Consider the following 113,739-nt stretch of genomic DNA (forward strand, 5'->3'; position numbering starts at 1 on the left):
CGCCCGCCGCTTCAGGCTCGAAGTGTCAGGGGCTCAGGAGCACCCTGTCGTCGAACCGCAGGTGTCGCACTTCAGGCAGGTGCCGTTGCGGACCAGCGTGAAGTTCGCGCATTCCGGGCAGGCCTCGCCGACGTAGCCCTTCATCTTCGCCTCCGCGCGGCGGTCGGCGACGCTCCGCTCGGCCTTGGCGAAGGGGAGGGTGTCGGCGATCGTCTCGGCCTGACCGGCCGTCGCCGGCTCCGCCTTCAGCGCCGCGCTGCCGCGGATCGCGTGGACCGTACCGCCGGCCGGAGCCGACTGTCCGGCGCTCGCCGCACCCACGCCGAGGCTAGCGCCGGCCGGGCCGCCCTGGATCAGGGTGAGCCGGTCGGCCGAGCCGCGCAGCAGGCCGCGGGAGACGACCGAGGAGGCCGGCGCCGGCTTCGGACCCTCGCGGGTCGTATCGCCGCTCTCGCCGCCGCCGATCACCGTGCCGCCGATCTCGGCGGGGCTGACATGGGCGAGATCGGCGCGGCCGAGATACGAGACTGCCAGCTCGCGGAACACGTAGTCGAGGAGCGAGGTCGCGTTCTTGATCGCGTCGTTGCCCTGGACGAAGCCGGCCGGCTCGAACCGCGTGAAGGTGAAGGCCTCCACGTACTCCTCCAGCGGCACGCCGTACTGGAGGCCCAGCGAGATCGCGATGGCGAAGTTGTTCATCAGGCTCCGGAAGGTCGCGCCCTCCTTGTGCATGTCGATGAAGATCTCGCCGAGGCGGCCGTCGTCGTACTCGCCGGTGCGCAGGTAGACTTTGTGGCCGCCCACCACCGCCTTCTGGGTGTAGCCCTTCCGGCGGGCCGGCAGCTTCTCCCGGGAGCGGATTCGCTCGACGCGCTCGATCACCCGCTCGACGATCTTCTCCGCGGCGGCGGCGGCCTTGGCGGCGGCCGGCGCCTGGATCAGGGCCTCGATCCCCTCATCGGCCTCGTCATCGTCATCCGAGATGAGGGCCGAATTGAGCGGCTGCGACAGCTTCGAGCCGTCGCGGTAGAGGGCGTTCGCCTTCAGGGCGAGGCGCCAGGACAGCAGGTAGGCTGCCTTGCAATCCTCCACCGTGGCGTCGTTCGGCATGTTGATGGTCTTGGAGATCGCGCCCGAGATGAAGGGCTGCGCCGCCGCCATCATGCGGATGTGGCTCTCGACCGACAGGTAGCGCTTGCCGATCCGGCCGCACGGATTGGCGCAGTCGAAGACCGGGTAGTGCTCGAGCTTCAGGCCCGGAGCGCCCTCCAGCGTCATCGCTCCGCAGATGTGCGTGTTGGCGGCCTCGATGTCCTTCTTAGAGAAGCCAAGGAACGGCAGCAGCTCGAAGGTCGGGTCCGACAGCTTCTCCGCCGGGACCTTCAGGGTCTGGGTCAGGAAATCGTCGCCCAGCGTCCAGCGGTTGAACACGAACTTGATATCGAAGGCCGACTTCAGGCCCTTCTCCACCGCGGCGATCTTCTCGTCGGTGAAGCCCTTGGCCCGCAGCGTCGTCGGGTTGATGCCCGGCGCCTGACCCATCGAGCCGTGGCCGACCGCGTAGGCCTCGATCTCGGCGATCTCGGATTCGCGGTAGCCGAGCGCCCGCAGGGCGTCCGGCGCGGCCTGGTTGATGATCTTGAAGTAGCCGCCGCCGGCGAGCTTCTTGAACTTCACCAGGGCGAAGTCCGGCTCGATGCCGGTGGTGTCGCAATCCATCACGAGGCCGATCGTGCCGGTCGGCGCGATCACGGTGGCCTGGGCGTTGCGGTAGCCGTGCTCCTCGCCGAGCTTCAGCGCCCGGTCCCAGGCGGCGCGGGCGTGGTCACCCAGATCCGCCTGCGGGATGTTGGCGTGGTCGAGGGCGACCGGCGCGACGTTCAGGAACTCGTAGCCCTCGGCCTCGCCGTGCGCGGCCCGGCGATGATTGCGGATGACGCGCAGCATCGCGTCGGCATTCTCCTCATAGGCCGGGAAGGTGCCGAGCTCCGAAGCCATCTCGGCCGAGGTCGCGTAGGCGACACCCGTCATGATCGCCGTGAGCGCGCCGGCCAGGGCCCGACCCGCGTCGGAATCGTAGGGCAGGCCCATGGTCATCAGCAGGCCGCCGATATTGGCGTAGCCGAGGCCGAGCGTCCGGTAGCGGTAGGAGAGCTCCGCGATCTCCTTCGACGGGAACTGCGCCATCATCACGGAGATCTCGAGCACCACCGTCCAGAGGCGGTTGAGGTGCTCGAACGCCTCGGCGTCGAAGCGCTTGGTCTCGCGATCGTACATCGTCAGCAGGTTCGCCGAGGCGAGATTGCAGGCGGTGTCGTCGAGGAACATGTACTCGGAGCACGGGTTCGAGGCCCGGATCCGCCCGCCCGCCGGGCAGGTGTGCCAGTCGTTCATCGTCGTGTTGAAGTGCAGGCCCGGATCCGCCGAGGCCCAGGCGGCCTCGCCGATCCGCTCCCACAGGTCACGGGCCTTGAGGGTCTTAGTGACCTTCCCGGTGGTGCGGGCGGTGAGCTGCCAGTCGGCATCCGCCTCGACGGCGCGCAGGAAGTCGTCGGTCAGCGAGACCGAGTTGTTGGAGTTCTGGCCGGCGACCGTGAGGTAGGCCTCCGAATCCCAGTCGGTGTCGTAGACGGGGAACTCGATCTTGGTGAAGCCCTGGCGCGCGAACTGCACCACGCGCTTGATGTAGGAATCCGGCACGGAGGCGCGGCGGGCGGCCTTGATCTCGCGCTTGAGAGCCGGGTTGCGCTCCGGATCGAAGCAGGCATCCCCTTCCGCCTCGCACTGCGTGCAGGCCTTCATCACCAGCGTCAGGTGCTTGGAGACGACCTTCGAGCCCGTCACCAGGGCGGCGACCTTCTGCTCCTCCTTCACCTTCCAGTCGATGAAGGCCTCGATGTCCGGGTGGTCGATATCCACGATCACCATCTTGGCGGCGCGCCGCGTGGTCCCGCCCGACTTGATGGCGCCCGCCGCCCGGTCGCCGATCTTGAGGAAGCTCATCAGGCCCGACGACTTGCCGCCGCCGCCGAGCTTCTCGTTCTCCGAGCGCAGCATCGAGAAGTTGGAGCCGGTGCCCGAGCCGTACTTGAACAGGCGCGCCTCACGCACCCACAGGTCCATGATGCCGCCGTCGTTGACGAGGTCATCCTGGACCGACTGGATGAAGCAGGCATGCGGCTGCGGATGCTCGTAGGCCGACGCCGACTTGGTCAGCACGCCGGTCTGCGGGTCGCAGTAGTAGTGGCCCTGGCTCGGTCCATCGATGCCGTAGGCCCAGTGAAGGCCGGTGTTGAACCATTGCGGCGAGTTGGGCGCCACCATCTGGCGGGCCAGCATGAAACGCAGCTCGTCCATGAAGGCCGAGGCGTCCTCCTCCGAGGAGAAGTAGCCGCCCTTCCAGCCCCAGTAGGTCCAGCAACCCGCGAGCCGGTCGAAGACCTGTGTGGCGGAGGATTCGGAGACGAAGCGCTCGTCCTCGGGGAGTTCCGCCAGGGCGGCGTCGTCCGGAACGGAGCGCCACAGGAAGGACGGAACCGCGTTCTCCTCGACCTTGCGCAAACGGGCCGGGACGCCCGCCTTGCGGAAGTACTTCTGCGCGAGCACGTCGCTCGCGACCTGGCTCCAGCTCTCCGGCACGTCGATGCCGTCGAGGCGGAACACCACCGAGCCGTCCGGGTTGCGGATCTCGCTCAGCGCCTTGCGGAAAGGGATCCCGGCGTAGGGCGATTGTCCGGCCGTGGTGTAGCGACGCTCGAACCGCATGAAACACACCTCTCCCGACGGGACGCGAACGTCCCGGCCCCGCGCGACGCGGGGTCTAGCCCGATAGTGGGATTCGCGGCCGACCACGCCCGGCTGAGAGACGTGCCCCGGTCCCGCGAACGAAAATTAGGAACGGTCGCCCCTGCCCAACGCACCACTTCCGCGGGGCGCGACCGATGCAGGGAGATTACCGCCGCCTTCACTCTCACGTCAACAAGTGGTGTTCGGCGGGCTTGTTCCCCGCTAGATGTTGTGCCGGCTCGCAAAAGTCTGTGGATATCGTCCCGGACCGGGATAAGTGTCCTTCCGGCTTTCGGGAATCGGATCGGGAAAATTTTAGATTCACAACCCTAGGGAGCGGACCTGGCGAACAGCCGGACCCGGGGGCCGAAACCGCGGTCGAGCGTTGCCCGGCAGCGACACTTCCGTCATGCGGCTGGACTCGCACGCGCGCGGTCACCATAACGGCGCCGACGAGCGCCCTCGCGGCGCGGCACGATTCCGGGACCGGCGATGGCGCTGAAGGACACTTTGCTGCGCATCTTCACGTGGTGGAACGGTCAGACCGTCTCCGTCGCGCTCCAGACCGCCCGCACCGGCATCTTCGTCGGCGAGGACGAGTTCGGGAACAAGTACTACAAGGCGGAAGGTGCGCTGATCGACCGCTCGGTGGGCTCGGAGCGCCGCTGGGTCGTCTATAACGGCTACGCCGACGCCTCGAAGGTGCCCCCCGGCTGGCGGGGCTGGCTCTGCCACAACGTCGACGTCGCGCCGAGCGAGGAGAAGTACCAGCCGAAGGCGTGGCAGAAGCCGCATATCGAGAACCAGACCGGCACCGCGAACGCGTACCGGCCGGCGGGCTCGCAGCTCTCCTGGGGCCAGCGGCCGGCAGCGACCGGCGACTACGTGTCCTGGACGCCGGGCGAGTAGGTCCGCGCGCCGCCTCGGGCCGGGCGCCCTTTTGCCGCCACCGTTCCGGTGTTCATGACGGGCCAATCCTGATCGTCCGCCGCGCAGCCGTTGGCGCGGCCGGCCACCCTCGTCTAGGGGTCCGAGCCTTGAGCCGCATCACCGCCCTCGCACGCCGCGCGCTCGCCCCGAGCCTCGCGCTCCTCGTCTGCGCCGGCCCCGCCGCTGCCGACAAGATCAAGAACCCGACCGCGGTGTTCTCCGGGCTCGACAAGATCACCGGCCGGATCGTCAATTTCGAGGTTGCGGTCGACGAGACCGTGCAGTTCGGCGCCCTGCAGCTCACCCCGCGGGTCTGCTACACGCGACCGCCCACCGAGAGCGCGAAGACCACGGCGTTCCTCGAGGTCGACGAGGTCACCCTCGACAACAAGTACCGCCGCATCTTCACCGGCTGGATGTTCGCGTCGAGCCCCGGCCTCCACGCGATCGAACACCCGATCTACGACGTCTGGCTGGTCGACTGTAAGGGCGGCAGCGACGTGATCGCCGAGGCCAAGGAGCAGGAGGACGTCCCGGCCGTGGCGGCCAAGCCCGAGAAGGCGAAGCGCCCCGGCAAGGACGCGACCAAGACCGCCCAGCAGCTCAACGCCAACGGCCAGGTCGACGTGGAGGCGCCGCGCGGCGTGCCGGTGCAGCCCCGCCAGAAGCCCTCGCGCAAGTTCTTCCCGTCGAACGAGGGCCCGGCGCCGGCCCCGCCGCCGCAGCAGCAGCCGCAGAACCTGTTCGACGCGCTGTTCCGCTGAAGCCGTCGCGAGCGCGTCGTCGCTTCAGGCGACGTTGAGGCGACGCCCCCGGTTCCAGGCCAGGAACGGGACGCCGGAGAGCAGTCCGGCGAGGGCGGCGCGCGTCTGGTGGCAGCCGTTCACCGACACCCGGGGCAGGGCCTGGAGATGGCCGGCATGCTCGGCGAAGAGGTGGCCCGGCCGCGTGGTCACCGCCGTCGCGAAGCCCATCTCCCGCGCCAGCGCGAATTCCCGCGGGCCGGCGGAAGACGGGTCTCCGACCGGGTAGGAGAGGTGTCGCACCGGTCGGCCGAGTTCCGTCTCGATCCGCGCGCGCCCCTCGGCGATCTCGCGCGATGCGAACGCGGCGGCGTGCTTGGCCAGCATCGGGTGGCTGACCGTGTGCGCGCCCACGGTGACGGCCGGGTCGACGGCGAGGTCGCGCAGTTCGTCCCAGGACAGACACAGATCGGCGGCGAGGCGCCCCGGCGGGAAGCCGGCCTGCCGGCAGAGGGCGGCGATCCGCTCGAGGAGGTCCGCCTCGTCGCCGTGGCGCAGGTCGCGGTACAGAGCTTCGAACGCCAGCGCCTTCTCCTGCGGGCTGCGCGCCGGAAGGTCGAGACTCCGCGCACCGATCTCGATGCGCACCCGGTCCAGCCGCGCGATCGCCCGCTCCAGTTCGACCCACCACAGCCGGCCGGCCTGATCGGCGAAGCCGCTGGTGACGAACAGCGTCCACGGCGCGCCGTGGCGGGCCAGCACGGGACGGGCGTGCACGACGTTGTCGCGATAGCCGTCGTCGAAGGTCAGGACGGCGAAGGGCGGTCCGTAATCCGGCTCGGCCAGCCGCTCCGGCACCGCATCCAGGCCGATGATCTCGAAGCCGCGGGCGTCGAGCTCGCGCAGGGTGAGGTCGAGGAAGTCCGGGGTGATGCCGAGCAGCCGGTTCGGCGCGAAGGCCGGCACCGGGTCGGGGCTGACGTGGTGGAACGTGAGGATCACGCCGAGGCCGCGGGCCGCGGGGCTGAGCCAGCGGTCTGCCCCCAGCGCCTGGATCGCGCGGAAGCCCGACGCGAAGACCCGATGCTTGGCACGCGACGACAGCATGGCCCTGAACCGTTCGGGCCCGAGGCCCAGCGCGGCACAGCCTTGGCGTGCCGGAGTAAACAAACCCGAAAGCACGCGCAGCGGCGCTCATCGCAAGCTGTCATTAGCCACGACTGAGCTTTGCCGGACCATCCGGCACCGGGATCATACCATCGTCGATTGAAGTCACGGGCTGTTCAGTCGCCTCCCGTCAGGGTTGGGGCGCCACGGGACCGTGAGCGGTCCCCGGGAGATCGGGTCATGGCGGTCGGCGTCCAAGTAACGGGAACGGACATGGTCGATACGCGCATCGCCGGGGGGCTCGTCGCGGAGATCATGCCGGACCTCGCCGCGGCCGAGGCGCTCTGGCGGCGCCTCGAGGCCGATCCGGCGAGCCTCGGCACACCCTACCAGCGGTTCGACTGGATCGGCGCCTACCTGCGGGCGACGGGGCAGGCCGAACGCGCGCGCGTCGCGGTCCTGCGGGACGCGGACGGCCGGCCACGCATCCTCATCCCGTTCACGCTTCAGCGGGAGCACGGCCTGCGCCTCGCGCGCACGGTCGGCGACACCCACGCCAATTATCACTTGCCGCTCTTCGCCACTCGCGGCGCGGCGGCCATCGCGCCCGGCAGCATCGTCGCGGCCCTGATCCGCGCCGGCCGCGCGGACGGGATCGACGCCTTCGCCCTGAAGCATCAGCCCCGGATGTGGGACGGGGCGGCGAACCCGCTCGCCGCTAGCGGCGAGGCGGAGGCCAGCGACGCCTACGGCCTCATGCTCGGGCCGGACCCTGAGGCGACCGTACGCCGGGTCTTCAGCGCGGATGCCCGCAAGAAGCTGCGGTCCAAGGAGAAGCGCCTCGTGGAGGCGCACGGCGCGATCACCTACCGCCGCGCCGAGACCGCCGACGAGGCGGGGCGCCTGCTGGCGGCGTTCTTCGCGCAGAAATCGGCCCGCTTCGCCGGCATGGGGGTGTCCGACCCCTACGCCGACCCCGCGATCCGGGCCTTCCTGACGGCCGCGGCGACCGGCGCCGAACCCGCGGTGGAGCTGTACGCCCTGTGCCTCGCCGAGAGCGGTCGCGTCCTCGCGACCTTCGGCGGCGCCGTCAGTGAGCGGCGCTTCAGCGGCATGATGACGGCGTTCGACGGCGACCCCGAGATCGCTCGCTACAGCCCCGGTGACCTGCTGCTCCAGCACCTGGTGCGCGACCAGACCGCGCGCGGCCGGCAGGGCTTCGACCTCGGCGTCGGTGAGGCCCGCTACAAAGCCAGCATCTGCGACGAGACGATCGGCCTCGTCGAGACGATCATTCCGGTCACCCTCCGGGGCCGGATCTACGGTGCGCTCCGCCGCGGCCTGAACCGCACGAAGCGGCGGATCAAGCGGGACCCGCGCCTCTACGCCCTCCTGAAACGGCTCCGCACTCTGCGCCGATCGTGACCGGCGTCCCGGCCTAGGCGGCGTTGAGGCGCAATTCCGCCCGGGCGTCCGCGACCTCGGATGCGGCGGCACGATCCTGCGCCACTAGGATCTGCCCCGCACCGGCCTCCTCGGCCAAGGCGTACAGGTCGGCCAGCGCCGGATCCTCGGCATCGGCGTTCGACGCGATGACGACGCTGTCCATGAAACCGGCGACCAGCTCGAGGAGGTCGACGGCCCGCGGCGCGGCGTAGAGCCGGCAGATCACCCAGTCGTAGGCCTCGGCCATGGCCTCGAAGGTCAGCGCCAGAGCATCCAACTCGTCGAAGAGGACGGCGGAATCCTGCAAGCCCGCCTCGATCCGGTGATAGCCGCTGTCCCGGCGTGCCTGGATCACGTCGAGGAAGGCGGCTTCGCCGGCGACGAGGTCGGAGAAGCCGAGCCCTGCCGTACCGTCGTGCGGCAGGTTCAGGTCGACCGCGACGAGGCTACCCTCGCGACCCAGGGCGCGGGTCAGGGCCTCGGGAAGCGTCGGGACGCCGCGTCGATCCTCGGTCTCGACGATCAGGATCCGGCGACCGGCCTGCGCCTCCGGGGTGCGGGGCTCCGCCGCGATCCGGGCGACGAGGGGCGCGAGATCGAACGTGTCGGCGCTGCGGATCGCCGTCGGCGCGACGGGCGCCGTCTCGGCGGCCGTCCGCGGAGGCTCGGACCAGTGCGCGGCCGGCGTCGCTTCCGGGAAGGTGAAGGACGGCCGATCCAGCACCGGCTCGCGGCGGCGGCGATCGTCCGCCGGGTCGCCGTCGCGGTCGCCGGCGGGGCGGCCGGACTCCGCGAGCAGCGCGCTGGCGATGACGCCGCCGACCGACAGCATGAGCGTCAGCAGGGTCGCGAAGGCGACGATCGGCAGCTTCTTCGGGAAGGACGGGAGCTCGGGCGTCACGGCGCGGGACACGATGCGGGCATCGGCGGGCGTCGCGGCCTCGCCGTCGCGCGCCGCCGCCTCGCGATAGCGGCCGAGATAGGACTCGAGCTGCTCGCGCTGCGCCTTCGCCTCGCGCTCCAGCGCCCGGAGCTGGATCTCGCTGGCGTTGCCGCGGACGACGACGTCCTGCTGGCCGTCCACGGCGGCCTGGAGGCTCTCGACTCGGGCCCCGGCGATCTTGGCATCGTTCTCCATCGTGCGCACGACGCGCTCGGCCGAGGCCTTGATCTGCGCGTCGAGGTCCTCGAGCTGGGCGTTCAGCTCCTTGATCCGCGGGTGGGCCGGCAGGAGGGTCCGCGACTCGAGGGCGAGCTGCGCGCGCACGGCGATCCGGTTCTCGACGATCCGGCGGATCACCTCGTTGTTGGCGACGTCGGGGATCTCGAAGGCGCGCCCGTCCTTGATCAGATCCTTGATGGCCTTCACCTTGCCGTCGAGGTCGGCCTTCAGGCTCCGCGCCGCGGAGAGCTGACTCGACAATTCGCCGAGCTGCTGGGCGTTGAGCGGCCGGCCGGTAACGCCGGTGCTGCCCACGAGGCCGTTCCTGGCGCGGAACGCTTCGACCTTGGCCTCGGCCTCGGCGACGCGGTTGCGCAGCCCGTCGATGTTGCCGCCGAGCCAGGTGGAGGCGTACCGGGCGGTGTCGACCTTATCGGCTTCGAGCGAGCCGATGTAGAGCTTCGCGATGGTGTTGGCGGCCTCGGCCGCGAGCTTCGGGTCCTTCGCGCGGAACTCGATCGTCAGGATCCGCGACTTGCCGGCGGGATAGACCAGCAGGTGATCGAAATAGGCGTCGAGCACCCGGTCCTCTGCGGGGCGGTCGAGAGGATTGGCGCCGATGCCGAGCATCATCAGAACGCGCTGAACCGCGCCGATGCTGCCCGCACCGGGATCGAACTCGGCGTTGCCGACGAGCTTGAGCCGGCGGATCGCCTCGCGGGCGAGATCGCGGGACATGGCCACCTGCACCTGGCTCGCCACCGCCTGCTCGTCGATCGGTGCAAGCTGGTCGCCGCGCTCCTGCGCGGTCCGGGCGAAGGCCGGGTCGCGGCTCTCGAGGAGAACCTTCGCCTCGCCGGTGTAGCGGGGGCTGACCACGTTGACGAAGACGCTCGCGCCCAGGGCAACCACCAGGGTCGGCCCGACGATCCAGCCGATCGAGCGCCGCAGGATCCGCGGCAGCTGCGCGAGGCCGAGGCCTTCCTCGGCGCGCGGCAGGGGTCCGGGTACGGCATAGATCGAGCGCTGACGGATCGTGGACATGCGGACGCTCTGAACGCGGAGACAAACCGAACAGGCATTACTGCCGTCCCGCCGCCATTAGTGGATGTTAAGGTTGCTCAAGAGTTAAGGCGCGCGGGGACCGGTGGCGGGGCAATGCCGGCCGAACGGCGATCAAGGTTCATTAACCTTAACGGCCTAGATCATCCCGCAACTGCATCCATGACGGCGATGGTGATGAACCGGCGCGCTCTGCTCCTCGCACTCGGCTCGACTCTGGCGCTCGGCGGTTGCCTGCGACCGAGCTTCCGCACCGATCAGCTCGATGCCACCGGCACGGGCTCGATCGCGGCGCGGTACACGCTGGCGGCCGGCGACAAGCTGCGGGTGATCGTGTTCGGCCAGGACAACCTGTCCAACATCTACGCGGTCGACGGCGCCGGGCGCATCGCCATGCCGCTGATCGGGACCGTGCAGGTCGGCGGCCAGACCACCGCGCAGGCCGCCAAGGCGATCGAGACGAAGCTGGCCGCCGGATACGTGCGCGAGCCGCACGTCACCGTGGAGGTGGACGCCTACCGGCCGTTCTACATCCTCGGGGAGGTCACGACATCCGGCCAGTACCCGTTCGTGAACGGCATGACCGTCGAGACGGCGGTCGCGATCGCGGCCGGCTTCGGCCCCCGGGCCGCGCGGGACTACGCTGTCCTGACCCGCGATGCCGGCGGCTCGCTGATCTCCGGGATCGTGCCGATGACCTACGCGGTCCGACCGGGTGACACGATCGTCATCAAGGAACGATTCTTCTGAGCGGCGCCCCGACGGTCACTGGCCACTCTGCCACGGGTTGATGACCCGCATGGCGGTCTTCTGCGCCGGGATCGGCGTCGCCACCTCGGGCATCGGCTGACGCGCGCGCGCCATCATCCGGCGCGCCTCCTGCGCGGGCACCGCACCGACCGGCGTGAACAGGCCCGCCAGGACCTTCCGCGTGCCCCGGCTCACGAAGCGCGAGTTCTGAACCGGCTCGAAGTCCCGGATCGCGTGGCGCTTCTCGGGATTCCCGGTGAAGACCCGGGCACCGGTATTCAGAACCACGATGTCACCGGGCCGCAGCGTCTCATCCTTGAGGAGCGCCGCCGTCGCGCCGGCCTTCATGTCGATGGGCGTCTGGCGCTCGCTGATCTCCCGCTCCTTCACGCGGATCTTGAGCGGGAGCGCCGCGTAGCGGGTCTGGAAACGTCGGCGCGCCGCCCCGAGCCGCGGGGTGGCGTGGCGGCCGAAGGCGCGGCCCTCGAAGGCGGGCGCCGGGGCAGGGGCCGGCTGGGCCTGCTGCGCGGGCGGCCGGGCGCCGAACAGCATCTCGAGGAAGCCGACCTCAGCGGCCTGGGCGCGCATCGCCGTTCCGGCGAGGAGACTGCCGGCCGCCATGACGGCCAGCAAGCTGCTCGTGCGAAGCCTCATAGCACCCTCCGGAACCGACGCCCGACGTGAGCATCCGACCCTCAACCGCAAGGCGTACTGGAGGGTTCCGGATGATTTAGAGTCTGCTCAGGAACGACGGGCAGTGGCCCGATGGTGCAGGATTCGACGCTTCCGACGACGCCATCGCGGCGCGTTTGGGCACGGAGAACGCGGGCTAGCCCGGCGCCGACTGCTCGCCCTCGCCGATGCAGTCGAGCGCGCGCTCGACGGCGCTCACCGCATCCAGGAGGTGCTGCACGGTGCGCTCGACCTCGATCGCCGGACGCCCCATCGCGGCGGCGCGGGCGCTCACATCCTCGAGCTGCTCCAGCAGGGCGAGGAGATCACCGGCCACGGTCACAACTTCGCAGCGAGCGAGACGCGTGACGGTCGGGCGCGGACGGAAGGGCAAGACGTTGCTCATCGCGTGGGTTGTCGCCCGAAACGACCGGGATTCGCCAGGGGGAGAGGACCGGACTCAACACGAATGACCGCCCCTATCCGCCGCAATCCCGGCGTGTGGTGCATTTTCCGTGGCCGCTGCGCATCGGAGACGGCAGAACCGATTTACATCTCGCGCGCGACCTTGACGGACGCTCCGCCGCGCTGACCATGCCGCCAGACGCCCCGTGAGGGTTCGGTCCGGCCGTCGCCGGGTACGGCCCGGCCACGGCCCGCTTTCAGGATCGACGATGCGCTTGACCCTTCTCGCCCTCTCCGCGCTGACCCTCGGCGGCCTCTGCGCCTGCACCACCAGCGAGGGCCCGGATACCCGCAGCGGCCTCGCCGAGACCTTCAACCTCGACAACTACCGGGCGTCCGGGAACACCAACGGCACGCAGACCCGCCGCGACGTGAACCGCGCCTACACCCAGCCGACGCTGCCGACGATCGGCAACCGCGGAATGTGAGGCGCGCGGCGCGTCACCGCTTGGTGAGCGCGTCCGCGAAGGTGGCGATCCGGTTGCGGGCGTAGACCGGCAGGCCGGCGCTGATGGAATTGCCGGTGTTGAAGCTGGAATTACCCATCAGCACCTGCGCCGGGAGCAGGTTCTTGAGCACGGGCACGCGGGCGTACTCTGCCTTGCGGTCGAGCACGTCGCCCTTGATCGCCAGCGCCATGTAGGCGGTGACCACCGTCTTGGTCGGGTCGTTCGGCATCGGCTGGAGCACGGCCAGGAACTTGCCGAAGCGCAGGATCTGGTTGACCCAGAAGATCGTCTGCTCCAGGCCGCCGGTCACCGCGGTATCGATCTTCGTGAGCGCCCTGAGCCGGTCGCCCTGGTCCGGCCCGAGCACCCGCAGCTCGCTCTGGAACGAGACGAACTCGGCGATCTTCTTGGCCGAGCCCTCCTCCAGCTTGTTGGCGAGTTTCACGCCCAGCGGCAGCTTGCCCTCCAGGTCGTAGCGCGACTCGATGCAGGCGCCCGCGCCCTCGCACCACGCGCGGTCGGGCCGCTTGGCGAAGGCGGCGGCCGGATCCTTGTTGGGGGTCACGTCGGCGACCGCCAGGGTGTGGTGCTTGATCGCCGGATCCATTTTCTGGACGAAGGCGAGGTTGGCGAAGGCCTGGAGGTCGATCGCCTCGGGCGGTCGCGGGACGACGAAGCGTCCCTCGGCGACGTAGACCTTCAGGGTCTCGTGCCGCGGCTTCGTCACGCCGTTCACCGTCACGGTGTAGTCCGGCTCCTTGTAGCCGGGATAGGGGGCGAGCGCCGCCGCCTCAGCCGGCCGCGCCTTCAGCCAGTCGAGATACGGGATCAGGCCGTTCTCCGGCGCCGACGGGTTGTCGCGGTGGTCGGTGAACAGGATCTGGCCCGGCTTGATCGCTGCCGGATCGACGGCGGTGACGGAGGGCACCTCCTTGATCCGCTCCGGCCCGGGCGCCGGGGCGGTGTTGGCGGCGGGCGTCTGAGCGCGGGCCGAGGTGGCCGGGAGCGCGACCGTGAGGGCGGCCGCCAGGGCCGCGGGAAGCTGCTGGCGCAACGGGATTCTCGTCTGTCGGGGAGGGCTGTCAGTAACCGGGGTCTTCGCCGAACAGGTAGTCGGGATCGCGGCGGCGCGGGCGGCGCACGTCGTCATCCCCGCCGAAGGGCGAGCGACTCGTCTGCCCCGGCCACGGCTTGTAGGGATCCTGCCCGTAGAGATCCACATCGCCCTGCGCGCGGCGGCTGCGCGGCGCGGGACGCTCGCCGAACGGATCCAGGAAGTCGGCCCGCGGCCGCTCGCCGGTCATGTTGCCGTAGTAGTCGCCGGCGACGCTCGCGCCGTCGTCGGCGCCCGCGAGATCGCCGTCCTGCGCGTCGGGCCGCATGGCGTAGAGCGTCTCGCGGGGCACGAGGCGGTACTGCGTGTCCGCCATCTGCCCGTCGCCGCTGGTGCGGAAATGCTCGAGGAAGCTGCCGCCCGCGACCCGCACACCGCTGCGCGGGTCGATCGGCAGGTCGGCGATGAACGGGCGCGCCTCGGGGGAGGGGCCTCGCAGCGGCGTCTTGGCGACGCCGTTCGCCCAGGCCGCCTGCAGGATCGCCGAGGCGATCGGCACCGAGACGTGGCCGCCGGTCTGGCCGCGGCCGAGCGTCTTGCGGGTGCCGTCGGCGTTGTCGTAGCCGACCCAGACCACGACGCTGATCTCGTTGGTCAGCCCGGCGAACCACGCGTCGTTCTCGTTCTCGGAGGTGCCGGTCTTGCCCGCGACGTAGGCCGAGACCTTCGCGAGCGCCGCGGCGGTGCCGTGCTGGGTCACGCCCTGCAGCATGGTCTTGAGCTGGTAGAACGCCACACGGTCCGCCGACGCGATACGCACCGGCTCCTTGATCGCGTGCGTGTAGAGGGGCTTGCCGTCCCGCTCGACCGACTCGAGCGCGTAGGGGGCCGGACGCGCGCCCTCGTTGGCCACCGCCGCGTAGAAGCCCGCGAGGTCGAGCATCCGCACCGGCTGTGCGCCGAGCACGAACGGATAGTAGGGCTCGCACTCGGCATAGATCTGCGCCTCGAGGGCGATGTCGCAGACCCGCTTCAGGCTCGCCGGTGCCTTCGGGGCGATCCCGCCCTGGAGGAGCCGGGCGGTGACGAGGTTCTTGGAGAATTCGAGGCCGCGCCGGAGGGTCGTGGGTCCCGAGCCGCCGCCCTCGTAGTTCTTCGGCGACCAGGAATCGCCGGTCCCACCGATCGGCGGCAGGGTCACGGCGGAATCCATCACCAGGGTGTTCGGCTGCAGCCCGGCGTTGAGCGCGGCGAGATAGGTCAGCGGCTTCAGGGTCGAGCCGGGCTGGCGCACCGTCTGGGTGACCCGGTTGAGCTGGCTCAGCGGATAGGAGAAACCGCCGGCCATCGCGAGGATCCGGCCGGTCCGGTTCTCCATCACCAGGGCCGCGCCCTGGACGGTCGGCCGGACGCGAAGCTGCGCGCGCGGGCCGCCCTTGCCGGCACTGATCTTCACCCGGACCACGTCGTAGAGTTGCAGCTTTCCGCGGGCGATGCCGGGGTCGAGGAAGGCGGTGCGGCCGTCGGCCAGGCCGACCTTCGTGCCGCCGCGGCCGGTCTCCAGTACCACCGCCAGCGGCCAGTGGACGTCGTAGAGCACCGGACGGGCGCTCTCCAGCGCCAGCAGCCACGCCGGCTTCTTCTGCGGCACGGCCGCGACCCTCTCACCGCGGCGCGGTTTCGCGTCCGGCTTGGCGTCGAGTTTCGCGGCCTCCGGCCGCGCGCCGGTGACGGCCGGCGCGGCCGAGGCGGAGGCCTCCGGTGCCGGGGTCGCGGCCTGGATCCGGCGGACGCTGTCGGCGAGGTTGAGTTCGGGCCCCGTGAAGACCTGCCGGCCGGTGCCGCGCTCGTAGTTGGCGAGGCCGTCCTGCAGGGCCTCCTCGACGGCGCGCTGCAGGCCCGCGTTGATCGTGGAGCGGACGGTCAGGGAGCCGGAAGTCAGCGAATCCACCCCCGCGAAGGTGCGGGCCTCCCGGTTGAGGAAGTCCACCACGTAGAAGCCGGAATCGCGCCGCGCGGTCTCGATCGGCTTCAGGCCGAGATCGGCCTTGATCGCCGCGTTCATCTCGGCCTCGGTGATCGTGCCCTCTTCCTTGAGGCGAGCGAGCACGTAGGCGCGCCGCTCCCGTGCCCGGTCGGGATACTTGTCGGGACTGTAAAAGTTCGGCCCCTTGGGCATGCCGGCGAGGAGCGCCGCCTCCGGCAGGGTCAGCTGTCCCACCGGCTTCCCGAAATAGCTCTGCGCCGCCATCTCGATGCCGTAGGCGCCGCGGCCGAGATAGATGCCGTTGAGGTAGAGCCCGAGAATCTGCGGCTTCGTGAGGATGCGCTCCAGACGCGACGCAACGATCATCTCGCGGATCTTGCGCTCGTAGGTGACGTCGTCGCCGACCGAGAGGTTCTTGACCACCTGCTGGGTGATGGTCGAGCCGCCCGCAGGCCGCCCCGGCGAGGCGAGGTTGGCGATGAAGGCGCGGATCACACCGCGCTCGTCGATGCCGTGATGGGTCTCGAAGCGCTTGTCCTCGGCGGCGATGAAGGCCTTCTGCACGAGGTTCGGGACGGCGGTGATCGGCACCACGATGCGGCGGCCGTTCGGCTCCGACGCCTCCGCGAAGGGCTTGCCGGCGCCGTCGAGGATCCGGGTCATGCCCGGCAGGGCCTTGTCGCGCAGGGCCTCGGCGCTGGGCAGGTCCTTGGTGGCGTTGTCGTAGAACTCGATCACCGCCTTCGCGTCGAAGGGCGAGTTCGCCGGGTTCTCGCCCTTGCAGAACTGCTTGTAGCTCGTGTTCAGCTCGTTCAGATCGAGCCCGTGCAGGATCTTCGGCGCGGCCGGCCCGGCGACCGTCGACGGATCCTCCATCGCGGTGGTGATCAACTCATCGAGATTGATGTCCTCGATGTCGAACGCCTTGCGCATGTGGGCGCAGCCGTCGCGCAACAGGCGCACCACCTCCGGGCCGTCCGTCGCGGGATCGAACTGCGTCCGGACCGCGTCCGGCCGTGTCGTGACCTGGCTCAGCGTCAGGGCAGTCGCGAACAGCTTGATCAGGATGGCGTTCATACGGGCCGGGTTCGGGGGACGCGACGGGGCGGGCGCGGACCTTTCGGGAGCGCGCCTGAACAGGGCGTGCACAACGCGGCTGATTTAAGGTGACGCCGAACGGCAACGCTTTGGCCGGCTCCCACGTTCGTCAGGCGCGACGACGCCGGGGGGCCCATGATCAACGACCTGTGGTACAAGAACGGGATCATCTACTGCCTGTCGGTCGGCACCTTCATGGACGCCAACGGCGACGGCATCGGGGACTTCGCCGGACTCGAGCGACGCCTGGACTACATCCAGGGACTCGGCGCCACCGCGGTCTGGCTGATGCCGTTCCAGCCCTCGCCCAAGAAGGACGGCGGCTACGACATCGCCGACTATTACGGCGTCGATCCGGATTACGGCTCGCTCGGAGACTTCGTCGCCTTCGCGCACGCCGCTAAGCAGCGGGGCCTGCGCGTCCTCATCGACCTCGTGGTCAACCACACCTCCGACCAGCACCCGTGGTTCCAGTCGGCGCGGTCCGACCCGGACTCGCCCTACCGCGACTGGTACGTCTGGTCGAAGGAGCGGCCGGCGACCGCCGACGAGGGCATGGTCTTTCCGGGCGTGCAGGAGACCACCTGGACCTACGACGCGAAGGCCAAGGCGTGGTACTTCCACCGCTTCTTCAACTTCCAGCCGGATCTCAACACCGCCAATCCGGAGGTGCTCGCCGAGATCCTGAAGATCATGGGTTTCTGGATCCAGCTCGGCGTCTCCGGCTTCCGCATGGACGCGGTGCCCTTCGTCATCGCCGAGAAGGGCGCCCATGTCGGCGGCAAGCCTCGCGAGCAGTTCGAGATGCTCCGCGACCTGCGCGAGTTCCTCCAGTGGCGCCAGGGCGACGCCATCATCCTGGCCGAGGCCAATATCCTGCCGAAGCAGGACCTCGACTATTTCGGCGACGACGCCGACCGCATGCACATGATGTTCAATTTCCAGGTCAATCAGGCGACCTTCTACGCCCTGGCGGCCCACGATGCCCGGCCCCTGGTCAAGGCGATCGAGCAGACGAAGCCCCGTCCGCTCTCCTGCCAGTGGGGCATCTTCCTGCGGAATCACGACGAGCTCGACCTGGGGCGCCTCACCGGCAAGCAGCGCCAGAGCGTGTTCGACGCCTTCGGCCCCGAGAAGGGGATGCAACTCTACGACCGCGGCATCCGTCGCCGCTTCGCGCCGATGCTGGCGGGCGACCCGCGCCGCATCCGGCTCGCCTACTCGCTGATGTTCACCCTCCCGGGAACGCCGGTCTTGCGCTACGGCGACGAGATCGGGATGGGCGACGAGCTGGCATTGCCCGAGCGCGACTGCGCCCGCACACCGATGCAGTGGACGAGCGAGCACCAGGGCGGCTTCTCGACGGCCGAACGGACCGTGCTGCCGCTGATCGATCACGGGCCCTACGGCTACGCGCACGTGAACGTCGCCGATCAGCGCCACGAGGAGGGCTCGCTGCTCAACTGGATGCAGAGCATGATCCGGCAGCGCAAGGAGGCGCCGGAGATTGGCTGGGGCGACGTCGTCGCGATGGAGACGGGGCGCCCCTCGGTCCTGGCACTGCGCTACGAATGGCGCGGCAACGCCATCCTGTGCGTCCACAACCTCGCGCCGGAGCCCGTCGAGGTCGCGATGGCGTCGGGATCCCCTGATCCGGAGCACGACATCCTCGTCGACGTGCTCACCGGCTCGCGCAGCGAGGTCGGTGAGGACGGCCGCCACTGCCTGTTCATGGAAGGGTACGGCTACCACTGGTTCCGCGTCGGCGGGCTCGACGCGCTGCTGAAGCGGCGGCCGGCGTGAGGGAAACCGGGGCCCGGCTCGCCCTCGGCCGGCCGACACGGTAGGACACCTCCGAGAGGTGGGACATGGCCCGGACGAAGCACTACCCCCCGGACGCGACGATCGCCGACGTCCTGCCGGACCTCGCCGACGGTGAGGACTACCTGCGCCAGGTGCTCGTCACCATGCGGATGTGCCAGAAGCATTACGGCGACGCCTGGGTGCGGATCGGCGTGACCGGCCGATCGCCGACGCCGTCTTACCGGATCGACCGGCCGGACGAGACGGCGCGCGGCGACGGGACCGTCGAGGCGGGGAAAACCCTGTTCGGGGCCTATGGCGGACGGTCCCACGACCGGTTCACGCAGGTCAACGCCGTGGAGACCCGCTGGAGCTCGCGGGCGCTCGGCATGACCGAAACGCTGGCGCTTCACGACGGCCTGCGCCGCCACAGGGGCGACGTGGCCTGAGCGTCTCGCACAGGGTGCCGCCCACCCGCGTTCTGCGGTAGACTCGGGCCGAGAGCGTCGGGAGCGACGCTGCCAACACGCGGGACGACATGCCAGGTACGCCACGCGCCGGGATCATCCCGGTGACGCCCTTCCAGCAGAACTGCACCCTGATCTGGGACGACGCGACCAAGGTCGGCGCCGTGGTCGATCCCGGCGGCGATCTCGACCGGATCGAGGCGGCGATCCGCGAGCAGGGCGTCACTGTTGAGAAGATCCTGCTGACCCACGGCCATGTCGATCACGCCGCCGGCGCCGACGAGCTGCGCGAGCGCCTCGGCGTGCCGATCGAGGGTCCGCATCAGGCCGACAAGTTCCTCCTCGATTCCCTGCCCGAGACGGCGGCCAATTACGGCCTCGGCGCCGCCCGACCCGTCACACCCGACCGGTGGCTCGACGAGGGCGATGCCGTAACGGTCGGCGGGCTCGCCTTCGACATCCTCCACTGCCCCGGCCACTCGCCCGGCAGCGTCGTGTTCGTGAGCCGGGACGCGCGCTTCGCCCTCGTCGGCGACGTGGTGTTCAAGGGCTCGGTCGGCCGCACCGACCTGCCCGGCGGCAACCACGAGCAGCTCATCCACGCCATCAAGGAGAAGGTCCTGCCGCTGGGCGACGACGTCGCCTTCATTCCCGGCCACGGACCGACCAGCACCCTCGGCGCGGAGCGCGTGTCCAACCCCTTCCTGCAGGATTGACGCGCATGGACAGGCGCCGCATCGGCCGCTCCGACCTGACGGTCGCGCCGTTCTGCCTCGGCGGCAACGTCTTCGGCTGGACGGCCGACGAGGCCGCGTCCTTCGCGATCCTCGACCGGTTCGTCGAGAGCGGCTTCGACTTCATCGACACCGCCGACGTCTACTCGCGCTGGGCCCCCGGCCACGTCGGGGGCGAGTCCGAGACGGTGATCGGCAAGTGGCTCGCGGCCCGGCCGGGTGCGCGCGACCGGATCGTGCTGGCGACCAAGGTCGGCATGGATCTGGGTGGGGCCGGCCAGGGCCTCTCGGCGGCCCATATCGAGCGGGCCTGCGAGGCCTCGCTGCGGCGCCTCGGGGTTGACCGGATCGACCTCTACCAGTCGCATCTCGACGACGCGACGGTGCCGCTGGAGGAGACCCTCAGGGCACACGAGCGCCTGATCACGGCCGGCAAGGTCCGGGCCATCGGCGCCTCGAATTACACGGCGGCGCGGCTCGCGGAGGCGCTGGGCATCGCGGCCTCAGCGGGGCTGCCGCGCTACGAGTGCCTCCAGCCGGATTACAGCCTCGCCCAGCGCGGCTACGAGGCCGAGCTGGAGCCGCTCTGCCGCGCCGAGCAGATCGGCGTGATCGGCTATTTCTCCCTGGCGGCCGGCTTCCTCACCGGCAAGTACCGGAGCGCCCGGGACGCGGCGGGGCGCGCGCGCGAGAATCGGGTGGCCAAGTACCTCAACCCGCGCGGCCTCGCGCTGCTCGACGTCCTCGACGCGGTCGCGCAGGCTTGCGGCGCCAGCCCGGCCCAGGTGGCGCTCGCCTGGATCATCGCCCGCCCGGGCATCACCGCGCCCATCGCGAGCGCCACCTCGGTGGCGCAGCTCGACGAGCTCCTCGGCGCCGTCCGGCTGACCCTCGCGCCCGAGGCGATCGACCGCCTGGATGCGGCGAGCGCGGGCGGCATCGAGGGCTAACGCAGCGTTAAGCGGCGGGCGTCACAAAAGCGACGGGACGGGCCAACTGCGGACCCGTAAAATCGTGCAATCTCAACGCGGAACCCCTATATCAGGCGGACCAAGCGAGAGTTCAGGCGCGGGCGCCCGACGGCGCATCTGCCACCGCCGCGATCAGGCCCGCCTGCCCGAGGAAGTTCATGGCCGACACCCCCCAGACCGAGCCCGCCGTCTACGGCGCGGAATCCATCCGCGTGCTGAAGGGCCTCGACGCCGTCCGCAAGCGGCCCGGCATGTATATCGGCGACACGGACGACGGCTCAGGCCTCCACCACATGGTGTACGAGGTGGTGGACAACGCCATCGACGAGGCGCTGGCGGGCCACGCCGACCTCGTCACCGTGACCCTCAATGCCGACGGCTCCTGCACCGTCTCCGACAACGGGCGCGGCATCCCGGTGGACATCCACAAGGAGGAGGGCGTCTCGGCGGCCGAGGTCATCATGACCCAGCTGCACGCCGGCGGTAAGTTCGACCAGAACTCCTACAAGGTCTCCGGCGGCCTGCACGGCGTCGGCGTCTCGGTGGTGAACGCCCTGTCGTCGTGGCTGCGCCTGCGCATCTGGCGCAACGACAAGGAGCACGCGATGGAGTTCCGCCACGGCGACGCCGTGGCGCCCCTGGAGGTCATCGGACCCGGGAACGGCCGGCGCGGCACGGAAGTCACCTTCCTGCCCTCGACCGAGACCTTCACGATGATCGAGTTCGACTACGCGACGCTGGAGAAGCGGCTGCGCGAGCTCGCCTTCCTCAATTCCGGCGTCCGCATCGTCCTGACCGACGCCCGGCACGCCGAGAAGAAGCGCGAGGAGCTCTATTACGAGGGCGGCATCGAGGCCTTCGTCCGGTACCTCGACCGCTCCCGCAAGCCGATCGACGGGATGACCAGCCCCGTGGTCGTCAGCTCCGAGCGCGACGGGATTCGCGTCGAGGTCGCGTTCTGGTGGAACGACTCGTTCAACGAGACCGTCCTGCCCTTCACCAACAACATCCCGCAGCGGGATGGCGGCACCCACATGGCCGGCTTCCGCGCGGCCCTGACTCGTCAGGTCACCGGCTACGCCGAGTCTTCGGGCATCGCCAAGAAGGAGAAGGTCTCGCTGACCGGCGAGGATTGCCGCGAGGGCCTCACCGCGGTGATTTCGGTGCAGGTGCCGGACCCGAAATTCTCGTCGCAGACCAAGGACAAGCTCGTCTCGTCCGAGGTGCGCCCGGCCGTAGAGAACGTCCTCAACGAGGGCCTGTCCACGTGGCTGGAGGAAAATCCGAGCCAGGCGCGGTCGGTGATGGGCAAGGTCGTCCTGGCGGCGTCCGCCCGCGAGGCCGCCCGCAAGGCGCGCGAGACCGTGACCCGGAAGGGCGCGCTCGACATCGCCTCGCTGCCCGGCAAGCTCGCCGATTGTCAGGAGCGCGACCCGACCAAGTGCGAGATCCTGCTGGTGGAGGGCGACTCCGCCGGCGGCTCGGCCAAGCAGGGCCGCGACCGGACCTTCCAGGCCGTGCTGCCGCTGCGCGGCAAGATCCTGAATGTCGAGCGGGTGCGCGCCGACCGGATGCTGTCCTCCGCCGAGATCGGCACCCTGATCACGGCGCTGGGCGCCGGGATCGGGCGCTCCTCCACGGACCGGGAGGGCTTCAACCCGGAGAAGCTGCGCTACCACCGCATCATCATCATGACGGACGCGGACGTGGACGGCTCGCACATCCGCACGCTGCTGCTGACCTTCTTCTTCCGGCAGATGCCGGAGCTGATCGAGCGCGGCCACCTCTACATCGCTCAGCCGCCGCTCTACAAGGCCGAGCGCGGCCGCCGGGCGATCTACTTGAAGGACGAGCGCGCCCTCGAGGATTACCTGATCGACCAGGGCACCGAGGGCGCTGTCCTGCGCCTCTCATCCGGCGCGGAATTCGCCGGCGCGCAGCTCAAGAGCCTCGTCGAGGAGGCCCGGACGTTCCGGAGCATCCTGCAGGGCCTGCACACGCGCTACGACCGCTCCGTGGTCGAGCAGGCGGTGCTCGCCGGGGCCTTCGATGCCGAGGCGGCGTCGCGGGCGGGCGAGGCCGAGGTGCTGGCCGACATGACCGCCCGCCGGCTCGACGCCATCGCGGACGAGATCGAGCGCGGCTGGCAGGGCGAGTCGTTCGAGGGCGGCTATCGCCTCAGCCGGACGCTCCGGGGCGTCCGCCAGGTCTCGATCCTCGACGCCGGCCTGATCACCTCGCAGGAGGCCCGGCGCCTATCCGAGCGAGCCGACGCCTTCCGGGAGATCTACGGCGAGCCGGCCACGCTCATGCGGAAGTCCGACGAGACCGTGCTCCACGGGCCCGTGGCCCTGTTCGAGGCCGTCATGGCCTTCGGCCGCAAGGGCCTGCAGCTCCAGCGCTACAAAGGCCTCGGCGAGATGACCGCCCAGCAGCTCTGGGAGACCACCCTGGACCGCGACGTGCGCTCGCTGCTGCAGGTCAGGGTCAAGGACGTCACCGACGCCGACGACCTGTTCGTGAAGCTGATGGGCGACGTCGTCGAGCCGCGGCGCGAGTTCATCCAGGAGAACGCACTGAGCGTCGCGAATCTGGACGTTTGAGGCGTGCATGAGGCCGCAGCCTCCGCGTCCGGCTTCGGTCCGAACTGCGGCGCGAACCGGGAGCACACCTCCGTCGCTGCGCGAAATCGGAGCCGGGATCGGCGCGAACCGGGTCTGACGATCCGTTAACGCCGTCGCCGAACCGGGGACGGCGCCGAGGGCCGGCGACGGACACTTTGGCGACGGACACTTCGGCGACGGGCCGCGTGTTCGCGTCACGCGTCTATGTCAGGGAAGTGTGCCGCCGCCGGCGAGCAGTCGATCAGCCCGTGCTGACTTCTGCGCCGCAGGGCACCGCGCGCCGTCCGCGTGGAGCTCCGGAGCGGCGCGGTCGCGAGACCTAGATCGCTCCGACGACGGAGAACGGATCGATCAGGCCGCACCGGATGCAGTAGTAGACGAGTTCCACGTCCGAGCTGACGCCGAGCTTCGATTTGATGGCGTAGTGGTAGTTCGCGACGGTCTTCGGCGAGAGGCTGAGATCGACAGCGATCGCATCCGTGTGCCGCGCATCGAGGATCATCCGCAGGATCTCGAACTCCCGCGGCGACAGGAGGTCGATCGGGGACGGCTGCTCCTCCAGCCGACTCGCGGCCAGCAGGTGTGAGATCTCGGCGCACAGGGTCAGCTTGTTGTTGAACACGCTGCGCACGGCGTCGATCAGGAGCTCCGAAGCGCTGCTCTTCGTGATGTAGCCGCGGGCGCCGGCGCGTATGGCCTGGAGCGCGTAGCTGACGGCGGCATGCACGCTGAACACGAGGATGCGCGCGTCCGGATCCACCTGCCGGATCTGACGGATGGCGTCGATCCCGCCGCGGCCGGGCATGCTGATGTCCATGACGACGACGTCCGGCTCCGCGGCCCGGTAGGTACGGTAGGCCTCCGCGCCGTCCCGGGCTTCGGCGGCGACCTCCATATCGGGCTGTCGTTCCAGGAGCCGCCGGTATCCCTCCCGTACGACGGCGTGATCGTCGACGAGCATCACCCGTATGCGCCGTCCGGTCATGACACCTCCCTGGCCGCGAGCGCGGCGCGAAAGCGGACCCGCAGGCGAAACCCGCCGCCCGGGGACGTTTCCGTCACGATCTGCCCGCCGAGCGCGTGGACGCGGTCGCGCATGCCGAGCAGGCCGAGACCGGGACGCGGGCGCTCCAGCACCTCCGCGGGCGCGCCGCTCCCGTCGTCGGCGAAGTCCAGCCGGACGTCCGCACCGCCGTCGGTCTCCACGACGTTCAGCGCGATCGCCACGTTGCGCGCCGCCGCGTGGCGGACGGCGTTGGTGAGGCCTTCCTGGACGATCCGGTAGACATGGGCCGCCGCCTCTGAGGGCAGGCGGTCGACCTGCGCGTCGGCCCGCAGCGCGACTTGGATCCGGCCGCCGGCCCGCTGCGCCTGCGCGGCGATCAGGCTGCGGAGCGCGATCCGCAGCCCGAGATCGTCGATCTCCGGCGGCCGCAGCGAGGCCAGGGTGATCCGGAGCGCCCGCACCGCGTCCGATGCCATGCTGGCGAGTTCGGCGCTCTCGGCCGAGACCGAAGGCGCCGCGGAGCGCGCGCCGTCCTGGATCGAGCGGGCGAGGAGACTCAGGGCCGTCAGCCTCTGCGCCACGTCGTCGTGCAGTTCGAGCGACAGACACCGGCGCTCTTGCTCCTGAGCATCGATCAGCCGGCGGGCGAGCTCGGCGCGCTCCCGTGTGGCCAGCTGGAGATGGCCGGCAAGCGCGTTGAACACCGTCGCGATGCGCCGGAGCTCGCGCAGGCGGAAGCTCGGCAGACGCCACGCGAGGTCGCCCTGCGCGACGCGGTCGATACCGACAAGGATCTCATTGGCGGGACGCAGGGCGTGCGCGACCGCGCCGTAGACCAGCACGCACAGGACGACCGTCATGGCCGCGAGCGCGCCGGAGACCTGCTTCAGCACGATCCAGGCCGAACCGACGACGGCGTGCGGATCGATGTCCGCCTCCACGATCCCTCTCCGCGAGCCCTGATGCTCGAGCGGCAGACGGACGGTGGATCCGGCGAAGAAGAGGGACCTGTAGAGCGTCGCGAACCAGTCGGGTGCCGCGAGCGCGTGCGGCTCGACGCCGACGCAGCTCGACCGTGTCGGGCCGGTCTCCGCCGGGATCAGCTGCACGCACTGACCGGGTTGCAGGGCGTACCGGGTGACGATCTCCCAGTCCGGAAAGCGTACGGGAATGTCGGCGGCCCGCTCGATGCGCAGGAGCTGCAGGCGAAGTTGCTTGTGCACTTCGCCGGCCGTCTCGGCGTTTCGCTGCCTGGTCTTCGCCGCGACGTCGTGCATGGCGTACGCGGCCGCTCCGGCGGCGCAGAGGATGGCGATCAGCGCGATCCGGCCGACGAGAGCCCATTTGAGATCCAGCTCGCGCGCGTCCCAGGCGGCCAGGACGTGCTTGAGGCTGAAGGTCGTCACCCGTGTCCTCCCGAGAGGCCGAGGGTTATCGAGCTTGCGACCGTCTTGGAAGGGTCCGCGCTGAAGTCGTGCGATTTGCCCAGGTCAACGCGGGCGTCCTGCCGTAGCGGGTCCGATGGCGCGCGGCCTACAGAACTCGACCTGACGAGAGCGTCGCCGGAACGGGCACCAGCTCGGCGTCAGCGAACAGGTTCATCCCGGACCACACCCTCCCGCCGGCTGCCCTGCAGGCGGCTCCACCCACGCGCCGATCTGGAGACCGTCGATGCGTCTGCGCCGAAGCTGCTGTCTCGTCTTCCTTCTCGCGGGCCTCGCGCCGCACGCACGCGCGGGCGAGATGATCATGGTCACCGGTGACGACGCCGTTCGGTGGCGCGCCGCGCCGCCGTCCCTGCCGAAGGGCAGCGAGATCAGCATCATCGCGGGCGATCCCGACAGACCCGGCCCCTTCACGCTCAGACTCCGGTTCCCGCCGGATTACGTCATCGCGCCGCACACGCACGCGACCGACGAGAGCGTGACCTTGCTATCTGGCAATCTCGTCCACGACACGGGGGAGACCATCGACGCGAGCCGCGGCCAGCGGCTTCAGCAGGGCGCCTTCCTGCATCTGCCCGCCCGTATGCCCCACGCCCTCTGGACGACGCGCGAACCGGCCGTGATCCAAGTCTCCGGAACAGGGCCTTTCGGCCTCGACTACGTCAATCCTTCGGACGATCCGAGGAAGACGCGCCCGGACAGATGATCGTCGGCGACGCTGCGATCCTCACGTGACAGGCGCCACACACCATCGCCGTTGCCAACCCTGCTGCCGCCGCAGCCCCCGGACGGGCGCCCGCCTCGACGCTCGGGAGCGGCCGATGCACGGGCCACCGGCTCCCGGCCGAGTGCCGGGCCGATTTCAACCCGCCTCCGACAGGGACCCTCGAGATCATGAGCACTTCTGACGCCCGAGTCCGGGATGATTTCGCGCGGCGCGCGGCGGAGAATCAGGCCCGGCTGACCGCCGACGTGAAGCCGGCCTACGACTTCGTCGTGTGCGGCGCCGGCGCCTCGGGTTCGGTCGTCGCGCGGCGACTGGCGGAGAACCCCGAAGTGCAGGTGCTCCTGCTGGAGGCGGGCGGCTCGGACGAGGCCGAGTCCGTACTCGATCCGGCGCTCTGGCCCACCAACCTGGGCGGTCCGCGGGACTGGGGCTTCCGCGCGGAGCCGAACGCGCACCTGAACGGCCGCGCGCTCTCCATGGCGATGGGCAAGGGGCTGGGCGGCGGCTCCAGCGTCAACGTGATGGTGTGGGCACGCGGCCACCGGTCTGACTGGGATGCCTTCGCGACCGAAGCGGACGACACGGCCTGGGGCTACGAGAATGTCCGCGCCATCTATCGACGCATCGAGAACTGGCGCGGTGCCCCTGACCCGGCGCATCGCGGAAGCGACGGTCCGGTCTGGGTGCAGCCGGCGCCCGATCCCAGCCCCGTGGCCCACGCCATGCTCGACGCCGCGCGGGAGTTGGGCATCCCGACCTTCGACAACCCCAACGGCCGCATGATGGAGGGGCCCGGCGGCGCGGCGCTGACCGACATGCTGGTCCGCGGCGGCCGGCGCGTCTCGCTCTACCGCGCCTACGTCCATCCCTGGCTTGACCGGCCGAACCTGACGGTGCTCACGGACGCCCTCGTCCGCCGCGTCACCTTCGACGGTCGCCGCGCGACGGGGGTCGAGTTCGTCCACGCGGGCGCGGTCAGGACGGTCGGTGCGCGGGGCGAGGTCGTGCTGTCGATGGGCGCGATCCACACGCCCAAGGTCCTGATGCTCTCGGGGATCGGCGACAGCGACGAACTCGGAGCGCTCGGCATCCCGTCGGTTCAGCATCTGCCCGGCGTCGGGCAGAACCTTCAGGATCACGTATCCTTCGGTTGCACCTGGGAGTACGCCGCGCCGATCGCGCCGCGCAACAGCGGCAGCGAGGCCACCCTGTACTGGACGAGCCGGCCCGACCTCGACGCACCCGATCTGCTGTTCTGCCAGGTCGAGTTCCCGGTTCCGAGCGAGCAGACCGCGGCGCGCGGCGTGCCGGCCCATGGGTGGACCATGTTCGCCGGCCTCGCGCAGCCCGCCAGCCGCGGTCGCCTGCGGCTCCGGAGCGCCGATATGGCGACGCCGCCGGTCATCGAGGCAAACTTCCTGTCCCACCCGGCCGACGTGACCGCGGCCGCGGCCTGCGTCGACCTCTGCCGCGCCCTCGGCAACGCGCGGGCGTTCCGGCCCTACGTGCGCGCCGAGTCGATGCCGGGCCCGCTGTCGGGCGCGGCGATGGCGGATTACATCCGCGATGCCGCCGTCACTTACTGGCACCAGAGCTGCACCGCCAGGATGGGCCGCGACGCGATGGCGGTCGTGGACGGCGCGCTCAAGGTCTACGGCATCGACGGACTCCGTGTCGCCGACGCCTCGATCCTGCCCCGCGTGACAACCGGCAACACGCAGGCGCCGTGCGCGGTGATCGGCGAACGGGCCGCGGAGATCCTGAAGCGGGCGCACGGCCTGTAACAATCGTCGCTGCGACGAGCCCGCTTGCGGGCTCTATCCATGATCATCCTCCGCTTCCGCGGTGCAAGCCTTGCTAATCGCGCCCCGAAACGCGCATAAGCTCCGGCTCGACGGCCGGAGAGATGCAGTCGTGAGCACGCCGCACACGCTCATTCGGTTCCTGAAGGCCAACGCGTTCTTCGCTGAGCTTGGTCCGGAAGCGATCGAGACCATCGCCGGCCTGTGCACGACGCGCAGCCTCGCGCGCCACGAGATCCTCTTCCAGAAGGGGGATCCGGGCGACGCCCTCTACGCGGTGCGGCGCGGGCAGATCCGCATCGGGGCCGGCTCCGACGACGGGCGCGCGGTCACCCTCAACCTGCTCGGGCCCGGCGACGTCTTCGGCGAGATCGCCTTCCTCGACGGCCATCCGCGGACCGCCGAGGCCGTGGCCCTCGAGCCGGCCGACCTCTTCGTCGTGGAGGGGCGGGCCTTTCTCAAGCTCCTCGCCGGGGATCCCGCTCTGGCGGTCCAGATCATCAATCTGCTGTGCCAGCGCCTGCGCTGGATGAGCGCGCGCATGGAGGAGGCGACGCTGCTCCCGCTCGACATCCGCCTGGCCCGGCGCCTGATCATGCTGTCGGAGGATTTCGGCGCCGAGATCCAGGTGACGCAGGAGGAACTCGCGGCGTTCGTCGGCGCGGCCCGGGAGAGCGTCAACCGCGTCCTGCAGGACTGGCGGCGATCGGGCCTGATCGATCTCGGGCGCGCGCGCGTCACCGTTCGGGCCTCGCACCGCCTCGTCGCGCTCGGGGCGCGGGCGCAGACATGATCGGGTCGACGGGGCTTCATCGCATGAGCATCGCAGCGCGCTTGGCGGCCGTCGCCGCCGTCACCCTCGCGGCGTCGAGCGCCGCCGCGCAGACGCGCTGCACGGAAACGACGCGCTTCGATCCGCCCCTGCGGATCCTGCACTGCGCCGACGGCCTGACGCTCGAAGTCGAGCGCGCGGGCAGCCTGCGGCCTGTGGATCCGGACAACGACGGACATCTCAAGGGTGCGGAAATCGGCGGCAACGCGGTCTTCGTCACGATCCCGGCGAGCCGCCGCGTCCGCCGGGACGGCTTCCAGATCCTCACGCCGCACGCGGTCGCCTCGGTGCGGGGCACGGTCTACGCCGTCGACGTGACCCGGGCGCGCACCTCCGTCTTCGTGGCGCAGGGGCGGGTCGACGTCGCCAGGCGCGACGCCCCCCAGATCGCCGTCACGCTCGGGCCGGGCGAGGGGGTCGACGTCGATGACGGTCGCGACCCCCTGGAGGTCCGGCGCTGGCCGCAGGAGCGCGTCAGGAGCCTGCTCGAGCGGTTCGGACGTTGAGCGACACCGGTCGACCGGCGAATACCACGCACGACCGCGCCTTCCGCCGGGCGCGCCTCGCCCTCGTGCTCGCCGCCTCGCTCGGCGCGCTCGCCTGGGGCGCCTGGCTCGGCCAGCTGCATATCGCCGGTCGCGCGACGCCCCTCGACCGTCTGGAATCCGCCCTCACGGACCTGCGCCTGCGGCTCGCGGGCCCGCGCACGCCGCCGGCCGACCTCACGGTCGTGGCGATCGACGACGCGACGGTGCGGCGCGAGGGCGGCTTCCCGGTCTCCCGCACCACGATGGCGCGGATCATCGAGCGGGTGGCGGAGGCGCGCCCGCGCGTGATCGCCGTCGACGTGCTCTTCCTCGACGCGGGACGGCAGCCGGACGCGGACAACGCGCTCGCCGCCGCCCTCGCGAAGACGACCGCGATCCTGGCCTCGGCGGCCGTCTTCGACGGGAACGTCAGCGAGGACGGCATCCCGGTCGCCACCGCGCTCCATCGGCCGACGCCGAAACTCGGCGAGGACGTCGCGTCGGGCGTCGTCAACGTCGCCGAGGACGCGTCCGGCGTGCCCCGCCATCTCCCGCTGGTGGTGCGGACCTCCGACGGGGTCGCCGCGTCCTTTGTGCTGCGGGTTGCGGCCCTGGCGGCGCGGAGCGACCCCGTGCTCAGCAAGGGCCGGGTCGAGATCGGTGGCCGCGCGCTGCCCCTGGACCTGGGCTACCATCTCCCGCTGCGCCCCTACGGTGCGCGGCGCGCGATCGCCACCGTGAGCGCGAGCGCCCTTCTCGACGGCACGGCGCCGGCCGCGGCGCTCTCGGACGGTATCGTGGTGATCGGCGTCACCGCGCTCGGCGGCGGCGATACCTTCGCCACCGCGTTCGATCCCGTCATGCCCGGCGTCGAGCTCCTCGCGACTGGCATCGCCCACCTCACCACGGGGGATGGCCTCGTCCGCGATGCCGGCGTGCGGCGGCGCGACGCCGCGGCCGCCGTCCTCCTGGCGGTCGGGGCGGCGCTCGCCATCGCGCTGCTGCCGCCGGGACCCGGCCTGATCCTGGTACTCCTCGCGACGGCCGGTTGGCTCACCGCGGGCGCCGCAGCCTTCGCGCACGGCATCTGGTTCAGCGCCGCCCTGCCGCTCGCGGCGGTAGGAGTGCCGGCACTTGCCTGCGCGGTGGGCCGCCAGACGCTCGAGCGCCGCCAGAGCGCCCGGGTGGCGCGCTCCGAGGAGGTGCTGCGGCGGCTGCAGCCCGCCGCTCTGGCCGAGCGGCTGGCCCGCGACCCGGGCTACCTCGCCGAGCCCGTCGCGCGGGACATTCCCGTGCTGTTCGTCGATCTCACCGGCTTCACGCGCCGGAGCGAGCAACTGGGCCCCGTGCGCACCCGGGCGATGCTCAAGACGTTCCACGATCTCGTGGACGCGGCGGTGACGCTGCGCGGGGGCGTCGTCGTGAACTTCATGGGCGACGGCGCCATGGTCCTGTTCGGCGCGCTCGATCCGGACCCGGAGCAAGCCGTGCACGCCGTCCAGGCCGCGGAGGAGCTCATCGCCCGCACGCGCGCCTGGATCGCGCGCAGCCCGGTCCTGTCCGAGGCCGGGCCGGCCCTCGATCTGCGCATCGGCGCGCATTACGGGCCGGTGATCCTCTCGCGCCTCGGCAGCGACACCAACCAGCACGTCACCGCCACGGGCGACACGGTCAACGTCGCGAGCCGCCTGCTCGCGGTCGCGGCGGACGCCAACGCCCGCCTGGCGCTCAGCGCCGAACTGGCGCTTGCGGCCGGGCTCGACCTGTCGGCGGGGACATTCGAGGGCCGGACCGCGGCCATCCGCGGCCGCAGCCAGCCCCTCGAGGTCTGGCTGAGCCACCCGCGCGCGGCAGAGCCCTAGCCGCATCCCCGAGCGACCGCCGCCAGCGCGCAGGCCCGCGCCGACTCTGTGACCCGGATCACAGTCGACCCTGCTTGGCCGGTTCATCGTCTCCCTATCGCAACGGGAGACTCAGCATGGCGACCACCTCGTTTACGACCGCGATCCTGGCCGGTCTCGCCCTCGCCGCCTCGGCGACCGTCCCCGGACCTGCCGAAGCGCGCGGGTTCGGACACGGACGCTTCGGTCACCATGGCGGCTTCCATCACGGCTTCCACCACGGCGGGTTCCACCACGGCTTCCGAGACCGTTTCGGCGGCCGCGGCTGGTGGAGTCCGACGGGCGGCTACGCGGCGAACAGCGACCTCGGCGACTGCCGCCTGACCGTCAGCCTCGTCCGGCGTCGCTACGGGCGGCTCTGCCGCTGAGCCGCCCCGTCGTCGGAGGACAGGCAGACCGATCGGCCGGCGAAAGCAGCCCACGCGCATCCGGCAGCCCCTGAGAGGCCGTACGGCCTCGGGCGGCCTCGGGGCGCTACTCCGCAGATTCGACGACCAAACCCCGGAGGAGCATCGCCCGTGCAGCACCATGGCCTACGCGTCCTGCTCGTCGACGACGACGCGGACGTGCAGCGCGTCGTATGCGGCTACCTCGGCGAGCACGGGGTCGGCGTGGTTCCGGTGACGACCCGGGCCGAGGCGCGCGCGCAGCTCGCGGATCCGTCGCAGTTCGATCTGGCCGTGCTCAACCTCCGCCCGGGCGCGGAGAACGGGCTCGACCTTCTGCGGGATCTGCGGGCGGGGAGCGACCTTCCCGTCATCCTGACCACGGCGCACCGCTGCGAGGAGTTCGATCGCGTGCTCGGCCTCGAACTCGGCGCGGACGACTACATCGTCAAGCCTTACGGCCTGCGCGAACTCTTGGCGCGCGTCCGCGCCGTCCTCCGCCGCGTCGCGGCGCAGGCCGCGTCCCGCCCGGCGGAGGCGCCGTACCGGCGCTTCGACGGCTGGGTCCTCAATCGCCGGCGCCGACGCCTGATCAATCCGGATGGCGTCGAAGTCGTCCTGGGCAAGCGCGAGTACGCGCTCCTGGCGGCGTTCCTCGACGCGCCCCAGCGGCCGCTCAGCCGCGAGTACCTGCTGCAGGTCACGCGCGTCCACGACGACGTGTTCGATCGCTGCATCGACGTGCAGATCCTGCGGTTGCGCCGGAAGATCGAGCGCAGGCCCAACGACCCGAAGCTAATCCTGACCGAGCGCGGGGTCGGCTACGTCTTCGCCGCCGCGGTCGAGAGCACGTCCCACTAGCGTCGTCCCGATCGCGATGCGCCGCTCTCACGGAACGGGCACACCGGTCGAGACAGCCGCGCCCTGTCGGCTCTCCCGTGGGAGCGAGGGGACCGGCACTGCCGGCGCCGCGATCACCGGCGTAGACCGTCGTCACGGTCCGGGAGGCCGCCGGAGGCGCGTCAGCCCTTCACGAGCTTGCACGTGCTCTCCGAGAGCGGCTGGAACGCTTGGTCGCCCGGGATCGTCTTCAGGATCTTGTAGAAGTCCCAAGGCCCCGTCGATTCCGCCGGGGATTTCACCTGGGCGAGGTACATGTCGTGCACGAGGCGGCCGTCCGGCCGCAGCGTGGCGTTGCGTGCGAAGAAGTCCTGGATGGGCAGCGCGCGCATCTCGGCCATCACCTTCAGCCCGTCATCCGTGCCGGCAGCTTCGGCCGCCTTCAGGAAGTGGAGCACCGCCGAATAGTCGCCGGCCTGGACCATGGTCGGCATCCGGCCGCCCATGCGCTCGCCGAAGCGCCGGGCGAAGGCGCGCGTCTGCTCGTCCATGTCCCAGTAGAAGCCCGTCGTCAGGATCATACCCTGCGCTGCCGACAACCCGACGGAGTAGATGTCGGTCAGGAAGATATTGAGGCCGCCCAGCCTCTGGCCGCCCTGCAGGATCCCGAATTCGCTCGCCTGCTTGATGGTGTTGATCGTGTCGGCGCCCGCATTGGCCATGCCGATGATCTTCGCGCCCGAGGCCTGCGCCTGCAGCAGGTAGGACGAGAAATCCGGATTGGGAAACGGGTGCTTGACCGACCCGAGTACCGTACCGCCCTTGGCCTTCACGACGCGGGTGACCTGCGCCTCCAGGTCGTGCCCGAAGGTGTAGTCGGCTGTGATGAAGAACCACGTGTTCTTCGGATCATCCGCCAGCGCCGCGGCGGTGCCGGCCGCGAGCGAGTGGGTATCCCAGGACCAGTGGGCGCCGGTCGGCGAGCACGCGGCGTTGGTCAGCGCCATGGAGCCGGCGCCGGAGTTGATGTCGATCTTGCCCTTGCTGCGCGCGACCTCGCGCACCGCCAGCCCCGCGACCGAGGAATTGGTGTCGAAGATCGCGTCAACACCCTCGGTATCGAACCACCGGCGCGCGATCGACGAGGCGATGTCGGCCTTGTTCTGATGATCGGCGAAGATCAGCTCGACCTTTCGACCATTGATCGGGCGGCCGAAATCCTCAACCGCGAGCTGCGCGGCCGTCACGGAGCCGCGGCCGGCCAGGTCCGAGTAGCCGCCGGACATGTCGGTCAGGATGCCGATCTTGATTCCGCCATCCGCGTATTGCGCGGAGGCGGGCAGGGTGGTCAAAGCAGCGGCGCCGAACGCGGCGGCCGCGACCCAGCTGCGACGGATCATTGTATCCTCCCCACTCTTTGGTTCTCGTGCGGCCGCTCCGCGCCGCAGCGCTTCTTCTCTCCGGAAACGCGCTCCGCCGATCTCAGAGATAGCTGCGGCCGTCGAGGTAGGCCTTGCGCCAGCGCCGGATCTCGACGCGCTCGAAGAGACCGATCCTGTAGAACGGGTCTGCCTGGATGAGCGCCTCGGCCTCCGCGCGGGTCTCGACATCGACGACGTACAGGCCGCCGCCGGCGTCGCTGCCATCGTCGTTCAGCTTCGCGCCGCAGGCCAGAAGCCGGGCCTTGATCCGGTCGAGGTAGACAAGATGCTCCGCGCGGTTCGCCCTGCGGACGTCCAGGCTCCCGGGCCTGTCGAAGGTCTCGATCATGTAGGGCATGACGATCGTCCCGTCAGTTGGTCGCGATGGCGGAGGGATGCTGCGCCAGCGGCGTCACGCTGATCGCCATGTACGGGTAGAGCGGCAGCGAGCTCAGGATCTGGTGGAGCTCGTCGTTTCCCGCCACGTCGAAGACACTGTAATTGGCGTACTGCCCGGCGATGCGCCACAGGTGTCGCCACGTGCCGTCCTGCTGGAGCCTCTGGGCGTAGGCCTTCTCCTCAGCCTTGAGGCGATCCGTCTCCGATTTCGGCAGGGACGCCGGAATATTGACCTGCATGTGGACCATGTAGAGCATGACGTCGATCCTTTGCCGCCGGTCTTGGCGAGCACGCCCGCGGTGAGACCTGGTGCGCCGTACAGTGCCGGTCGAGGCCGAGACACGGCCGGGACCGGCGCAGTACGGCCGAGGTTGGCGCGAACCTGCCGTACGCGCCGCGGCGCCCGATGGCCAGACCGCATCAGGCATCGGCCCGAATCAGGTCGGCGGCCTTCTCGGCGATCATGAACACCGCGGCCTGCGTGTTGCCGGAGACGATCCGCGGCATGATCGAGGCGTCCGCCACCCGGAGGCCGGCCACGCCGCGCACGCGCAGGTTAGGATCCGTCACGGAACCCGGATCGCCGCCCATGCGGCACGTGCCGCAGATGTGGTAGATCGTCTGGCCGTCGCGGCGGGCGAAATCGAGCCAGTCCGCGTCGGTCCGGCAGTCCGGCCCCGGATTGAGCTCGGCCCCGCGAAAGCGCTCCATCGGCGCCTGCGCGACGACGGTGCGCGCGATCTTCATGCCCTCGACCATCGCCCGGCGATCCTCCTCGGTGGCGAGGAAGTTCGGGCGGATGGCGGGCGGCTCGAGCGGGTCGGGCGACGCCGCGTGGATCGTCCCGCGCGATTCCGGTCGCAGCTGCGTGACGCCGATGGTCATGCCGGGCAGGCGGTCGAGCTTGCGCTCGGCGGCGTTGGCGTAGCTCGCGTGCATGAAGAAGTACTGCACGTCGGGCCCGTCGAGCCCCGGCCGGGTGCGCACGAACCCGTGGGCGAGGCCGGTCCCCAGCGCCAGGATACCCTGCCGCGTCGCGAGGTAGCGCGCCGCGGCGACGCCGAGGCGCAGGCCGCGGGTCTGCTCGTTCAGCGTCACCGGCAGGCGCACGCGCCAGTTCATGCGCGTGCAGTAATGGTCCATGTAGTTGGCGCCGACGGCGGGGAGCGCGCGCCGCACCGCCACGCCGAGGCCGGCGAGGATCGACGGGTCGCCGAGGCCGGACAGTTCCAAGATCTGCGGGGTCTGCGCCGCCCCCGCGGCAAGGATCACCTCCCCGCGGCAGCGGAACAGCCGCTCGCGGCCGCCGACCAGAGCGGCGACGCCGCTCGCCCGATCCCTGTCGAAGGTGAGCCGCAGGACGTGCGCGTCCGTCACGACGGCGAGGTTCGGACGGGCGAGGGCCGGCCGCAGATAGGCGTCGGCGGCGCTGACCCGCCGCCCGCGACGCTGGTTCACTTGGTAGTAGCCGAAGCCGTCCTGACTCGCCGCGTTGTAGTCGGGGTTGCGCGGATGCCCAGCCGCCCGCGCGGCGGCGATGAAGGCCTCGGCGATCGCCGGCCGCTCGGCGACTTCCGTGATCGGCAGCGGTCCGCCGCGGGCCCGCAGGGGGTCGGGCGCCCCGTCGTAATCCTCGAGCCTGCGGAAGTAGGGCAGCACGTCCGCGAAGCCCCATCCGCGGCAGCCGGCCTGCGCCCAGGCGTCGTAGTCCTGCGGCTGCCCGCGCACGTAGATCATGCCGTTGATGAGGGTCGACCCGCCGAGGCCCTTGCCCCGCGGAACCGCGATCACCCGGCCGCCGGTCGCCTCCTCGGGCTCGGTCCGGAAGCGCCAGTTGTAGGAGGGGTGCTGGAGCAGGCGGCTGAACCCGGCCGGGATCGAGACCCACGGGCTGCGCGCCCGCCCCCCCGCCTCGAGGAGCAGCACCCGGCGTGTCCCGGACTCGGTCAGCCGGTTGGCCAGGACGCAGCCCGCGGTGCCGCCGCCCACGATCACGTAGTCGAAGACGCCCGCCGCGACGACGTCGATGTCGGTCGATCCCACGGTGCGCGCCATACTCAGTCCTCGGATCCAGCCTCAGAGGGCGCCCATGTGGCGGGCCATGAGGGCGATCTGGCACTCCAGCATCGGTAGCCCCCTCTGAATGCGGCAGCCGGCCGCCAGCGCCGCGGCGAGGAGCGGCGTGGTCTCCGGATCCATGATCGCCTCGGCGACGAACTGGCCGGCGTGGAGCGTGGTCAGATCGAAGGGGGCGGCGTCCTGCGGGCGCATGCCGAGCGACGTGCCGTTGACGAGGAGGTCGTGCTCCGCCTGGGTGCCCTCCGCGGCGATCGCGAGGGCAGGGTAGGCGGCGCGCAGGCGCGCCGCCAGCGCCTCGGCGCGGTCGGCGGTGCGGTTAAGGATGGTCAGGCGCGCCACGCCCGCCGCCGCAAGCGCGAAGGCGATGGCGCTCGCCGCGCCGCCGGCCCCCGCGAGGGCAACATTTCGGCCGCGCGGTTCCAGGCCGGAGACGCGCAGCGCCTCGACGAATCCGATCCCGTCCAGCATCGTGCCGATCATGCGCCCGTCCGCATCCCGTCGGACGCAGTTGACGGCCCCGATCTGCTCGGCCTCGCGGGTGAGCGCGTCGCACAGGCCGGTCGTCGCCGTCTTGTGCGGGACCGTGGCGATGAAGCCGCCGAAATTGCGCAGGTGCCTGAGCCCGTCCACCACCGCGGCCAGGCCGTCCGCCGTCACGTGCAGCGGGACGAGGACGCCGTCCACGCCGTGACGGGCGAAGAGTGCCCCCATCACCTCGGGCGCCTTCACGTGGTAGATCGGATCCGCCAGGATCCCGTAGACCCGCGTCCGTCCCGTGATCCCGGCCGCCGTGAGCGCGCTGTTCATGGCCGTCCTCCCGTCCATCTGTCCTGACCGGCTCCGGCTCACGTCATGTAGAGGCCGCCGGCGACATCGACGGTCTGTCCGGTGACGAAGCTGGCCTCGGCGGAGGTCAGATAGAGGGCGAGATCCGCGACCTCCTCGGGGGCGCCGAGGCGGCCCATCGGGGTCAGGCGAACCTGCTCGTCGTTGACGGCGCGGCCCACCGCTCGGACCATCGGGGTCTCGATCCGACCCGGCGCGATCGCGTTGACGCGGATGCCGAACGGGCCGAGCTCCGCCGCGAGGTGCTTGGTGAGACCGATCAGCCCGGCCTTCGACGCCGCGTAGTGGCAGGCGACGATCGGCGAGTGAGTCTTGCCCGCCACCGACGACATGTTGACGATCCAGCCGCGCCCGGCCGCGCACATCGCCGGCGTCAGCGCGCGGACGGTGTTGAACGCCCCCGTCAGGTTGACCGCGACGACGCGGTTCCACTCCGCCGGATCCATCTCCCAAACCCGGTGGGCCGCCCCGTCGTGCTTCGGCGAGATGCCGGCATTGTTGATGACCGTATCGAAGGCGCCGCCCATCGCGGCGGCGGCCTCCGACACGGCCGTCTCGACTGCCGCATAGTCGGCGACGTCGAGCTGCAGCGGCAGGGCGCGGCCACCCGCCGCCTCGATGGCCGCGACCGTCCAGGCAACGTCGTCCGAGTTCACGTCGGCGACGCCCACCAGGGCTCCGCGCGAACCGAATCCCTCCGCGATCGCCCGGCCGATCCCGCGGCCAGCCCCCGTGACGAGGACGCGCCGGCCGGCGTGGCTCGGGCGCCGCGCGATCGCCTCGGGATTGGTCTGCCGCTCGGTCATCTCAGATCCCCAGATAGGCGCGGCGGACGTGGTCGTTGTCGAGCAGGGCCGCGGACGCGTCGGCGAGGACGATCTCGCCGTTCTCCAGCACGTAGCCCCGGTCGGCGACCTGCAGCGTGTGGAACACGTTCTGCTCGACGATCAGCACGGTGGCGCCGGTCCTCGCGATCCGGTCGACCACCGCGAAGACCTGCGCCACCACGATCGGCGCGAGGCCGAGGGAGGGCTCGTCGAACATCAGGAGCTTGGGCCGCGCCATCATCCCGCGGGCGATGGCCACCATCTGCTGCTCGCCCCCGGACAGGGAGCCGGCGTTCTGGTCGAGGCGCTCGCGCACCTGCGGGAACAGGTCCAGGACGTCCGCGAGCGTCTCCGACTGGCGCTCGCGCGCGGCGCGGCGGTAGGCGCCCATCAGCAGGTTCTCCCGCACCGTCATCTCGGGGAAGAGCTGGCGCCCCTCCGGGATCAGGGTGACGCCCCGCGCCACCATCTCGTGGCCTGAGAGCCGGGTGACGTCCTCATCCTCGAACAGGATCCGGCCGCGCGTCGGCGTCACGAAGCCCGCGATGGTCCGCAGCGTCGTCGTCTTGCCGGCACCGTTGGCGCCGACGATCGTCACCACCTCGCCGGCGCGCACCTCCAGCGAGGCGGCGTGCAGGATGCTGGTCGCGCCGTAGCCGGCATCCACGCGCTCAAGCGTGAGCATGGGCGAACTCCTTGCCGCGATAAGCCTCGATCACGGCCGGGTCGCGGACCACGTCCTGCGGGCTTCCCTGGGCGATGATCTGCCCGGAACACAGGACGATCACCCGGTCGGAGAGCGCCATCACCGCCTGCATGACGTGCTCGATCGCGAAGATGCTGACGCCGGTATCGCGGATCGACAGCATCAGATCGATGGCGCGGCGCACGTCGATCTGATTGATGCCGGCCATCACCTCGTCGAGGAGCAGCACGCGCGGGCGCATCGCCATCACGCGGGCGACCTCGAGCCGCTTGAGGCCGCCGATGGTGAGACCGCGCGCCTCGCTTCCGAGCCACGGCGCGAGCCCCATTCGCTCGGCGGTCTCGCGCGCGACCGCCCGCGCTTCGCGGACGTCGCGGTGGCGTGGAAGGCGCCGACCATGATGTTCTCCTCGACCGTCATGGCGGCGAAGGGCTGCACGATCTGGAAGGTGCGGCCGACGCCGAGCGTCGCGAAATCCGCCGGTTGGCCCGGATGCTGCCACGTCCCGTCCGGCGCGCGCACGCTCACCGTTCCGGCGTCGGGCTTGAGGAAGCCCGAGATCATGTTGAAGACGGTGGTCTTGCCGGCCCCGTTCGGGCCGATCAGACCCAGGATCTCGCCCTCCCGGAGGGTGAAGCTGACGTCGTTGGTGACGTGCAGGCCGCCGAAGCGCTTCTGAAGGCCCTCGACCCGGAGGACGGCCTCGCCGACCGGCGGCCGTTCCGCGGCGCGCGGCGCGGCCGGAACAGCACCGGCCTTCACGCCGCGACCGCCGGCGCCGGACCGCGCGAAGCGTGTGACGAGCCCCATCAGGCCGTTGGGCAGGAACAGGACGACGAGCACCAGCACAAGGCCGTAGACGAGGCCGTGCAGCCCCAGGGCCTTCGCGCCGAGCAGCGGCCCGAACACCGTGCCGAGGCCGCCGATCAGCGCGAACATCGCGATCTGGATCGACAGGGTCAGCGAGAACATCGCCGCCGGCTCGATGAAGGTCAGGTACATGGCGTGGAAGGTGCCGACCATGGCGGTGAGCGCCCCCGACACGGCCACGGCGATGAGCCGCACGCGCACCGTGCGCACGCCCGCCGCGCGGGCGGCCGATTCCCGCTCGCGGGTCGCGACGAGGTGGAAGCCGATCCGGTGCGCCCGGATCCACCACGCGACCGCGAGTGTCAGCAGCAGGAGCCCGAAGGCGATGGCCAGCGGTGGCCAGCGATCGCGGAACATCATCCAGGCCCAGCCGAACTTCAGCGGGATCATCAGCCCCGTGGCACCCCCGGACAGGTCCCGGAAATGGAGGGCCAGCACGCGGAAAACTTCGAGGAAGGCGATCGTCGCCAGCGAGAAGGACGGTCCGTGCAGCCGGAAGCACGGGAAGCTGATCGCCAGCGCCACTAGCACGGCGAGTGCGGCGCCGGCCACGATGCCGATCCACGGGCTGATCCCGGCACCGACGAGCAGCATGCCGCAATAGGCGCCGAGGCCGTAGAATATGCCTTGGCCGAGGGAGAGCTGGCCGGCGTAGCCGCCGACGATGTTCCAGGCGTCTCGGCCGTCGCCTGGGCCGCGGCGCCCAGCACGAGGGCGGCGGCGAGTGCACGCGCCAGAACTCTCATCGTTTCCTCCCGTGTCAGTCGTCGGCCCGGCGCTTCGTGCGCCTTCTCGTCGGGGCCAGTCGGGGGCGTCAGTAGGCGAGGGCGTCCTTGCCCTCGAAGCTGGTGATCGGCGGGTAGGCGCGCTGGTCGGTGATCACGTCGATCACCGTGACGGCGTCGTTCGCGAGTGCGTCGCGCAGCGCCGGCGCGAGATCTCCGGGGCGCTCGACGCGGGTCCCGGCGCAGCCGCAGGCGCGGGCGATCGCGGCATGGTCCACCGCCTCGAAGTCGCAGACGTCGGTGAAGTCGCCGAACAGGCTCAGCTCCGCGTGCTTCTGGTAGCCGAGGATCTGGTTGTTCAGGACGACGACGATGACCGGCAGCCGCATGCGCCGCGCCGTCTCCAGCTCCGACCAGACGTGGCCGAAGCCGCCGTCGCCGGTCACGCAGATCACGGGCGCGTCCGGGCGGGCGGCCTTAGCGCCGAGGGCGAAAGGCAGGCCCCATCCGAGTCCGGCGATGCCGCGCGGGGTGAGGAAGCGCTGGCCGGCCCTCCGCGCCGTGAGGAAGTTGGCGATCCAGATCGAGGCGTAACTCGCGTCGGCGACGACGACGGTCTCGGGCGTCGTCACCGCGTCGATCTCGGCCATGATCCGCTCGGGTCGGATCGGGGTGGCCTCCATGTCGACAAGGCGGACCATGTCGCCGACCTGGGCTTCGCGGGCGCGGGCGATGGTGTCGGCGAGCGCCGCGCGGCGGCCTTCCAGACCGGACAGGTCGCGCTGCCGAAGGGCCTCGGCGAGGGAAGCGAGGGTCAGCTTGGCGTCGCCAACGAGGCGAAGAGACTCGTAGTTGCGGCCGACCTCGCCCCCGTCCACGTCGAGATGGATGAATCGGGCGCCAGTCGGGTAGAGCGACCAGCTGTCGGTACCGTTCTGGTTGGTGCGGTTGCCCACGAGGAGGACGACGTCGGCGTCTTTGACGAGCGTGCGGAGGTGGGACGAGCGCGCCCGCGGCGCCATGAAGTAGCCGACGACCCCGACGGAGAGCGGGTCGGTCTCGGCGACGGCGCCCTTGCCCATCACCGTTGTGGCGACCGGCAGTCCGAGGGTCTGCAGGGCGGCGAGTTCCGGATAGGCCCCGGAGGAAAGGACACCGCCGCCCGCGATGACCAGCGGGCGCCGCGCCCCGGCGATCAGGTCCGCGGCCTCCGCGATCCGGGCCGGGTCGGCGACGGTGCGGTCGAGGGGGTAGGTGCCGAGGCTGGCCGACCGGCGCGGCGCGGCAGTCTCGAAGTCCGGCCGCTCGTCGAGCAGGTCCAGGGGCACCAGCAGCACCGCCGGCCCGGGCCGCCCGGAGGCCGCGGCCGCGAAGGCCATGTCGACGTAGTCGTCGATGCGCTCGGCGACCGCGACCCGGCGGACCCACTTGGCGACGCCCGCGAACAGGGCGAGGTGGTCGAGTTCCTGGAAGGCGTTCCGGTCGGTGAAGTTGCGGTGGACGTCTTGGACGATCGCCACGACCGGAATGGAGGCCTTCAGGGCTTCCGCGAGGCCTGGCACCAGCAGCGTGGCGGCGGGGCCGTTCTGGGCCGCGACCACCGCGACCCGGCCCGAGATCCGCGCATAGGCATCGGCCATCGCAGCGCCGGCATTCTCGGTGCGGTAGCCGATCTGGCGGATGCCGTGATGCGGGGCGGCCAGGAACAGGGCCGAGGGGATGCTCTGGCCGAACACGTCGCGGACCCCGTGCCGGTGGAGCGCCGCCGCCAGGGCGTGGGCGCCGGTCATGTTGGCGCGCTCGGATATCTCGGACATCAGCGGCTCCCCTGCGCGGCGTCGCCCATCGACAGGACGATCTTCCCGATATGCTGACCCGCATCCATGCGGGCATGGGCCTCCGCGGCCCGGTCGAACGGGAACACGGAATCGATCGGCGGCCGCGCCCGGCCCGCCGCGAGCAGCGGCAGGACGTGCTCGACGAGGGCGTCGGCGAGACGCGCCTTCAGAGCGACCGGACGGGCGCGCAGCGTCGAGCCCGTCAGCGTCACGCGCTTCATCAGGAGCGGCTGGAAGTCGATCTCCGCCCGGGAGCCCTGCTGGAAGGCGATCTGCGCGATGCGCCCGTCGACCGCCACGGCATCGAGATTGCGGGCGATGTAGGGGCCGCCGACCATGTCGAGGATCACGTCCGGCCCGCTCCCGTTGGTGGCCGTCCGGGCGGCCGCGACGAAATCCTCCCGCCGGTAATCGATGGCGGCATCCGCACCGAGCCTGAGGCAGGCCGCGCACTTCTCCGGAGAACCCGCGGTGACGATCACCCGGGCGCCGCGGGCCTTCGCCAGCAGGATCGCCGTGGTGCCGATGCCCGAGGAGCCGCCGTGGATCAGGAGGCTCTCGCCGGCCTGCAGCCGGGCGCGCTCGAACACGTTGCTCCAGACGGTGAAGTAGGTCTCGGGGATCGCACCCGCCTCGACCATCGGGAGGCCGTCCGGCACGGGCAGCGCGACGGCCTCGTCGACGACGGCCCACTCGGCGTAGGCGCCGCTATGGACCAGCGCCATCACCCGATCACCGGTCCGGAAGCGCCCGGCACCGGGTCCGAGCGCCTCCACGATGCCGGCGAGTTCGAGCCCCAGCACGTCGGAGGCGCCGGGCGGCGGCGGGTAGCGGCCCTCGCGCTGCATCACGTCCGGCCGGTTGATGCCCGCGGACTCGACCCGCACGAGCAGTTGTCCCTCGCCCGGCTCGGGGCGCGGTCGCTCGACGATCCGGAGGACCTCGGGGCCGCCCTGCCCGACGGCGATCACGGCTCGCATCGTGGTGCTCATCGCTCGGCCCCCTGGCTCCCCGCCGCTTCGGGAAGAAGCAGCACCTTCATGGCCTGCCGGCTCCGCGCCAGATCGAACGCCGCCCAGGCTTCCGCGAGGGGACGACGGTGCGTGATCAGCGCCTCCAGCGTCCCGGCATGGTCCGCGAGGAGCGCGATCGCGGCGTCGAAGGCGCGCGCCGTCGTGTCGTGGGCCGCGCGCAGCTGCTTCTTGCTGCGCACGAAACCCGTCAGGTCGAGGTCGAGGGATCCGGAGTGGATGCCTGCCACCACCATCACGCCGCCGGAACGCAGCACGCCCATCCCGTCGACCACCGATCGGGCGGATCCCGTCGCCTCGATCACCCGGTCAGCCTCCCCGTCGAAGGTGCGCCGAACGGCGTCGTCCAGGCCGACGCCGGCGAGATCGGCCGTCGCGCGGATGCCGATCCGGCGAGCGAGGTCGAGGCGCGCGGTGTCGTCGAGACCGGCGAGCAGCACGTCCGCGCCCCGATGCTGCGCCACGAAGGCGATGCAGAGGCCGATCGGGCCCGGGCCGAGCACCGCCACGCGGTCGCCCGTCCCGACCTCCGCCACGTCCACCGCGTTGACCGCGACCGCCAGCGGCTCGGCCAGCGCCGCGACGGCCAGCGGCATCCCGTCGGGCAGGCGGCGGCAATTATCGGCCGGAACGACGACCTGCTCGGCGAAGGCCCCGTCCGCGTGCAGGCCGACGACTCGCCTTCCCTGGCAATCCTGCGGCCGCTCGGCCGCGCAGGCCGCGCAGCCGCCGCACGGCACTGTCGGCCAGCAGGTGACCCGGTCGCCGACGGCGAGCCCGGTCACGCCGTCTCCCACGGCGCGGACTGTCCCGGCGAACTCGTGGCCGAGGGTGACCGGCATGAAGGGGATCATGAACCCGTAGCCGGGGGTCCACTCGTAGGCGTGGATGTCGCTGCCGCAGATGCCGGCCGCGGCGACCGTGACGGTCACGCGGCCAGCCCCCGGAGCGGTGGGCGCATCGACGTGGACGAGGTCAGCCCCGAAGTCGGCCGTCGCCTTGCGCAACGCGAGCATTTCCGTCCCCTGTCTCCCGCCGAGCCTCTCGGCCCGGCGGCATGCCCAACGGCGCGTGCCGTCGACGCACTTCGTAATTTGTTATAACAAACATCGGACCAAGGGGAGGAATATGTCAAGCGCTTCGGCGTCCGAACTGGAAACCGGCGAAATCATGCCGGATTGGGTTCGTCCGATCGTCAAGGAGAGCCTGAGCGAGCGGGCCTACCGCGAGCTGCGCCTCGCGCTGATGCGCGGACAGCTGCGACCCGATACGCGCCTGCGCCTCCGCCCGATGTCGGCCCGGTTCGGCATCAGCGCCACGCCCATGCGCGAGGCCCTGCTCAGGCTCGTCGCCGAGAAGGCCCTCGCGCTCGACGCGCGCGGCAGCGTCGTCGTGCCTCGGCTGACCCTGGATCAGCTGCTGGAGATCCGCGCGATCCGCACCGATCTCGAGGGACGTGCCGCCGCCGCTGGGGCTGCCAGAGACTCGGCCGAGGTCGACGCGCTGGAGGCGATCCACGCGCAGATCTCGCAATGCCACGCGAGCCGCGACTTCGCGCGCGCGGTGAACCTCAACACCGAGTTTCACCTGACGCTGTGCAAGATCGGGCAGATGCCGATCCTGTACGAGATCGTCGAGCTCCTGTGGGTGCGCTGCGGCCCGATCCTCTCGCACCTCTACGACGACGGCGTCCCCGACTGGGAACCGCACCCTCATCGGCGCATCATCGACGCCTTGCGCGACCGCGACCCGGTCGCGGCCCGTGATGCGGTGCGCGAGGATATCGAGCGCGGCGGGAGCGGTCTGTTCGCGCATGTCCGCGCGGCCGCCAAGGGGTGATGACCGATCGCGGGGCGGACAGGGAAGTCGATCGCTGCCGGGTGCGGTCGGATCGGCGTCGCGGCCGAGGCGGCGGCCCTGGGCTCGGCGAGCCCCCACCCAGAAAACGCCGGAGCGCGGAGCGTCCGGCAGTTGCCGAATGCCGACGCACGACTATCCTGCGCCCCATGCGCGCTGATCTCGCCGTCCTCGCTCTGGTCTTCGCTGCCACGGGCGCGCGCGCCCAGCAGCAGCTTCCGACCATCCCCGAGTTGCTGACGGCCGAGGCGAACGCCGCGCGAGCCTGTGAAGGCACCGGGGATCCGGCCATCGTCCGGGAGCAGTGTCGGCTGCGCGATCGGCTGAGTGGGCGCTTGGCTCAGGCGGGCTATTGCTGGGGCCGCAAAGGACAGGCGGACGAGAAGAAGGAATGGCACGCCTGCCAGCCGGACTCGATCTACGAGGATGATATCGAGGCGGTACAGCGCTGAGCGGCTGGCCCCGTCGTCGAACGCGGCCTCGTCACTCGAAGGACTGTACGCCGGGCTACAGCGGGACTTCGCTCCGTAGATGGCGGGGCGATATCCGCGGCTCGACGCGGTGCCGGCATGCTCCTGGCTGAAGAACCTGCTCGCGGTCGGGCTACTGCCCAGTCCGGCTGAAGACGCTCCACGCCAGCGGATCTTCGGGCACAACGCGGCGCTCCCAGCCGCCGCGCGTGCGCTGATCGCGACGGCGCTCCAGCGCGCCGGTCGAGGCCGGCATGCTCCAATCACGCGTTCCAGAGAAGTCCATCAGGACAGCGTCCTGAACAGATGTTCGCGAGCGCGTATCGGCGCGGCTGCGCGGCATTCGCGCCACGCCCGGCATCGAACGAGATGCATCACCTGAACCCCCAGGCTCCAACGTCGACCCGAGGAACAGAAATAGCATTGCACGCACCATCAATTTATTGCACGGATCGCTACTTCAACAAAAACTTGATTTTTCAGATAATACCGGAGCCAACGTCGCAGATACGGTACTGAATTTCTATTCCGAAAAATCAGAAACATCTTGAACTGCACAGGCAGAGTGTTAGACCGCCATCGTCGCTCAGAGCTCCGACAACGATACGGTCGCCATCGATGATTAACACGATCAAGGGCAGGCTATTCGCACTTCTCGCCGTACTGGGTACACTCCTCATAGGATCAGCAGCGCTCAGTAATTACGCGCTCTATAAAAATTTCAGGGGTCTCGAATCGATCTACGCCGACAGAGTCATGCCGCTCAGCCAGTTCGGCACGATGCGCGACGCTTTCGATGCCATCCTGACCGCGACGCGAGATTTCGAGGTCCACGCGATACAGGCGGCTGAAGCCGTGACGATCCTCGATCACCAGCTGGCACGGGCGAAGGAAGCCTGGGCCGCCTACCTGACCACGTATCTCACGCCCGAGGAGACACAGCTCGTCGCGAAGCTGACGCCGCGATTCGACCGCGACGCGGCGATCGTGGCCGACCTCGTCCGCGCCTTGACGAACGGGAACCTGGACGCTGTGACCGCGTCCCGGATCGATCTCCTCCGGGCGATGAGCCCGACAACGGCGACCATCGGCGAGCTGTCCGACCTGCAGGTCCGCGAGGCCCGTGCCGAGTTCGAACGCGCGGACGCGATGGCGCAGCGCCTGCGGATGCTGCTCTTGGCGACACTGGCCGGCGCCGCCCTAGCGGTCGGGTACGGCGTCCGCGTGATCCTCACCCAAGTCACCCGCCCGATCGGCCGGACGACGGCGACGATGACCCGTCTCGCCGCGGGCGACCTCGATGCGCGGATCGACGGCGCGGACCGTGGCGACGAGATCGGCGCGATGGTCAAGGCTGTCCAGGTCTTCAAGGATGCGCTCGTCGCGAAGCGCGCGGCGGATGTGGCCGCCGCCACCGAGGCGGCCGCGAAAGCGCGCCGCGCCGAGACCATGGACCGCGCCACGCGGACGTTCCGCCAGCAGATGGAGGGCCTGACCGCGGCGTTAGCGACCAGCGCCGGGGCCATGGAGAGTGCCGCCGCGACCATGGACCGGAACGCCGGACAGACCGCGACGCAGTTGCTCCAGGTCTCGTCGGCGGCCGAGCAGACCTCGGTCCACGTCCAGACCGTCGCGGCGGCCAGCGAGGAACTGGCGACGTCGATCGGGGTCATCAACGGCCAGATCACGCGCTCCTCGGACATGGCCCAGCGCGCGGCGGCCGAGGCGACGGAGACCAACACCCTCGTGATGAGCCTCGCCGACGGCGCCGAGCGGATCGGCACCGTGATCAGCCTGATCGCCGGGATCGCCGCGCAGACGAACCTGCTCGCGCTCAATGCCACCATCGAGGCGGCCCGCGCCGGAGACGCGGGTCGCGGCTTCGCGGTCGTCGCCACCGAGGTGAAGGAGCTGGCGGCCCAGACCGTCCGGGCGACCGAGACGATCTCCGATCAGGTCGCGACGATCCAGAAGGAGACGCACCGCGCCGTCGACGTCATCCAGGCGATCACCGCGTCCGTCCTGGACCTTCGGACCATCGCGACGAGCGTGGCGGCCTCGATGGAAGAGCAGGAGGCGGTGACGCAGGAGATCGTGCGGAACGTCAGCCAAGCCGCCGACGGCACGCGGGCGGTCACGGTCACGATCGGAACCATCACGCAGGCCGCCGGCGAGACCGGCCGGACCGCGGCCGCGGCGCTGGACGCGGCCACCGCCCTGTCGCGGCAATCGGAGACCCTGAACGCCGCGGTCGCGGGATTCCTCGCGGCGGTTCAGGCAGCCTGAGGCGGCGCGCTCAGCCGCCGGGCGATCCGGGAGGCTGCGGCAGGCGCATCAGGGGCGCGCCGACCCGGAGGATCGATCCGACGGCGAGCCCCGGGCAGAGCTCGAAGCCGGCGGGCGCCAGCACCACGATGGTGGAACCGTGCTCGAACCAGCCCATCTCGGCGCCCTTCGCGAGCCGGGCCGCGGTGGGAATGCGCCGTCCCCCGGTCTCGCGCAGATTGAGCCCCTCGGGCAGGAAGCCGAGGCGCAGACCGGCAACGAGGATGGCCGCCACCGGCACCAGCGTCACCGCGTGCCCGCCCGGAGCGAGGCGCAGGCGCAGGACGGCGCGCTCGTTCCTGCAGAACAGCGCCTCGACGCGCTTCAGGGCAATCGGGTTCACGTTCCAGGTATCGCCCCAGATGTGGCGCACCGACTCGACGCGCAGGTCGTGCGGGGCGTGGAAGCGATGGTACATCCCGGCCGTCAGGCGCAGGGTGGCGTAGCAGCCCCCCTCGTGGGCGCGCGCCAGCGCTGTGTCACCGCCCAGCAGGTCGGCGAGTCGGTAGGACAGGCCCTTGATCTGGTACAGGCGGCCGGCCTCGATGCGGCCGTGGGCCCCCAGGATCGCGTCGCTGGGGCTCGTCAGCAGAGTCGGGTCGGCCGCGATCGGCCGGGCGCCTGAGCGCAGGGCCCGCACGAAGGCGGCGTGAAGGCTGGGGAAGCGCGTCTCCCGCGCGTCGCGGAGATCGACGTCGCAGAACAGCCGCCACGTCGCGATCGAGAGGTCCCGGATCAGCGGCTGCTCGATCCGGCTGAACCAGCCCATGAAGCGGGTCGCCAGGCGGCGCGGCAGACGGTTCGTCAGCAGAAAATTGAGATCCTCCTGCGCACCGATCCGCGCCAGGAGTGTCCGCAGCCGGGATCCCGCAACCGTCATCATGCCGTGAACCGTCTCCGGTAGGGCGCGGGGCGATGTCCGCGCTCCTCATCACCCTGTCCGCCACCACCGCCGCCGCGGTTCTCGCGCTGCCACGGGCGGCCGAACGCCTGCAGCTCTCGCGGGCGAAGCACCGCTCGCTCACCGGCCACGCCCGCATGGCCCGGCGCGTCGCCCGGCTGATCCCGCACTATTCCTATTCGGAGCGCGCCTTCTTCCGGTCGGACGATCCGGACGAGGCGGTGGCGTGCCGCCGCGAGGCCGGCTTCGCGCGGCTCTCCGACCTGTTCCGGGCGCGCTTCGCCAGGACACGGGCCGAGACCGAGTCGGTCCGCGCCGGGCTCTCGGACCTCCAGTTCACCGGGCTCTACCGGGTACCGTTCCAGTACGCCCGGCACGTGCGCGCGCATCTCGGCACCGGCGCCTTCGCGGCCGCCGCGTCGGGCGTCACGGTCACGGATCTCGACGGCAACGTCTTCTACGACCTCGCCGGCTCCTACGGCGTGAACCTGTTCGGCGTCGACTTCTACCGGGCCTGCCTGGACGAGGGTGCCGCGCGGGTCTCGGCGCTGGGCCCCGTGCTCGGGCCGCTCCACCCGGTCGTCACCGGCAACGTCGCGCGGCTGAGGGCGATCTCGGGCCTCGACGAGGTCTCGTTCCACATGTCCGGCACCGAGGCGGTGATGCAGGCGGTGCGGCTCGCCCGCTACCACACCGGCCGCCGCCGGATCGTGCGCCTGTGCGGCGCCTATCACGGCTGGTGGGGCGATGTGCAGCCGGGCATCGGCAACCCGGTCCCGACCCGCGACACGCTCACCCTGGCCGACATGTCCGAGCGGACGCTGCGGGTGCTCGCCACCCGCCGCGACGTCGCCTGCGTCCTGGTCAACCCGCTCCAGGCCATGCACCCGAATGCCGGGGCGCCGGCCGATTCCGCGCTGGTCGACAGCGGCCGCAGAGCGGCCTTCGACCGCGCCGCCTACACCAGGTGGCTCCACGAACTCCGGTCGGTGTGCAGCGCCCGGGGCATCGTGCTGATCCTCGACGAGGTCTTCATGGGCTTCCGCCTCGCCCGCGGCGGCGCGCAGGCCTATTTCGGCCTGCGCGCCGACATGGTCACGTACGGCAAGACTCTCGGCGGCGGCCTGCCCGTCGGCGTCCTCTGCGGGCGCGCCGACCTGATGCGGCGGTACAGGGACGACCGCCCCGTCGACATCTGCTTCGCGCGGGGCACCTTCAACGCCCATCCCTACGTCATGGGCGCGATGGGCGCGTTCCTCGACCGGCTGGACAGCCCCGCGGTGGCCGCGCTCTACGCCGATCTCGACGCGACCTGGGACGCGCGCGCGCGGCACCTCAACACCCTCCTGGCGGGGGCCGACCTGCCGGTCCGGGTCGCCAACATGTCGACGGTTTGGACGGTCCTGTACACCAAGCCGTCGCGCTACAACTGGATGCTGCAATTCTACCTGCGCGCCGAGGGGCTGGCCCTGTCGTGGGTCGGAACCGGCCGCATGATCTTCAGCCTCGCCTACGACGACGCGGCTTTCGAGGCCGTGGCGACGCGCTTCGTGGCGGCGGCTCAGGCTATGCGTGCGGATGGCTGGTGGGAGGGTGAAGTGCCGAGCGACAGAGCGATCCGCCGGTCGATCCTGCGCGAGGTCGCGGCGGTCCGCCTGGGCAGGCTCGGGGACCGCCTGGGTCTGCGCGCGCCGGATCAAGCCTGATTGGAGTGCCGGCCGCGCGGGACCGGCACCCGGGATCCAATCTCAGGCGCCGCGCTCGTGCGGCTCCTGCTCCTCGACGAGTTCGCCGTGCAGCAGGGCGAGCGGCGCCTTGTGGTAGAGCTTGATGTCGTGGAACGGGTCCGTGAGGATCTTGGTCACCCAGACAAGGCCGGTCTGGACGTCGCGCTGCAGGAAGAGCTGGACCATCCGGAACAGCAGGCCGGCAAGCGCCAGCCACAGCCAGATCCAGCCGACGTTGCGGATCAGGTCCGCGGTGCTCTGATGGGGCGCGATCAGGCCGAACAGGCTCGGGTCGAAGTAGAGCGGGAGGGGGGACAGCGCCCAGATCGCCAGCAGCACGATCTTGCGCTGCAGGTTGTAGCCGACCTTGATCTCCTCTTTGTGCTCGTGCGTCGCGTCGTTGACGTGGTCGTAGCCCTTGGGCTCGAAGAACAGATGGCCGGCCTGCCGGGACGTCATTGCCACCAGCCAGCCGATCAAGGCCGCCGTGGCCGGGTCCTTGAACGCCAGGGCGTAGGCCACCAGGAAGCTGATCGCGCTCACCACGTGCAAGCTCTGATTGACGCGGTTGTGGTGGTAGTAGCGGTGGTCGTCCCAGCGCTGGATGCGCAGCGCCTCGAGAAAGCTCGCCATGATGTGCGTCCCCGATCGAAGGTTGTGGTGGGCTGGTCGAAGCTGATGCGTGCCTAGGCGGCGCGCTTGCGCAGGCGGACGAGGGAGAAGTGGCCGAGCGGCGGGAGCGCGCGGCGCTCGACGATCTCCACCGGCGCCCCGGCGGCCCAGGCCGCGTAGCGCTCCCAGGAGAACTCGGTCCGCCAACCGAGGCGGCTGGTCACCGGTGCGAGGGCGCGCTCCACCGTGCGCCGGAGGCCGGCCTCGGCACCGATCCGCGTGGTGATCACGATCTCGCCGCCGGGGCGCAACACCCGGGCGAACTCGTCCAGCGCCGCCTCGGGATTGGGGACCGCGGTGACGACGTACTGGGCCACCACCACGTCGAAGGCGGCGTCCGGGAAGTCGAGCTGCTCGGCATCCATGACGGCGAGGCGCTCGACGTTGCGCAGGCGCAGCCGGGCCACGCGCTGGCGCGCCTTCTCCAGCATGGGCGCCGAGATGTCGATGCCGACGATGCTGCGGGCGCGCCGGTAGGCGGGCAGGGACAGCCCCGTGCCGACGCCGACCTCGAGGATCCGGCCGCCGATCCGTTCGGCGGCGGCGGCCGCCAGCGTGCGGCCCTGCGCGAAAACGGGCCCGAAGACCAGGTCGTAGACCGGGGCCCAGCGACCGTAGGCCTTGGCGACGCCGTCGCGGTCGAGATCGGGCCCGAGCGGGCCCGCGCGCGTGGAACCGGTGTCGTGCATTCCGAGGGCCATGGGCGTCCTGTTCGGTTATCGGCTGGGTCGACGCGGCGGTGGCTTGGACCGACCGCCGGTCGCGGATCTGGGGCTGGCGTTCCCGGGCCCGGTCCACATCACGGGCCGTCGTGCCGCTCAGCGCTGCGCCGGCGACGCTCTCCCGCTTCGCCCGGTTCGGAAGGTCGCAGGGCGGCGCCGCGCGATGCCGCGGACCGGTCAGGACGGGCGGAGGCGCGGGAGGCGGGATCTCGGTTCATGCATCGCCGCCCGGACCATCAACGACCCCACGCCGCATCTCCGCCCAAGTCTTTCCGCCGGCAAAGCTATGTCGCGCGTTTGACAAGCTTGTGACAGATCGATCAGATCCGCATATCTGCAATCGCTTTGCTGGCAACATACTGATCTGAGACGCAAAACGGCTGCGATGAAGGCGACTTAATCGTTCCGGCGGTCAACCTGATCTTGGCGCGCGGCGGTCCGCGCAGCCGCGTGTTGGCCCGCCGCTCACGCGGCGTTCACGATGCTCCGAACACCTCGCCGTTGCGGCCTCGTCGCAGATGCCGAGATGCGCGATGATTTGAGGGTGAGGAGACCCAAGGTCGCGCCTTCGACATCTTCTCGCCCTGATATCGACGAGATGTGACCCGGTATCCCCAGCAGGACAGGGCGCGACGACGCGCCGAAGGAGTGTTTCGCGTGATCGAGAATTTGCGGCGTCAGACCATCGCGGTCGCGGCCATCGCCGGGATCGCTCTCAGCGCCGGGCAGGTGCAGGCCGCGCAGTGCGGCAACACCGCGGCCGGTTTCGATGCGTGGAAGCGGCAATTCGCCGAGGAGGCGCGCGGCCGGGCCAGCGCGGCCAGCCTCGCGGCGCTGCAGAACACGACCTACTCGACCGCCACCATCTCGGCGGACCGGGGCCAGCACAGCTTCAAGCTGTCGCTGGACCAGTTCCTCGCCAAGCGCGGCGGCCCGACCATCGTCAAGCGGGGCCGGGCTCTGAAGCAGCAGAACGCGGCCCTCTTCGACTCGATCGAGCAGCGCTACGGCGTGCCGCCGGGCCCGCTCCTGGCGATCTGGGGCATGGAGACCGGCTTCGGCGCCGTCCGCGGCAACGTCAACACGCTCTCCGCGGTGGCGACGCTCGCCTACGATTGCCGCCGTTCGGAATACTTCACCGACCAGCTCTACGCCGCGCTGACCCTGATCGATCGCGGTCTCCTGACGCCGAACACCCGGGGCGCGGCCCACGGCGAGGTCGGCCATACCCAGTTCCTGCCGAAGAACGTGTTGGCCTACGGCACCGGCGACCTGAACAACGTCGGTGCGGCCCTGTCGTCCACGGCCAACTTCCTCAAGGCCCATGGCTGGCGGGCCGGCGCGGGCTACCAGCCCGGCGAGCCGAACTTCGCGGCCATCCAGGGCTGGAACGCGGCACCGGTCTACGAGAAGGCGATCGCTCTGCTCGGGCGCCAGATCGACAACGATTAGCAGTATTTCGGTCACGGATAGACCGGTTCGAACTACGAGAACTGCGGCGGCGCGCCCGAAAATGGTCCCGATCGGGCCAAGATCGATCATCGCGTCGCCCCAGAAAAGCCGGCCCGGCCCCGCTGTCTCACTCTGAGCGGGGCCGGACCGCCCGCCGCGACGTCTCCGCCTTTCCGGGGAGCGGCAGCCGGCACGCCCCGCCTCGCGACGAGGAGCATGGGCAACCGCGATGGCTGTCGAATCCGTGCCGCTGGACGGCGCCAAGACCCGGAACGCGCGCAACACCTGGCTCGCGCCTCTGACGGTGCTCACCGGCCTCGTGACGATGGCCGCCCTCGGGAGCAGCGTCCTGCATCGCGCCCCGGTCCCGGTGACCGGAATCGAGAGCCCCCGGACGGAAGCGCCGGTGCCCGCAACGGCTGCGGAGGACGGGGCCGAGACCGCCACCGCCGAACTAGGGGCTGCAGGCTCGCCCGATGCCGGCCGCGAGACCATCGGCGCTCCGCAGTCGCGCTGGGCGTGGAATCAGATCGCCCCGCCGTCGCTGACGCCCGAAGCCGAGCCCGAGATCGGCGCCGAGGCCGGCTCCCAGCCCGGGACGCAGGCCGCCGAGACGCCGCTCAGCGCGGTGGTCGTCCCGCTGCCGATCCCGCGTCCGCCCGAATTCCGCGCCCCCTTGGGCCCTGGATTCGCCCGACGGTCCGAGCGGCGCATGGCGCGCCGCGAGTTGCCGCCGGCCGCGCAGCCCACGCCGCAGCCCGAGGAGCGCTCGTTCCTCGAGAAGCTGTTCGGCATCGAGCGCGGACCGGCCCTGGCCTACACGGCCCTGGAGAGCAAGCCGGCCGACGTCGCGCCGCCGGCGCAGCGCGTCTCGCCGCCGCTGGCCCCGACCCGCGATCCGGGCCCCACGGCCGGCATCGCGGTCTACAACATCGCCGCCAAGACCGTGACCCTGCCGAACGGCGAACGCCTGGAGGCCCATTCCGGGCTCGGCGAGGGTCTGGACGATCCGCGCCTCGTCAATGTGCGGATGCGCGGGCCGACGCCGCCGGGTACCTACGACCTCACCGAGCGCGAGCGGCCGTTCCACGGTGTGCGGGCGATCCGCCTCACGCCGGTCGGCGGCAACGAAGCCGTCTACGGCCGCGTCGGCCTGCTGGCGCACACCTACATGCTGGGCCCGCGCGGCGACTCGAACGGCTGCGTGTCGTTCCGCGACTACGACCGGTTCCTGCAAGCCTTCCTGCGCGGCGAGGTGCAGCGTCTGGTGGTCGTCAGCGGCACGCAGGACCCGCTGCCGAGCCTCGCCGCCGGCACGGTGACGACCCGCATGGCCCGAAACGGCGGCTGAGGACGGCTCGCCGCGGGGCAACCGCCGCAAGCGCGCTGAGGGTCTACCAGCACTGCTCGCGCGGCGCTTGGAACCGGCCGCGCCGGCCCGCAGAACGCGGCGGCGGCGCGTACCGGCGCCGCGGCACGCGAAACTCGGTCGAGACCATGCCTGCACAACGAACGGCCGCCGCGGCCGTCCGCGCTTTCCTGTGGCTTCCCCTCCTCCTGGCCGCCGACCGGGCCTGGAGCGCGTCCGCGCCGGACCATGTCGGAGCGGCAGTGGTGGGCGCGCACTTGGCGGACCGGATCGTCGGCACCTGGGACCTCGTCTCCTACAAGGTCGAGGACAAGGAGACCGGCAAGCTCATCGACGCCATGGGCGGCACGCCGCGCGGACGCGTCATCTTCACCAAGGACGGCTGGGTCGCCTTCAACCTCGAGGGCAGCGCGCGCAAGCCCGCGACCACCGACGCCGAGCGGGCCGCGCTGATGAAGACCCTCGTCGCCTATATCGGACGTTACCGGATCGAGGGCGACCAGTGGGTCACGAGCGTGCAGACGGCCTGGGCACCCGAATGGGTCGGCACCGAGCAGCGTCGCACCATCCACATCGACGGCGACTACGCCGACGTCACGACCCCTTGGCGCGTGATGCCCAACTGGGATGACGGCCGGCTGTCGCGCAGCATCATCCGGTTCAAGCACATCCCGTAGCGACACGTCCGGCGGCGCCGCCAGACGCTGACACGCGGTCCAGCGGCCGGGGCAAGTCTATCGGCGGGTCGCCGCCGTGGCCGCCGGTCGTCGCGGCGGACTGACAGGATGGCGGTGATTGCAACCCTGGCAGTGATTGTCCTCTGAAGCCTCGTCTTCTATGAGGCCACCATCAATCTGCTGAGCCAAGCCAGCCAGCATCTTCCCGCCCACCCGGCAATCGCGCCACCGCGCGAGCGAGGTCTTGAACCGGAGATCCGTTCTCCGGCGTGATCGCGCGCCATTGCGGAGGGAAGGCCTGCGTCGCGCGAGCGCGTCCCATCGTCCCGCGATCCGTGCGGGCCGGGGACGATGGAAGCGATGCGGACCAGCGCAGGACCGTCGTGTCGGGTCGAGCGAGGCCGCGAGCGTACCGCGACGGGAACGGGGAAACGATCCGGAAGGCCGGACGGGCGGAGTTCGCGCCCGTCGCATCGAGTGTCTTCCGTACGCGGGGCGGCCAATCGGCCGGTCCGGTACGCAAAAGCGGGATCTGCCCATGCGTGGCGACGACGATAACCAACACCAGCGCGACCGCCGGGCGGCGAACGTGCTGCCCCTCAGCCGGCGGCAACTGCTCGGCACGGCCGCGACCGGCCTGGCGCTGGCGGCCCTGCCGGGCCCGCTGGCCCTGGCCGATGGCGCGGACAGCAAGGTCGACGTGCTGCTGATCGGCGGCGGGATCATGAGCGCGACGCTCGGCGTCTGGCTGAACGAGCTGGAGCCGAACTGGTCGATCCAGATGATCGAACGTCTCGATCAGGTCGCCCTCGAGAGCTCGAACGGCTGGAACAACGCCGGCACCGGACACTCGGCCCTGGCGGAGCTGAATTACACGCCCGAGAAGAAGAACGGGCAGATCGAGATCGCCAAGGCGGTGGAGATCAACGAGGCGTTCCAGGTGACCCGGCAGTTCCTGGCCCACCAGGTCAAGACCGGCGTGATGACGGACCCGCGCGCCTTCATCAACTACACGCCCCACATGAGCTTCGTCTGGGGTGACGACAACATCGCCTACCTGAAGAAGCGCTGGGAGGCCCTCAAGGCGAGCCCGCTCTTCGCCGGCATGGAATATTCGGAGGATCCGGAGCAGCTCCGCAAGTGGGTTCCCCTGATGATGGAGGGACGTGACCCGAAGCAGAAGGTCGCCGCGACGTGGTCGCCGCTCGGCACCGACTGCGAGTGGGGCGAAGTGACCCGGCAGTACGTCGCCCACCTGCAGAAGCAGCCGAGCTTCAGCCTGCGGCTCTCGACCGAGGTCGAGAGCATCACCAAGAACGGCGACGGCTCGTGGCGGGTGAGCGCGAAGAACCTGAAGGACGGGACGCGCCGGACGGTCGACGCGAAGTTCGTCTTCATCGGCGCGGGCGGGGGCGCCCTGCACCTGCTGCAGAAATCCGGCATCCCCGAAGGGGACGATTACGCCGGCTTCCCGGTGGGCGGCTCGTTCCTGATCAACGACAATCCCGACGTCGCCACGCTCCACCTCGCCAAGGCGTACGGCAAGGCGTCGGTGGGCTCCCCGCCGATGTCCGTGCCGCATCTCGACACCCGCGTGCTCGGCGGCAAGCGCGTGATCCTGTTCGGACCTTTCGCGACCTTCTCGACCAAGTTCCTCAAGGAGGGCTCGTACTTCGACCTCCTCAGCTCGACCACCACCAGCAATCTCTGGCCGATGATGAAGGTCGGCGTCGACGAGTTCCCGCTGGTCGAGTACCTCGCGGGGCAGCTGATGCTGTCGGACGACGACCGGATCGCGGCGCTGCGCGAGTACTTCCCGAAGGCCAGGAAGGAAGAGTGGCGCCTCTGGCAGGCGGGGCAGCGCGTGCAGATCATCAAGCGCGACCCGAACAAGGGCGGCGTGCTGAAGCTCGGCACCGAGATCGTGAACGCCAAGGACGGCAGCATCGCGGCCCTCCTCGGGGCCTCGCCCGGTGCCTCCACGGCGGCGCCGATCATGCTCCAGGTCCTGGAGAAGGTGTTCGCCCAGAAGGTCGCCACGCCGGAATGGCAGGCGAAGATCCGTGAGATCGTTCCCAGCTACGGCACGAAGCTCAACGACGATCCGGACCGTGTCGCCCGCGCGTGGGCCGACACGAGCGCGCAGCTCCGGCTCCCGACCCCGCCGCAGATCGACCGGGCCGTGCTCAAGCCGGTCACGACCGGGAGCACCGTGCTCAACAGCAGCGCAACGCCGGTGAAGGAGCCGGTCCACGACCTCGCTCCGTGAGCGGCGTGGCCCGGGGCGCTGCCGTTCGTGCGCCCCGGGCAACGCGGTGGCCCAACTCCGACTCTGCAGGCTTCGCGGTTGCCTGGAGAGCGCTCAGAGGCCGACCCGCCCCAGGGCCGGCAACTTGATCCCGGGCCGCCGCAGGTCGATCCCGGCGACGGCGCCGAGCAGGTTCAGCTCCAGGCCCTCGACCCAGCCGAGCGTCAGGCCGGCATACCCGCCGAGATTGAGGCGGATGCCGGTACGGGACGGCGTCGGACCGATCCAGCGCCCGTCGTAGGGGAAATCCTTGCCGATCGCGGTCGTCGGCAGGCTCGCGCGGATCTCCGGAACCGCCGCCATGACGGCGGCCACGAAGGTGTTCGAGTTCGGACCAGGCCAGACGACGTAGTCGCCGGGCCGGCTGTAGCGGTACTCGGCCACGGCCTGCCGGATCCGCGGGAGCATCGTCTCCGCCTCGGGCCCGTCGGCCGCGAACACGGTCGTCGGCGGGTTCCCGAACCAGCGCCCGTCCGGCACGAACCGGTCGACCCAGATCGGCTGCCCCCAGGCCGTGTAGTCGAACCGGCTGTAGGCGCGGGCGCCGGCCTCCTTGAGGACGATCCAGCTGTGCGTCGCCACGATGCCGCGCCAGCTCACGGTCCGCGCCGAGAAGATGCGCAGCACGGCGCCGGGATGCGCGTCCGCGCGCGGCAGCAGTCCGGCGCTGGACCGATCCGCCAGACGCCAGTCGCCGCTCGCGCGCGTCGCGTAGAGCAGGGCTGAGACCGCCACCGGCACGAGGAAGAGCGCGGCGAGCGCGAGGAGGGCGATCCTGAACAGGGTCACGGGCGGTCCGGTGGGGGAGGGGGAACAGGATCCGGATGTAGGTATCGACCGCACCCGCGAAACTGCGACCGACGCGACCCGGGGCTGCTCGCGCGTCAGGGCGCGGAGGCCAGGGCGTCCAGCAGCAGCGTCGCGGCGAGGAGATCGGCGCAGCCGCCGGGACTCAGGCGCGCGGCCACGAAAGAGCGGTGGATCGCCGCCGCGCGCTCGCGCCAAGCCGGAGCCGCGATGCCGCCGGCGTCGAGAAAGGTTGCGGCGGCCGCGCGCGCGCCGACGAGGCCGTCGGCGCCGCCGCGGTGCAGGAGATTCGTGTCGTCGACGACCGCCAGGAGCGCGAAGAAGCAGTGCACGCGCGCCGCCTCGGGATCGCCGGGGGCGCAGGAACGGCCGAAGCGGAGGGCGGGAAGGCCGATGGCCCGGATCGTCGGGAAGCCCGAAGCGGCCTCGGCACTGGCGCCGCCGACGCCGAAGCGCCGCGCCGCGCGGCCGCCGTGGCTGACAGCCGAGACCGGTGCCCGGCTGATCGCCGGCCCCCAGAGATGCCCAACCGCCTCGGCCAGGGCCTCGGCCCCGGCCCGCCCGACACCGTGCCCTTCACCTTTCGCTCCCGCCACGGCGCAGATCAGGCCGAGCGAGAAGATCGCGCCCCGATGCGCGTTGACGCCGCCCGTCGCCCGCATCATCGCGGTCTCGGCTTTCAGACCGATGGCCCGCAGCTCCGCCATCTCCGCCGCGCGGGCACCCGCCGCGACCAGCTCCGCGAAGAACGGCCGGATCGCCGCCGCGCTGCGGCGGAGAGTCTCCGCATCCATGTCGTCGTGGCTGCCGGAATCGACCGGGCTCACGAGGCCGGGCTTGGGCCATGTCTCCAATTCGCCGATGAGCGCCGCGTGCGCGAGATCCGCGACGCGACCGGCGCTGGGCGCGTCGGCGCGGCACGCGTCGGCATCCGGCGCAGTCAGGCTCTGTTCGTCGCGCAGGGTCGGGCCTCCTCCCGGATTCGCCAGCGCAGCCGAAGCGGCGTCGGGCGGTCCGACGTATACCGGATGGCGGCGCCCGCGCACCCGCGACGGTCTCCGCGCATGGTCGCCTGTCCGGACTCAGAAGGATCCGACGAAGCGTTCGGGCAGCTGCCAGAGGTCGGGCGCCTGGACCACACTCTTACGCTCGATCGCGTCGGCGAAGATCCGCTTCGTCGTCTCGAAATGGGCCTCACCCGGCCGCATCTGAACGCGACGGCGCGGGATCCGGCCGACATCCGCCTTCACGAAGGTCAGGAACTCCGTCGGGTCGATGGCGTGGTGCGAATTCGGGATGCCGATCGGCGCGGCCGCATTCCGCTTCTGCTGGCGCCTGAAGAGTATGTCGTGATCCAAATACGCCAGATGGAACAGGAACAGGTCGCGAAAATCGGGGCGGTGATCCTGGATCAGGCAATGGAAGCCGACATGCCAGTCGACCCGCTCCGACACGATGGTGGACTTGCACAGGGTCGATATCGGACGGATGAATCCCCGCTGGCCAGAGATGGGCGCCGCGACGTTGATGGGAGCCTCGTCCTGCACGTGCATGACATCGGCTCCGAACAGATCGAGAATTGGGGGCAGCGATCGCGCGGCGATATAGTCTGAGAGGTTCGGCGACACGTCGGGATCTGGAAGGATCAGCTCGTCGCTGTCCGCATAGAGAACATATTTGAAGCCGATGAACAAAGATGCGCAGAAATCCCTGACTGTGTGGGCGCGCTCCCACTCGTTCAGGGGCAGTCGCGGCAATCGGATGACGTTCGCGCGCAGCCCGGTTGTCGAGCCGTCGTCGGAGCCGTGGTCGAGGATATAACAGTTTTCAGCCCCGACCTGCCGCTCGTAGTGCTTCAGCCAGAGCGGAAGCATGGTCGTTTCATTGTAGGTCATGGTCACGGCGGCGAGCGGCCTCTTGTGCAACGGCATCCCTTCCCGCCAACGCGGCATTCACCGCGCTTCCACAGCGCATTCGCGAAGCGTTTGTTCGGAGCTTAGATGCAATGGATCGTGCGCAGCAACTCCTGAGGTCGCTGACCAAGGATGCCCGCATCGTCGAGGTTGGCCCGAGCTTCAGCCCGCTCGCGCCGAAGCGCGACGGCTGGAACACGTTCGTCATCGATCACGCGTCGCGCGCCGAGCTCATCGAGAAGTATCACGACCAGACCGTCGACCGGATCGAGGAGGTCGATTTCGTCTGGACGGGGGGCTCGATCGCCGACGCGGTCCCGGTGGAGCAGCACGGGACGTTCGACGCGTTCATCGCCAGCCACGTCATCGAGCACACCACCGACGTGGTGACCTTCCTGCGCGCCGCCGAGACGCTGCTCCGGCCGGACGGCGTCGTGATCCTGGCCGTGCCCGACAAGCGCAAATGCTTCGATTTCTACCGCTCCCTGACCGGGACGGCGGACGCGATCGCGGCCTTCTTGGAGAAGCGGAACCGTCACACGGTCCGGACCCACATCGACTACGCCCTGAACATGGCGCTGAAGGACAACGGCACGGTCGGCGCCTGGTCGGGCCGGGACACGCGGCCGGCCATCCCGGCCAACCCGCTGACCGACGAGGCGCAGTGGCTCGGCGCCGCGCAGCTGCCGCACTACGCCGACGCCCATGCGTGGGTATTCGTGCCGGCGAGCTTCAACCTGATGATCCTGGAGCTGTCGCAGCTCGGCTACATCGATCTGCGCGTCGAGGATTCCCTCGACATGGACGCGACGGAATTCTTCGTGTGGCTCCGCAAGGGACGCCAGCGCCTGGCGCCGGACGAGATCCGCGAGCAGCGCACCGCGCTGATGCAGCGCGCGATCGTCGAGCTGGCGGAGCAGGTGCAGCAACTGCCCGAGACGTCCTTCGTGGAGATGGCCTCGGCGGGGGCCCTGCGGGACCAGCTCCTCAAGGCGACCTATAGGACCGACGCGCTCCGCACGGTGCTGGCAGCGCTGCGCGCCAGCATCGGTCGATTCGGGCTGGATCGGGCCAAGTTCAAGCGCCTGATCGGCGCGGCCAGCCAGAAAGTGCCGGGGAATCACTCGGCAGCGGTCCAGCACAGGATCCTGCTGACCGAGGCGACCAAGATCCTCGACGGAATCGCGGATACCGCCGCCGAGGTGGACGATCGGGACCCCGCCGTCATCGACAGCGCCGTGCTGGTCGCGCCGCTCGGCGCGGCCCAGTTCGGGGATCCGCTCCTCGCCGCCGAACTCGATCGCGAGCGCCAGCGTGCCAAAGCCGTCCGCATGGTGCTGGACGCCGTGCTCGGAAGCCTGCGCGGCCGCGCCCTCGACAAGAAGCGGTTCCGGGACCTGGTCACGCAGGCGGCCGCGCAGACGCCGAATGACGGCCCCGAATCCGCCCGCCACGCGGTGCTGTCCGAGGAATCGCGGAGGGTCCTCGGCTTGCCGATCGCCTGAATCCGACTACGGCACCGGCCACGCGGCGGGCGCGACCGGCATCCCGCGCTCCCGGAGCGTGCGAGCCCGGCCGGTCGTCAGGCCGCAGACGCGACCGCCGGGGAGATGCGCTTGCGAGCCTTCTTGTCCGCGGTGCTGCTCACGAACGCCTGCGCCTCCTCCTTGCGCTCGAAGACGTGCGGCGCGACCCCGCGCTTGTTCAGGGCTTCCTCCATCTTGAGGCGCAGGAAGGCGCTCGTCGCGTACCGGGTGGTGGTCGCGTAGTAGTTCGCCTGCAGGTACTGGACCATGCCGGCGTAGTCGTCGACCAAGTTCTCGTTGAGCCGGAAGCCGTCGTGGTTGATCACGGCGTTGACCCGCTGACCCGCCTTCCGGCAGGCCTCGACGATGGTCATGCGCAGCTCGTCCATGTCGCCCTTCACCCGGCAGTACCAGCCCTCCAGGTTGACGAAGAGGATGTTGCGCTCGCCGTCGTAGCTGACGCGGGACTTGAGATCGAGGTTGAGCAGGTCCGAGATCAGCTCCATCGGCTCGTCGCGGAAGATCCGCGGGTCCATCGGCACCGGATTGCGCACCACGGGGGCGAAGTCCATGTGGGCGAGGATGTCGCGCTCGATATCGATCCCGGGCGCGACCTCGACCAGTTCCAGCCCCTCCGGCGTCAGCTGGAAGACGCAGCGCTCGGTCACGTAGAGGACCGGCTGCGAGCGCTCGACCGCGTAGGGACCGGAGAACGTGTTCTGCTGGACCTGGGTCACGAACTTGCGGGCCTTGCCCTCCTGCACGATGCGCACCTGACCGTCGCTCACCGCGATCTCCAGGCCGCCGGCCGTGAACGTCCCGGCGAACACGACGGTGCGGGCGTTCTGCGAGATGTTGATGAAGCCGCCGCAGCCGTTCAGCTTGCCGCCGAACCGCGAGGTGTTGACGTTGCCGGCCGCATCGCACTCGGCCATGCCCAGGCAGGTCATGTCGAGGCCGCCGCCGTCGTAGAAGTCGAACATCTGGTTCTGGTCGATGATGCAATCGGCGTTGGTGGCGGCGCCGAAGCTCGAACCGGAGGCCAGCACTCCGCCCACCGCGCCCGCCTCGGTGGTGAGCGTGATGTAGGGGGTGATCTTCTCCTCGTTGGCGACCGATGAGATCCCCTCGGGCGCGCCGACGCCGAGATTGACTACGCCGTTCGGCGGCAGCTCGAAGGCGGCGCGGCGCGCGATGATCTTGCGCTCGTTGAGCGCCATCCGCTTGATGCCGGTGACCGGGACCCGGATCTCGCCGGCCAGCGCGGCGTCGTGCATCACGCCGTAGTTCATCCGGTGCATCTCGGGCTCGGCCACCACAACGCAGTCGACGAGAATGCCGGGGACACGCACGTCCTTCGGCAGGAGGTAGCCGTCGTCGACGATGCGCTCGACCTGGGCGATGACGATGCCGCCGTTGTTTCGGGCCGCCATGGCCTGGGCGAGGCAGTCCAGGGTCAGCGCCTCCTTCTCGTAGGAGAGATTGCCCGACGGGTCGGCCGAGGTGGCGCGGATGAAGGCGACGTCGATCTTGGTCGCCGTGTAGAACAGCCACTCCTCGCCATCGACCTCGACGAGTTTGACAATATCCTCGGTGGTCAGCTCGTTGACCTTGGCGCCCCCGTGTCGCGGGTCGACATAGGTCTTCAGGCCGACCTTCGAGAACAGGCCCGGCTGCCCCGCCGCGCAGGCCCGATAGAGCTGGGAGATCACGCCCTGGGGCAGGTTGTAGCCGCGGATCAGGTTGTCCTGGGCGGCCTTGGCCACCTTCGGCATGCGGCCGAAATTGGCCGCGATGACCCGCGAGAGGAGGCCGTCATGGTGCAGGCGGCCGGTGCCGAGCCCTTTGCTGTCGCCGGCGCCCGCCGTCATGATCAGGGTGAGGCCGCGCGGCGATCCGGTCTCGACGAACCGCTTCTCGAGGGCGGCGTGCAGGGCCTCCGGGATGCAGCTCTGGACAAACCCCGTGGTGGTCACGACGTCGTTCTCGCGGATCAGCGCGATCGCCTCTTCCGCCGAGATGACCTTGTTCTTCCTCATGGAGCCCGTGATCCTCCCCGGCACCTCCGGGAGCGGCCGGCCGTGATGCCCGCCGCCTCCGACTGTGCCATGCGCCGCCCCCGTGGTGCCGGGACGTCTCGGCCCCGGGAGTCGGCTGAGTTTTGAATACGATCGTTATTGCACCGCATCAATATTTGCGGCACTGCACGAGGGCACATGCCGGCCTCGTGACAGTACTCCGAGTATGGAGTTCGGCGCTCCTGAAAAACTCTTCGGTCCACGATCAGAAAAATTGCGCGCTCCTCGGGGCTGTCGGCCGCCTGTGCTCCGCCGCACGCGGTTTTCACGGTCCGCGTGTGCCGGCTCACCGCGGCGTCGCCCGATCCGGTGTCTCTCGGTCCCGACACGACAGGAGGCGATCATGAATCGAGATCCGAGAGCCCGCAGCAGGCAGCCCGACGGCAAGGCCCGACCGGCGGAGTCCAACCGCGAGACCGAATCCCGCGCACGCGAGGCGGTGGTGGATGCCTGGCGCCGGGCGCTTCACCGGATGCGCGAGCGGCGCGCGGCACAGGACCGCGCCGATCCGGGCCGTTGAGACCGGAGCGGGACCGGAAGGTCGGATCGGCCCCCGACGTCGCCCGAATGGTGACGGGGACCGACCCTTTTTCTCTACTTGGCGCGCCGCGGCGGGGGCGGCACAGCGTGGGCAACGAACGGGGAGTATGTGAGCCGATGGACGACGACGTCGCAGACGGCATGGACGGCGGCGACGCGAGTTCCGCGGCGGCGCAGGAAGCGAACGGGATCGCTTTCCTGCTGGCGAGCGCGGCCTACCTGACGCTCGCGGACGCGCATCTCCGGCGGGAAGGTCCGGAGGGACTGGCTCTCATGGACGAGATCGAGGACCGGATCACGGAGGCGCTGCGGAGCTTCGTCGAGGAGACGTCCTACGAGGACGCGCGGCCGGACATTCTCCAGCACGCCACCCGCAAGGTCCGCGCCCTGCTCGACGCGGGGCGCTCGCTGGCACCGGAGATGCGGCGCTTCCAGTAGGCACCGGCCCGCATCGGAGCGCGCTCCTCGCCCTAGCGCCGTCGCCCTGGCGCCGTCGCTCTGGGCCTCAGCGCGGCGCTGTGGCACCCGCGGTGACGGCGCGTTCGACGGCGCGCCGGACCGATCAGCGAATGCCCCCGTCACGCAGGCGGTACCACGCGATGATCGCCGAGACGTACAGCCGGTTGAGACCGTGAAGCGGAAGCGGCTCGATCGGCGTGAGCGGCAAAGGCAGGCTGCCGGCATCCCCGGTGGCGATGTAGGTGGCCATCGCCCGGCCCATCGCCGACTGCAGGCCGACGCCCCGACCCTGGCAGCCGATATCGATGAGCAGGCCGGGCGCCGGCTCGTGGAGATGGGGCAGGTAGTCCCGGGTGATCGCGACCCGGCCGCACCAGCGATGGTCGAAGGCGATCCCGTCCAGCTGCGGGAAGAGCTTGGCCACGATCCGCTCGAGATGCGCCCAGTCGGCGGGGCTGCGCGGCTCCCGGAACGGCCCGCGCCCGCCCATCAGCAGGCGGCCGGTATGGTCGAGGCGGAAATAGAGCAGGAGCTTCCGCGTGTCCGAGGAGACGTGACCTTCGGGCAGGATCGAGCGCCGAAGGTTGTCGGTCAGCGGCACCGTCGCGACCTGGAACGAATTCGCCGCGATCACCGTTCGCGCGAGGTTCGGCCAGAGCCCGCCCGTGTAGCCGTTGGTGCACAGAACGACCCGGCCGGTCGTCACCCGCTCGCCCTGGGCCGTCGTGACCGTCCAGCCCGACCCGGTCCGTTCGAGGGCGGTGACAGGCGACGCGCCGTGGATCGTGGCGCCGGCCTTCTGGGCAGCCCGGGCGAGGCCGCGGGCGTAGCTCAGGGGCTGGATCGCCCCGCCGCGGCCGTCGAGCCAGCCGCCGAGATAGCGGTCGGTCCCCAGCAGCTGCTCGGTCTCGGCCCGGTCGAGGACGCGGGTCGGGGCCCCGAGCTCCGCCCACTGGGCCGCCCGCTTCGCGACCTCGGCGAGCCCGACCTCGGTATGGGCGCCCTGGATCCAGCCGGAGCGGCGGTGCGGCACGTCCATCCCGTGCCGGGCGATGAGATCGAACACGACGTCGGCGGTCCCGCCGGCGAAGCGCGCGAGCCGCTCGCCGCGCTCCCGACCGAACCGCGCGACGAGGTCGGCGGGATCGTATTTGAGGCCCGGGATGACCTGGCCACCGTTGCGACCGGACCCGCCGTAGCCGACCTCCTGCGCCTCGAGCACGACGGGTCGGATGCCGCGCTCGGCGAGATGCAGGGCGGTGGAGAGGCCGCAGAACCCGCCGCCGACGATCACCACCTCGGCCAACCCCGATCTGGCGAGGGGCGGCGTGTCCGGCGCGGGCGCCGCCGTGGTGGCCCAGAGCGAGGGTGCGAGCGGGAACGGTTCGGCCACGGTTTCTCCTAGAGCGGGTGCAGCACGCGCTGCAGGAAGTCCCGGGTGCGCGGGTTCTGCGGCCGGTTGAGGACTTCGGCGGCCGGCCCCTGCTCGACGAGGCGACCGCCGTCGAGGAACAGGACCCGGTCGGCGACCTCGCGGGCGAAGCCGATCTCGTGGGTGACCACGATCATCGTCATGCCCTCGTCGGCCAGAGCCCGCATGACCTTCAGCACGTCGCCGACCAGCTCGGGATCGAGGGCCGACGTCGGCTCGTCGAACAGGATCGCCTCCGGTCGCATGGCGAGTGCCCGGGCGATCGCGACACGCTGCTGCTGCCCGCCGGAGAGCTCGTTCGGCCGGGCGTGCTCCTTGCCCGAGAGCCCGACTCGCGCGAGCAGGGCGCGCGCCCGCTCCTCGGCCTCCCCACGGGGCTCGCCCTTCACGTGGATCGGCCCCTCGACGACGTTCTCGAGGGCGGTCCGGTTGGCGAACAGGTTGAAGCGCTGGAAGACCATGGAGACCCGCGTGCGGATCGCCTTGATGCCGCGCTTGTCCCGGTCCACCCGTTGCCCGTCGACGCGGATCTCGCCGCCGTCGTAGGCCTCGAGCCCGTTGATGCAGCGCAGGAGGGTCGACTTGCCGGATCCCGAGGGCCCGATGATGCAGACGACCTCGCCCTTCGTGACCTCGGCCGAGACGCCCTTGATCACCTCCAGCGCGCCGTAATGCTTCCGGACGTCCTCCAGCACGATCATCGGTGCCGCCCCTTCGCCTCGAAGTGGCGGACCATCAGGATCAGCGGAAGGCTCAGCGCGAGGTACATCAGCGCCACCAGCGTGTAGACGCTGGTGTTCTTGAAGGTCGACGAGGCGATCAGCTTTCCCTGGAGCGCCAGCTCGGCGACCGTGATGGTCGAGGCCTGCGACGAGTCCTTGAGCATCATGATCATGATGTTGCCGTAGGGCGGCAGCGCGATCCGGATCGCCTGCGGCAGGATCACCCGCCGCATGGTCATGCCCCAGCCCATGCCGATCGACAGCGCCGCCTCGACCTGGCCGCGATCCACCGCCTCGATGCCGGCGCGGAAGTTCTCGGCCTGATAGGCCGAGTAGGCGATGCCGAGCCCGATGATCGCCGCCTGGACGGCGGTGAGCGACAGGCCGAAATCGGGCATCACGAAGTAGATGTAGAACAACTGCACGATGATCGGGATGCCGCGCAGGATGTTGATCATCACCGCGCTGAAGCCCGAAAGGACCGCGATGCCGGAGACCCGCATCACCGCCCAGACCAGCCCGAGGAGGGTCGAGACCACCAGGGACGCAAGGGTGATCAGGATGGTGAGCTGCACGCCCTGAAGCAGGATCGGCAGGTAGTCCTGGGCGTCGGCGAGGAACTCGCGCATGAAAGTCAGGACCGGTCGGCCGACGGCGGCAGGCCCCACTTGGTGAGGATCGCCTGGAGCGTCCCATCGGCTTTCAGCTTGGCGAGCGCCGCGTCGATCTTGGCCAAGAGTTCGGTGTCGGTCTTTCGGACGCTGAGGCCCACCGAGGCGACCACGGTCGGCTTGAAGGTCTCGACCAGGCGGACGCCGGGGAACAGCCCCTGCTTCACGTAGTAGGCCAGGATCGGCGCGTCGGCGAAGCCGGCCTTCAGCCGCCCGGAATTCACGTCGCGGATGATGTCGGGGATCGCGTCGTAGATCTTCACCTCGTTGAAGAGCCCCGACTTCTTCAGCGGCTCGACGAAGGCGGTGCCGACCTGGGCGCCGACGGTCTCACCCTTCAGGTCGGCGAAGGACGTGTAATCCTTCGTGTCGGTCTTCGGCACGATCAGCCCCTCGCCGTAGCTGTAGACGGGCGCCGAGAACGACACGACCTCCTTGCGCTGCGGCGTGATGAACATCGCCGCCGCGATGATGTCGATCTTCGAGGCAGTGAGGGCCGGGATCAGCGTGGAGAATTGCAGCGGCTCCACCGCGACCGTGAAGCCGGCTTCCTTGCTGACCGCGTTGACCAGGTCGACCATCACGCCCTGAATGGTGTTCGTCTTGGTGTCGAGGAAGGTGAAGGGCAGACCCGTGGGCGTCGAACCCACCTTCAGGGGCTGCGCGCCGACGGCGGCCCCGAGGATGCCGAGGAGCAGCGCCGACGACAGACACAGCTTCGCCAACCGTCTTCTCATGGTGCCGCTCCCGTGCATTGCCCGGGTCACGCGGCGGAAGCCGGCGCCCGCTTTCATTCTCGTGAAGAATACCGCATGTTTTCGGTATCGACGCAAGCGACTTTCACGTGCATGAAGAAGCCCAGGAGAGGCAGGCTGGCGTGACCGTGAGCATCCCCCGCAGCGAGGCAACGGGTCCGGAACCGGTCGACCGGGCCGTGGGTCAGCGCCTGCGTGGCCTGCGGCGCGCGCGCGGTCTCTCGCTCGAAGCTGTGGCGTCCAGCACGGGCCTGTCGATCGGCTTCATCAGCCAGGTCGAGCGGGGTCTGTCGTCGCCGTCCCTTCGGGTCCTGGCGCTGCTCGCCGACACGCTGCAGATCGGGATCGGCGGCCTCTTCGAGCCCGGGCCCGACGCGCCTGACCCCGACCCGATCGTGGTCTTCCGGAAGGACCGGCCGGAACTTCAGCTCTGGCGGGCCGGCATCACCAAGCAGCTCCTGACCCCGCCCGGCGGCACGCAGGGGATGAGCCTGTTCCACATGGTGCTGAAGGCCGGGGCGAGCACCGGCGACGAGCTGTTCAGTCACGACGGGGAGGAGGCCGGCCTCGTCCTCGCTGGGCGGCTCACCCTGATCGTCGAGTCGCGCACGCTTCAGCTCGCGGAGGGCGACAGCTTCCGCTTCGAGAGCCGGCGGCCGCACCGCTTCAGCAATCCCGACCCGCGCAGCCAGACCATCGTCCTGTGGGTCAACGTCCTCGGATCGCCACCTCCGAGCTGAGCCCGACGCAGCGTGTCAGTTGCTCAGCCGCACGCTCGCGAGCGTGGTGCTGAAAAGCTTCAGCATGGCGGCGGTGATGTCGCCGTTCGTGGTGACCGGGAAATACATACCGTCGGATGCGCAGGCCTGCAGGGACGGCCCGATCTGCGACTCGTAAGGCCTCACGTACCGGTTATAGAAATCGTTGTCGTAGATCGGCAGGTACTGCGTGTAGATGATGCCGATCTTGACGTTCTTGTTCTTAAGGGCTGAACAGGTCGACGGGCTGAGGGGCCCGATGAAGCGGTTGCTCTGTATCTGGAAACCCGCGCTCTGGTTGGTGACGCTCCCACCGGTATCCTCGACACCGTCGGTGACCAGGAAGAGAAAGCGGATCGGCTTATCCGGTGTCAGACCGTCGCCGCTGGCTGGGATCGTCGTGTTCATTCTCGCAATCGCGCGCTCGAAATCGGTCTGATTGTCCGACTGATTGTAGTATGCGTACGCGATGTCGATGTTCGGGGCCGCGTTCTTGATGTTGTTCAACGTCGGCGTCATCGCCTGCAATTTCGTCTGTGTCACCGAATCGTTGAAGGTCCACATCTCCATCTGAAACTGCTGCGGCAGCAGCATGCTGACGTTCGCCTGATCGACGAGTGCGGAGACGGCCTCCCGCAGGACCTGGATGCGCAGCTTGATGTTGTTCCTCAAAGCGATGTGATAATTGTCGTTCTGATCATCGCCGGTAATGTTGCCCTTCTTGTCGAACGTGTGCTGGTGGCACGCGAATGCGCAACCGTTGGTCGCGATCTTCATGTTTTGGACGTCGGCATCGGTCGCCGCGAGACCCATCGACGGCGAGTTGTCGAGCAAGAGGTAATAGTTGATATATTGTGACGTATTGCGGGTCGCCGAAGACGTGCCGCTGACAGGCATGGCCGGGATCTGCATCATCGACGCCAAGCTGGTCTTGACCGTCGCCGTGTAGCTCGCAGTCAGGCTCAGCGTCTTCGAGGTGTTGACCGGCGCTCCGGGCGTGAAGGAGGTGACTGTCACACCCGGGACCTTGGCGGCCTCCGTACGGAACTGGGTCTCCATGTTCTGCAAGGTTGTCGTCGGGATCGTGTTGGTCTTCTGCGACATCACCGCGAGCACGGCGCCGTCGAGCGCGGCGTCGAGTTGGGTCTTGGCGGCGTTGCGGCGCCCGTAATCGACCGCCGCGGCCGTGGCGAACATGACCGGCAGCGTCACGAGCGCGAACGTGACCGCGACTTGACCGGAGCGCGCCCGAAAAAACGCCGTCGCGACCATCTCGAGAGCACGGTTCAACCGGATACGGAATACCGACACGGGCCTTCCTCGAACCTTAGTTGTAGACCGGGCAGGCGGCGCCGCCCGGCATGACGATTTCGCTGGGCGTTCGCTCCGACCACGGGACCTGCCGCGTGAACGTCAAGCCGCGGCCCCCGAAGATCCAACGGTACAGGGCGCTCCCGATGATCGGGGTGTAGGGCATCGTGACTTCCGCCAAAATGTAGCGGGCACCGTCGAACTGATAGGCGGCCGGAGTCGCGGGGAGCCCGTTGCTCCCGTTGGCCTGATTGGCCGGGCGCTTCGTCGCGTTCTGCGGCCAGCTCGAACAGACGAAGCCCTTGAGCGTCCCGTTGATCGACTCCACGCCCATCGCGTTGACGACGATCTGCAAACCGGATGCGTCCAGCGGGCGCAGGATCGCGGTCGCCGCACCGGCGATCTTCGTCATCCCGTCCTGCGTCGCCAGGGCATTGTCCATGCGACCGGACAGATCGCCGAGCGTGCGCGCGAAAAGGGTCAGTTTCCGGGTCGCGTCGACGACGCGCGTCAGCTCGGCGGTCCCGAAGTACAGGATGATCAGCAGGGGCAGGACGAGCGCGAACTCGACGGCGGCGATCCCGCGCTCGTCGCGGCGAAAGCGGCTGAGGCGGACCGGCAGACCGTCCATCAAGAGCACCCCGACGGTGCGGTGTACGGTTCCACCTTGAACACCGTCGCGGCCTGCAGCACTCGCCGCTTGTTCGGCAGATTGGGCACACCGGCACCGAGCAGAGGGAAGAAGACCGGGATATCCACGGCGGCCTGCACGACCACGATGGCCGAGTTTCCGGCGCACGCGTAGCCGGCGAAGTTCGGATTCCAGTCGCTCGCCCCGCTGGCGTTGGTCGCGACGGGCGAGACCGGATTGGCGGAGTCGTAGTCGGCCACCTTGGTCACGCTGACCCGGACGTTGGCGCAGGTGAAGATCGTCACCCGGGGGGTGCCATTCGGTTGCGTGCAGATCGCCGTGCGGAAGCGGCTCATCAGCGTCGCGGTGTCGGTTGTGCCCGCGTTCGTCGTCTGGAACGCGCCAGTGTAGATCTGCCGGCTGGCGTCGGACACCGCCTGCTGCAGGATCTCCTGCTCCCAGAAAACGATCCCGTTCTCGAGGCAGGCCCCGACCAGTGCGAAGAACGGCAAAGCCACCAGAGCGAACTCGACGGCCGTCGCACCATCGCGGGCCTGCGCGTACCGCGAGGCCAGCTCCCGGATGACGAGCGAGCGCCACGCCGCTCGGATTGCCGTGCTCACATCCCAGCTCGAAGTTGGAACCACCGAGCTCGATGAAGCATCAAAAGCTTACTTTTCTCCGCGCATCACTGCTCAAAGTCGACTCTTCCTCACCACAACCCTGCGCGGTAGATGACGGTATAGTCTCTTATCGTCAACTAACAGTTGAAAACATCGCGTTCCCGGTCACGCGACAGGGCTTCGCTGGAATAGCGCCGTTCGGCGCCGAAGTAACGGACACGTGAGCACCAGTTCTCCGACTTCACGAGACAATGCGCGCGAGCGACGCGATTTGAGCGGCGCCCGGTTCGGAAATAGGCCGTTTTAAAGTCGTGATCTCCCTGGCAGACAGGTAACCAAATCGAGATAAATCGCATTAAGCGCAGCTTAAGAGATCGCCGATATTTTCGCGAGCCACTATAAACCGCCTGGCGATCCCCGATCATGGCCCGTGCTCTGCCGGACGTTGTCTCCATCGAAGAGGGGGTCGGGCTCCTGCGAACCCAGCTCCTGTCGATCTCCGACGCGATCGCGCGGACCCGTCAGGAGATTGCCGACCTTCGGCAGGAACAGGAGACGAGCCGGGCCCGCGACGAACTCCACGCCGTCGTGCAGGGCACGGAAGACGCCACCAACGCGATCCTGACGGCCTCGGAGAAGGTGGACACGCTCGCGCGCGGAATCGTGCGGCGATCGGGCGAGGACGCCAACAGGGCCGACGCCGCGGCGATCCAGATCGAGATGCAGACCATCTTCGAAGCCTGTAATTTTCAGGACCTCACCGGCCAGCGGATCTCGAAGGTCGTGCGCACCATCGTGCTCGTCGAGGAGCGGATCGGCGAGATGCTGCGGGCCTGGTCCGGGCCCGGCGAGGGGTCGGTGCCGACGAGCCCGCCACCCGACAGGCGCAGCGGTGAGGCGGCCCTGCTCAATGGTCCCGTCCTGCCCGGCGACGCCTCGGTCTCGCAGGACACGGTCGACGCGATGTTCCCGTAAGGCACGGTCCGGAAGGCGTGCCGATGGGCCGGATACTTCTCATCACGGACGATCCCGCGCGCAGCCAGGGATTGGCGCAGGATCTCTCCGACGGCCTGTCCTGCGAGGTCCACGACCTGCGCGCCGCGGAGGCGCCTCTCGGCAGCGCGACCGCGATCGTCACCGACGTCCTCGACCTCGGATCGGCCTCCGTCGAGCGTCTGCGCCGCCGTCTGGCCGAGGTCCGGCACGGCGTCCCACTCATCATCCTGCTCCAGACCGACAGCCCGCGGACCCGGCTCCTGGGCGTCGCCCTCGGCGCGACGCACACGCTCTGCGCGCCCTTCGACACGGATCGCCTGCGGGAGACGCTGGGTGCGTCGCGCGCACCCGCGCGCGTCGCGGCCTTCTCGGATGAGCCTGTGCCCGCCTGCGCCTTACGGACGGCCGCGGCGGCGCGCGGCTTCTACGCCTCGGTCTTCGTGCCGGATCAGCCGATCACGCCGGAGGTCATCGACAACGGGACCCAGGCCATCGACCTCGCGATCCGGGAGACCGGGATCCGCGACTGGGTCCGGGCGGTGCGGCAGTTCGACGATGCCACGCACCAGCACTGCCTGCTCGTCGCCGGGCTGGCGGCGGCCTTCGCGGCGAGCCTCGGCCTCGGCGAGCAGGAGCGCCATCGCCTGACGAAGGCGGCCCTGCTGCACGACGTCGGCAAGATCCATATCCCGGCCGCGATCCTCAACAAGCCGGGGCGGCTCGACGACGCCGAACTGGCCGTCATGCGGCTCCATCCGGAGAAGGGCTACAGCATGCTGGTCGATCAGGGCTTCGAGCAGCAGATGCTGCACGTGGTCCGGTCGCACCACGAGATGCTCGACGGATCGGGCTATCCGGACCGCCTCAAGGGCGACGAGATCCCCGACCTGGTCCGTCTGGTCACCGTCTGCGACATCCACGCGGCCCTGATCGAGCAGAGGCCCTACAAGCCGCCGATGGCCAGCGAGGCGGCCTACGCGATCCTGGAGGGCATGGCGGGACGGCTCGACCCGGCGATCGTCGGCGCCTTCCGGCCGGTCGTCGCCGCCTTCGCGCCCCACACCCTCAACGCTGCCTGACGGCGTCCCGCCGCAGCTGCGTCGCGCACCGACGTACGGGCGCCACGCCGCGGATCCCTCCGGGGCGCGGCGCGATCTGTGTTCCGCACGATGTGCGCGGGCCTCGCCGAAGCGCGGCCCGCGCCGCCGACTTGTCACTCGGCCGGCTGGAGAGCCGGCGCGGGCGCGAGCGGCGCCAGGGTCTGACCGGACAGGGCCGCGGCGAGCTTGGCCTCGTCGACCTCATTCTCCCAGCGCGCCACGACGATGCAGGCCACCGCGTTGCCGATGAAGTTCGTCAGCGCGCGGCACTCCGACATGAAGCGGTCGACGCCGAGGATCAGCGCCATGCCGACCACCGGCACGGAGGGCACCACGGCGAGCGTCGCCGCGAGGGTGATGAAGCCCGAGCCGGTCACGCCCGCGGCGCCCTTGGACGACAGCATGGCGACGAGCAGCAGCAGCGCCTGCTCGCCGAGGCTCAGCGGCGTGTCGGTCGCCTGGGCGATGAACAGCGCAGCCATGGTCATGTAGATGTTGGTGCCGTCGAGGTTGAACGAGTAGCCCGTGGGCACCACGAGGCCGACGACCGGCTTCGAGCAGCCGGCCCGCTCCATCTTCTCCAGCAGGGAGGGCAGCGCCGACTCGGACGACGACGTGCCAAGCACGAGGAGCAGCTCCTCCTTGATGTAGCGGATGAGCTTGATGATCGAGAAGCCGTTGTAGCGGGCGACCGCGCCGAGCACGACCAGAACGAAGATCGCCGAGGTCAGGTAGAAGGCGCCGACGAGGTAGGCGAGGTTGGCGAGCGAGCTGATCCCGTACTTGCCGATCGTGAACGCCATCGCGCCGAAGGCACCGATCGGGGCGACCTTCATGATGATGTTGACGACGCCGAAGATCGCCTCGGACAGGACCTTGATGATGTCGAGCACCGGCTTGCCGCGGTCGCCCAGGAAGGCGAGGCCGAAGCCGAACAGCACCGAGAAGAACAGCACCTGCAGGATCTCACCGCCCGCGAAGGCGCCGACCGCCGTCGTGGGGATGATGTTCATCAGGAAGTCGACGATGCTCTGCTCCTTCGCCTTGCCGGCGTAGGTGGCGACCGCCTTCGGATCCAGGGACTTCGGGTCGATGTGCAGGCCGTTGCCCGGCTGGAGCACGTTGGCGACGACGAGGCCGACGATCAGCGCCAGCGTCGAGAACGTCAGGAAGTAGATCAGGGCCTTGCCGCCGACCCGGCCGACCTTCTCGAGATTGGTCATGCCGGCGATGCCGGAGACGACGGTCAGGAAGATCACCGGGGCGATGATCATCTTGACCAGCTTGATGAAGGCGTCGCCCAGCGGCTTCAACTCGGCGCCGAGCTGCGGGTAGAAATGTCCGAGCAGGATGCCGATCGCGACGGCGACCAGGACCTGAAAGTAGAGCGTCCGGTACAGCGGCTTCGGTCTGGCGGGCGGATGCGGGGCGGTGAGTGGTGATGGCACGGCAGCCATGGGGCGTTCTCCCTGTCGCGAGCTTCGGAAGGGGCGGCTTGCGTCGGCGTGAGCCGACGGTGTCCGCGCTTGCTGTTGGCCTTTCGGCGCGCAGCCGTTCACTGGCGACATGGCTGCGTTACGTGACGGGAATGGCAACCGGCATGCCACTCGGACGCCGGCCGCTACTTTTCTTTAACCAGCTGATTAAGATGAGCTTTTTCTTGAAGGCGGCGGTGGGCGAGGCGCGCCAGAATGCGGATTCTCGCACGCGGCCAGCCGGAACGGTCCGGATTCCCGGACAGGCCGGCCGCCGTTGAGCGCGCTGACGCTGTCCGGCCAGGGCAAGCCCTCGCGCCGGGGCCTCGCCGTCTTGGTCGGGCTCTGCGCGATCCTCGTGGCGGCGTGGCTCGCCGGCCGGGCCGCAGAGCGCTGGGCCCTGTCGGACCTGCGGCGCGGCGCCCGCTCGGCGATCGGCCTGCAGGTCGGCGTGCTGCTCGCGGAGATGCAGAAGCAAGCGTCCCTGCCGCTAGCGCTCGCCGCCGACCCCGAGGTCGCCGCCGCGGTCGGCCCCGATCCCGGACGCGACCTCCTGGATCGTGTCGATCGGCGGCTCGCCCAGGTCGCGGCCGCCACCGGATCGGCGGTCATCTACGTCATCCGCGCCGACGGTCTCACGGTCGCGGCGAGCAACGCGGGGGAGGATCGCAGCTTCGTCGGCCGGGACTACGGTTTCCGCCCCTATTTCAAGCAGGCTCTGGCCGGCGGGGCCGGATCCCAGTTCGCCCTGGGAACAGTCAGCGGTCGGCCGGGCCTGTACCTCGCGCGCCGGATCGGGGCCGGGACCGGCGTGGTGGTGGTGAAGGTCGAGTTCGACGCGGTCGAGGCGGCTTGGCGCGCCGCCCGCGAGGTCACCTTCGTGACCGATGCCCGGGGCATCGTCCTCGTCACCAGCGAGCCGAACTGGCGCTTCGACACCCTCCACGCCGTCGACGCGGCCGAACGCGCACGGATCGAGGCGGGACAGGAATTCGGCGCCGCGCGCCTCGAGCGGCTGCCGATCCATCCGGTCGCGGGCGAACCGGACGTGGTGCGGGTCGGACGCGGGTCGGTCCCGGCCTGGACCGCCATCCAGTCGCAGGCGCCCGTGCCCGGCACGGACTGGCAACTGCGGACACTGACGCCGGTCGGGACCGCCGTCGAGCGGGAGCGCCTGCAGGCCTGGATCATCGCGGCCCTGGTCACGGCGCTCGCCGGGTACGGACTCTTCACCCTGGCCGATCGGGGGCGCCGGACACGGGCCCGGCTCGCCGAGGCCGCGGCGCGCCGAGCGGAGCTGGAATCCAGCGTCGAGGCGCGCACGCGGGCGCTGCGTGAGACCAACGCCCAGTTGCGCGCCGAGATCGCTGAGCGGCAGCGCGCCGAGGCCGAGCGCGAGCGCCTCGGCCGCGAACTGGCGCAGGCCGGCCGGCTCGCCGCCTTGGGCCAATTCGCGGCCAGCATGGCCCACGAGATCAACCAGCCGCTGGCGGCGATCCGCTCCTACGCGGACAACGCCGCGATCCTCATTCGCCGCGGTCGGGGCGAGGACGCGGCCGAGAACGCCGCCGCCATCGGGCGGCTCACCGACCGGATCGCCGGCCTCACGCGGCAGCTCAAGGGCTTCGCCCGGCGCGCCTCGCCGCGGCGGGAGCCGGTGCTGCTGCGCGAGGTGGTGGCGAACGCGCTGGAACTCGTGGCGGCGCGCGCCGCCGCGCTCCAGGTCTTGCTGGAGGCGGACCGGCCCGCCCCGGAGCTACGCGTCCTCGGAGACGGTCCGCGGCTGGAGCAGGTGCTGGTCAACCTCTTGCAGAATGCCATCGACGCTGTGGCGGGGCGCGCGGAGGCCCGCGTCTGCCTGTGCCTCGTCGAGAGCGGCGAGCGGGTCGCGATCGAGGTGGCCGATACCGGGCCCGGGATCCCCGCGGAGGTGTGCGGCCAGGTTTTCGACGCGTTCTTCACGACCAAGGCGGACGGCCTCGGCCTGGGCCTCGCCATATCCCGCGGGATCGTGGAGGATTGCGGCGGGAACCTGATCCTGGCCGGCGGCGACGGCGCCGGGACGGTCTTCCGGATGGAGTTGATCCGGGCGGCGGACGCGGTCCCGAGCGTGGGCAAGCCCGTGGGAGCGACACCGTGAACGGATCGGCAGACGCGCAGGCGGAGACCGAGCGCGTCGTGTTCGTCGATGACGAGGCGGACGTGCGCCGGGCCAATGGCCAGAGCCTGGAACTCGAAGGTTTCACCGTCGAGACCTTCGCGGCCGCCGAGCCGGCGCTCGCGGCGATCCTGGCCGCGCCGCCCGGCGTGGTCGTCACCGACGTGCGGCTGCCGGGGCTCGACGGCGTCGCCCTCTTGGCGCGACTGCGCCGGGTCGATCCCGACCTGCCGGTCATCCTCATCACCGGCCACGGCGACATCCGCATGGCGGTGGCCGCCATACAGGAGGGTGCGTACGACTTCCTGGCCAAGCCCTATCCCGCCGAAGCGCTCGTCGGGTCCGTTCGCCGGGCGCTCGAGCGGCGCCGGCTCGTCATGGAGAACCGGGCGCTGCGGGCCCGGCTCGACGCGGCCACCGGGGAGGATCCGGCTTTCCTCGGGACGTCCCCGGAGATCGTGGGGCTGCGCGCCCTGGTGCGCGAGGTCGCGCGGGCCGATGTCGACGTGCTGGTCTTCGGCGAGACCGGGTCCGGCAAGGAGGTTGTGGCGGGCGCCCTGCACCGGTGGAGCCGCCGCGCCGAGCGGAACCTCGTGGCGATGAACTGCGGGGCACTGCCCGACAGCGTCGTCGAGAGCGAGCTGTTCGGGCACGAGGCCGGGGCCTTCACCGGCGCCCTCAAGCGCCGCGTCGGCCGCATCGAGCACGCGCAGGGCGGTACGCTCTTCCTCGACGAGATCGAGAGCATGCCGCTGCCGCTGCAGGTCAAGCTCCTTCGGGTGCTCCAGGAGCGAACCGTGGAACCGCTCGGCACCAACGAGGTGCGGCCGGTCGACATGCGGGTGGTGGCCGCCACGAAGGTCGATCTCGGGCAGGCGGCCGCGCAGGGCACCTTCCGCGACGACCTCTACCACCGGCTCAACGTCATCACGATCACGATCCCGCCCCTGCGCGATCGCGGGGACGACGTGCTGCTGCTCTTCCAGCATTTCCTGCGCCGCGCCGCCGAGAAGTTCGGGCGCCCGGTGCCGCCGGTCACGGCGGCGATCCGCGATCACCTGCGCCGACACGCCTGGCCGGGCAACGTCCGCGAGCTCGGCCATTTCGCCGAGCGCTGCGCGCTGGGGCTCGCGGCGACGGCGCAGCCCGCCGCCGAGCTGGCAGCCGGCAGCCTCGCCGATCAGGTCGATCGCTTCGAGCGCCAACTGATCCGCGACGAGCTGATCATGGCCGGCGGCGATGTCCGCGCCGCCGCCGAGGCTCTCGGCCTGCCGCGCAAGACCCTCTACGACAAGATGGCCCGGCACGGCCTGACACCGGGCGACTACCGCTAGGACGGCCGGGTTCGGCATGTCCTGAGACCGCGACGGTCCCGGCTCCAGCGCGGGATCGCCGCGACGGCGACATGCCGAAAAGGGGTACGTGGACCGGTGCGGAAACTGCTTAGCGTGGCTGACGGATCCCCCCGCCGAGCCGCCCATGCCCCGCTTCTTCATCGATCTGCACGACGGAACCGAACTGGTCCGCGACAAGGACGGCTACGACCTGCCCAGTCTCGAAGCCGCCCGTTCGCAGGCCGTGAAGATCATGACGCGCATCGCCCAAGGGCTCTCCGACCGGCCCGGGCGTCAGGATTACATCGCGGCAGTCCGCGACGACGAGGGCGTGGTGCGGATGCGCTTCCGGGTGTCGCTCGATGCCGGCCCCGTCGGCTGAGGCTCAGGGGTGCGGAACTGCCGAAAAGTTCGCGCCTCTGGCTGAGTCGGCGCCCGGAAAGGCCGCCGTGTGTGGGACCGGGCGGGCTGGATTCGATGGTAGCGAGGGAGGGGCTCGAATCCGCGACATAGAGATTGCGGTGCTTCGCTTCTGCGCTGCGATTCAGGCACTGAGCTGTCAACTTGGCGGACAAAGGCACCAGTCGTACCCCAGCACGAAAGCTTCGCGCCGTCCGCGACGAGGAGAGTCCTGCTTCCGGTTTCGGGTGTCAGATATGAGAAGCGGATGCCGGGCGGTGGGCCAAAATACGCCATGAAACGGCGGCCGAGGGCATACATACCGCCGGCCGGACGACGTCGCCGGCGTGGCACCTTGCGTGGTTCACGCGTCAGGTTTGCGGGATAACCATCGCGAAGCGCAGGCCCTTCCCGTCGATGGCGCGCTCGAAGCGACCGCCCAGGCTTCGCTCGATGGTCTGCTTGAGTAGCCGCGACCCAAACCCGGTTCCATCGGCCTTAGGCACCTCCGAAGGCGCTGACCGCTCTCGCCACGTCACGTGCATCCCATCGGCGGCCATCTGTCCCTGAACCTTGAGGGTCCCGCCGCCCGAAAGGGCCCCGTACTTGGCCGAATTGGTGGCGAGCTCGTGAAAGATCATCGCGTAGTCGTTGACCTTGCCTTGGGTGGCAACCACCGCGTCATCGATGTCGATCTCGATATTGTTGCCGTGCCGATAAGGCGCCAAGATGCGCTCCGCGAGGATGCCCATCGAGACGTTCCCGCTCTCGCCTTGCTGAGCGCGTGTTGCCAGGACGGTCGCCTCGTGCAGCACGCCGAACCGCCGCGACAGGTCCTCCGCGAAAAGCGGCGCCGACGTTGCGTCTCGGGCGACGATGGAAGTCAGTGCCCGGGCTACGGTGAACATGTTCGAGACCCGGTGCGCGAGTTCAGCGGTTAGAAGCCGTTCGGCCTCCTCGGCCCGTTTGCGGTCCGTGATGTCGAGGAAAATGGCTTGAACCCATTCCCCGACCCGACCGGCGTCCCCACCGACACCTCGCGCCGAGATCCAGCGCGCGTCCGCACCCGCGCCAATACGGAAGTCGAAGCTGTAAGGATGCGGGTCTCGCTCACTGGCCGCCCATTCCTTCACCATCGCACTGCGATCGGCGGCGTTGACGCGCGCGAACAGAACGTCGATGTCGACGACGGCTCCGGAGACGCCCCAGAACTCGCGACACAGGCTGTCGAGCTGGGCTACCCGTTGGGTCGGCGACCACGCCCAGAGGCCGACGCCGCCTCGGTGGATCGCGCCGGTGAAATTCGCCAAGGTCCACTCGTCACCGGTCAACTCGAGCCCCCCGTTCATGTCGTTCTCGCGTGCCTGCCTATCGGGGTGACCCGCCCGTTGCGATACCGGCATATAACCCGCGGATGACGTGCCGGCTCCGGCATAGCTCGATCACGCTGTCATCTTTCGCGAGGATGCGCGAACAGGGCCTCGGGCGGGAGACCTGTCCGGCATCGCGAGCCTTCAGTGACGAACGAGATGGCGATGATGGTCCGATCGGGTTCCGATTCGGCCACACGCCTTGCAGAAGACATCATCGCCGAGATCGAAAGACCGTACGCGCTCAACGAGTGCGCCACTTCCATTGGCTCCAGCCTTGGTTTGAGCGGATGCGAGGATCGGTCGAGCCCTGAAGAGCTGATGCAGTGCGCCGACGTCGCTCTCTCCGAGGCGAAACGCCGTCGCCGAGGACGCGCAGCGGGCCGCGGCGCAGCGTCAGGAGGCACCCGCCATCACGGCAGCCGTAACACGTTCGCGCAGGTCCAGAGACAGGGGCGAAGGCATGGGCAAGCTCCTTCACCTACCGACGCGCTACCCGCAAACTCGTCCCATTCAGCGCGGGACCGGCTCCGGAGCTTCAAATTAATAGTCCATGAACTATAGCAATCTCGGAGCTTCGGAGCGCGATTCCAAGCACGCCGGATGTATCTCGAGGCGGAACTGGCGCCGAATTCGCGTAGTTGTCCTCGATACGGACAGAAGCGATACCGGATCTGAAAACAATCATACAAAACTGAGGCGCCGAATGCCCTGGAACAGTCGCTGGATGCGCGTACTGGTCGGCGTGCTCCTCCTGAGTGCTGCCATCCTAGCAGTCCTTCCAAGCTTCACAGGCTACACCAGCCTAGACGGCACCGTGAACGCGCGCTTCGCCGTCGTGTCGGCGCCCATCGAGGGCGTGGTCTCCGATACGCCGCCTAAGGTCGGGACGGCGCTGCCCGAGGATACCTCGGTGTTCTTCATCAACAATGGCCGCATCGCGCGAACCGCCGAGGCGCAATTAGATGCTGACTTGGCTGCATCCAAGGAAAAGTTGCGGGCGCTCGAGCTGCAAGCGAAGGATCTATCTGCACTCAAAACTGATCTGATCGGTCGCCTCAGAGAGTACCAGCAGGCGAGCATAGTGAGCATTCAGCAAGAGATCATCATCCGTCAGCAGCGCATCGCGACGGCGCAGGCCAACAAGACCTCCGCCGAGGCGGACCTTGCGCGCAAGCAGACGCTCGGCGCGACCGGCGTGGTGGCAGGGAGTTCGGTCGAACAAGCCCGCGCCGCCTCAGTCGGCGCCGGCAGTGAGCAGAACATCGCCAAGGCCGAGCTGGAGCGGCTCCAGCGCCAGTTGGATGCGCTCAAGCGCGGCACCTTCGTCGGCGAGGGCCGCAATGACGTACCCTACTCGCAGCAGCGTATCGACGAGGTCACGATCCAGCTCGCCAACGTCGAGGCGCAGATCCGGATCGAGAAAGCTCGCACCCAGCAGTTGAGCCTCCAGCTTTCTTTGGAGCGCTCCCGGAACGACCGGCTCTCCTTCGTCGCGGTGCAGGTTCCGTTCAAGGGTGTCATCTGGCGCAACAACGTCGTGGCTGGCTCAAACGTGCTGGTCGGCAACGAGTTGATGCGCCTGCTCGACTGTCGCGACCTGTTCGTGGACATCCTCGTGGACGAGGTGAACTACGATGAGATCAAGCCGGGCGACAGCGCCGATGTACGGCTGCTCGGAACGTCCCAGGTGATCCCTGGTCGTGTTTTGTCGGTGCGCGGGTCGGCAGCCGCCGTCGAAGAGGTGGTGCTGGCAGCGATCCCGCCGCAAAGCCGGGGCAAGAATGCCCGCATCCGGGTCGCGCTCGACCCGAGCGATATGCAGACCGATTACGCCAATTTCTGCCAGGTGGGTCGCACGGTTCAAGTTCGGTTCGCGCGTGCCGGGTCGTCCCTTCAAACCGCCCTCGATCCGGTCATGAATTGGGTGAAGGGCCTGTGGTTCAGCATCTCGTGAGCCTCGGGCCGACGCTTTTCGTAGCGGCCTTCTTCTTTATCTTCGCCCTGAACTGGCCGCGGGACCGCACGTGGACGCGCGCGGTGACTTGCGCCTTCGTGCTACTCGTCGCCGGGCGCTATCTCTGGTGGCGCTGCTTCCACACCGTCTTGCCCTACCCAGCGGATCGAAGCTTCGGCTTCTTCTGGACGTGGTTCGTGTTCTGCGTCGAAATGGGTGCCTTCGCCGACATCCTGCTCTTCCTGGTGGCGATGAGCCGCTACGTCGATCGGCACGCCGAGGCCGACCGCCTGGAGCAATCGTTCTTCGCCACCCGCCCTGACAGCCTGCCCACCGTCGACGTGTTCATTCCGACCTACAACGAGCCTCTGGATGTTCTGGAACGGACCATCGTCGGGGCTCTCGCGCTCGACTATCCGCGAGACAAGCTGAAAATATATGTCCTCGACGACAAGCGCCGCGACTGGTTGCGCGCCTATTGTGAGTCGAAGGGCGCGATCCACGTCACGCGCTCGGACAACAGCCACGCCAAAGCGGGCAACATGAACAACGGCCTGAAGGTCTCGTCGGGTGCCTTCGTCGCGATCTTCGATGCCGACTTCGTGCCGTACCGCAATTTCCTGCGCCGCACGCTGCCCTTCTTCCGGGACCCGACCATCGGCATCGTTCAGACGCCGCAGCACTTCTTCAACAAGGACCCGGTACAGTCGAACCTCAATCTCGAGAAGGTCTGGCCCGACGAGCAGCGGCTGTTCTTCGACGAGATGGCCACCTCCCGCGATGCCTGGGACGTGAGCTTCTGCTGCGGGTCCTGCTCCATCGCTCGGCGGGCCGCCATCGACGCGATCGGCGGCTTCCCGCACGACTCGATCACCGAGGATCTGCTCACCACGCTCGCGATGCTCAACAAAGGCTACAAGACCCGCTACCTCAACGAGCGGCTGTCGATGGGCTTGGCGGCCGAGAACCTGAAGGGCTACTTCGTGCAGCGCGGGCGCTGGTGCCGGGGCGGCATCCAGACGATCTACCTCCATAACGGCCCGCTGCGCGGTCCTGGCCTCAACCTGTTCCAGCGGGTGATGTTCATACCCCTGTCCTGGTTGGTTCAGTACACCGTCCGCTTCGTGATCCTGATCGTGCCCGCCGTCTACCTGTGGACGGGATCGGCGCCGCTCTACTTCACCGGCACCGAGGACATCGTGCGCTACCAGCTTCCTGTGCTGGTCGGCTATTTCCTGCTGATGGGCTGGCTCACGCCGACGCGGTACCTGCCCCTGATCTCTTCGGCGGTCGGCACCTTCGCGACTTTCCGCATGTTGCCCATCGTGCTCTCCAGCCTGATCAAGCCCTTCGGCGTGCCCTTCAAGGTGACGCCGAAGGGCTCGGGCAATGAGGAGTCCGAGTTCGACGCCTACACGTTCCTCTGGATCGCCTCCTTGATCGCGATCACGTCGCTCGGTCTTATCGTCAACATCGTACCCGAATGGTCGCGGATCGGTGAGGGCGAGTTCTCGGTGGTGTCAGCCTACTGGGCGGTAATCAATATCGTGGTTCTGATGATCGCTGCGCTGATCTGCTTTGAGAAGCCACGTCCCCTCGTAGAGTCCTTCTCCACGAACGAGCGCGCACGCGTGCTCGGTGTGAGTGAGACGTACCGCGAGGCGCGCATCGTCAGTCTCTCGCTGGACGGGGGCATCGCTGAGTTCGCCACGCCCCCGGGCCTGCGCACCGGTGATTACATGTGGGTCGAGATGGACGCCTTCCCGCACCTGCGCTGCACAGTCGAGAAGGTCGCGGCTCCGAAGGCGGGCAAGCCGGTCAGCGTGAAATTCAGGTTCAAGCTGGAGGGCGAATGCCGCGACCGCATGATCGTCAAGCTCTACACAGGCCGCTACAGCCAGGACATCCACGACCTCGACAAGTCGGCTATCGCAGGCGGGGTATGGTCGCGGATGTTCGGCAAAAGCCCGGAGATCATTTAGCGCGCCTCCGCGCCGAGCCGTGCGGAGGCTTTGACGAAGTCGATCTTACCGAGGGTGGCAGCATCCGAGCTTTCACCCGGTCGCTGGCCGATTGACGCGGGTGTAGCGCGGCTCGTCAGGTCGGTCGGCCGTGCTTTCGTGGAGACGGTCCGGCCGTCGGAGTTGCACGTCATCCTGTATGCTTTCCACAGCAAGCCGTAGGTGCCGAAGGCGACCATAAACCTCAGGAGCCTCGACCCAGACGTGGGACTGCCTTCGACGAACGAAGTGACCCTGTCTGAGTTGGCCGCGAGCTGGCAGCGCATTCTCAAACAGCAAGTCTGTCGTGCAGCGGACAGGCGGGGAATAGCAATTTACAAATTTGCTCCACGGCAGTGCAATGAACATTACAATGATAATTGTTTTATAGAAAGTTATTTGTCGTCCGCATAATACCTAGAATTTCAATTGGAAAATTTTCGAGCATGATTGAGACAAAATTCCTGGACTTCACTGGTCGATTTGAGCTGCCCATCTTGAGAGAGCTGCATTGCCCTCTCACCGGCATTCCACGAGGCGCGGCCGATTTCGGCCCGATCAGTGGATGAACAAGCCCCCATCTTCACATCGGCGCCGATGCGCTCCTCGGTCGATTTCAGAAGATCGCCGCCGCGCCCTGTCGCGGACTTGAAATTTCCGAGACATGTGTTCGCTATATGTAACTGGACGTTGCAGGCAGCTATCGCTCCATCTGCTGCGCCCGTGAGCGCGCCGAGCACTAAGATCCCGCCGATCACGTATGCTGATGCCACAGAGGTTGTCCTCTCCTGTACGCCAAGGAGGCGCTTGGGTTTGGAGATCCCATAGTGCACCACAGATATCTAGAGAATGAATTTTGCGACCGCGCGGTTTGGCTGCTGGATTTACGGCGCGGATCGTTAGCAGACGTTTAATTGTAGAATCTTCGACATCAAATGTCTATATATCAGCGTTTATTGCCGCATTAACCCTTCTCCGGTGCCACCGCTTTCGAGAAGAGCATCGATGCGTTTCTTGAACAGGATGGGATCACACGCGGTCGCGGGCGACCGTCCGCAGACGGCGGGTTTGAGCGCATCAGCGCGCGACTTGCTGCGGGATCTGGTGCGAGACCTTGATCAGAAAATCCGCGCGCGACTCCGGGCTCATCTTGGCCACATGGTCGCGGATCGCCCCCGCTGAGGATGTTTGGGAGGAACCGGTGTCACCCTCACCCCCCTTCGTGACCGCGAGGCCGACGAGATGGCGCGGCCCGGGCTGATCGCCCTCCATCGTCGCGAGGGCCGACCTTGATGAGCGACGATCAGCCAGGTCGTAGTCGAGCCGGTTGGCCGCATCGACTTTCGTCAGCGGCAGGATAGGGACAGCTCGGGCATGAGGCCTCCGACGGAGACGCGGTGGCGCACCGTGGCCGAGGTCAGGGCTGGTGGGTGGCGCGGTCGTTGAATCGGAGCCCGCGACCGTCTCGATTTCAGTGAGCGCGGGACCGTGGAGCGTCTCGGACGTTCTGCACAAGGTCGACCGGTCGAACAGCCCGCCCTCGCGCGGGGCGGGCCTCTGTTCGAACTGGCCTGCCACCGCGTACGCGCCGAGCGGGATCTTGTCGCGCTCGGCGCGTACGCGGGAAGCGCTCCGGGAACAGCAATTCGCCGTCGAGCGTGCGCGGATCGGCAAAGCTCGGCGTCCGGCAGCCGCGGTCCGGCTCGAACTCCATTGGCAGCATCAGGTGAACGTAGCCCGGGCCGAGCCGCAGGATCTCGCCCGTTACGTCGCGCTCGTGCAGGCGCTGCATGATTACCACGATCGCAGAGCGCCGGGTCGTTGAGGCGCGTCGTCACCGATTCGCGGCAGATCCGCAGCGTCCGCTCGCGCTCGGTCTCGACCATCTCGGTGAAGCGGGGATCGTCGATGATGACCCGGTCGCCGCGGCTCGCGGTCAGCGTGGCGAATGGCATGCCCTCGCGCGAGCCGGTCGCCGTATTGGCGAACGCGATCGCGCCCGAGCGGGACAGCGCGCGGTGCGGCCAGAGCGCCCGGTACCGCGCGCTCGACATCAGGTCGTGCATGCGCCGCCCGTCGCGCAGCCCGGCGAACCCGCGCAGGCCTGGATCAGCGCACGATCGAGATGGCGCGCCACTAGGGCGTCTCTGCAAAGTCATCTGAGCCAGAGCATCGTCATGCCGAGCGTGACGATAGCGAGGTAGTTTGCGGCTCGCTTCTCGTAGCGGGTGGCGATGCGGCGATACTGCTTGAGCCGGCCGATCAACCGCTCGACCTTGTTGCTCTGGCGGTAGGCGGGTTTGTCGAAATCGAGCTGGCGGGGCTGATCCTTGCGGGTGGGGATCACCGGCTCGACCCGGCGTTGTCAGAGGCGACAACGGGCCGGCGGACTGGAGTAGCCCCGGTCGCCTGCCGTCCGGCGGGGACGTAGGCGCGGGCGGCCTCGCCCTGGACGTGGCACCGCGCCCTTGTCCATGAGTGCATTCAACGCAAACTGCTCGTGGCGCTCGCCCGCCGTCAGCACCGCCGTGATCGGCTTACCCCCGCCCTCGGCACGCAGATGCAGCTTGGTCGAGAAGCCACCCTGGCTGCGCCCGCGCGCTTCGCCCACGCCCTCGACGGTCGCCTCACCCCCCGACGGCGCCGGACCGGCGTGCCCCGGCGGCGTGCTGGTGGGCGCGCACCACCGTGGCGTCCACGAAGTGCAGGTCCCAGTCGAGGTCGCCGCGCGCATCCGCCTGCGCCTGCAACCGCCGCAGCACCCGGTCGAACACGCCGGCCTTGCGCCACCGGTAGAACCGGCTCGACACCGTTCCCACAGCACGATAGCGCGCCGGGAGATCCTCCCAGGATGCGCCCATGCGCTTCGATCCAGAGCATGCCGTTGAGGACTTGCCGGTGATCCTCCGCAGGCCGGCCCGTGCGCGGCTTCTGCGGAGGCAGCAGCGGGGCGATCTGCTCCCACTGCGCGTCAGTCAGTTCGAGAGCCTGACCGTCACTGAAAAGGCCATGCCGCTCCGCGGCACGCATTCGGCCGGTCCCGTGAAACCGATCGACGTTCCGAAGAGCAAGGTGCTCATCGGCGGCACGCAGATCGGACTTGGCCTGCAGACGGCAGCGATAGCCTGCGTGATGTCGGAGCGCGGTCGTAGCAGCATTGGCGTCGCAAACAGGATCGACACCGTCTGGTCGATGGCCCGTCACGCGGCGGCCACTCTTCCGGAATTCGCAAGAAAACCCGACGAAGTTCGGCTCGTGCAGGACTATCTGCGCACGGAGGTCAGTGCAGACTTCGAACTGATTGCGACGCTTGAGCACGGGGTCGGAGTCCATCACGCCGGCCTGTCGGACGAGATCAGGACGCTGATGGAATGGCTTGCCGAGGCCGGTCACCTTAGGGTCTGTGTGCAACCTCGACCATCGCGCAAGGCATCAATTTCCCCGTTTCGTCCATATTCCCGGCATCGCGTCACGTTCCGCAAGATGGACGCTCGATCGAGATGTCTCCGCGCGAGTTCTGGAATCTAATGGGTAGGGCAGGGCACATCGGGCACGATAGCGTCGGTGTCGTCGGACTCGCGGAGGGCACCTCCCGACGCGAGCTCATCGAGTACGTCGGCCGGAACACCGGTGCGCTGGCCTCACGCTCGGTCTCTCTGATCGACGATCTCGAGGCCCGCGGACGTCTAAACGAACTTCAATCCATCATCTATGCGCCCCAATGGGTCGATTTTCGGTGTTACGTCGCGCATCTTTGGGCCGAGAAGAACCTCGACGCGGTGCTCGCCAAGTCCGAGCAGCTTCTCAGGCAGACCTACGGCTACGCGACGTTGCGCAACGATCCGAGTGCGAGATCCAAGGCAGACATGTTGCTTGACGCAACGCAGAGCTACGCCCGCAACCTTGCCAAGAGTTCCGGCTTTGCCGACCTCGCAGACTTGACCGGGTTCTCTCCCGAAGGCGTTCGGGAAGCGCTCAAAGGCCTTCAGAATCTGGAGAAGAAGCTCACGCCGAGCGACTGGGCACCGGAAGGCCTGTTCGGAAAGAGCGGCAAAATGGCTGATCTCTCCGGAGTCATGTTGCAGATTCTTCAACTCAAGGAGGATCTGGAGAAATACAGCGGCGAATGTTTAGAAAATGCGCTATTATCTATTGTCAATAAAGATTTAATCAAGAGCAACGCTCTTGAAGAGATGTCCAAAAAATAATTTTTGAAGGGAATAAATGTATCAGATACTGATGCCCTGGCTGAACCCTTCAGGGTGCTCTATCGAGCGATCGTCAACAATGGTACGTGGGGTATTTCAGCGCTCAGCCGCATGACCGGAGTGAACTTCGACGCGCTGACCGAGCGGGGTCGACGCCGTCTCGATGCGCTTCCTGCGATGATCTATCATGGAGTTCGTACGGAGGCGGCCGTGCTGATTGCGGATGAACTCTGCACCACGAAGCGCAGCGGAAAAACTCGCCGAGCTGTATCGATCGACCGTAAAGGATGACGATGCTCAGTACCCGGTGGGAAAGGCACGACAGTGCTTGAACGCCATGGGTGCCGTGGACTGGAACGCGAGCCGACCCGCCGATGCCGTTCTGACCGGCGAAGGCTATCGCAACCTTTGGCGGGTGCTCTCCGGTGAAGGTGGCTGATGTATCTCGGCGATGAGCTCGACCGGGCTGCCGGAGCCGGGAGAGGTGACGACTGACAGCGCCTGAGCCGGTATCGAGCTCAGGCCGGACATCCCGAAACAGATCGATACGCCCGCGATTGTGCGCTTCATGCCCCACTCCGTCGTGACGTCTTGGAACTGAAGCAGCGAACCGCTTGGCTTAGCAAGTCTTCATAAGCCATCGAGCCGCACGATGTTTGCGAAAACTTTTCCGAAACGGCGCAAAGCTATACATTTCGAACCGACATATGATCGCCGGTGGTGAGATCGGTTGTCCGGTTTTTATCGCGGGCCGGCCGTCGGTCGCTTCGTGTCCGGACAGCGGGCCGCGTCGTGACGAGCGGCACCGTGCCGTCAGGGTACCCGGCGACCACCTCGGTCTACGTCGCCGAGTCGATCAAGCGGCTGAGCCGGAACATCTCCGCTCCGGCCCTTCGATACGACGGTGCGACCGTTACCGCTGGCGAACTGCTCGCGTCCGTGCATCGCTACGCCCGCGCCCTGTTCGGCATCGGGATCCGGCGAAGCTCGCTCTTAGCCCTCCTGGCCCCGAACTGTCCGGCGGCCCTCGCCGTGCGCTACGCCGCGAACTTGATCGCAGCCGCGACGACCTTCCTGTCTGTCACGGCATCGTCGGCCGCGCAGGCGGAACTCCTGGGATTGACGGCGCCGGACCTCCTCGTTGTCTTCCCCGAGACCGCGAAGCTCGTCCCGGTTGATGGTGGCATCGGGGTGGCCTCGGCCGGAGGCGGCGTCGCCGGCTCCGGCCGAGGCCACTCGATGCGCTGGCCGAGGGCCCAAGCCACCGAGTGGTTCGCCTGCGCGGCCAGGCCGGACGACCTCGGCGTCGTGATCTCCTCCGGCGGCAGCACGGGCGTACTAAGGGGAGTTGGCGCACATTCGCCGCCTACGCCGCCATTGTCGATGTCCTGAGCTCCGCGGAAAGGCGTCAACTCGTCAACGGACGCCTCGCGTACCTGTCCCAAGTGTTGGTCGACATGACCTTGCTCGGCGGGGGAACGGTCGTGCTGCGGGACGGCTTCGATCCGGCCGACACCCTCGGCATCATTCAGCGTGAGCGCATCACGGACCTCTTCCTGGTCGAGCCGCAATTGTTGAGCTCATGGACCACCCGGACGTCGCGCGGCGGGATCTCTCGTCGCTGCGCTGCCTGACGCATGTCGGGGCGTCCGCGCCGCCCACGCTGCGCCGCCAAGCCCGCGCGCGCCTCGGCCCGGTCGTCGCCCACACCTACGGGGCCAGCGAGATGGGCTTGATCAGCGTCCTGCCGCCCTCTGGGCACGACATCTCCGACGCCGAGAGCTTCGGCTCCGCCGGGCCCATCCTTCCCGGCGTCGAGGTGAGGTTCCGGCGGGGCGAGGGTGGCCTCGCGGCTCCCGAAGAGGGGGGCTCGGTCGAGGTGCGTTCGCCCGCGATGGCCAGCGGCTACCTCAACCGGCCCGATCTGGACGCGGCGGCCTTCCACGATGGCTGGTACCGCTCCGGAGACCTAAGACTGCTCGATGCGGCCGGCCGCCTGCATACTCTCGGTCGAGCTGTGGACGCCCTCTCGGTCGATGGACGCACGCTTACGCCGACGATGGTCGAGGACACCCTCTGTGGCGTCACCTCCGTTCGGTACGCCGTGGTCGTCACGAACTGTGGACCGCGACCTGGACCGCGGTTGTGGAGGCGTGGCCGGAGGACGCCCTGGATGTCCTCGCCTGCCAGCGAGCGGTCGATGCCGTCCATGGTCCCGGCATGGCGTCGCGAGTTCGGTTCCTCCCAGTGCCGCGGGTCCCGCGCACGGAGCAGCGCAAGCCAGACCGGGAGGCAGTTCGCGCCATCGCGCGGGTTGGCGAGGACTGCACTTGACGAGCCTGCGCCCACGGAAATGAAACGCGTCCGCGCGCCGCTGTTGGCCGCGGCGGCATCCGCCTAAGCCGCGCGGTACCCGGTCTCAGTCGAATCACCTTCTCCCATCCTGTAGATACAGCTACCGGGACGTCCGCTTCGGAGATGGCTACGAAGCGTGCTGAAAGGTCGGGATGGGCGCCAAGCCGAACGTCCGGTTCTGCGCGCCATAACGATTCTGTACGACGGATTCTGGCCGGAAGCAGAACGGGCGCTTCGGAGACGACCGACAGGAAAAGCGGAAGGCCTCGGACCGACCCAACCCAGCCGCCCGATTGGCCAGGGGCGCATCTACAAAGCGGTCGCTGGCCATCTGTTCGATACAAGCCCGGCCTAGCGCTTACGATCCGAGCCATCAGGTACCGTCACCTGCAACTCGGTAAACACCCTTCGTGGGATGACCACGCCGACGATCTGGCCATCTGCCGCGATGAAGCGGGCAGCTACGGTGTCACCCCCGTCGATGAGCTCGATATCGATCAGTTCGCGGACAGCCACAGCCGTCGCAACGGGCTTTTCATCAGGCATGGCTGGCTTCCCCATGCCGAACAGATATCATGTACAGCAAGTACCATACCTCACGAAATCGTGAGATGTGAGGCGATGATGACCTCCTTGAGGCAACGGGTGGTCTCTGCCGCGAACAGCTTCGGTAGGAGCATGTCGGACTTTTGGATCGAAGAACTGCTGCGAAAGAACCCTGACATCGTGACGGCCGACGCGGAGGTCACCGCTCTGTTGCGTCGTCTTCGCGTCTTGCACCAAGAGGGGCAGGACAAATCTCAGACCGCAGGGTTGTTAGTGACGAAGCTGAAGCGGCTTTTCCGACCGAGAGATCAACGAGATTGCAATATTCAGCGTGTCGGCGAAAGAGATTAATGTCCTTCTCAGTGTCGGTTCTAGGCATTATCCTCCAAAATGAACCAGGTGGATCGATCCTGAGCCACCATCTAGATTTCGACCTCAGGCCATTCGGCGTTAGCCTGTTAGGCACCGTCGAAAGCGGACTGATGGACTATCTGCGATACTGCGCGATCTAACCGCTACGGCGGCATGGCATCGACCACCGCTTCCGCAATGGCTGCAGCCGGTCGGCGCAGTGATGAGACTCAGGGCCGCGCCTTGCCCGGCAGCGCGGCCACTACGGCGCTGGGGGAAGCGCTGCAGCCGGCAGGCACGATGACCTTCATGGCAAGCTTGTCCCGCTCGCCGGCCGCAACGAGGCCGACGAGACCCATCGCGCGACGCAGGACGTGTAGCGCACTCAGCTTCATCGCGACATTCGGATCGTGCAGAATCCAGCCTTGATATACGTAGAAGACTCGGTCGCCCTGGTCGGGCGGTGCCACTAGAAGCGTGTCCCGGCCGTGTGAAATAGGCTCTACGAACTCGATCATGACGGGACCGGCGCAAGCGCCTACCGGAACCGCACGGCGCGGGCCCTCCGCCCGCGGCAGGAAATGGTCTGCATTCGCAGCTACGATAGTGGTGGGTTCCAGAGCCGGCTCGAGCAGACAGCAGGCGTAGAGGCGCCCACACACCGAAATGACGAGGAGCAGGCAAAGGACGGCCAACGCCGCGCGATCGGCCGGCCTCAGGCCTTTGGCGGGGCCGAGCACGGCTCGCTTCCGACGGCACGCTCGACGACAACAACGATCGGCAGCACCGAGGCCGTCGCAGCCGCGAGGGCGACGATGACCGAGCCAATGCCCTCGTGCCAGAACGAGTAGGCCTCCTGCGAGGGCAGCATGGCCAGGATCCGAGCAACGTTGATCGCCACGACGAGTGCGGCGCTCGCCGCCAGGGCTGCGGCCGCCCCACGGGTGGCCCGCCGGCCGGCGATCCTGAGCACGCACAGCCAGATGAGAGCCGCCAGCGACAGGTTGTGAAACGCTGAGCAGCCCTCCAGCATGACGATTGACCAGCCCGGGCGACCGCTCAGGTAGAGGCCACTGGCATACAGGCCTGGGATGGCCGAGCGCCCGACCCAGGCCATGAAGGCTACCTCGGCGGGGGCGATAAGGGGATAGAACAGCTTAAAGGCGAGCTTGCTCCACAGCTCGCACAGGGAAAGGGCGAGCCAGACCTGCCCGACCTCGACCAATAAGCGATCGTGGGCGCGCCGGGCGATCAGCCAAAGGGCAACGATCGTCATGCCGGCATAGACCGCGTGGGCCTCGGGCAGGAGCCAGGGCAGGGCGCAGACGCAGAGGAAAGCGAGGTCGATCGGCTGCAGCGCGGACCGCGTCTTGCGCGAGGAGAGCACGAGCGCGACGACAGCGACGGTGGCGAACATCTCGCCGAGATCGAGCTCGATCAGGCGCTGCGTGCCCGGATCGTGCTCGAGCAGCAGGCGCTGCAGCGCCGCCGAGAGGGCCGTGCCGCAGGCGAACACCAGCATTGCCCAGCTGGCGGCCGGCATGGCGAAGAGTGAGGCCAGCTCCCGGCCGGTCACCGCTACGAACCCCGACTGAGACGGAGTCTGCGCCTTCATGGGTGGGCCTGCAGGTCAAGCTTACGACTTGGCCTTGCCTGCTCGTCTGCGGCGCAGGAACGCGAGGGTGCCGCCGGCGAGGGCGAGGCCCAGCATGGCGTTGACCTCGGGTGAGGGTGCGCCTCCGGAGCGACCGCCGCCATCTCCGCCGCCGAGACCGTTGGAATGACCCGGAATGGTGCCATTTCCGCTGTTGCCGCCGCCTGCGCTGTTACCAGGAGCCGCCGAAACAGCAGTGATCGACCCGAGAGTGATCGCTGAAAACAGCACAGCGTGCCCGATCGACCGAATCATCATCTGTGTATTCCTACCTATCGATGCTGCAATTTCCGTTTATCAGCATCGTTGCCTTAACCCGTCAAGCATAAATTTTGTCAGATGGACAAAATGAGTATTTGTAAACAAATCTGATGCATAAACGTGTGACGGCGAAAGGTTATGACCTTGCGCCGTCTGGATGCCGGGCGTCTCTGGCGGTGGCTTTAAGGAACTGAGTGCATTTCAGACTGCCTGCCCGGCACGGGGTCAGGCGGAGCGACTGCGCCCTGCGCCGGCTCGATGCGCTCACCTCCGGGAACAGGGGCGCAGAGCCGCGCGCGAGTGCGCGGCCTATAGCGTGGCGGGACGCCTCCCGAAGAATGGCGCATAATCGAGAACAGCGGCGGTGTAGCGGGGGCCTGCCGGGCGCCCGTGGGTCACGCTCCGTCCTAGGTCGGGCTAACGACGTCTGCCTTCGTGCATTGTCGCCTGGAAGCGGACCGGCGGAAGTCCACCCACCCCGGCCATTCAGAGAACCATGCCGGCGGGGCTGGACTTGGCCAAAAGCTGCCGGTCGGCTTTTGAGTGGTGCTGCCGGAAGAGCGGACGGCCTCCAATCGTCCCAATGCAATGGTTCAAGCGCGGCCATGTGGTTCACCTGAGCGGATGCAGGTTTCGCTACCACTTTGGCAGGGATGCGCCCATCCCAGGCAATCAGCAAGCTCCTCCTGCATCCCCAAAATTGAGCAAAATCGCCCGATTGGCGCCTGCCTTTCGATCCTCTCAGTCCTTTCGAATGCTCTAGGATTAAAGATTATTTCACGGACCATCATCGACAAATAGTTCATACTGGCCCTGTCGGCGCCTGTTGGCAGGTAATCGGTCCCGGTCGAAACTGGTACCATCGCTCAGCTTTTAAGAAGGTCTTCCCTGCGCCGTTTGCAGGCGATGGGTCAATTTCATTCGGTTGCGCCGCCACTGAGTGCGCTGGCTGAGGCAATCACAGACGCTATCCAACTCCTCCAGATCCAACCTCACAGGTGGGAGCGATCCGGCCGGCATCCGGGGATCCCGCCGTAGCGCACACGTGGGGCGAACCTCTCTGCTTCCCGTGGTTCAGAGCCATCTTGTCGCGATCATGAACTCAGAGAGCGCAGTCTTGCCTGCCTCGGTAATGATCCACTCAACAATGGGATGACCGCGCAGATGATGCAGGCGCGGACCTCCGATCCGCTGGATGAGCCCCAGACGTTCCAGGAGAAGATTCCTCGTATCGTCGGCCGCCATCTCGCGATTGCGTACACCGATCAGAGCGAGGCGTTCGCCTTGCGTCCTCTTCAAGAGATCGCTCACCGCTTGGCCTGTTCGCCTGCGTCGGTGGCACAGATTGAGATCACAAGGGCCTGCCAGTGATCGCCTTACCTCTTGCTGCGCACTAATTCGCAATACAGGCTCGTCAGAGCGAATGATCATTCCCTCGCAGTCGGTTATGATGTTTGCGGTCGTAATGCAATCAATCATCATGAGGCGCTCAACTCTCTTTACAGAGCAGCACTGTGACCCGCAATTTCAGCGCCTCGCTCAAAGATTATTTGTCTCGCCAATAGTGAGGCGACTGCCACATCCTGTAATGCGCGATCACAGTCTGGCGCGTCGCAAAGCAGGCCCACCTCGGCGCCTCCCAGAAGGATCGACGGAGCAGCGCTCGCTTCAGCTCCCCTCGGAGAGCCTAAAGCAGATAGCTGGAAGGGCCTCCTTATGCTTTCATCAACTCGCCTTGAGGTACTTCTCCATGCTGGCACCGAGGCCGGCGGAATGCGCCTCGAGCTTGTCGGAGATCCGCCGGACCATCTCTGCGAGCTGTCCCGTCTCTCCGGCCGCGGCCGAGACACCGGTGATGTTGGACGACATCTCCTGGGTCGAGGCGGCCTGCTCCTCGACGGCGCTCGCCATGGCCAGCGTGAGTTTCGAGAGCTCGGCCACCTCGTCGGTGATCAAGCGGATCGCCGTCACGGCCTCGCCGGTCGCCTTCTGGATGGCGTGGACCTTGTGCGTGATCTCGCCGGTCGCTCTCGCCGTCTGGCCGGCAAGCTCCTTGACCTCCGTGGCCACTACCGCGAAGCCACGACCGGCCGCACCCGCGCGCGCCGCCTCGATCGTGGCGTTGAGTGCGAGAAGATTGGTCTGGTCGGCGATAGACTTGATCATTCCGACCACCGCGTCGACCTCGCCGGCATTGGCGGCGAGGTTGCGAACCGTCACGTCCGTCGCCGTCGCCTGGCTGGCGATCTGCTGGGTACGCTCGGAGACCCGCCCGACTTGACCCGAGATCTCGTGGATCGAGCTGGTCATCTCCTCGGATCCGGCCGCCACGGAGTTCGCGCGCTCGCTCGCCGCGTCCGCCGAGCGGTTCAGGCCCTCCGCCGACTCCTTCATCTCGCCGATCGCGGTCCCGAGCGCCTCGACGACGCCGGCGACGTCCTCGGCCATGGCGAGTTGTGCGGTGATGACCGACCATGTCAACATCGGCCCGACATAGGCTCCGTCCGCGTCGGTGATGGCGGAGACCTGCAGATCGAGGGTCTCGGGTCCGACCTTGATCTTGGTGCGGTGGGGCAGTCGGCGCGCGTCGGCGAGCATGTTCCGCTGGTGATGCGGGTTCTTGTGGAACACGTCGAAGGACTTGCCCATCATCTCGGAGACCTTGATCGGCAGATGCCGCTCGATGGCTTCCAGAGTCTTGCGCGAGGTGTTGTTGATGTAATTGATCTTGAAATCGTTCTTCGGATCCGCGGTCATGACGGCGACCGGCATCTCGTCGATCATGCGCAGCAGCCGGTTGGTCTCGCTCTTCTTGGCCGTGATGTCGCTGGCGAACTTGATGACCTTGAACGGCTTGCCGTCGGAGCCCAGGATCGGGTTGTAGGTGGCTTCGAGCCAGACCCTCGCGCCGGACCGCGCGCGGCGGGGGAACTCACCGGACATGAATTCGCCGGCCCGCAGCTTCGACCAGAATTCATCATACTCCGGACCGTTGGCCGTCTCCTCGCTGACTAGGATCCGGTGGTGCTTACCCTGCAGGGAAGCGAGATCGTAGTCCACGACGGCCAGGAAATTCGGGTTGGCGCGCAGGATGGTACCATCCATGCCGAACTCGATGATGGCCAACGAGCGCGTCAGCGCGTCGATGGTGGCTTGGTTCTCATCAAAGGCGGGCTTACGGAACATGGCGCAACTCTCATTGGACGCCGTATCGTGACATCGAGACCATAAGTTGGTCTTAGTCGCATCTCGGAATCCGGCTCGGACCGTGCGCCACCACGTTCCATTTCAAAAGGATTTTTTGAGCCCAGTACAGATCATGGTCGGGCTATGACCCATTCCGTGTCAGTTCGATCCCTGCCTTCAAGTCTCCGCGACTGTCGACAGGCGAACGGCGGTCACGAAATGATCGGAGCCGGTTCGAGCGCGCGTCGAGAGCCGCTGCGCACGGTGCCGCGACGGGCGACGGTCCGATCCGCGCGTGACGTCGAGCGCGGTCTCTCCGGTCGCTCACCGCGCGCCTTCGACCGCGCGGACACGTCGGTCCGGTGTGCGGAGCTCGGACAGCCTGGGTCAGGACCGTGATGCGGATCGGCTGGCCCGCATTCCCGAGGCTGGCCCGAAGTCTAGCGCGAAGCCTGCGCCAAATCCTCTTCGTCCGCGAGCCGAAGGAATTCCTCGACTTTCGCGACGTTGCGTTCCGCCAAGGCGAGGACTTTCCAGGCCGCGACGAGAACCTCCGGCTCGGCGGACAGCCTCTCGTCCGGGGCTTGCAGGACCCGCCGGAGGCCGCCAGCCAGTGCCCGCATCGACGCCGCGGCCTGACGGATCTGCGCGATCCGCGGACCGATGTCCTCGCCGGAATCGAGGCGCCGGCGGAGGTCTAGAAGCATCGCGCGGGCGTTCTCGGCGCCCGGGATGGTGCCGAGGGGGATGATGTCGGCCATGGCGATCAAGCCAGCCCGACCCGGTACGGGCCGCAAGGCCGGTGCCCCGACGGGGCATCTCCCCGGCAACCCAGCCGAAGCGTGGGATTGATCCCGAGGCCCGGGACGCTGGCTGTGCTGCACGCCATCGGGATCGCCTCAGGCCGCGCGCACGGTGGTGAGGAAGCGCGTCATCTCCGCTGCGAGCTGCTCGGCGTGTCGCGACAGCTCGCCGGACGACGCCAGCACCTGGGTCGCCGCCGCGCCGGTAGCCTCCGACGCTGAGGCGACTCCGGCGATGTTGCCGGTCACCTCCGCGGTGCCCGTCGCCGCCTGGGCGACGTTGCGCACGATCTCCTGGGTCGCCGCGCCCTGCTGCTCCACGGCGGCGGCAATGCTGGCCGCCACCGTGTTGATCTCGCGGATGCGCCCCGTGATCGCGCCGATGGCCGAGACCGCCTCGCCCGTCACGCCCTGGATGCGGCCGATATGGCCGCCGATCTCGTCCGTCGCCCGGGCCGTCTGCGACGCGAGTTCCTTGACCTCGGCTGCGACGACCGCGAAGCCCTTGCCGGCCTCGCCGGCCCGCGCCGCCTCGATGGTCGCGTTCAGCGCCAGGAGGTTGGTTTGGCCGGCGATGGCCGAGATCATCGCGACGACGTCACCGATCCTCGCGACGGCCGTCGTGAGGTCCTCGACGAGCCGGGCCGTCCGGTCGGCCTCGCCGACAGCGGCCTGGGCGAGGGATGCCGATCCCTGTACCTGACGGCCGATCTCCTGAACCGAGCTCCCGAGCTCCTCGGAGGCCGCCGCCACGGTACCGACGTTCGACGCTGCCTGATCGGCCGCCGCCGCCACGGCCGTGGACTGCGTGGCCGTCTCGGTCGCGGTCGCCGTCATGGTCGCGGCCGTGGCCTGCAACTCCGTCGCGGAGGCCGAGACCATCCCGACGATGCCGCCGACCGTCCGCTCGAAGCCGTTCGCGAGGTCCATCATGATGCGCCGTCGCTCGGCGCCGAGCGCCGCGTCGGCGGCGCGCTTCGTCTCCGCGTCCTCGACGGCCTTCCGCGCGACCATGGCGCGGATGTCGGCGACGGCCTTGCCGACCTGGCCGATCTCGTCGCGACGGGCAGCCTCCGCGATGTCGGCGTCGAGATCGCCCTTGGCCATGCGCTGCAGAACGGCGACCAACCGGGTCAGGGGCCGCGTCAGCCCGAAATGGACGATGGCGAACGCGATGGCCAGGGCCGCGAGCAGCCCGGCGACCGCGGCCGTGACGAGGACCGTCGTCGCCCGCTCCGCGCTCGCCTGGGCCTCCGCCTTCGCCTGGGCGAGCTCGGCCGCGAGATTGTCGATGCGCGGCTGGACGAGATCGCGGACCTTGTTGCGGGCCGCGAGACCCTCGGAAAGCACGATTTTCCGCGCGGTCTCGGCGTCCCTGTCGAGGGCCGCCGCGTTCGCGCGCCCGACGACGTGGAAATAGACCTCGACGGCCTCGCGCAGCTTCTGATTGACGGCCCGCCGCTCGGGCGAGTTCGACAGCGCGATCAGCCTGTCGACCGCCACGTAGGCCTGTTTCACGGCCTCGTCGTAGCGCGATCGGTACGTGGCCTGCTCGGGAGGCCGGTCCTCGATGAGGATGTTCCGATTCTGAACCGTCGCCTCGAGGACGTTCGTGCGAACAGTCAGGATGTTCTCAAGTCGCGCGGACTGGACATCGACGATGTGCTGCGTTTTCTCGTTCAATTCATCAAAGACGCCGTGCGCGCGATACACGAGCCCGCCGGCGACTGCGGCGACCAGCAGCAGCGGGATCGTCACCTTGGTAACAATCTTGAGGTCGGAAAGGCGCAACATGTACTGTTGCTCCGCTACTTCTGAATTTTGAAGTCGCCGCATTTAAAGACGCGTTGCCCGGCAAGCGCGCGCCGGGGGCGTCCTCAGCGCGACGAGAGAGGTTTTCTGCCTTTCGGCGGCGACGCGATGCGCCGCCCGTCGCCTACGAGGCGCGGGCCAGCGACAGGACCGGGCGCGCGTCGGCGGTCGGGCTCCCGTCCGGATCGCCGGCGCTCACGCTCGGCGGCGGCGCAGCACCCTCGATGCGCGCGATGAGTGCCGCGACCTCGTGGACCGGGCGCGCCGGGCTGTAGAGGAAGCCCTGCGCGATGTCGCAGCGCTTGTCCCGCAGGACGTCCAGTTGCTGCCGGGTCTCCACGCCCTCCACCGTGACGCTCATCGATAGGGCCCGCGCCATTCGGGCGATGGCCTCGACCACGGCGACCTTCTCGGGGCGGCCCTGCAGATCGCGCACGAAGGAGCGGTCGACCTTCACCTTGTCGAACGGGAATTCGGTCAGGTAGCTCAGGCTCGAGTAGCCCGTGCCGAAATCGTCCAGCGCGATGCGCACGCCCGTCGCGCGCAGGCGCTTCAGGTTTTCCAGAACCTCCGGACCGTGGTCGAGCAGCACCGACTCGGTGATCTCGATCTCGAGCCGATCTGGCGCGAGGCCGGTCTCGCGGAGAACGGCCGCGACCTCGGCGTGGAAGCCCGGCATCCGCACGTGGATGGAGGAGATGTTCACCGCGATCTTCAGGTCGGACCACGTGCGGGCGTCGGTGCAGGCGCGGCGCAGGGCCCAGCGGCCGATCTCGACGATGAAGCCGGTCGTCTCGGCGATGGGGATGATCTCCCCCGGCGAGACCCAGCCGTACCCGGGCTTGTTCCACCGCAGCAGCGCCTCGAAACCGGCGACACGACCGCTCCGCATAGCCACCAGGGGCTGGTAGTGCAGCTCCATCTCGCCCGCCGCGAGGGCCGCGCGCATGTCCAGGTCGAACTGCCGCTGGCGGACGACCCGCTCCTCCAGCGACGGATCGAAGGTCCGCCAGCAGCCCTTGCCGTCCGCCTTGGCGGCGTAGAGGGCGAGGTCGGCGCGCATGAGCAGGCTGGCAGGCTCGACCGCGTCGTCCGGCATGTAGGCGATGCCGACGCTGACACCGACCTCCAGCCGGGCCTCGTCGATCTGGAACGGGCGGCGCAGCTCGGCCACCACGCGGGCGGCGAGGGCCTCGGCCGCGGGCCGACCGAGGTCGCGGACGACCATCGCGAACTCGTCGCCGCCGAGGCGGAACAGGCTGTGCGGTTCACCGATGGCGAGCAGGCGTGCAGTCACCGCGCGCAGCAATCGGTCGCCGACGAGGTGGCCGCGACTGTCGTTGACGGCCTTGAAGCCGTCGAGGTCGAGATAGAACAGCGCACTCGGTCTCTCCGCCGTGCGGACCGTGCGGCAGAGCGTCCCCAGCGCGTCCTGGAAGCCGCTGCGGTTCGGCAGTCCGGTCAGGCTGTCGTGACCCGCCAGGAAGGCGATGCGGGCCTGCGCCTCCCGGCTCTCGGTGGTGTCCGAGCCCACGCCGCGGTAGCCCGTGAACGCTCCCTGTGCGTCGAAGACGGGCTTGCCGTTGAGCGTGATCCAGCGCGTGCCGACCGCGGTACGGAGCCGGATGGTGCGATCGCGGAAAGGCGCGCGCGCCGCGATCGCCGCGGCGACGGCCTGGGCATCCGCGCCGTCGCCGTCCGGGTCGGCGAACGCGCGCAGGAGCTCAGACAACGTCCGGTGGCGCAGCCCGGCGACCTCGACGCCGAGCAGGGCGGCGACAGCGGCGCGGGCCTGCCGAAGGCGCCCGACCGTGTCGGTTTCCCAGAGCCAGTCGCTCGTGCCCTCGGCGAAATCCTTGAGGAGGAACCCGATGGTCTCGCTCTGCGCCTGCACCATGACGCGGTCGCAGAGGCGCTGGTAGGAGTGCCGGCACATCCGACGCGCGCTCACGAAGACGAAGGCCGCGTACAGCGACAGCAGCATGGCGACGTACTCGCCGACCGGGCTCTCGCAACCGGCGAGCCCGACGAAGATGCCGGCCACCACCGGCGCCACGGCCAGGAGCGCCAGGGAGAAGATCGGGCCCGCCACGTAGGCGTGCGAGATCAGGGCGGCGCAGACGGCCCCGACCACGATCCGGTAGGCATTGTCGACCGAGGGCAGCAGGATCGCCGGCATGCTGGCCCAGGCGAGACCGCGGCCGAGCGCGAGGCCGTGAAGGACGGCGAAGGCCTCCCGGGCGATCGATCGGTCGCCGAGGCGGCCGCGATAGCGTCGCATCGCGATCATAGCCACCGCGCACAGCGCCGTCACCGCCACCGCGAGACCGGACAGGTAAGCGTGCGAGACGATGCCCCAAAAGATGGCGGCCAGCGCGAGCACGACGGCGGCCTGCGTCACCGCCGAGTAACGGCCGAGTTGCAGCGTCTCGGCGAGCATCGTGGCGCGCATCGCCTCGCGCAGGCGCGCGTCCTCGTCGGGCAGGCGCGCCGCGTCGTCGACGCCCATCGGCAGGATGATCTCACTCATGGCCGCGCCCGTTTGAGGACGTCGAAGCGTCGGCGGCGATCACCCTGCCGCGGAGGTCGAACTGGATCGACGTCGGTGCACTGTCGAGGGTGCACGACTTCGCCCGGCATTCGGCATTCGGCAGCGACATTCAGGTACCCAGGCAGGAGACGTCTCGCCGCGTCTCCAGTGCGAGGATGACCGCTTCGGACTGCCAGAGTCTCAAGCCGATCGCCGGAATTCCTGTTCAATCGCGCTCGAGGAAATCGAATTTCCTGTCATTCCACCGGAGACATCCGAAGCTTCGACCGTAGTGAAATTATTTATTCCATCCTTCGGCATATACATCGGGATCGCCCGATAGCTAACCCATCGCATTCTGGTATCCATCGATCGCCAAGAAGGAATCCGCCGCAGGCTTCCTTTCCCAATCAATCTTTTTCCTGCACGACACTGACATTCGCCATCGAATGTCAGTCAATATGGATCGAATGCTGTCTCCTTAACGCTTTCACGGCCACGCTTATGCCATTCCGCATCTCAGTTCTGGAGCACTGGCAATCGGGGTGAGGCGATGCCGACACGTGCATTGATGCGTCCGCAGGCGAAGACCGAGATCGGCGCCGCCCCGCGCGGCTTCTCCTCGCGCCACTACTTGAAGCTAATCGAGGATACGGGAAAAATCGGCTTCTGGTCGGCGGACCTGCGCTCCGAGCGACTGGACGCGTCGCCGGGCCTGTACCGGATTCTGGGCCTCGACCCGACCACGGAGATGACCTTCGGCTTCGGGCTCGACATGATCCACCCGGAGGATCAGGCCGCGCACGGTGACCAGATCGCCGTGCTGCGCTCCGGCCAGCCGGTCAGTCGCGAGTTCCGCATCATCCGGCCGGACCGGACCCAGCGCTGGCTCCTGCACCACGCCGAGGTCATGCTCGGCTCGGACGGGCGCCCGAGCCAGGGCATGGGCGTCGTGTTCGACGTCACGGCGCAGCACGAGACCATGAACGCGCTCATGCAGCGGCATGACCGCCTGAACGCGCTGATCGCCGCGACGGCAGCGGTCTTCTGGGTCAACAAGGCGAACGGCGAGCCGAGCGAGATGCCGCAGTGGATGGCCCTGACCGGTCAGTCTCACGCGCAGATGCAGGGTCTGGGCTGGCTCGACGCCGTCCACCCGGACGACCGCTCCCGCACGCTCGCGGCCTGGACCACGGCGGTGGAGCACACGGCGCCCTACAACACGGACTATCGCGTCCTGTGCGCGGACGGGATTTACCGGTGGTTCAATGCGCGCGGCGCGCCGGTGCTGAACAAGGACGGCTCCGTCCGCGAATGGGTCGGAGTCTGCTTAAACGTTCCGGGACGGACCCGCTACGGGGCCCCGCCGCCCGAGGCGGTCCCGCCGCCGGGGACCGCGCAGGGTTCGGTCGCCGACGAGACCCTGATCCCGAGCCAGATCCGTTCGGCCCGCGCAATCACCGGCCTCTCGAAGGATGAGCTTGCCGCGCGGGCCAACGTCTCGGTCTCGACCCTCAACCGGCTGGAGGATCCGACCTCGGCGGTCAGGTCGCGCTGGGACACCCTGCTCGCCGTGCGTCGTGCTCTGGAAGAGGCGGGCGTCGAATTCATCTTCGAGGCAGGCAAGAAGCCCGGCGTGCGCGAGGCGTGACTGCACTTGAGGCCGCTTGACCATCCGGTGCATCTGGCACCTGATCCGCGCCTGACTTCGCGGGCAAGGGGGAGATCGGTTCGCGGCCCTCTCGGCTTGCTCGGGCGTGAGAGAGCCGAGCGCCGAATGGATGCGTTGCCGGTTGTCGTAGCCCTCGATGTAGGCGAACAGATCGCGCCGCGCCTCGTCTCGGGTCGTCCATCGTCGCTGATGGACGAGCTCGATCTTGAGCGTGTGGAAGAAGCTCTCCATCGGGACGTTGTCGTAGCAGCAAGCCGTGCGGCTCATCGCCGGCTTCGCCCCCATGCTGATGCGTTGCTTACGGTAGGCCTGCGCCGCGTACTGGCTGCCGCGATCCGGGTAGCAGATGAGCCCGGCGGCCGGCCGCTGCTCTCCAGCAGGGCGACCGATTGGCGTTTGAACTCGGGCGTGAACTCGCGTTTCGTCTTCGCCATCCGACACCTTCCCCGCTCAGCACGAGCGTATCAGAGGTATCCGCGAAGCCGAGGGAAGATCAATCTGCCGGTTCGCGCACTGCTGAAGGGTAGGCGCATCGCGGCGACCACCGGATAGACCGCCGGCAGGACCACGAGGGTCAGCAACGTCGCGGAGATCAGCCCGCCGATCACCACGGTCGCGAGGGGGCGCTGCACTTCCGCCCCGGCGCTGGTCGATAGGGCCATCGGCAGGAAGCCGAGCGTTGCGACGAGGGCCGTCATTATCACCGGGCGCAGGCGCCTCTCGGCCGCCCGGGTGGCGGCCTCCCGCGGGTCGAGGCCGGAAGCTTCGAGATCGCGGATGGTGCTCGTCAGCACCACGCCGTTCAGGATCGCGATGCCGAAGGTCGCGATGAAGCCGATCGCCGCCGAGATCGAGAACGGCATGTCGCGTAAAGCAAGCGCCAGGATGCCACCGTCGCGGCTATCGGCACGTTGAGGACGATCAGCCCGGCGCGGCGGATGTCGCCGAACATCACGACGAGGAGGACGAGGATCCCCACCAGCGCCGCCGGCACCACCACCGAGAGACGGGCGGTAGCCTCCTGCAGGTTGTGGTACTGGCCGCTCCATTGCAGCGCGTAGCGCGGCGGCAGCTTCACCTGATCGGACACGGCCTTCTGCGCGGCGTCCACGAAGCTCTGCACGTCGCGGCCGCGGACGTTGACCTGGATCGAGCTCCGCCGCTGCAGCCGCTCGCCGCTGATCTGGGCCGGGCCGGAGGTGACCTCCACCGAGGCCACCATCGCGAGCGGCACCGTCATGGCGGGACCGGTCTCCTTGCCCGGCCGCCCCACCGGCAGGGCGCGGATGCGCTCGATGTCGCTGTTGTCGGCCGGGTCGAGCCGGACCACGAAGTCGGTGATGGTATCGTCGTCGCCGTAGGCCATGCCGGCGGTGCGCCCGCCGATGCTCTCGACCACGTCGAGCACGTCCGACACGTTGATGCCGTAGCGGGCGGCCTTGGCCCGATCGACCCGGATCGAGAGCGCCGGCATCCCGGCCTGCGCCTCGGCCTTCACGTCCGCCGCGCCCTGGATGCCTGAGACCACCCGCACGACGGAATCGGCCGTGTTCTTCAGGACCTTCAGGTCGTCGCCGTAGAGGCTGATCACGACGTCGCCGCGCACGCCCTCCAAGAGGTCGTCCATCCGCATCTGGATCGGCTGCGAGAAGCTGTAGGCGACGCCCGGCGCCTCCTCCCGGAGGCGCTTGTGGAACGCCGCGACGAGCCCTTCCTGGCTGTCGGCGGTTCTTCAGGTCGAGGGGTCGGTCAAGGTGATGAAGCTGTCAGTCGATTCGACGCCCATCGGGTCGGTCGGGATCTCGGCGCTGCCGGTGAGGGAGACGATCCGCTTAACTTCGAAGAAGGATTTCAGCACCCGCTCGATGCGGGTGACGGTGGCGAGGGAGGCGTTCAGCGCGATGCTGGGCAGCTTCTCGGAGGTGATGACGCTCGAGCCCTCCGACAACTTCGGCAGGAACTCGCCCCCGAGACGCGTGGCCATCGCGCAGGAGCCGGCGAACAGGGCGACCGTCGTGAGCACGCTGACGAACGCGTGCCGCTCGGCCCAGCGCAGCACCGGCGTGTAGACACGCCGCACCGCGTGGACGAGGCGCGTCTCGCGCTCATTGACAGTCCGCCGCGCGAGAAAGAGCGCCGCGAGCGCCGGCATGAGGCTCAGGGTGACGATGAGCGACGCGCCGAGCGCCAGGATCACCGTGAGCGCCATCGGGGCGAACATCTTGCCGGCGACGCCTTCGAGGGCGAGGAACGGGACGATCTCGACCCCAGGCGGCAGTTGCTGGCGCAGGGCGGCGATCGTCTTCCTCACCTCCGCGACTACGGCGCTGGCATTCTCGCCGTCGCGCATCATCGCGATGCCAATGACGGTCTCGCCTTCCGCGTCGTGGGTGACGGCGCCGAGCCGGACCTTGGGGGCCTCCTGCACCGTGCCCAGCGTGCCGCGCGTCACCGGCACACCACCGGGGCCCGTCGCGACGACGATGTTCGCGATGTCCTCCGGGCTCTTGGCGAGGCCCAGGCAGCGGATCGTCTCCTGCTGGTCGTTGTGCTCGATGTAGGCGCCGCCCCGGGCTGCGTTGTTCTCGGCGAGCGCCGTGTAGACCTGGGCCAGCGTCACGCCGTAGCGGCGCAGCGCGTCCGCCGAGACGCGGACCTCCTCGGTCGGCATCTGGCCGCCGTAGATGTTCACCTCGGCGATGCCGGAGGTGAGCTTCAGCTTCGGCGCGATGGTCCATTGCAGGATGCGCTTGAGCTGCATCGGCGTGTAGGCGGGCCCCCGCAGCTCGAACTGGTAGATCTCGCCGAGGCCGGTCGCCATCGGACCCATCTGCGAATCGCCGACTCCGGCGGGCATCAGGCTCTTGGCCCGGGGCAGGCGCTGGAACACCTCCGCCCGCGCCGCTGTGACCGACACGGATTCGTCGAAGGTGACGTAGACCGCCGAGACGCCGGCCCGGGACGTCGAGCGGACGTTGGAGAGCCCCGGCGCGCCGGCCATCGCGTTCTCGACAAGAAAGGTGACGAGTCGCTCGACTTCCAGGGGACCGAGCCCCGGCGAGAGGGTGAGGATCATCACCCGCTTCGGCGAGATGTCCGGCACCGCGTCGATCGAGAGTCCTTCGAGGTTGGCGATCCCGCCCGACGCCGCGGCGAGCGCGATCATCAGCACGAGGAAGCGGCGGCGGACCGAAAGGGCGATCCAGCTCTTCATCGCCGCCGCTCAACCCGTCGAGCCGATAAGGCTGCGCAGCAGGATGGCCTTCAAGCCGAAGCTGCCCGCGGTCGCAACACTCTCACCCGCCGCCACGCCTCGGCGCACCTCCACCCAGTCGGTGCGCTGGATGCCCAGCGTCAGGGCCCGCCGCTCGAACCTGTCCGGGGCCGTGCGCACGAAGGCGATGGGGCCGGTGTCCGTCTGCTGCACGGCCGCCGCCGGGATGGTCACGCCGTCGCGACCGACATAAGCCGCGACCGTCACCGAGACGAAAAGGTTGGCGCGCAGGAGATCCTGCGGGTTGTCGAGCTCGATCCGCGCCGGAGCCGTGTTCGTCGCCGGATCGAGGGCGGCGTTGACCGAACGGATATGGCCCTCGAAGGGCGGATGGCCGGGCCGGGCTCTCCACCGAGACCGCATTCCCGGCCTTCACCCGGGAGATATCGGCCCCGTAGAGGTTCGCCAGCACGACGACACGGGTGGGATCGGCCATCGTAAAGGCGTCGCGCCCGGTATCGACCACCTCGCCCAGGGTGATGCCGACGCTCGTCACCACGCCGGCAATCGGCGTGACCACGGCGCTGGTGCCCGGCGCGGCGCCCTCGGCCGGGGCGAGGCGCTGGTACTGCGACCGGTACATCTCCGCGTTCGCCTGCGCAGACTTGACCGCCGCCTGTGCTTTGGCGAGATCGACCTGCCGCCGCTCGACCTCGGCTTGCGCCACGCCACCGAATATCAGCTGCTCCAGCCCACGCTTCACCTGTAGCGCTGCCACCGCCTCGGAGGCCCGCGCCTCGCCGAGGGCGGCTTCAGCCGCCTGGAGCCCGTTGCGGGCGTCGAGGAGGAAGGCGGCATCGAGGGTCGCGAGCGTCTGCCCCGCCGTCACCCGGTCCCGGGCCGGACGGCGAGGCTCAGCACACGTCCCTGCGTGCGCGGCTTCTTCGAGCCCGAGGCCGAAGAGAGCGGCGTCCGGCTCGTCCTCTCGGCTGTGGGACCTTTCACCGTCCACGGCGACCGGGACCTCTGCTTCAAGGCCCTGTCGAATCTCATCGACAATGCCGTGAAGTTCACGCCCCCGGGAGGGACTGTCCGGGTCGCGGTCGCCTGGACCGGCCAAGCGATCGAGGTGGCCGTGGAGGATACCGGCCCAGGCCTGCCGGCGAGCGAGCACGACATCTGCGGTCCCGCCGCGACGCGTTGATCCAGCGCAAGGCCTGCAAAGCCGGACCGAGCTCATCTCGTAGGCTCGAACGGGAGGGGCAGACATGAAGTCGTCAGCCCTAAGCTCGCCCGAGACGGATCGACCGGTGGCCGCCGGATGGACGCCGGGCGTGCACGGGTGGCTTGCAGCCCTGCCGCTTGCCGGCCTCTGTGTCGGCTTGGCTGTGCAGGTCTTCGGTCGGGCAGATATCGCGGCGGCGGCCTGGACCCTCGCGACCCTGGCGGTCCTCGGAGCCCTCGTATTCCAGATTGTTACGAGCCTGGCGAAGGGCGACGTTGGGCTCGACCTCGTCGCCCTGCTCTCGATGGGCGGCGCGCTCGCGCTTTCGCAGCCGCTGGCCGGCGCCGTCATCGCCCTGATGTACGCCGGCGGCCAGTCGTTGGAGGCGTACGCGTCCGGCCGTGCCGGCAGGGCCATGACCGCGCTGATCGCGCGCCAGCCCCGGACCGCCCTGCGCGAGGACGGCGGGGTGCTGACGGAGGTGCCCCTTGCGGCGTTGGTCCCGGGAGACCGCATCCTCGTGCGCGTCGGCGACGTCGTGCCGGTGGACGGCCGGGTCGCCGCAGGCCGCGCCGTGCTCGACCGTTCGAGCCTGACCGGCGAGGCGCTGCCCGTCACCGCCCTCGCGAACGAGCCCGTGCTGAGCGGGACGGTGAACGCGGGCACGCCGTTCACGCTGGTCGCAGATCGGCCCGCGGCCGAGAGCACGTATGCCGGGATCATCCGTCTCGTGGATGCGGCGCAGGCCCGAAAGGCGCCGATGGCCCGCTTGGCGGACCGGTACGGGCTCGCCTTCCTCATGCTCACACTGCTGCTGGCCGGAGGCGCTTGGCTCGCCACCGACGACCCCGTTCGGGCGCTGGCCGTGCTGGTCGTCGCCACCCCGTGCCCGCTGATCCTGGCGGTGCCCGTTGCGCTCGTCTCCGGCCTCTCCCGCGCCGCCGGCATCGGCGTCCTCATCAAGGGCGGTGGTGCCCTTGAGATGTTGGCCAAGGTCCGCGTCCTGGTCGTCGACAAAACCGGCACCTTGACCCACGGCACCGCCCGGATGGTGGCCCTGCGGACCCTCGGCGCCGTTGACGAGGACGAGGTGCTCGGGCTCGCGGCGTCCCTCGAACAAGCCTCGGGCCACCCGGTTGGGCAGGCTGTGGTGAAAGAGGCGCGCCAACGCGGCCTGACGCTCTCGCAACCCGAGGCCGTCGAGGAGACGCCTGGAGAAGGCGTGACCGGTCTCGTGGAGGGGCGGCACCTCGTTGTTGGGGGTCTGCACCTGATGCAAATTCACGGGATCGACTTCCGAATACCGGACGAGGCGCGAGGCCTGGCGGCAACCGCGGCGACGGTGCTGGTCGCCATCGACGGCGCGCCGGCCGCCGTCCTGGAGTTCGCCGACCCGCTCCGTGCGGACGGCGGCAGCGCGCTTCTCGAACTGCGCGCGTGCGGCATCGAGCGGGTGTTGCTCGCGACCGGAGACCGTCGCATCGTCGCCGAGGCGCTCGTCGCTGGTCTGCCTGTAGACGCCGTCGCCGCCGACCTCGACCCGACGGCGAAGACGGACACCGTGGCCGCCGAGCGCCGCAACGGGCCCGTGATGATGATCGGCGACGGGGTGAACGACGCGCCGGCCTTGGCGGCCGCCGATCTCGGCGTGGCACTCGGCGCCAGGGGCGCTGCGGCCGCGGCCGAAGCCGCGGACGTCGTCCTGCTGGTCGACAGCCTGGCCCCGCTGCCCGATGCCATCCGCATCGCCAAGCGGACCCGCACCATCGCGCTTCAGAGCGTATGGATCGGCATCGGCCTGTCGCTCGCCGGCATGATCGCGGCGGCGCTGGGCTACCTCACACCCCTCCAGGGCGCGTTGCTCCAAGAGCTCATCGACGTGGCGGTCATCCTCAACGCCATGCGGGCGCTCGGCGGTCCCCGAGACGCTCGCAAGCCCGCGGCGCGATCAGTTGCGCGGCATCTATGAGGCCGGTCGACGGCCCGCGGGGCTTGCGATGGATCAAGGCGACCCGTTCCAACCAGGACCAGGCTTCCCTCGTCGGCATCGACGCACAACGGAGGCCGCCATGGACTACGCGAACATCCTCGTGCCCGGCGACCTCGGCGAGGCCGCACCGGATCGGATACGGCTCGCCGCCGACCTGGCCCGACGCTTCGGGGCGACCCTGACGGGTGTGGCCGCCCACACTGTGCCGGCCCCAATCTTGGTCCGGGATGTCTACGATGCCATCGACCAAGAAGGCCGCAACACGGCGCAGATACAAGCGATGCTGGAACAGGCGCACGCGTCGTTCGAACGCTTCGCCGGGGACGGTATTCCCACCGACTGGCGCTGGTGCTTCGCCGACGCCACCGCACATCTCATCGAGCAGGCGCGCGCCGCGGACCTCGTGGTCGTGAGCCGGAAGGGTCCCGGCGACGAGGATCCGGGGCCTCTCGGCGTGCCGCCCGGGCCCGTGCTCATGGAGGCAGGCAGGCCGGTCCTGGTCGTGCCGCCGAGGACCGCGCACCTGAAGGCGGCGCGCATCTTGGTCGCCTGGAAGGATAGCCCCGAAGCACGACGGGCGGTGTCGGCCGCGCTGCCACTCATCCGGGAGGCGGACCAGGTCCTCGTCGCGACGGTCGGCACGGACGCACACCTTAAGGGCGTGGAAGACGTCGCCTACCACCTCGCGCGGCACGGTGCCCACGTCCTACCGCACCGCCTGCACACAAAGGACGACGACGGCTCGGAGATCCTGCGCTTCGCCCTGATGCAGGACGCCGACCTGATCGTCCTCGGCGCCTACGGCCATTCCCGGTTGCGGGAGTGGATATTCGGCGGCGTGACGCGAGACCTCTTGGACCGCTCCCCCCTCTGCAGCCTGATGTGCCATTGATGCCCAGCAGGCGTCTCTTGCTCGGCGCGAGCATCGCGCTCCGACTGCTCGCCGGGCCTGCGGCGGCGGAAGAGGCTTCCGCCGCGCGCGGCCGCGCCCTGGCGGGCATCGTCTGCGCGCGCTGTCACGCCGTCCGCATGACGGGCGCGAGCCCTATGCGTGAGGCGCCGCCGTTCCGCTCGCTCGCCGAGCGCTTTCCCATAGGCGACCTTGCCGACGTCCTAGATGAAGGCGTCGAACGCCGGCATCCGGCCATGCCGGACTTCCGGCTCGATCCGAGCGATGCGGCCGACCTGACGGTCTATATGCGGACGCTGAGGCGGTGAGACGGACGTCAAAGCGCCGGCAGCCGGACACCAAGGGCGAGGGTTCGACGGGACGCCGAGTCCCGAAGGGGACGAGCACCATGGAAGGGTCGCTTCTCTACGTCAGCCGGCGGATGTCCTCCGACGTTGAGATCCGGAACATCGTCGAGACGTCGCTGGCCAGAAACGCACAACTCGGCATCACCGGAGCACTCGTCGCGTCGCGCGAGCGTTTCGCACAGATACTCGAAGGCTCCCGCGCCGCGGTGGACGCGCTGATGGACAGCATCCGGCGCGATCGGCGCCATGCAGGCGTGGAGGTGCTGGTCTACGATGACATCGACAGGCGGCGCTTCGCGGACTGGACCCTGGCCTATTCCGGCGCCTCCGTTTTCGTCGATGGGCTGATCGGAACTCTGACCGAGCGCGCCACGCCCCTGCCGCATCGAGGCGACGTGCACCGCTTGATCCAGGCCATTGGGGAACTCGCGCGTGCACGAATTTGGCGGCCCGGCAAGCTCGGGCCGCCGTAGGCCGTGCGCGGCCCCTTTACTCAACGAAGCTCCAGCCAGCCCCAAGCGCGGCGCGCTCTTCCTCGTTCAGCGGGCCGGCCCATTCTATCCTGTTCGGTGCACGGACCTGGGGTGGCGCTTCGTCGACCTTCGACTGCGTCGCAGCCGGCTCGGAGAGGCGCCCGCGTTTACGCGACCGAAAAACCCGGCCTTTCGCAACGTTCCGTTGAGGATCTCGCTCCGTCATCGTCGTCCTCCAGGCTTCAGCGAGAAAGGAACAGGGCTGCCGGGCTGCCCCTGAGGAAAGAGCGCGTGACGCCACCGAAGAAGTATTCGCGGGTTGGGGAGTGCCGGTAGGCACCCATGACGATCATGTCGGCCCGGAACAAGCCGGCCTGGGCGCGCAACGTATCGGCGACGCTATCCCGCTTCGGAAGATCATTGACGCTGACATTCACCCCATGCCGGGCGAGGTGGGGCGCGAACTCGGCGCCCGGCACCGCTTCGTGGATTTCCGCTCCGGTGCCGACCGAGACGATCTCGACCGCCTCGGCTGAACGCAGGAACGGTAAGGCGTCGTTGGCGGCCCGAGCGGCCTGGGCGCTGCCGTCCCAGGCGACGATGATCCGCCGCGCGACGAAGGCGTCGCGTCCCGGCGGGACGGCGATGACCGGCCGACCGCTGTGGAAAAGCGCCTTCTCGACCATCTCGCGGTCGAGGTCGTACGTCCGCGGACCGATGTCCAGGACCGTCAGGTCGTACAGGCGCGCGCGCGTGGCGAGACGGCTCACGATCTCCGGATAGGGCAGGCTCGGCGCCTCGGTCGTGCAGACCACGCCGGCCTGCGCGGCGTCCCCGGCCGAGCGCTCGGCGATGGAGCGGGCCAGTTCGTCGAGCCGTCGGTCCACGACCGACACGCCTTCGTAGTCAAACTCGCCGAGCCAGGCGTCATCGCCCGACAGGCGCCACGAGGCCGACTGAACGGTGAGGTGAGCGCCGGCGGCCTTGGCCAAGGTCAGGCCGTATCCGATGGCCGACGAGGCTTCCTCACGCTCGCCCTCCACGGCGGTTCCGACGAGGATGTCTCGGATGCCCGCGAGGGGCGAAGGGCTAGGTCTGGACATGGATGTTCTCCGGGTTCCGCCGTCCCATGGTTCCTCTAGTCGCGACCGCGCCGCTTTGATCCACCTCAAGCGTCTCGGGTGACGCG

General features: G+C 69.0%; 95 protein-coding genes and 5 pseudogenes. 48 read left to right on the forward strand and 52 right to left on the reverse strand.

Going from position 1 to position 113,739, the window contains the following annotated elements; translation table 11 throughout:
* Positions 1–33: 33 nt before the first annotated feature.
* A complete protein-coding gene (locus ACTJK8_RS01665) occupies positions 34–3,765 on the reverse strand; it encodes a vitamin B12-dependent ribonucleotide reductase (RefSeq protein ID WP_029358504.1) in 3,732 nt (1,243 codons plus the stop codon).
* A gap of 513 nt (positions 3,766–4,278) precedes the next feature.
* Here ACTJK8_RS01665 and ACTJK8_RS01670 point away from each other — a divergent pair.
* Together ACTJK8_RS01670 and ACTJK8_RS01675 are read left to right on the forward strand one after the other, a co-directional pair.
* Positions 4,279–4,695, forward strand: coding sequence for an NADH:ubiquinone oxidoreductase subunit NDUFA12 (locus tag ACTJK8_RS01670; protein WP_012317326.1), 417 nt, complete (start codon positions 4,279–4,281; stop codon positions 4,693–4,695).
* A gap of 128 nt (positions 4,696–4,823) precedes the next feature.
* Positions 4,824–5,480 carry a DUF2155 domain-containing protein gene (locus ACTJK8_RS01675; RefSeq protein ID WP_012317327.1) on the forward strand — a complete coding sequence of 219 codons (657 nt, stop codon included), beginning with the start codon at positions 4,824–4,826 and terminating at the stop codon, positions 5,478–5,480.
* Between the two features lie 24 nt (positions 5,481–5,504).
* Here ACTJK8_RS01675 and ACTJK8_RS01680 read toward each other — a convergent pair whose 3' ends face one another.
* Positions 5,505–6,566 carry a polysaccharide deacetylase family protein gene (locus ACTJK8_RS01680; protein ID WP_029358503.1) on the reverse strand — a complete coding sequence of 354 codons (1,062 nt, stop codon included), beginning with the start codon at positions 6,564–6,566 and terminating at the stop codon, positions 5,505–5,507.
* A 273-nt stretch (positions 6,567–6,839) separates the two neighbouring features.
* Between ACTJK8_RS01680 and ACTJK8_RS01685 the strand changes: the two genes are divergently transcribed.
* Positions 6,840–7,991 carry a GNAT family N-acetyltransferase gene (locus ACTJK8_RS01685; protein ID WP_234741264.1) on the forward strand — a complete coding sequence of 384 codons (1,152 nt, stop codon included), beginning with the start codon at positions 6,840–6,842 and terminating at the stop codon, positions 7,989–7,991.
* A 13-nt stretch (positions 7,992–8,004) separates the two neighbouring features.
* On the opposite strand, the gene ACTJK8_RS01690 is transcribed toward ACTJK8_RS01685, so the two are convergent.
* Positions 8,005–10,218 (reverse strand): GumC family protein, encoded by a 2,214-nt coding sequence (locus ACTJK8_RS01690; RefSeq protein ID WP_440761419.1) that lies wholly within the window; start codon positions 10,216–10,218, stop codon positions 8,005–8,007.
* Positions 10,219–10,407: 189 nt separating this feature from the next.
* Here ACTJK8_RS01690 and ACTJK8_RS01695 point away from each other — a divergent pair, with 189 nt between their 5' ends.
* Positions 10,408–10,986, forward strand: a complete 579-nt coding sequence (locus ACTJK8_RS01695; protein WP_024827735.1) for a polysaccharide biosynthesis/export family protein — start codon at positions 10,408–10,410, stop codon at positions 10,984–10,986.
* A gap of 15 nt (positions 10,987–11,001) precedes the next feature.
* Here the strand turns inward: ACTJK8_RS01695 and ACTJK8_RS01700 are convergent, their stop codons facing one another.
* The gene (locus ACTJK8_RS01700) at positions 11,002–11,640 is read right to left on the reverse strand and encodes a hypothetical protein (protein ID WP_058606466.1); all 639 of its coding nucleotides are present in this window, start codon (positions 11,638–11,640) and stop codon (positions 11,002–11,004) included.
* A 175-nt stretch (positions 11,641–11,815) separates the two neighbouring features.
* Positions 11,816–12,064 (reverse strand): hypothetical protein, encoded by a 249-nt coding sequence (locus ACTJK8_RS01705; protein ID WP_012317333.1) that lies wholly within the window; start codon positions 12,062–12,064, stop codon positions 11,816–11,818.
* 268 nt (positions 12,065–12,332) lie between these two features.
* Between ACTJK8_RS01705 and ACTJK8_RS01710 the strand changes: the two genes are divergently transcribed.
* Positions 12,333–12,551 (forward strand): hypothetical protein, encoded by a 219-nt coding sequence (locus ACTJK8_RS01710; protein ID WP_012317334.1) that lies wholly within the window; start codon positions 12,333–12,335, stop codon positions 12,549–12,551.
* A 13-nt stretch (positions 12,552–12,564) separates the two neighbouring features.
* Here ACTJK8_RS01710 and ACTJK8_RS01715 read toward each other — a convergent pair whose 3' ends face one another.
* Together ACTJK8_RS01715 and ACTJK8_RS01720 are read right to left on the reverse strand one after the other, a co-directional pair.
* Positions 12,565–13,626: a hypothetical protein gene (locus tag ACTJK8_RS01715; RefSeq protein ID WP_024827733.1), complete on the reverse strand. Its 1,062-nt coding sequence runs from the start codon at positions 13,624–13,626 to the stop codon at positions 12,565–12,567.
* 28 nt (positions 13,627–13,654) lie between these two features.
* A complete protein-coding gene (locus tag ACTJK8_RS01720; protein ID WP_440761420.1) occupies positions 13,655–16,690 on the reverse strand; it encodes a penicillin-binding protein 1A in 3,036 nt (1,011 codons plus the stop codon).
* Positions 16,691–16,846: 156 nt separating this feature from the next.
* Here ACTJK8_RS01720 and ACTJK8_RS01725 point away from each other — a divergent pair, with 156 nt between their 5' ends.
* From ACTJK8_RS01725 to gyrB, 5 genes are all read left to right on the forward strand, one after another.
* Positions 16,847–18,514, forward strand: coding sequence for an alpha-amylase family protein (locus tag ACTJK8_RS01725; RefSeq protein ID WP_024827731.1), 1,668 nt, complete (start codon positions 16,847–16,849; stop codon positions 18,512–18,514).
* A gap of 65 nt (positions 18,515–18,579) precedes the next feature.
* Positions 18,580–18,963 carry a hypothetical protein gene (locus ACTJK8_RS01730; RefSeq protein WP_012317338.1) on the forward strand — a complete coding sequence of 128 codons (384 nt, stop codon included), beginning with the start codon at positions 18,580–18,582 and terminating at the stop codon, positions 18,961–18,963.
* 89 nt (positions 18,964–19,052) lie between these two features.
* Positions 19,053–19,697 (forward strand): MBL fold metallo-hydrolase, encoded by a 645-nt coding sequence (locus ACTJK8_RS01735; RefSeq protein WP_012317339.1) that lies wholly within the window; start codon positions 19,053–19,055, stop codon positions 19,695–19,697.
* 5 nt (positions 19,698–19,702) lie between these two features.
* Positions 19,703–20,665, forward strand: a complete 963-nt coding sequence (locus ACTJK8_RS01740) for an aldo/keto reductase (protein WP_024827729.1) — start codon at positions 19,703–19,705, stop codon at positions 20,663–20,665.
* 179 nt (positions 20,666–20,844) lie between these two features.
* Entirely contained in the window at positions 20,845–23,289 is a 2,445-nt protein-coding gene (gene gyrB, locus ACTJK8_RS01745; protein WP_012317341.1) for a DNA topoisomerase (ATP-hydrolyzing) subunit B, read from the forward strand.
* 340 nt (positions 23,290–23,629) lie between these two features.
* Here gyrB and ACTJK8_RS01750 read toward each other — a convergent pair whose 3' ends face one another.
* Both ACTJK8_RS01750 and ACTJK8_RS01755 read right to left on the reverse strand, forming a co-directional pair.
* A complete protein-coding gene (locus ACTJK8_RS01750) occupies positions 23,630–24,295 on the reverse strand; it encodes a response regulator (RefSeq protein WP_440761421.1) in 666 nt (221 codons plus the stop codon).
* On the reverse strand, positions 24,292–25,722 hold the full coding sequence (locus ACTJK8_RS01755; protein WP_440761422.1) for a HAMP domain-containing sensor histidine kinase: 1,431 nt from the start codon (positions 25,720–25,722) through the stop codon (positions 24,292–24,294). Before ACTJK8_RS01755 ends, ACTJK8_RS01750 begins: the two co-directional genes overlap by 4 nt.
* A 343-nt stretch (positions 25,723–26,065) precedes the next feature.
* On the opposite strand from ACTJK8_RS01755, the gene ACTJK8_RS01760 reads away from it, so the two are divergent.
* The 7 genes from ACTJK8_RS01760 (at position 26,066) to ACTJK8_RS01790 (ending at position 32,797) form a co-directional block, all read left to right on the forward strand.
* Complete coding sequence (locus ACTJK8_RS01760) at positions 26,066–26,467, forward strand: cupin domain-containing protein (protein ID WP_440761423.1); 402 nt, start codon at positions 26,066–26,068, stop codon at positions 26,465–26,467.
* Positions 26,468–26,655: 188 nt separating this feature from the next.
* Positions 26,656–28,272: a GMC family oxidoreductase gene (locus tag ACTJK8_RS01765; protein ID WP_024827655.1), complete on the forward strand. Its 1,617-nt coding sequence runs from the start codon at positions 26,656–26,658 to the stop codon at positions 28,270–28,272.
* Between the two features lie 130 nt (positions 28,273–28,402).
* Entirely contained in the window at positions 28,403–29,083 is a 681-nt protein-coding gene (locus ACTJK8_RS01770) for a Crp/Fnr family transcriptional regulator (RefSeq protein WP_058606473.1), read from the forward strand.
* A gap of 23 nt (positions 29,084–29,106) precedes the next feature.
* Positions 29,107–29,628 carry a FecR domain-containing protein gene (locus ACTJK8_RS01775; RefSeq protein WP_041372238.1) on the forward strand — a complete coding sequence of 174 codons (522 nt, stop codon included), beginning with the start codon at positions 29,107–29,109 and terminating at the stop codon, positions 29,626–29,628.
* Entirely contained in the window at positions 29,625–31,511 is a 1,887-nt protein-coding gene (locus ACTJK8_RS01780; protein ID WP_063111986.1) for a CHASE2 domain-containing protein, read from the forward strand. Before ACTJK8_RS01775 ends, ACTJK8_RS01780 begins: the two co-directional genes overlap by 4 nt.
* 116 nt (positions 31,512–31,627) lie before the next feature.
* A complete protein-coding gene (locus tag ACTJK8_RS01785) occupies positions 31,628–31,918 on the forward strand; it encodes a hypothetical protein (RefSeq protein WP_440761424.1) in 291 nt (96 codons plus the stop codon).
* Positions 31,919–32,068: 150 nt separating this feature from the next.
* Positions 32,069–32,797, forward strand: a complete 729-nt coding sequence (locus ACTJK8_RS01790) for a winged helix-turn-helix domain-containing protein (RefSeq protein ID WP_440761425.1) — start codon at positions 32,069–32,071, stop codon at positions 32,795–32,797.
* A gap of 161 nt (positions 32,798–32,958) precedes the next feature.
* Here ACTJK8_RS01790 and ACTJK8_RS01795 read toward each other — a convergent pair whose 3' ends face one another.
* From ACTJK8_RS01795 to ACTJK8_RS01845, 11 genes and pseudogenes are all read right to left on the reverse strand, one after another.
* Positions 32,959–34,176, reverse strand: coding sequence for an ABC transporter substrate-binding protein (locus ACTJK8_RS01795; RefSeq protein WP_012317351.1), 1,218 nt, complete (start codon positions 34,174–34,176; stop codon positions 32,959–32,961).
* A gap of 82 nt (positions 34,177–34,258) precedes the next feature.
* Positions 34,259–34,555, reverse strand: a complete 297-nt coding sequence (locus ACTJK8_RS01800) for a YciI family protein (RefSeq protein ID WP_029358483.1) — start codon at positions 34,553–34,555, stop codon at positions 34,259–34,261.
* A 13-nt stretch (positions 34,556–34,568) separates the two neighbouring features.
* Positions 34,569–34,853, reverse strand: coding sequence for a muconolactone Delta-isomerase (catC, locus tag ACTJK8_RS01805; RefSeq protein WP_024827647.1), 285 nt, complete (start codon positions 34,851–34,853; stop codon positions 34,569–34,571).
* 163 nt (positions 34,854–35,016) lie between these two features.
* Positions 35,017–36,651, reverse strand: a complete 1,635-nt coding sequence (locus ACTJK8_RS01810; protein ID WP_012317354.1) for a GMC family oxidoreductase — start codon at positions 36,649–36,651, stop codon at positions 35,017–35,019.
* Positions 36,652–36,672: 21 nt separating this feature from the next.
* A complete protein-coding gene (locus ACTJK8_RS01815; RefSeq protein ID WP_127991765.1) occupies positions 36,673–37,482 on the reverse strand; it encodes a shikimate dehydrogenase in 810 nt (269 codons plus the stop codon).
* Positions 37,483–37,520: 38 nt separating this feature from the next.
* Positions 37,521–38,327, reverse strand: a complete 807-nt coding sequence (gene fabG / locus ACTJK8_RS01820) for a 3-oxoacyl-ACP reductase FabG (protein WP_440761426.1) — start codon at positions 38,325–38,327, stop codon at positions 37,521–37,523.
* Between the two features lies 1 nt (position 38,328).
* Complete coding sequence (locus tag ACTJK8_RS01825) at positions 38,329–39,033, reverse strand: ABC transporter ATP-binding protein (RefSeq protein ID WP_043073061.1); 705 nt, start codon at positions 39,031–39,033, stop codon at positions 38,329–38,331.
* Positions 39,020–40,599 (reverse strand): annotated as a pseudogene (locus ACTJK8_RS01830) (branched-chain amino acid ABC transporter ATP-binding protein/permease); the annotation flags it as partial. The pseudogene ACTJK8_RS01830 and the gene ACTJK8_RS01825, both read right to left, overlap by 14 nt.
* A gap of 139 nt (positions 40,600–40,738) precedes the next feature.
* On the reverse strand, positions 40,739–42,466 hold the full coding sequence (locus ACTJK8_RS01835) for an acetolactate synthase catalytic subunit (RefSeq protein ID WP_440761427.1): 1,728 nt from the start codon (positions 42,464–42,466) through the stop codon (positions 40,739–40,741).
* Positions 42,466–43,479, reverse strand: coding sequence for an NAD(P)H-quinone oxidoreductase (locus ACTJK8_RS01840; protein WP_440761428.1), 1,014 nt, complete (start codon positions 43,477–43,479; stop codon positions 42,466–42,468). Before ACTJK8_RS01840 ends, ACTJK8_RS01835 begins: the two co-directional genes overlap by 1 nt.
* Entirely contained in the window at positions 43,476–44,534 is a 1,059-nt protein-coding gene (locus ACTJK8_RS01845) for a zinc-dependent alcohol dehydrogenase (protein WP_053620302.1), read from the reverse strand. The genes ACTJK8_RS01840 and ACTJK8_RS01845 overlap by 4 nt, the downstream gene beginning before the upstream one ends.
* 112 nt (positions 44,535–44,646) lie before the next feature.
* Here ACTJK8_RS01845 and ACTJK8_RS01850 point away from each other — a divergent pair, with 112 nt between their 5' ends.
* The 3 genes from ACTJK8_RS01850 (at position 44,647) to ACTJK8_RS01860 (ending at position 48,131) form a co-directional block, all read left to right on the forward strand.
* A complete protein-coding gene (locus ACTJK8_RS01850; protein ID WP_012317360.1) occupies positions 44,647–45,357 on the forward strand; it encodes a GntR family transcriptional regulator in 711 nt (236 codons plus the stop codon).
* A 167-nt stretch (positions 45,358–45,524) separates the two neighbouring features.
* On the forward strand, positions 45,525–45,827 hold the full coding sequence (locus tag ACTJK8_RS01855) for a hypothetical protein (RefSeq protein WP_012317361.1): 303 nt from the start codon (positions 45,525–45,527) through the stop codon (positions 45,825–45,827).
* Positions 45,828–46,463: 636 nt separating this feature from the next.
* Positions 46,464–48,131 carry a methyl-accepting chemotaxis protein gene (locus ACTJK8_RS01860; protein WP_440761429.1) on the forward strand — a complete coding sequence of 556 codons (1,668 nt, stop codon included), beginning with the start codon at positions 46,464–46,466 and terminating at the stop codon, positions 48,129–48,131.
* A 10-nt stretch (positions 48,132–48,141) separates the two neighbouring features.
* On the opposite strand, the gene asd is transcribed toward ACTJK8_RS01860, so the two are convergent.
* Positions 48,142–49,053 (reverse strand): archaetidylserine decarboxylase, encoded by a 912-nt coding sequence (gene asd / locus ACTJK8_RS01865; protein WP_029358463.1) that lies wholly within the window; start codon positions 49,051–49,053, stop codon positions 48,142–48,144.
* Positions 49,054–49,085: 32 nt separating this feature from the next.
* Between asd and ACTJK8_RS01870 the strand changes: the two genes are divergently transcribed.
* Entirely contained in the window at positions 49,086–50,777 is a 1,692-nt protein-coding gene (locus ACTJK8_RS01870; RefSeq protein WP_063111978.1) for an aminotransferase class III-fold pyridoxal phosphate-dependent enzyme, read from the forward strand.
* Positions 50,778–50,819: 42 nt separating this feature from the next.
* On the opposite strand, the gene ACTJK8_RS01875 is transcribed toward ACTJK8_RS01870, so the two are convergent.
* Entirely contained in the window at positions 50,820–51,431 is a 612-nt protein-coding gene (locus tag ACTJK8_RS01875; protein WP_024827637.1) for a membrane protein, read from the reverse strand.
* A gap of 53 nt (positions 51,432–51,484) precedes the next feature.
* A complete protein-coding gene (locus tag ACTJK8_RS01880; protein ID WP_024827636.1) occupies positions 51,485–52,171 on the reverse strand; it encodes a methyltransferase domain-containing protein in 687 nt (228 codons plus the stop codon).
* 678 nt (positions 52,172–52,849) lie between these two features.
* Here ACTJK8_RS01880 and ACTJK8_RS01885 point away from each other — a divergent pair.
* The 4 genes from ACTJK8_RS01885 (at position 52,850) to mqo (ending at position 57,959) form a co-directional block, all read left to right on the forward strand.
* Positions 52,850–53,644 (forward strand): lytic murein transglycosylase, encoded by a 795-nt coding sequence (locus ACTJK8_RS01885; RefSeq protein ID WP_012317367.1) that lies wholly within the window; start codon positions 52,850–52,852, stop codon positions 53,642–53,644.
* A gap of 229 nt (positions 53,645–53,873) precedes the next feature.
* The gene (locus ACTJK8_RS01890; RefSeq protein WP_063111976.1) at positions 53,874–54,995 is read left to right on the forward strand and encodes a tlde1 domain-containing protein; all 1,122 of its coding nucleotides are present in this window, start codon (positions 53,874–53,876) and stop codon (positions 54,993–54,995) included.
* Between the two features lie 146 nt (positions 54,996–55,141).
* Positions 55,142–55,690, forward strand: coding sequence for a lipocalin-like domain-containing protein (locus tag ACTJK8_RS01895; RefSeq protein ID WP_081437737.1), 549 nt, complete (start codon positions 55,142–55,144; stop codon positions 55,688–55,690).
* A 538-nt stretch (positions 55,691–56,228) separates the two neighbouring features.
* Positions 56,229–57,959 carry a malate dehydrogenase (quinone) gene (gene mqo / locus ACTJK8_RS01900; protein WP_012317370.1) on the forward strand — a complete coding sequence of 577 codons (1,731 nt, stop codon included), beginning with the start codon at positions 56,229–56,231 and terminating at the stop codon, positions 57,957–57,959.
* A 93-nt stretch (positions 57,960–58,052) separates the two neighbouring features.
* Here mqo and ACTJK8_RS01905 read toward each other — a convergent pair whose 3' ends face one another.
* The 3 genes from ACTJK8_RS01905 to ACTJK8_RS01915 all read right to left on the reverse strand — a co-directional run bounded on the left by ACTJK8_RS01905 (position 58,053) and on the right by ACTJK8_RS01915 (position 60,700).
* Complete coding sequence (locus tag ACTJK8_RS01905; protein ID WP_053620298.1) at positions 58,053–58,787, reverse strand: DUF3750 domain-containing protein; 735 nt, start codon at positions 58,785–58,787, stop codon at positions 58,053–58,055.
* A gap of 95 nt (positions 58,788–58,882) precedes the next feature.
* Positions 58,883–59,851, reverse strand: coding sequence for a triphosphoribosyl-dephospho-CoA synthase MdcB (gene mdcB, locus ACTJK8_RS01910; RefSeq protein WP_127991759.1), 969 nt, complete (start codon positions 59,849–59,851; stop codon positions 58,883–58,885).
* A gap of 36 nt (positions 59,852–59,887) precedes the next feature.
* Entirely contained in the window at positions 59,888–60,700 is an 813-nt protein-coding gene (locus ACTJK8_RS01915; protein WP_244632916.1) for a glycosyltransferase family 2 protein, read from the reverse strand.
* A gap of 110 nt (positions 60,701–60,810) precedes the next feature.
* Here ACTJK8_RS01915 and ACTJK8_RS01920 point away from each other — a divergent pair, with 110 nt between their 5' ends.
* A complete protein-coding gene (locus ACTJK8_RS01920) occupies positions 60,811–62,223 on the forward strand; it encodes a methyltransferase domain-containing protein (RefSeq protein ID WP_440761430.1) in 1,413 nt (470 codons plus the stop codon).
* 77 nt (positions 62,224–62,300) lie between these two features.
* On the opposite strand, the gene ACTJK8_RS01925 is transcribed toward ACTJK8_RS01920, so the two are convergent.
* A complete protein-coding gene (locus ACTJK8_RS01925; protein WP_024827629.1) occupies positions 62,301–64,283 on the reverse strand; it encodes an acyl CoA:acetate/3-ketoacid CoA transferase in 1,983 nt (660 codons plus the stop codon).
* Between the two features lie 696 nt (positions 64,284–64,979).
* On the opposite strand from ACTJK8_RS01925, the gene ACTJK8_RS01930 reads away from it, so the two are divergent.
* Entirely contained in the window at positions 64,980–65,300 is a 321-nt protein-coding gene (locus ACTJK8_RS01930; protein ID WP_012317377.1) for a hypothetical protein, read from the forward strand.
* A gap of 124 nt (positions 65,301–65,424) precedes the next feature.
* Here ACTJK8_RS01930 and ACTJK8_RS01935 read toward each other — a convergent pair whose 3' ends face one another.
* From ACTJK8_RS01935 to ACTJK8_RS01950, 4 genes are read right to left on the reverse strand one after another with little or no spacing between them, the layout of a single operon-like run.
* On the reverse strand, positions 65,425–66,714 hold the full coding sequence (locus ACTJK8_RS01935; RefSeq protein ID WP_440761431.1) for an NAD(P)/FAD-dependent oxidoreductase: 1,290 nt from the start codon (positions 66,712–66,714) through the stop codon (positions 65,425–65,427).
* Between the two features lie 8 nt (positions 66,715–66,722).
* Positions 66,723–67,454, reverse strand: coding sequence for an amino acid ABC transporter ATP-binding protein (locus tag ACTJK8_RS01940; RefSeq protein WP_012317379.1), 732 nt, complete (start codon positions 67,452–67,454; stop codon positions 66,723–66,725).
* Positions 67,451–68,104: an amino acid ABC transporter permease gene (locus tag ACTJK8_RS01945; RefSeq protein ID WP_059408275.1), complete on the reverse strand. Its 654-nt coding sequence runs from the start codon at positions 68,102–68,104 to the stop codon at positions 67,451–67,453. Before ACTJK8_RS01945 ends, ACTJK8_RS01940 begins: the two co-directional genes overlap by 4 nt.
* A 5-nt stretch (positions 68,105–68,109) precedes the next feature.
* Positions 68,110–68,883 carry an ABC transporter substrate-binding protein gene (locus ACTJK8_RS01950; protein WP_041372476.1) on the reverse strand — a complete coding sequence of 258 codons (774 nt, stop codon included), beginning with the start codon at positions 68,881–68,883 and terminating at the stop codon, positions 68,110–68,112.
* A gap of 140 nt (positions 68,884–69,023) precedes the next feature.
* On the opposite strand from ACTJK8_RS01950, the gene ACTJK8_RS01955 reads away from it, so the two are divergent.
* Positions 69,024–69,641 carry a helix-turn-helix domain-containing protein gene (locus ACTJK8_RS01955; protein WP_012317382.1) on the forward strand — a complete coding sequence of 206 codons (618 nt, stop codon included), beginning with the start codon at positions 69,024–69,026 and terminating at the stop codon, positions 69,639–69,641.
* Between the two features lie 15 nt (positions 69,642–69,656).
* Here ACTJK8_RS01955 and ACTJK8_RS01960 read toward each other — a convergent pair whose 3' ends face one another.
* From ACTJK8_RS01960 to ACTJK8_RS01970, 3 genes are read right to left on the reverse strand one after another with little or no spacing between them, the layout of a single operon-like run.
* Positions 69,657–70,970, reverse strand: a complete 1,314-nt coding sequence (locus ACTJK8_RS01960) for a TadE/TadG family type IV pilus assembly protein (RefSeq protein WP_012317383.1) — start codon at positions 70,968–70,970, stop codon at positions 69,657–69,659.
* 16 nt (positions 70,971–70,986) lie between these two features.
* On the reverse strand, positions 70,987–71,601 hold the full coding sequence (locus ACTJK8_RS01965) for a TadE/TadG family type IV pilus assembly protein (RefSeq protein WP_012317384.1): 615 nt from the start codon (positions 71,599–71,601) through the stop codon (positions 70,987–70,989).
* Positions 71,601–72,224: a TadE/TadG family type IV pilus assembly protein gene (locus tag ACTJK8_RS01970; RefSeq protein WP_012317385.1), complete on the reverse strand. Its 624-nt coding sequence runs from the start codon at positions 72,222–72,224 to the stop codon at positions 71,601–71,603. Before ACTJK8_RS01970 ends, ACTJK8_RS01965 begins: the two co-directional genes overlap by 1 nt.
* A 423-nt stretch (positions 72,225–72,647) precedes the next feature.
* Here ACTJK8_RS01970 and ACTJK8_RS01975 point away from each other — a divergent pair, with 423 nt between their 5' ends.
* Both ACTJK8_RS01975 and ACTJK8_RS01980 read left to right on the forward strand, forming a co-directional pair.
* On the forward strand, positions 72,648–73,199 hold the full coding sequence (locus ACTJK8_RS01975) for a protein phosphatase CheZ (RefSeq protein WP_024827623.1): 552 nt from the start codon (positions 72,648–72,650) through the stop codon (positions 73,197–73,199).
* A gap of 23 nt (positions 73,200–73,222) precedes the next feature.
* Complete coding sequence (locus ACTJK8_RS01980; RefSeq protein WP_029360087.1) at positions 73,223–74,299, forward strand: HD-GYP domain-containing protein; 1,077 nt, start codon at positions 73,223–73,225, stop codon at positions 74,297–74,299.
* 134 nt (positions 74,300–74,433) lie between these two features.
* On the opposite strand, the gene ACTJK8_RS01985 is transcribed toward ACTJK8_RS01980, so the two are convergent.
* Positions 74,434–75,777, reverse strand: a complete 1,344-nt coding sequence (locus ACTJK8_RS01985) for a dicarboxylate/amino acid:cation symporter (RefSeq protein WP_012317388.1) — start codon at positions 75,775–75,777, stop codon at positions 74,434–74,436.
* Between the two features lie 295 nt (positions 75,778–76,072).
* On the opposite strand from ACTJK8_RS01985, the gene ACTJK8_RS01990 reads away from it, so the two are divergent.
* From ACTJK8_RS01990 to ACTJK8_RS02000, 3 genes are all read left to right on the forward strand, one after another.
* A complete protein-coding gene (locus ACTJK8_RS01990; RefSeq protein ID WP_116655244.1) occupies positions 76,073–77,935 on the forward strand; it encodes a sensor histidine kinase in 1,863 nt (620 codons plus the stop codon).
* Positions 77,932–79,287 (forward strand): sigma-54-dependent transcriptional regulator, encoded by a 1,356-nt coding sequence (locus ACTJK8_RS01995; protein WP_058621125.1) that lies wholly within the window; start codon positions 77,932–77,934, stop codon positions 79,285–79,287. Before ACTJK8_RS01990 ends, ACTJK8_RS01995 begins: the two co-directional genes overlap by 4 nt.
* A gap of 145 nt (positions 79,288–79,432) precedes the next feature.
* Positions 79,433–79,669 carry a DUF6894 family protein gene (locus ACTJK8_RS02000; protein ID WP_116655243.1) on the forward strand — a complete coding sequence of 79 codons (237 nt, stop codon included), beginning with the start codon at positions 79,433–79,435 and terminating at the stop codon, positions 79,667–79,669.
* Positions 79,670–80,057: 388 nt separating this feature from the next.
* Here ACTJK8_RS02000 and ACTJK8_RS02005 read toward each other — a convergent pair whose 3' ends face one another.
* Complete coding sequence (locus tag ACTJK8_RS02005; protein WP_440761432.1) at positions 80,058–81,035, reverse strand: sensor histidine kinase; 978 nt, start codon at positions 81,033–81,035, stop codon at positions 80,058–80,060.
* Positions 81,036–81,762: 727 nt separating this feature from the next.
* Between ACTJK8_RS02005 and ACTJK8_RS02010 the strand changes: the two genes are divergently transcribed.
* Together ACTJK8_RS02010 and ACTJK8_RS02015 are read left to right on the forward strand one after the other, a co-directional pair.
* Positions 81,763–83,013 carry an HlyD family secretion protein gene (locus ACTJK8_RS02010; RefSeq protein ID WP_059407898.1) on the forward strand — a complete coding sequence of 417 codons (1,251 nt, stop codon included), beginning with the start codon at positions 81,763–81,765 and terminating at the stop codon, positions 83,011–83,013.
* Entirely contained in the window at positions 82,995–84,995 is a 2,001-nt protein-coding gene (locus ACTJK8_RS02015; protein ID WP_440761433.1) for a glycosyltransferase, read from the forward strand. Before ACTJK8_RS02010 ends, ACTJK8_RS02015 begins: the two co-directional genes overlap by 19 nt.
* Positions 84,996–85,438: 443 nt before the next feature.
* On the opposite strand, the gene ACTJK8_RS02020 is transcribed toward ACTJK8_RS02015, so the two are convergent.
* Positions 85,439–85,786 carry a hypothetical protein gene (locus tag ACTJK8_RS02020; protein ID WP_127991748.1) on the reverse strand — a complete coding sequence of 116 codons (348 nt, stop codon included), beginning with the start codon at positions 85,784–85,786 and terminating at the stop codon, positions 85,439–85,441.
* Between the two features lie 304 nt (positions 85,787–86,090).
* On the reverse strand, positions 86,091–86,687 hold the full coding sequence (locus tag ACTJK8_RS02025; protein ID WP_440761434.1) for a hypothetical protein: 597 nt from the start codon (positions 86,685–86,687) through the stop codon (positions 86,091–86,093).
* Positions 86,688–86,834: 147 nt separating this feature from the next.
* On the opposite strand from ACTJK8_RS02025, the gene ACTJK8_RS02030 reads away from it, so the two are divergent.
* Entirely contained in the window at positions 86,835–87,176 is a 342-nt protein-coding gene (locus ACTJK8_RS02030) for a hypothetical protein (protein WP_440761435.1), read from the forward strand.
* On the opposite strand, the pseudogene ACTJK8_RS02035 reads toward ACTJK8_RS02030, so the two are convergent.
* Positions 87,169–88,043, reverse strand: a pseudogene (locus ACTJK8_RS02035) (IS5 family transposase). The gene ACTJK8_RS02030 and the pseudogene ACTJK8_RS02035 sit on opposite strands and share 8 nt — an antisense overlap.
* Positions 88,044–88,513: 470 nt before the next feature.
* On the opposite strand from ACTJK8_RS02035, the gene ACTJK8_RS02040 reads away from it, so the two are divergent.
* The 5 genes from ACTJK8_RS02040 to ACTJK8_RS02060 all read left to right on the forward strand — a co-directional run bounded on the left by ACTJK8_RS02040 (position 88,514) and on the right by ACTJK8_RS02060 (position 91,622).
* A complete protein-coding gene (locus ACTJK8_RS02040; protein WP_440761436.1) occupies positions 88,514–89,221 on the forward strand; it encodes a hypothetical protein in 708 nt (235 codons plus the stop codon).
* A 54-nt stretch (positions 89,222–89,275) separates the two neighbouring features.
* Positions 89,276–89,512, forward strand: a complete 237-nt coding sequence (locus ACTJK8_RS02045) for a hypothetical protein (RefSeq protein ID WP_133250852.1) — start codon at positions 89,276–89,278, stop codon at positions 89,510–89,512.
* Between the two features lie 501 nt (positions 89,513–90,013).
* Positions 90,014–90,613 carry an AMP-binding protein gene (locus ACTJK8_RS02050; protein ID WP_063110826.1) on the forward strand — a complete coding sequence of 200 codons (600 nt, stop codon included), beginning with the start codon at positions 90,014–90,016 and terminating at the stop codon, positions 90,611–90,613.
* Between the two features lie 65 nt (positions 90,614–90,678).
* Positions 90,679–90,855 (forward strand): hypothetical protein, encoded by a 177-nt coding sequence (locus tag ACTJK8_RS02055; RefSeq protein ID WP_440761437.1) that lies wholly within the window; start codon positions 90,679–90,681, stop codon positions 90,853–90,855.
* Entirely contained in the window at positions 90,804–91,622 is an 819-nt protein-coding gene (locus ACTJK8_RS02060; protein WP_440761438.1) for an AMP-binding protein, read from the forward strand. Before ACTJK8_RS02055 ends, ACTJK8_RS02060 begins: the two co-directional genes overlap by 52 nt.
* A gap of 305 nt (positions 91,623–91,927) precedes the next feature.
* On the opposite strand, the gene ACTJK8_RS02065 is transcribed toward ACTJK8_RS02060, so the two are convergent.
* The 4 genes from ACTJK8_RS02065 to ACTJK8_RS02080 form a co-directional block, all read right to left on the reverse strand.
* The gene (locus tag ACTJK8_RS02065; protein ID WP_133250851.1) at positions 91,928–92,122 is read right to left on the reverse strand and encodes a hypothetical protein; all 195 of its coding nucleotides are present in this window, start codon (positions 92,120–92,122) and stop codon (positions 91,928–91,930) included.
* Positions 92,123–92,703: 581 nt separating this feature from the next.
* Positions 92,704–92,991 (reverse strand): hypothetical protein, encoded by a 288-nt coding sequence (locus ACTJK8_RS02070; protein ID WP_440761439.1) that lies wholly within the window; start codon positions 92,989–92,991, stop codon positions 92,704–92,706.
* 197 nt (positions 92,992–93,188) lie between these two features.
* A complete protein-coding gene (locus ACTJK8_RS02075) occupies positions 93,189–94,088 on the reverse strand; it encodes a hypothetical protein (RefSeq protein WP_440761440.1) in 900 nt (299 codons plus the stop codon).
* A 21-nt stretch (positions 94,089–94,109) separates the two neighbouring features.
* Complete coding sequence (locus tag ACTJK8_RS02080; RefSeq protein WP_133250850.1) at positions 94,110–94,385, reverse strand: hypothetical protein; 276 nt, start codon at positions 94,383–94,385, stop codon at positions 94,110–94,112.
* A 1,155-nt stretch (positions 94,386–95,540) separates the two neighbouring features.
* Here ACTJK8_RS02080 and ACTJK8_RS02085 point away from each other — a divergent pair.
* Positions 95,541–95,759: a hypothetical protein gene (locus tag ACTJK8_RS02085; RefSeq protein WP_133250849.1), complete on the forward strand. Its 219-nt coding sequence runs from the start codon at positions 95,541–95,543 to the stop codon at positions 95,757–95,759.
* A gap of 354 nt (positions 95,760–96,113) precedes the next feature.
* Here the strand turns inward: ACTJK8_RS02085 and ACTJK8_RS02090 are convergent, their stop codons facing one another.
* From ACTJK8_RS02090 to ACTJK8_RS02105, 4 genes are all read right to left on the reverse strand, one after another.
* A complete protein-coding gene (locus ACTJK8_RS02090; protein WP_012317400.1) occupies positions 96,114–97,574 on the reverse strand; it encodes a methyl-accepting chemotaxis protein in 1,461 nt (486 codons plus the stop codon).
* A gap of 440 nt (positions 97,575–98,014) precedes the next feature.
* Positions 98,015–98,335, reverse strand: coding sequence for a hypothetical protein (locus tag ACTJK8_RS02095; protein ID WP_024831168.1), 321 nt, complete (start codon positions 98,333–98,335; stop codon positions 98,015–98,017).
* A gap of 138 nt (positions 98,336–98,473) precedes the next feature.
* Positions 98,474–100,171, reverse strand: a complete 1,698-nt coding sequence (locus tag ACTJK8_RS02100; RefSeq protein WP_440761441.1) for a methyl-accepting chemotaxis protein — start codon at positions 100,169–100,171, stop codon at positions 98,474–98,476.
* 142 nt (positions 100,172–100,313) lie between these two features.
* Positions 100,314–102,719: a putative bifunctional diguanylate cyclase/phosphodiesterase gene (locus tag ACTJK8_RS02105; RefSeq protein ID WP_440761442.1), complete on the reverse strand. Its 2,406-nt coding sequence runs from the start codon at positions 102,717–102,719 to the stop codon at positions 100,314–100,316.
* Positions 102,720–103,290: 571 nt separating this feature from the next.
* Here ACTJK8_RS02105 and ACTJK8_RS02110 point away from each other — a divergent pair.
* Positions 103,291–104,370, forward strand: coding sequence for a PAS domain-containing protein (locus ACTJK8_RS02110; RefSeq protein WP_058606527.1), 1,080 nt, complete (start codon positions 103,291–103,293; stop codon positions 104,368–104,370).
* Between the two features lie 81 nt (positions 104,371–104,451).
* Here ACTJK8_RS02110 and ACTJK8_RS02115 read toward each other — a convergent pair.
* The 4 genes and pseudogenes from ACTJK8_RS02115 to ACTJK8_RS02130 all read right to left on the reverse strand — a co-directional run.
* Positions 104,452–104,769, reverse strand: a pseudogene (locus ACTJK8_RS02115) (IS3 family transposase); the annotation flags it as partial.
* 86 nt (positions 104,770–104,855) lie between these two features.
* Positions 104,856–107,605: pseudogene (locus tag ACTJK8_RS02120) on the reverse strand (efflux RND transporter permease subunit).
* A 9-nt stretch (positions 107,606–107,614) separates the two neighbouring features.
* Complete coding sequence (locus ACTJK8_RS02125; RefSeq protein WP_440761472.1) at positions 107,615–108,028, reverse strand: efflux RND transporter periplasmic adaptor subunit; 414 nt, start codon at positions 108,026–108,028, stop codon at positions 107,615–107,617.
* Between the two features lie 25 nt (positions 108,029–108,053).
* Positions 108,054–108,617, reverse strand: a pseudogene (locus ACTJK8_RS02130) (efflux RND transporter periplasmic adaptor subunit); the annotation flags it as partial.
* On the opposite strand from ACTJK8_RS02130, the gene ACTJK8_RS02135 reads away from it, so the two are divergent.
* The 5 genes from ACTJK8_RS02135 (at position 108,537) to ACTJK8_RS02155 (ending at position 112,550) form a co-directional block, all read left to right on the forward strand.
* On the forward strand, positions 108,537–108,809 hold the full coding sequence (locus ACTJK8_RS02135; RefSeq protein WP_041372246.1) for a sensor histidine kinase: 273 nt from the start codon (positions 108,537–108,539) through the stop codon (positions 108,807–108,809). The pseudogene ACTJK8_RS02130 and the gene ACTJK8_RS02135 sit on opposite strands and share 81 nt — an antisense overlap.
* Before the next feature lie 64 nt (positions 108,810–108,873).
* Complete coding sequence (locus tag ACTJK8_RS02140; protein ID WP_012317405.1) at positions 108,874–110,799, forward strand: heavy metal translocating P-type ATPase; 1,926 nt, start codon at positions 108,874–108,876, stop codon at positions 110,797–110,799.
* A gap of 100 nt (positions 110,800–110,899) precedes the next feature.
* A complete protein-coding gene (locus tag ACTJK8_RS02145) occupies positions 110,900–111,712 on the forward strand; it encodes a universal stress protein (protein ID WP_012317406.1) in 813 nt (270 codons plus the stop codon).
* Positions 111,712–112,038, forward strand: a complete 327-nt coding sequence (locus ACTJK8_RS02150; protein ID WP_012317407.1) for a c-type cytochrome — start codon at positions 111,712–111,714, stop codon at positions 112,036–112,038. The genes ACTJK8_RS02145 and ACTJK8_RS02150 overlap by 1 nt, the downstream gene beginning before the upstream one ends.
* Positions 112,039–112,118: 80 nt before the next feature.
* Entirely contained in the window at positions 112,119–112,550 is a 432-nt protein-coding gene (locus tag ACTJK8_RS02155) for a BLUF domain-containing protein (protein WP_012317408.1), read from the forward strand.
* A 242-nt stretch (positions 112,551–112,792) separates the two neighbouring features.
* Here the strand turns inward: ACTJK8_RS02155 and ACTJK8_RS02160 are convergent, their stop codons facing one another.
* Positions 112,793–113,653 carry a universal stress protein gene (locus tag ACTJK8_RS02160; RefSeq protein ID WP_440761443.1) on the reverse strand — a complete coding sequence of 287 codons (861 nt, stop codon included), beginning with the start codon at positions 113,651–113,653 and terminating at the stop codon, positions 112,793–112,795.
* Positions 113,654–113,739 lie beyond the last annotated feature (86 nt).

Origin of the sequence: Methylobacterium sp. 22177 (assembly GCF_052045615.1) — a bacterium.
GTDB lineage: Bacteria > Pseudomonadota > Alphaproteobacteria > Rhizobiales > Beijerinckiaceae > Methylobacterium > Methylobacterium radiotolerans.

What these genes read in the sequence shown, in the direction of transcription:
- ACTJK8_RS01665 (WP_029358504.1), bottom strand. Translation starts at nt 3,765, where the DNA reads ATGCGGTTCGAGCGTCGCTACACCACGGCCGGACAATCGCCCTACGCC.
- ACTJK8_RS01670 (WP_012317326.1), top strand. Translation starts at nt 4,279, where the DNA reads ATGGCGCTGAAGGACACTTTGCTGCGCATCTTCACGTGGTGGAACGGT.
- ACTJK8_RS01680 (WP_029358503.1), bottom strand. Translation starts at nt 6,566, where the DNA reads ATGCTGTCGTCGCGTGCCAAGCATCGGGTCTTCGCGTCGGGCTTCCGC.
- ACTJK8_RS01685 (WP_234741264.1), top strand. Translation starts at nt 6,840, where the DNA reads ATGGTCGATACGCGCATCGCCGGGGGGCTCGTCGCGGAGATCATGCCG.
- ACTJK8_RS01690 (WP_440761419.1), bottom strand. Translation starts at nt 10,218, where the DNA reads ATGTCCACGATCCGTCAGCGCTCGATCTATGCCGTACCCGGACCCCTG.
- ACTJK8_RS01695 (WP_024827735.1), top strand. Translation starts at nt 10,408, where the DNA reads ATGGTGATGAACCGGCGCGCTCTGCTCCTCGCACTCGGCTCGACTCTG.
- ACTJK8_RS01700 (WP_058606466.1), bottom strand. Translation starts at nt 11,640, where the DNA reads ATGAGGCTTCGCACGAGCAGCTTGCTGGCCGTCATGGCGGCCGGCAGT.
- ACTJK8_RS01705 (WP_012317333.1), bottom strand. Translation starts at nt 12,064, where the DNA reads ATGAGCAACGTCTTGCCCTTCCGTCCGCGCCCGACCGTCACGCGTCTC.
- ACTJK8_RS01710 (WP_012317334.1), top strand. Translation starts at nt 12,333, where the DNA reads ATGCGCTTGACCCTTCTCGCCCTCTCCGCGCTGACCCTCGGCGGCCTC.
- ACTJK8_RS01720 (WP_440761420.1), bottom strand. Translation starts at nt 16,690, where the DNA reads ATGAACGCCATCCTGATCAAGCTGTTCGCGACTGCCCTGACGCTGAGC.
- ACTJK8_RS01725 (WP_024827731.1), top strand. Translation starts at nt 16,847, where the DNA reads ATGATCAACGACCTGTGGTACAAGAACGGGATCATCTACTGCCTGTCG.
- ACTJK8_RS01730 (WP_012317338.1), top strand. Translation starts at nt 18,580, where the DNA reads ATGGCCCGGACGAAGCACTACCCCCCGGACGCGACGATCGCCGACGTC.
- ACTJK8_RS01735 (WP_012317339.1), top strand. Translation starts at nt 19,053, where the DNA reads ATGCCAGGTACGCCACGCGCCGGGATCATCCCGGTGACGCCCTTCCAG.
- ACTJK8_RS01740 (WP_024827729.1), top strand. Translation starts at nt 19,703, where the DNA reads ATGGACAGGCGCCGCATCGGCCGCTCCGACCTGACGGTCGCGCCGTTC.
- gyrB (WP_012317341.1), top strand. Translation starts at nt 20,845, where the DNA reads ATGGCCGACACCCCCCAGACCGAGCCCGCCGTCTACGGCGCGGAATCC.
- ACTJK8_RS01750 (WP_440761421.1), bottom strand. Translation starts at nt 24,295, where the DNA reads ATGACCGGACGGCGCATACGGGTGATGCTCGTCGACGATCACGCCGTC.
- ACTJK8_RS01760 (WP_440761423.1), top strand. Translation starts at nt 26,066, where the DNA reads ATGGTCACCGGTGACGACGCCGTTCGGTGGCGCGCCGCGCCGCCGTCC.
- ACTJK8_RS01765 (WP_024827655.1), top strand. Translation starts at nt 26,656, where the DNA reads ATGAGCACTTCTGACGCCCGAGTCCGGGATGATTTCGCGCGGCGCGCG.
- ACTJK8_RS01775 (WP_041372238.1), top strand. Translation starts at nt 29,107, where the DNA reads ATGAGCATCGCAGCGCGCTTGGCGGCCGTCGCCGCCGTCACCCTCGCG.
- ACTJK8_RS01785 (WP_440761424.1), top strand. Translation starts at nt 31,628, where the DNA reads ATGGCGACCACCTCGTTTACGACCGCGATCCTGGCCGGTCTCGCCCTC.
- ACTJK8_RS01795 (WP_012317351.1), bottom strand. Translation starts at nt 34,176, where the DNA reads ATGATCCGTCGCAGCTGGGTCGCGGCCGCCGCGTTCGGCGCCGCTGCT.
- ACTJK8_RS01800 (WP_029358483.1), bottom strand. Translation starts at nt 34,555, where the DNA reads ATGCCCTACATGATCGAGACCTTCGACAGGCCCGGGAGCCTGGACGTC.
- catC (WP_024827647.1), bottom strand. Translation starts at nt 34,853, where the DNA reads ATGCTCTACATGGTCCACATGCAGGTCAATATTCCGGCGTCCCTGCCG.
- ACTJK8_RS01810 (WP_012317354.1), bottom strand. Translation starts at nt 36,651, where the DNA reads ATGGCGCGCACCGTGGGATCGACCGACATCGACGTCGTCGCGGCGGGC.
- ACTJK8_RS01815 (WP_127991765.1), bottom strand. Translation starts at nt 37,482, where the DNA reads ATGAACAGCGCGCTCACGGCGGCCGGGATCACGGGACGGACGCGGGTC.
- fabG (WP_440761426.1), bottom strand. Translation starts at nt 38,327, where the DNA reads ATGACCGAGCGGCAGACCAATCCCGAGGCGATCGCGCGGCGCCCGAGC.
- ACTJK8_RS01825 (WP_043073061.1), bottom strand. Translation starts at nt 39,033, where the DNA reads ATGCTCACGCTTGAGCGCGTGGATGCCGGCTACGGCGCGACCAGCATC.
- ACTJK8_RS01835 (WP_440761427.1), bottom strand. Translation starts at nt 42,466, where the DNA reads ATGTCCGAGATATCCGAGCGCGCCAACATGACCGGCGCCCACGCCCTG.
- ACTJK8_RS01840 (WP_440761428.1), bottom strand. Translation starts at nt 43,479, where the DNA reads ATGAGCACCACGATGCGAGCCGTGATCGCCGTCGGGCAGGGCGGCCCC.
- ACTJK8_RS01845 (WP_053620302.1), bottom strand. Translation starts at nt 44,534, where the DNA reads ATGCTCGCGTTGCGCAAGGCGACGGCCGACTTCGGGGCTGACCTCGTC.
- ACTJK8_RS01850 (WP_012317360.1), top strand. Translation starts at nt 44,647, where the DNA reads ATGTCAAGCGCTTCGGCGTCCGAACTGGAAACCGGCGAAATCATGCCG.
- ACTJK8_RS01855 (WP_012317361.1), top strand. Translation starts at nt 45,525, where the DNA reads ATGCGCGCTGATCTCGCCGTCCTCGCTCTGGTCTTCGCTGCCACGGGC.
- ACTJK8_RS01860 (WP_440761429.1), top strand. Translation starts at nt 46,464, where the DNA reads ATGATTAACACGATCAAGGGCAGGCTATTCGCACTTCTCGCCGTACTG.
- asd (WP_029358463.1), bottom strand. Translation starts at nt 49,053, where the DNA reads ATGATGACGGTTGCGGGATCCCGGCTGCGGACACTCCTGGCGCGGATC.
- ACTJK8_RS01870 (WP_063111978.1), top strand. Translation starts at nt 49,086, where the DNA reads ATGTCCGCGCTCCTCATCACCCTGTCCGCCACCACCGCCGCCGCGGTT.
- ACTJK8_RS01875 (WP_024827637.1), bottom strand. Translation starts at nt 51,431, where the DNA reads ATGGCGAGCTTTCTCGAGGCGCTGCGCATCCAGCGCTGGGACGACCAC.
- ACTJK8_RS01880 (WP_024827636.1), bottom strand. Translation starts at nt 52,171, where the DNA reads ATGGCCCTCGGAATGCACGACACCGGTTCCACGCGCGCGGGCCCGCTC.
- ACTJK8_RS01890 (WP_063111976.1), top strand. Translation starts at nt 53,874, where the DNA reads ATGGCTGTCGAATCCGTGCCGCTGGACGGCGCCAAGACCCGGAACGCG.
- ACTJK8_RS01895 (WP_081437737.1), top strand. Translation starts at nt 55,142, where the DNA reads ATGCCTGCACAACGAACGGCCGCCGCGGCCGTCCGCGCTTTCCTGTGG.
- mqo (WP_012317370.1), top strand. Translation starts at nt 56,229, where the DNA reads ATGCGTGGCGACGACGATAACCAACACCAGCGCGACCGCCGGGCGGCG.
- ACTJK8_RS01915 (WP_244632916.1), bottom strand. Translation starts at nt 60,700, where the DNA reads ATGACCTACAATGAAACGACCATGCTTCCGCTCTGGCTGAAGCACTAC.
- ACTJK8_RS01920 (WP_440761430.1), top strand. Translation starts at nt 60,811, where the DNA reads ATGGATCGTGCGCAGCAACTCCTGAGGTCGCTGACCAAGGATGCCCGC.
- ACTJK8_RS01925 (WP_024827629.1), bottom strand. Translation starts at nt 64,283, where the DNA reads ATGAGGAAGAACAAGGTCATCTCGGCGGAAGAGGCGATCGCGCTGATC.
- ACTJK8_RS01930 (WP_012317377.1), top strand. Translation starts at nt 64,980, where the DNA reads ATGGACGACGACGTCGCAGACGGCATGGACGGCGGCGACGCGAGTTCC.
- ACTJK8_RS01940 (WP_012317379.1), bottom strand. Translation starts at nt 67,454, where the DNA reads ATGATCGTGCTGGAGGACGTCCGGAAGCATTACGGCGCGCTGGAGGTG.
- ACTJK8_RS01945 (WP_059408275.1), bottom strand. Translation starts at nt 68,104, where the DNA reads ATGCGCGAGTTCCTCGCCGACGCCCAGGACTACCTGCCGATCCTGCTT.
- ACTJK8_RS01950 (WP_041372476.1), bottom strand. Translation starts at nt 68,883, where the DNA reads ATGAGAAGACGGTTGGCGAAGCTGTGTCTGTCGTCGGCGCTGCTCCTC.
- ACTJK8_RS01965 (WP_012317384.1), bottom strand. Translation starts at nt 71,601, where the DNA reads ATGGACGGTCTGCCGGTCCGCCTCAGCCGCTTTCGCCGCGACGAGCGC.
- ACTJK8_RS01975 (WP_024827623.1), top strand. Translation starts at nt 72,648, where the DNA reads ATGGCCCGTGCTCTGCCGGACGTTGTCTCCATCGAAGAGGGGGTCGGG.
- ACTJK8_RS01980 (WP_029360087.1), top strand. Translation starts at nt 73,223, where the DNA reads ATGGGCCGGATACTTCTCATCACGGACGATCCCGCGCGCAGCCAGGGA.
- ACTJK8_RS01985 (WP_012317388.1), bottom strand. Translation starts at nt 75,777, where the DNA reads ATGGCTGCCGTGCCATCACCACTCACCGCCCCGCATCCGCCCGCCAGA.
- ACTJK8_RS02000 (WP_116655243.1), top strand. Translation starts at nt 79,433, where the DNA reads ATGCCCCGCTTCTTCATCGATCTGCACGACGGAACCGAACTGGTCCGC.
- ACTJK8_RS02005 (WP_440761432.1), bottom strand. Translation starts at nt 81,035, where the DNA reads ATGAACGGGGGGCTCGAGTTGACCGGTGACGAGTGGACCTTGGCGAAT.
- ACTJK8_RS02010 (WP_059407898.1), top strand. Translation starts at nt 81,763, where the DNA reads ATGCCCTGGAACAGTCGCTGGATGCGCGTACTGGTCGGCGTGCTCCTC.
- ACTJK8_RS02040 (WP_440761436.1), top strand. Translation starts at nt 88,514, where the DNA reads ATGTCTCCGCGCGAGTTCTGGAATCTAATGGGTAGGGCAGGGCACATC.
- ACTJK8_RS02055 (WP_440761437.1), top strand. Translation starts at nt 90,679, where the DNA reads ATGACCTTGCTCGGCGGGGGAACGGTCGTGCTGCGGGACGGCTTCGAT.
- ACTJK8_RS02060 (WP_440761438.1), top strand. Translation starts at nt 90,804, where the DNA reads ATGGACCACCCGGACGTCGCGCGGCGGGATCTCTCGTCGCTGCGCTGC.
- ACTJK8_RS02065 (WP_133250851.1), bottom strand. Translation starts at nt 92,122, where the DNA reads ATGCCTGATGAAAAGCCCGTTGCGACGGCTGTGGCTGTCCGCGAACTG.
- ACTJK8_RS02070 (WP_440761439.1), bottom strand. Translation starts at nt 92,991, where the DNA reads ATGATCGAGTTCGTAGAGCCTATTTCACACGGCCGGGACACGCTTCTA.
- ACTJK8_RS02075 (WP_440761440.1), bottom strand. Translation starts at nt 94,088, where the DNA reads ATGAAGGCGCAGACTCCGTCTCAGTCGGGGTTCGTAGCGGTGACCGGC.
- ACTJK8_RS02080 (WP_133250850.1), bottom strand. Translation starts at nt 94,385, where the DNA reads ATGATGATTCGGTCGATCGGGCACGCTGTGCTGTTTTCAGCGATCACT.
- ACTJK8_RS02085 (WP_133250849.1), top strand. Translation starts at nt 95,541, where the DNA reads ATGACCGCGCAGATGATGCAGGCGCGGACCTCCGATCCGCTGGATGAG.
- ACTJK8_RS02090 (WP_012317400.1), bottom strand. Translation starts at nt 97,574, where the DNA reads ATGTTCCGTAAGCCCGCCTTTGATGAGAACCAAGCCACCATCGACGCG.
- ACTJK8_RS02095 (WP_024831168.1), bottom strand. Translation starts at nt 98,335, where the DNA reads ATGGCCGACATCATCCCCCTCGGCACCATCCCGGGCGCCGAGAACGCC.
- ACTJK8_RS02100 (WP_440761441.1), bottom strand. Translation starts at nt 100,171, where the DNA reads ATGTTGCGCCTTTCCGACCTCAAGATTGTTACCAAGGTGACGATCCCG.
- ACTJK8_RS02105 (WP_440761442.1), bottom strand. Translation starts at nt 102,719, where the DNA reads ATGAGTGAGATCATCCTGCCGATGGGCGTCGACGACGCGGCGCGCCTG.
- ACTJK8_RS02110 (WP_058606527.1), top strand. Translation starts at nt 103,291, where the DNA reads ATGCGTCCGCAGGCGAAGACCGAGATCGGCGCCGCCCCGCGCGGCTTC.
- ACTJK8_RS02125 (WP_440761472.1), bottom strand. Translation starts at nt 108,028, where the DNA reads ATGCGGTCTCGGTGGAGAGCCCGGCCCGGCCATCCGCCCTTCGAGGGC.
- ACTJK8_RS02140 (WP_012317405.1), top strand. Translation starts at nt 108,874, where the DNA reads ATGAAGTCGTCAGCCCTAAGCTCGCCCGAGACGGATCGACCGGTGGCC.
- ACTJK8_RS02145 (WP_012317406.1), top strand. Translation starts at nt 110,900, where the DNA reads ATGGACTACGCGAACATCCTCGTGCCCGGCGACCTCGGCGAGGCCGCA.
- ACTJK8_RS02150 (WP_012317407.1), top strand. Translation starts at nt 111,712, where the DNA reads ATGCCCAGCAGGCGTCTCTTGCTCGGCGCGAGCATCGCGCTCCGACTG.
- ACTJK8_RS02155 (WP_012317408.1), top strand. Translation starts at nt 112,119, where the DNA reads ATGGAAGGGTCGCTTCTCTACGTCAGCCGGCGGATGTCCTCCGACGTT.
- ACTJK8_RS02160 (WP_440761443.1), bottom strand. Translation starts at nt 113,653, where the DNA reads ATGTCCAGACCTAGCCCTTCGCCCCTCGCGGGCATCCGAGACATCCTC.